Source organism: Pseudarthrobacter defluvii (assembly GCF_030323865.1).
Taxonomy (GTDB): Bacteria; Actinomycetota; Actinomycetes; order Actinomycetales; family Micrococcaceae; genus Arthrobacter; species Arthrobacter sedimenti.
In genome coordinates this window covers 2041863-2157205 of record NZ_CP066362.1, presented here as the reverse complement: position 1 = coordinate 2157205, position 115343 = coordinate 2041863, and the positions used below count along the sequence as shown (strand labels likewise).

109 protein-coding genes, 1 tRNA gene and 1 pseudogene (2 of these 111 cut by a window edge) are annotated in these 115343 nt (G+C 65.4%); 55 read left to right on the top strand and 56 right to left on the bottom strand.

The features are described 5' to 3' along the window. The 7 genes from JCQ34_RS09935 to holA all read left to right on the top strand — a co-directional run. Positions 1-970, top strand: the 3' portion of a protein-coding gene (locus tag JCQ34_RS09935; protein WP_286397197.1) for a DegV family protein. 38 nt of this gene lie to the left of the window's left edge; the window shows 970 of its 1008 coding nt (coding positions 39-1008); its start codon lies off the left edge, out of view; its stop codon occupies positions 968-970. A gap of 86 nt (positions 971-1056) precedes the next feature. Then, positions 1057-1356, top strand: coding sequence for a DUF4193 domain-containing protein (locus JCQ34_RS09930; RefSeq protein WP_286397194.1), 300 nt, complete (start codon positions 1057-1059; stop codon positions 1354-1356). Positions 1357-1510: 154 nt separating this feature from the next. Continuing rightward, complete coding sequence (locus tag JCQ34_RS09925; protein WP_286397193.1) at positions 1511-2026, top strand: DUF805 domain-containing protein; 516 nt, start codon at positions 1511-1513, stop codon at positions 2024-2026. A 331-nt stretch (positions 2027-2357) separates the two neighbouring features. Next, positions 2358-3179 carry a hypothetical protein gene (locus JCQ34_RS09920; protein WP_286397192.1) on the top strand — a complete coding sequence of 274 codons (822 nt, stop codon included), beginning with the start codon at positions 2358-2360 and terminating at the stop codon, positions 3177-3179. 115 nt (positions 3180-3294) lie between these two features. After that, positions 3295-4188, top strand: coding sequence for a ComEA family DNA-binding protein (locus tag JCQ34_RS09915; RefSeq protein ID WP_286397191.1), 894 nt, complete (start codon positions 3295-3297; stop codon positions 4186-4188). Positions 4189-4370: 182 nt separating this feature from the next. Then, entirely contained in the window at positions 4371-6278 is a 1908-nt protein-coding gene (locus JCQ34_RS09910) for a ComEC/Rec2 family competence protein (RefSeq protein WP_286397189.1), read from the top strand. Beyond that, entirely contained in the window at positions 6212-7228 is a 1017-nt protein-coding gene (holA, locus tag JCQ34_RS09905) for a DNA polymerase III subunit delta (RefSeq protein ID WP_286397187.1), read from the top strand. The genes JCQ34_RS09910 and holA overlap by 67 nt, the downstream gene beginning before the upstream one ends. A gap of 174 nt (positions 7229-7402) precedes the next feature. Here holA and rpsT read toward each other — a convergent pair whose 3' ends face one another. Together rpsT and JCQ34_RS09895 are read right to left on the bottom strand one after the other, a co-directional pair. Continuing rightward, a complete protein-coding gene (gene rpsT / locus JCQ34_RS09900) occupies positions 7403-7663 on the bottom strand; it encodes a 30S ribosomal protein S20 (RefSeq protein WP_018761400.1) in 261 nt (86 codons plus the stop codon). Positions 7664-7832: 169 nt separating this feature from the next. Next, positions 7833-8387 (bottom strand): type II toxin-antitoxin system PemK/MazF family toxin, encoded by a 555-nt coding sequence (locus JCQ34_RS09895; RefSeq protein WP_286397182.1) that lies wholly within the window; start codon positions 8385-8387, stop codon positions 7833-7835. 176 nt (positions 8388-8563) lie between these two features. On the opposite strand from JCQ34_RS09895, the gene lepA reads away from it, so the two are divergent. Further along, entirely contained in the window at positions 8564-10420 is a 1857-nt protein-coding gene (gene lepA, locus JCQ34_RS09890; RefSeq protein ID WP_286397179.1) for a translation elongation factor 4, read from the top strand. A 25-nt stretch (positions 10421-10445) separates the two neighbouring features. Continuing rightward, a complete protein-coding gene (gene hemW, locus JCQ34_RS09885; protein ID WP_286397176.1) occupies positions 10446-11675 on the top strand; it encodes a radical SAM family heme chaperone HemW in 1230 nt (409 codons plus the stop codon). A gap of 9 nt (positions 11676-11684) precedes the next feature. On the opposite strand, the gene JCQ34_RS09880 is transcribed toward hemW, so the two are convergent. Beyond that, complete coding sequence (locus JCQ34_RS09880; protein ID WP_056336732.1) at positions 11685-12095, bottom strand: DUF4870 domain-containing protein; 411 nt, start codon at positions 12093-12095, stop codon at positions 11685-11687. Between the two features lie 76 nt (positions 12096-12171). Then, positions 12172-13020 carry a DUF3097 domain-containing protein gene (locus JCQ34_RS09875; protein WP_286397170.1) on the bottom strand — a complete coding sequence of 283 codons (849 nt, stop codon included), beginning with the start codon at positions 13018-13020 and terminating at the stop codon, positions 12172-12174. A gap of 174 nt (positions 13021-13194) precedes the next feature. Here JCQ34_RS09875 and hrcA point away from each other — a divergent pair, with 174 nt between their 5' ends. The 3 genes from hrcA to JCQ34_RS09860 all read left to right on the top strand — a co-directional run bounded on the left by hrcA (position 13195) and on the right by JCQ34_RS09860 (position 16200). Next, positions 13195-14208, top strand: coding sequence for a heat-inducible transcriptional repressor HrcA (hrcA, locus tag JCQ34_RS09870; RefSeq protein WP_286397168.1), 1014 nt, complete (start codon positions 13195-13197; stop codon positions 14206-14208). 88 nt (positions 14209-14296) lie between these two features. After that, positions 14297-15424 (top strand): molecular chaperone DnaJ, encoded by a 1128-nt coding sequence (gene dnaJ / locus JCQ34_RS09865; RefSeq protein ID WP_286397166.1) that lies wholly within the window; start codon positions 14297-14299, stop codon positions 15422-15424. A 2-nt stretch (positions 15425-15426) separates the two neighbouring features. Then, positions 15427-16200: a 16S rRNA (uracil(1498)-N(3))-methyltransferase gene (locus JCQ34_RS09860; protein WP_286397164.1), complete on the top strand. Its 774-nt coding sequence runs from the start codon at positions 15427-15429 to the stop codon at positions 16198-16200. Here the strand turns inward: JCQ34_RS09860 and JCQ34_RS09855 are convergent. After that, entirely contained in the window at positions 16193-17110 is a 918-nt protein-coding gene (locus JCQ34_RS09855) for a GerMN domain-containing protein (RefSeq protein ID WP_286397161.1), read from the bottom strand. The genes JCQ34_RS09860 and JCQ34_RS09855 overlap by 8 nt on opposite strands. A 405-nt stretch (positions 17111-17515) precedes the next feature. On the opposite strand from JCQ34_RS09855, the gene JCQ34_RS09850 reads away from it, so the two are divergent. From JCQ34_RS09850 to JCQ34_RS09830, 5 genes are all read left to right on the top strand, one after another. After that, on the top strand, positions 17516-18604 hold the full coding sequence (locus JCQ34_RS09850) for a PhoH family protein (protein WP_286397159.1): 1089 nt from the start codon (positions 17516-17518) through the stop codon (positions 18602-18604). Then, on the top strand, positions 18601-19074 hold the full coding sequence (ybeY, locus tag JCQ34_RS09845) for an rRNA maturation RNase YbeY (protein WP_141941473.1): 474 nt from the start codon (positions 18601-18603) through the stop codon (positions 19072-19074). Before JCQ34_RS09850 ends, ybeY begins: the two co-directional genes overlap by 4 nt. After that, positions 19071-20402 (top strand): hemolysin family protein, encoded by a 1332-nt coding sequence (locus JCQ34_RS09840; RefSeq protein ID WP_286397153.1) that lies wholly within the window; start codon positions 19071-19073, stop codon positions 20400-20402. The genes ybeY and JCQ34_RS09840 overlap by 4 nt, the downstream gene beginning before the upstream one ends. After that, a complete protein-coding gene (gene era / locus JCQ34_RS09835) occupies positions 20386-21345 on the top strand; it encodes a GTPase Era (RefSeq protein WP_286397152.1) in 960 nt (319 codons plus the stop codon). Before JCQ34_RS09840 ends, era begins: the two co-directional genes overlap by 17 nt. Before the next feature lie 96 nt (positions 21346-21441). After that, positions 21442-23034 carry an LCP family protein gene (locus JCQ34_RS09830; RefSeq protein ID WP_286397149.1) on the top strand — a complete coding sequence of 531 codons (1593 nt, stop codon included), beginning with the start codon at positions 21442-21444 and terminating at the stop codon, positions 23032-23034. An 81-nt stretch (positions 23035-23115) separates the two neighbouring features. Here the strand turns inward: JCQ34_RS09830 and JCQ34_RS09825 are convergent, their stop codons facing one another. Next, positions 23116-25068, bottom strand: coding sequence for a M13 family metallopeptidase (locus JCQ34_RS09825; RefSeq protein WP_286397147.1), 1953 nt, complete (start codon positions 25066-25068; stop codon positions 23116-23118). Between the two features lie 253 nt (positions 25069-25321). On the opposite strand from JCQ34_RS09825, the gene leuA reads away from it, so the two are divergent. The 3 genes from leuA (at position 25322) to JCQ34_RS09810 (ending at position 28764) form a co-directional block, all read left to right on the top strand. Then, the gene (gene leuA / locus JCQ34_RS09820; RefSeq protein ID WP_286397144.1) at positions 25322-27061 is read left to right on the top strand and encodes a 2-isopropylmalate synthase; all 1740 of its coding nucleotides are present in this window, start codon (positions 25322-25324) and stop codon (positions 27059-27061) included. A gap of 84 nt (positions 27062-27145) precedes the next feature. Then, on the top strand, positions 27146-27898 hold the full coding sequence (gene recO / locus JCQ34_RS09815; RefSeq protein WP_286397142.1) for a DNA repair protein RecO: 753 nt from the start codon (positions 27146-27148) through the stop codon (positions 27896-27898). Positions 27899-27900: 2 nt separating this feature from the next. After that, positions 27901-28764: an isoprenyl transferase gene (locus JCQ34_RS09810; protein WP_286397139.1), complete on the top strand. Its 864-nt coding sequence runs from the start codon at positions 27901-27903 to the stop codon at positions 28762-28764. Positions 28765-28766: 2 nt separating this feature from the next. Here JCQ34_RS09810 and JCQ34_RS09805 read toward each other — a convergent pair whose 3' ends face one another. Further along, the gene (locus JCQ34_RS09805) at positions 28767-29726 is read right to left on the bottom strand and encodes an alpha/beta hydrolase (protein WP_286397137.1); all 960 of its coding nucleotides are present in this window, start codon (positions 29724-29726) and stop codon (positions 28767-28769) included. Positions 29727-29821: 95 nt separating this feature from the next. Between JCQ34_RS09805 and JCQ34_RS09800 the strand changes: the two genes are divergently transcribed. Further along, positions 29822-30892 carry a quinone-dependent dihydroorotate dehydrogenase gene (locus tag JCQ34_RS09800; RefSeq protein WP_286397134.1) on the top strand — a complete coding sequence of 357 codons (1071 nt, stop codon included), beginning with the start codon at positions 29822-29824 and terminating at the stop codon, positions 30890-30892. A gap of 104 nt (positions 30893-30996) precedes the next feature. Here JCQ34_RS09800 and JCQ34_RS09795 read toward each other — a convergent pair whose 3' ends face one another. Beyond that, a complete protein-coding gene (locus tag JCQ34_RS09795; RefSeq protein ID WP_286397131.1) occupies positions 30997-31599 on the bottom strand; it encodes a DUF3043 domain-containing protein in 603 nt (200 codons plus the stop codon). A 92-nt stretch (positions 31600-31691) separates the two neighbouring features. Between JCQ34_RS09795 and JCQ34_RS09790 the strand changes: the two genes are divergently transcribed. From JCQ34_RS09790 to JCQ34_RS09770, 5 genes are all read left to right on the top strand, one after another. Then, the gene (locus JCQ34_RS09790) at positions 31692-33146 is read left to right on the top strand and encodes a dipeptidase (protein ID WP_286397129.1); all 1455 of its coding nucleotides are present in this window, start codon (positions 31692-31694) and stop codon (positions 33144-33146) included. Between the two features lie 184 nt (positions 33147-33330). Beyond that, positions 33331-33717, top strand: a complete 387-nt coding sequence (locus JCQ34_RS09785; protein ID WP_286397127.1) for a HesB/IscA family protein — start codon at positions 33331-33333, stop codon at positions 33715-33717. A gap of 187 nt (positions 33718-33904) precedes the next feature. After that, complete coding sequence (ctaC, locus tag JCQ34_RS09780; protein ID WP_286397125.1) at positions 33905-34777, top strand: aa3-type cytochrome oxidase subunit II; 873 nt, start codon at positions 33905-33907, stop codon at positions 34775-34777. Positions 34778-34787: 10 nt separating this feature from the next. Beyond that, positions 34788-36515 (top strand): aa3-type cytochrome oxidase subunit I, encoded by a 1728-nt coding sequence (ctaD, locus tag JCQ34_RS09775; protein WP_142133792.1) that lies wholly within the window; start codon positions 34788-34790, stop codon positions 36513-36515. Next, positions 36512-36913, top strand: a complete 402-nt coding sequence (locus JCQ34_RS09770) for a cytochrome c oxidase subunit 4 (protein WP_142133793.1) — start codon at positions 36512-36514, stop codon at positions 36911-36913. Before ctaD ends, JCQ34_RS09770 begins: the two co-directional genes overlap by 4 nt. Positions 36914-36988: 75 nt before the next feature. Here the strand turns inward: JCQ34_RS09770 and JCQ34_RS09765 are convergent, their stop codons facing one another. Next, the gene (locus JCQ34_RS09765; RefSeq protein ID WP_286397120.1) at positions 36989-37282 is read right to left on the bottom strand and encodes an HPr family phosphocarrier protein; all 294 of its coding nucleotides are present in this window, start codon (positions 37280-37282) and stop codon (positions 36989-36991) included. A gap of 165 nt (positions 37283-37447) precedes the next feature. On the opposite strand from JCQ34_RS09765, the gene JCQ34_RS09760 reads away from it, so the two are divergent. After that, positions 37448-38218, top strand: coding sequence for a GntR family transcriptional regulator (locus tag JCQ34_RS09760; RefSeq protein WP_286397117.1), 771 nt, complete (start codon positions 37448-37450; stop codon positions 38216-38218). A 110-nt stretch (positions 38219-38328) separates the two neighbouring features. Here JCQ34_RS09760 and qcrB read toward each other — a convergent pair whose 3' ends face one another. The 4 genes from qcrB to ctaE all read right to left on the bottom strand — a co-directional run bounded on the left by qcrB (position 38329) and on the right by ctaE (position 42659). Beyond that, on the bottom strand, positions 38329-39999 hold the full coding sequence (gene qcrB / locus JCQ34_RS09755) for a cytochrome bc1 complex cytochrome b subunit (RefSeq protein WP_142133796.1): 1671 nt from the start codon (positions 39997-39999) through the stop codon (positions 38329-38331). Further along, positions 39977-41047 (bottom strand): cytochrome bc1 complex Rieske iron-sulfur subunit, encoded by a 1071-nt coding sequence (qcrA, locus tag JCQ34_RS09750; RefSeq protein WP_142133797.1) that lies wholly within the window; start codon positions 41045-41047, stop codon positions 39977-39979. The genes qcrB and qcrA overlap by 23 nt, the downstream gene beginning before the upstream one ends. Positions 41048-41145: 98 nt before the next feature. Then, on the bottom strand, positions 41146-41934 hold the full coding sequence (gene qcrC, locus JCQ34_RS09745; RefSeq protein ID WP_286397110.1) for a cytochrome bc1 complex diheme cytochrome c subunit: 789 nt from the start codon (positions 41932-41934) through the stop codon (positions 41146-41148). Between the two features lie 86 nt (positions 41935-42020). Beyond that, entirely contained in the window at positions 42021-42659 is a 639-nt protein-coding gene (gene ctaE, locus JCQ34_RS09740) for an aa3-type cytochrome oxidase subunit III (protein ID WP_196803315.1), read from the bottom strand. A gap of 148 nt (positions 42660-42807) precedes the next feature. On the opposite strand from ctaE, the gene trpD reads away from it, so the two are divergent. Beyond that, positions 42808-43863 (top strand): anthranilate phosphoribosyltransferase, encoded by a 1056-nt coding sequence (gene trpD, locus JCQ34_RS09735; RefSeq protein ID WP_286397107.1) that lies wholly within the window; start codon positions 42808-42810, stop codon positions 43861-43863. 24 nt (positions 43864-43887) lie between these two features. On the opposite strand, the gene JCQ34_RS09730 is transcribed toward trpD, so the two are convergent. The 5 genes from JCQ34_RS09730 to JCQ34_RS09710 all read right to left on the bottom strand — a co-directional run bounded on the left by JCQ34_RS09730 (position 43888) and on the right by JCQ34_RS09710 (position 48796). Continuing rightward, complete coding sequence (locus JCQ34_RS09730) at positions 43888-44169, bottom strand: Lrp/AsnC family transcriptional regulator (RefSeq protein WP_043456257.1); 282 nt, start codon at positions 44167-44169, stop codon at positions 43888-43890. Positions 44170-44269: 100 nt separating this feature from the next. Beyond that, entirely contained in the window at positions 44270-44671 is a 402-nt protein-coding gene (locus JCQ34_RS09725) for a DUF3054 domain-containing protein (protein WP_286397100.1), read from the bottom strand. Positions 44672-44724: 53 nt separating this feature from the next. Then, complete coding sequence (locus JCQ34_RS09720; RefSeq protein WP_286397099.1) at positions 44725-45318, bottom strand: hypothetical protein; 594 nt, start codon at positions 45316-45318, stop codon at positions 44725-44727. 65 nt (positions 45319-45383) lie between these two features. After that, a complete protein-coding gene (locus JCQ34_RS09715) occupies positions 45384-45782 on the bottom strand; it encodes a hypothetical protein (protein WP_286397096.1) in 399 nt (132 codons plus the stop codon). A gap of 674 nt (positions 45783-46456) precedes the next feature. Further along, entirely contained in the window at positions 46457-48796 is a 2340-nt protein-coding gene (locus JCQ34_RS09710) for a bifunctional polysaccharide deacetylase/glycosyltransferase family 2 protein (protein ID WP_286404243.1), read from the bottom strand. Positions 48797-49974: 1178 nt separating this feature from the next. Between JCQ34_RS09710 and JCQ34_RS09705 the strand changes: the two are divergent. The 3 genes and pseudogenes from JCQ34_RS09705 to JCQ34_RS09695 all read left to right on the top strand — a co-directional run bounded on the left by JCQ34_RS09705 (position 49975) and on the right by JCQ34_RS09695 (position 53057). Continuing rightward, positions 49975-51197: pseudogene (locus tag JCQ34_RS09705) on the top strand (type III polyketide synthase). Positions 51198-51213: 16 nt separating this feature from the next. Then, positions 51214-51909 carry a class I SAM-dependent methyltransferase gene (locus tag JCQ34_RS09700; protein WP_434738940.1) on the top strand — a complete coding sequence of 232 codons (696 nt, stop codon included), beginning with the start codon at positions 51214-51216 and terminating at the stop codon, positions 51907-51909. Positions 51910-51911: 2 nt separating this feature from the next. Further along, complete coding sequence (locus JCQ34_RS09695) at positions 51912-53057, top strand: FAD-dependent oxidoreductase (protein WP_286404239.1); 1146 nt, start codon at positions 51912-51914, stop codon at positions 53055-53057. A gap of 16 nt (positions 53058-53073) precedes the next feature. On the opposite strand, the gene JCQ34_RS09690 is transcribed toward JCQ34_RS09695, so the two are convergent. Continuing rightward, positions 53074-53487 carry a nuclear transport factor 2 family protein gene (locus tag JCQ34_RS09690; RefSeq protein ID WP_286404238.1) on the bottom strand — a complete coding sequence of 138 codons (414 nt, stop codon included), beginning with the start codon at positions 53485-53487 and terminating at the stop codon, positions 53074-53076. A gap of 53 nt (positions 53488-53540) precedes the next feature. Between JCQ34_RS09690 and JCQ34_RS09685 the strand changes: the two genes are divergently transcribed. From JCQ34_RS09685 to JCQ34_RS09665, 5 genes are all read left to right on the top strand, one after another. Continuing rightward, positions 53541-54221, top strand: coding sequence for a peptide deformylase (locus tag JCQ34_RS09685; RefSeq protein WP_286404237.1), 681 nt, complete (start codon positions 53541-53543; stop codon positions 54219-54221). Positions 54222-54288: 67 nt separating this feature from the next. Beyond that, a complete protein-coding gene (locus tag JCQ34_RS09680) occupies positions 54289-55170 on the top strand; it encodes a putative RNA methyltransferase (protein ID WP_286404235.1) in 882 nt (293 codons plus the stop codon). 129 nt (positions 55171-55299) lie between these two features. Next, on the top strand, positions 55300-55773 hold the full coding sequence (locus JCQ34_RS09675) for an NfeD family protein (RefSeq protein ID WP_286404233.1): 474 nt from the start codon (positions 55300-55302) through the stop codon (positions 55771-55773). 22 nt (positions 55774-55795) lie between these two features. Then, positions 55796-56740 carry an SPFH domain-containing protein gene (locus JCQ34_RS09670; protein ID WP_286404232.1) on the top strand — a complete coding sequence of 315 codons (945 nt, stop codon included), beginning with the start codon at positions 55796-55798 and terminating at the stop codon, positions 56738-56740. Positions 56741-56980: 240 nt separating this feature from the next. Next, a complete protein-coding gene (locus tag JCQ34_RS09665) occupies positions 56981-57328 on the top strand; it encodes an RNA polymerase-binding protein RbpA (RefSeq protein WP_026266052.1) in 348 nt (115 codons plus the stop codon). A 99-nt stretch (positions 57329-57427) separates the two neighbouring features. Here the strand turns inward: JCQ34_RS09665 and JCQ34_RS09660 are convergent, their stop codons facing one another. From JCQ34_RS09660 to JCQ34_RS09575, 18 genes are all read right to left on the bottom strand, one after another. Beyond that, entirely contained in the window at positions 57428-58171 is a 744-nt protein-coding gene (locus JCQ34_RS09660) for a polyprenol monophosphomannose synthase (protein ID WP_236798392.1), read from the bottom strand. A 95-nt stretch (positions 58172-58266) separates the two neighbouring features. Continuing rightward, positions 58267-59916, bottom strand: coding sequence for an amidohydrolase (locus tag JCQ34_RS09655; RefSeq protein WP_286404227.1), 1650 nt, complete (start codon positions 59914-59916; stop codon positions 58267-58269). Positions 59917-59978: 62 nt separating this feature from the next. Then, the gene (locus JCQ34_RS09650) at positions 59979-62906 is read right to left on the bottom strand and encodes a DEAD/DEAH box helicase (RefSeq protein WP_286404225.1); all 2928 of its coding nucleotides are present in this window, start codon (positions 62904-62906) and stop codon (positions 59979-59981) included. Between the two features lie 20 nt (positions 62907-62926). Further along, positions 62927-63721, bottom strand: coding sequence for a twin-arginine translocase subunit TatC (tatC, locus tag JCQ34_RS09645; protein WP_142133818.1), 795 nt, complete (start codon positions 63719-63721; stop codon positions 62927-62929). Between the two features lie 48 nt (positions 63722-63769). Next, entirely contained in the window at positions 63770-64045 is a 276-nt protein-coding gene (gene tatA / locus JCQ34_RS09640; protein WP_286404222.1) for a Sec-independent protein translocase subunit TatA, read from the bottom strand. Positions 64046-64077: 32 nt separating this feature from the next. After that, a complete protein-coding gene (locus tag JCQ34_RS09635; RefSeq protein ID WP_286404220.1) occupies positions 64078-64425 on the bottom strand; it encodes a hypothetical protein in 348 nt (115 codons plus the stop codon). A 10-nt stretch (positions 64426-64435) separates the two neighbouring features. Continuing rightward, complete coding sequence (locus tag JCQ34_RS09630) at positions 64436-66421, bottom strand: helix-turn-helix transcriptional regulator (protein ID WP_286404218.1); 1986 nt, start codon at positions 66419-66421, stop codon at positions 64436-64438. Positions 66422-66523: 102 nt separating this feature from the next. Beyond that, positions 66524-66919, bottom strand: coding sequence for an FKBP-type peptidyl-prolyl cis-trans isomerase (locus JCQ34_RS09625; RefSeq protein WP_066275847.1), 396 nt, complete (start codon positions 66917-66919; stop codon positions 66524-66526). 63 nt (positions 66920-66982) lie between these two features. Beyond that, entirely contained in the window at positions 66983-67957 is a 975-nt protein-coding gene (locus JCQ34_RS09620) for an FKBP-type peptidyl-prolyl cis-trans isomerase (protein WP_286404216.1), read from the bottom strand. A gap of 130 nt (positions 67958-68087) precedes the next feature. Beyond that, positions 68088-69452 carry a Pup--protein ligase gene (gene pafA, locus JCQ34_RS09615; protein ID WP_286404215.1) on the bottom strand — a complete coding sequence of 455 codons (1365 nt, stop codon included), beginning with the start codon at positions 69450-69452 and terminating at the stop codon, positions 68088-68090. A 9-nt stretch (positions 69453-69461) separates the two neighbouring features. Beyond that, positions 69462-70172, bottom strand: coding sequence for a proteasome subunit alpha (gene prcA / locus JCQ34_RS09610; protein ID WP_286404213.1), 711 nt, complete (start codon positions 70170-70172; stop codon positions 69462-69464). 1 nt (position 70173) lies between these two features. Continuing rightward, positions 70174-70995 (bottom strand): proteasome subunit beta, encoded by an 822-nt coding sequence (gene prcB / locus JCQ34_RS09605; RefSeq protein WP_286404212.1) that lies wholly within the window; start codon positions 70993-70995, stop codon positions 70174-70176. 80 nt (positions 70996-71075) lie between these two features. After that, entirely contained in the window at positions 71076-71279 is a 204-nt protein-coding gene (locus JCQ34_RS09600; RefSeq protein ID WP_015937113.1) for a ubiquitin-like protein Pup, read from the bottom strand. Positions 71280-71363: 84 nt separating this feature from the next. Beyond that, complete coding sequence (dop, locus tag JCQ34_RS09595) at positions 71364-73037, bottom strand: depupylase/deamidase Dop (RefSeq protein ID WP_286404209.1); 1674 nt, start codon at positions 73035-73037, stop codon at positions 71364-71366. Continuing rightward, positions 73034-74785 carry a proteasome ATPase gene (gene arc, locus JCQ34_RS09590; protein ID WP_286404207.1) on the bottom strand — a complete coding sequence of 584 codons (1752 nt, stop codon included), beginning with the start codon at positions 74783-74785 and terminating at the stop codon, positions 73034-73036. Before arc ends, dop begins: the two co-directional genes overlap by 4 nt. 82 nt (positions 74786-74867) lie before the next feature. Then, complete coding sequence (locus JCQ34_RS09585; RefSeq protein ID WP_286404205.1) at positions 74868-75932, bottom strand: tRNA (adenine-N1)-methyltransferase; 1065 nt, start codon at positions 75930-75932, stop codon at positions 74868-74870. 97 nt (positions 75933-76029) lie between these two features. After that, positions 76030-77217: a site-2 protease family protein gene (locus JCQ34_RS09580; RefSeq protein WP_286404202.1), complete on the bottom strand. Its 1188-nt coding sequence runs from the start codon at positions 77215-77217 to the stop codon at positions 76030-76032. Continuing rightward, positions 77204-77887 (bottom strand): HAD family hydrolase, encoded by a 684-nt coding sequence (locus tag JCQ34_RS09575; protein WP_434738948.1) that lies wholly within the window; start codon positions 77885-77887, stop codon positions 77204-77206. The genes JCQ34_RS09580 and JCQ34_RS09575 overlap by 14 nt, the downstream gene beginning before the upstream one ends. Positions 77888-78086: 199 nt before the next feature. On the opposite strand from JCQ34_RS09575, the gene JCQ34_RS09570 reads away from it, so the two are divergent. Then, positions 78087-78992, top strand: coding sequence for a PAC2 family protein (locus JCQ34_RS09570; RefSeq protein ID WP_236798377.1), 906 nt, complete (start codon positions 78087-78089; stop codon positions 78990-78992). A 79-nt stretch (positions 78993-79071) separates the two neighbouring features. Here the strand turns inward: JCQ34_RS09570 and mshC are convergent, their stop codons facing one another. Both mshC and JCQ34_RS09560 read right to left on the bottom strand, forming a co-directional pair. Next, positions 79072-80349: a cysteine--1-D-myo-inosityl 2-amino-2-deoxy-alpha-D-glucopyranoside ligase gene (mshC, locus tag JCQ34_RS09565; RefSeq protein WP_286404195.1), complete on the bottom strand. Its 1278-nt coding sequence runs from the start codon at positions 80347-80349 to the stop codon at positions 79072-79074. Positions 80350-80365: 16 nt separating this feature from the next. Beyond that, positions 80366-81199 carry an undecaprenyl-diphosphate phosphatase gene (locus JCQ34_RS09560; RefSeq protein ID WP_286404192.1) on the bottom strand — a complete coding sequence of 278 codons (834 nt, stop codon included), beginning with the start codon at positions 81197-81199 and terminating at the stop codon, positions 80366-80368. A gap of 51 nt (positions 81200-81250) precedes the next feature. Between JCQ34_RS09560 and JCQ34_RS09555 the strand changes: the two genes are divergently transcribed. After that, positions 81251-82186, top strand: a complete 936-nt coding sequence (locus JCQ34_RS09555; protein ID WP_286404189.1) for an aldo/keto reductase — start codon at positions 81251-81253, stop codon at positions 82184-82186. A 25-nt stretch (positions 82187-82211) separates the two neighbouring features. Here JCQ34_RS09555 and JCQ34_RS09550 read toward each other — a convergent pair whose 3' ends face one another. After that, entirely contained in the window at positions 82212-82478 is a 267-nt protein-coding gene (locus JCQ34_RS09550) for a hypothetical protein (protein ID WP_141941360.1), read from the bottom strand. Between the two features lie 40 nt (positions 82479-82518). Between JCQ34_RS09550 and JCQ34_RS09545 the strand changes: the two genes are divergently transcribed. Beyond that, positions 82519-82752 (top strand): DUF5703 family protein, encoded by a 234-nt coding sequence (locus tag JCQ34_RS09545; protein WP_018771130.1) that lies wholly within the window; start codon positions 82519-82521, stop codon positions 82750-82752. 22 nt (positions 82753-82774) lie between these two features. Here JCQ34_RS09545 and JCQ34_RS09540 read toward each other — a convergent pair whose 3' ends face one another. Next, positions 82775-83935 carry an acyl-CoA dehydrogenase family protein gene (locus JCQ34_RS09540; protein WP_286404182.1) on the bottom strand — a complete coding sequence of 387 codons (1161 nt, stop codon included), beginning with the start codon at positions 83933-83935 and terminating at the stop codon, positions 82775-82777. Between the two features lie 12 nt (positions 83936-83947). Continuing rightward, complete coding sequence (locus JCQ34_RS09535; protein ID WP_286404180.1) at positions 83948-85252, bottom strand: M20/M25/M40 family metallo-hydrolase; 1305 nt, start codon at positions 85250-85252, stop codon at positions 83948-83950. 172 nt (positions 85253-85424) lie between these two features. On the opposite strand from JCQ34_RS09535, the gene JCQ34_RS09530 reads away from it, so the two are divergent. Continuing rightward, positions 85425-85507, top strand: a tRNA-Leu gene (locus JCQ34_RS09530). 69 nt (positions 85508-85576) lie between these two features. Here the strand turns inward: JCQ34_RS09530 and JCQ34_RS09525 are convergent. The 3 genes from JCQ34_RS09525 to JCQ34_RS09515 form a co-directional block, all read right to left on the bottom strand. Further along, positions 85577-86644 (bottom strand): FUSC family protein, encoded by a 1068-nt coding sequence (locus JCQ34_RS09525; RefSeq protein ID WP_286404178.1) that lies wholly within the window; start codon positions 86642-86644, stop codon positions 85577-85579. Positions 86645-86772: 128 nt separating this feature from the next. Then, entirely contained in the window at positions 86773-88950 is a 2178-nt protein-coding gene (locus tag JCQ34_RS09520; RefSeq protein ID WP_286404175.1) for a S8 family serine peptidase, read from the bottom strand. A gap of 180 nt (positions 88951-89130) precedes the next feature. After that, positions 89131-89592, bottom strand: coding sequence for a GatB/YqeY domain-containing protein (locus JCQ34_RS09515; protein ID WP_286404172.1), 462 nt, complete (start codon positions 89590-89592; stop codon positions 89131-89133). Positions 89593-89775: 183 nt separating this feature from the next. Between JCQ34_RS09515 and JCQ34_RS09510 the strand changes: the two genes are divergently transcribed. The 5 genes from JCQ34_RS09510 to JCQ34_RS09490 all read left to right on the top strand — a co-directional run bounded on the left by JCQ34_RS09510 (position 89776) and on the right by JCQ34_RS09490 (position 94210). Beyond that, positions 89776-91380, top strand: a complete 1605-nt coding sequence (locus JCQ34_RS09510; RefSeq protein ID WP_286404169.1) for a phospholipase D family protein — start codon at positions 89776-89778, stop codon at positions 91378-91380. A 96-nt stretch (positions 91381-91476) separates the two neighbouring features. Continuing rightward, complete coding sequence (locus JCQ34_RS09505; RefSeq protein WP_142133841.1) at positions 91477-91650, top strand: CsbD family protein; 174 nt, start codon at positions 91477-91479, stop codon at positions 91648-91650. Positions 91651-91890: 240 nt separating this feature from the next. Beyond that, positions 91891-92109: a hypothetical protein gene (locus tag JCQ34_RS09500; RefSeq protein WP_286404167.1), complete on the top strand. Its 219-nt coding sequence runs from the start codon at positions 91891-91893 to the stop codon at positions 92107-92109. 182 nt (positions 92110-92291) lie between these two features. Continuing rightward, on the top strand, positions 92292-93128 hold the full coding sequence (locus JCQ34_RS09495; protein ID WP_286404165.1) for a formate/nitrite transporter family protein: 837 nt from the start codon (positions 92292-92294) through the stop codon (positions 93126-93128). A gap of 56 nt (positions 93129-93184) precedes the next feature. Continuing rightward, the gene (locus tag JCQ34_RS09490) at positions 93185-94210 is read left to right on the top strand and encodes an NADPH:quinone reductase (RefSeq protein WP_286404162.1); all 1026 of its coding nucleotides are present in this window, start codon (positions 93185-93187) and stop codon (positions 94208-94210) included. Between the two features lie 15 nt (positions 94211-94225). Here JCQ34_RS09490 and JCQ34_RS09485 read toward each other — a convergent pair whose 3' ends face one another. The 4 genes from JCQ34_RS09485 to JCQ34_RS09470 form a co-directional block, all read right to left on the bottom strand. Continuing rightward, on the bottom strand, positions 94226-94417 hold the full coding sequence (locus JCQ34_RS09485; RefSeq protein WP_236802735.1) for a three-helix bundle dimerization domain-containing protein: 192 nt from the start codon (positions 94415-94417) through the stop codon (positions 94226-94228). Between the two features lie 199 nt (positions 94418-94616). Further along, positions 94617-94847 carry a hypothetical protein gene (locus JCQ34_RS09480; RefSeq protein ID WP_286404159.1) on the bottom strand — a complete coding sequence of 77 codons (231 nt, stop codon included), beginning with the start codon at positions 94845-94847 and terminating at the stop codon, positions 94617-94619. A 75-nt stretch (positions 94848-94922) separates the two neighbouring features. Further along, positions 94923-95894 carry a glycosyltransferase family 9 protein gene (locus tag JCQ34_RS09475; RefSeq protein WP_286404157.1) on the bottom strand — a complete coding sequence of 324 codons (972 nt, stop codon included), beginning with the start codon at positions 95892-95894 and terminating at the stop codon, positions 94923-94925. Further along, positions 95891-97033 (bottom strand): glycosyltransferase family 9 protein, encoded by a 1143-nt coding sequence (locus tag JCQ34_RS09470; protein WP_286404153.1) that lies wholly within the window; start codon positions 97031-97033, stop codon positions 95891-95893. Before JCQ34_RS09470 ends, JCQ34_RS09475 begins: the two co-directional genes overlap by 4 nt. 206 nt (positions 97034-97239) lie before the next feature. On the opposite strand from JCQ34_RS09470, the gene JCQ34_RS09465 reads away from it, so the two are divergent. From JCQ34_RS09465 to JCQ34_RS09445, 5 genes are all read left to right on the top strand, one after another. Beyond that, complete coding sequence (locus tag JCQ34_RS09465) at positions 97240-97542, top strand: DUF4193 domain-containing protein (RefSeq protein WP_018761323.1); 303 nt, start codon at positions 97240-97242, stop codon at positions 97540-97542. A 195-nt stretch (positions 97543-97737) separates the two neighbouring features. Continuing rightward, positions 97738-98478, top strand: coding sequence for a M50 family metallopeptidase (locus JCQ34_RS09460; protein WP_286404146.1), 741 nt, complete (start codon positions 97738-97740; stop codon positions 98476-98478). A gap of 9 nt (positions 98479-98487) precedes the next feature. Beyond that, positions 98488-99576: a glutathione S-transferase family protein gene (locus JCQ34_RS09455; RefSeq protein ID WP_286404144.1), complete on the top strand. Its 1089-nt coding sequence runs from the start codon at positions 98488-98490 to the stop codon at positions 99574-99576. Between the two features lie 45 nt (positions 99577-99621). Further along, the gene (locus JCQ34_RS09450) at positions 99622-100731 is read left to right on the top strand and encodes a serine hydrolase domain-containing protein (protein WP_286404143.1); all 1110 of its coding nucleotides are present in this window, start codon (positions 99622-99624) and stop codon (positions 100729-100731) included. Between the two features lie 93 nt (positions 100732-100824). Next, on the top strand, positions 100825-101874 hold the full coding sequence (locus JCQ34_RS09445) for an FUSC family protein (RefSeq protein ID WP_286404140.1): 1050 nt from the start codon (positions 100825-100827) through the stop codon (positions 101872-101874). 21 nt (positions 101875-101895) lie between these two features. Here the strand turns inward: JCQ34_RS09445 and JCQ34_RS09440 are convergent, their stop codons facing one another. From JCQ34_RS09440 to JCQ34_RS09430, 3 genes are read right to left on the bottom strand one after another with little or no spacing between them, the layout of a single operon-like run. After that, positions 101896-102807 (bottom strand): MaoC family dehydratase, encoded by a 912-nt coding sequence (locus JCQ34_RS09440; RefSeq protein ID WP_286404137.1) that lies wholly within the window; start codon positions 102805-102807, stop codon positions 101896-101898. After that, positions 102804-104144, bottom strand: coding sequence for a 3-oxoacyl-ACP reductase (locus JCQ34_RS09435; RefSeq protein WP_286404134.1), 1341 nt, complete (start codon positions 104142-104144; stop codon positions 102804-102806). The genes JCQ34_RS09440 and JCQ34_RS09435 overlap by 4 nt, the downstream gene beginning before the upstream one ends. 9 nt (positions 104145-104153) lie before the next feature. Next, positions 104154-105509: an acetyl-CoA C-acetyltransferase gene (locus tag JCQ34_RS09430; RefSeq protein ID WP_286404131.1), complete on the bottom strand. Its 1356-nt coding sequence runs from the start codon at positions 105507-105509 to the stop codon at positions 104154-104156. A gap of 19 nt (positions 105510-105528) precedes the next feature. Here JCQ34_RS09430 and JCQ34_RS09425 point away from each other — a divergent pair, with 19 nt between their 5' ends. Continuing rightward, positions 105529-106299 (top strand): TetR/AcrR family transcriptional regulator, encoded by a 771-nt coding sequence (locus JCQ34_RS09425; RefSeq protein WP_376977269.1) that lies wholly within the window; start codon positions 105529-105531, stop codon positions 106297-106299. Between the two features lies 1 nt (position 106300). Continuing rightward, positions 106301-108415: an acyl-CoA dehydrogenase family protein gene (locus JCQ34_RS09420; protein ID WP_286404126.1), complete on the top strand. Its 2115-nt coding sequence runs from the start codon at positions 106301-106303 to the stop codon at positions 108413-108415. Positions 108416-108516: 101 nt separating this feature from the next. Here JCQ34_RS09420 and glgA read toward each other — a convergent pair whose 3' ends face one another. Continuing rightward, complete coding sequence (gene glgA / locus JCQ34_RS09415; protein WP_286404123.1) at positions 108517-109722, bottom strand: glycogen synthase; 1206 nt, start codon at positions 109720-109722, stop codon at positions 108517-108519. Between the two features lie 102 nt (positions 109723-109824). On the opposite strand from glgA, the gene glgC reads away from it, so the two are divergent. From glgC to JCQ34_RS09400, 3 genes are all read left to right on the top strand, one after another. Next, complete coding sequence (gene glgC, locus JCQ34_RS09410; RefSeq protein ID WP_286404120.1) at positions 109825-111234, top strand: glucose-1-phosphate adenylyltransferase; 1410 nt, start codon at positions 109825-109827, stop codon at positions 111232-111234. Between the two features lie 96 nt (positions 111235-111330). Then, complete coding sequence (locus JCQ34_RS09405; RefSeq protein ID WP_286404117.1) at positions 111331-112782, top strand: SDR family NAD(P)-dependent oxidoreductase; 1452 nt, start codon at positions 111331-111333, stop codon at positions 112780-112782. 19 nt (positions 112783-112801) lie between these two features. Then, positions 112802-113272 carry a pyridoxamine 5'-phosphate oxidase family protein gene (locus JCQ34_RS09400; protein ID WP_286404115.1) on the top strand — a complete coding sequence of 157 codons (471 nt, stop codon included), beginning with the start codon at positions 112802-112804 and terminating at the stop codon, positions 113270-113272. A gap of 72 nt (positions 113273-113344) precedes the next feature. On the opposite strand, the gene JCQ34_RS09395 is transcribed toward JCQ34_RS09400, so the two are convergent. From JCQ34_RS09395 to JCQ34_RS09385, 3 genes are all read right to left on the bottom strand, one after another. Then, a complete protein-coding gene (locus JCQ34_RS09395; protein WP_286404112.1) occupies positions 113345-114196 on the bottom strand; it encodes a transglutaminase family protein in 852 nt (283 codons plus the stop codon). Beyond that, positions 114193-115119 (bottom strand): alpha-E domain-containing protein, encoded by a 927-nt coding sequence (locus tag JCQ34_RS09390; RefSeq protein WP_142133862.1) that lies wholly within the window; start codon positions 115117-115119, stop codon positions 114193-114195. Before JCQ34_RS09390 ends, JCQ34_RS09395 begins: the two co-directional genes overlap by 4 nt. Before the next feature lie 75 nt (positions 115120-115194). Continuing rightward, positions 115195-115343: the end of a circularly permuted type 2 ATP-grasp protein gene (locus JCQ34_RS09385; RefSeq protein WP_286404109.1), read on the bottom strand. It continues 1408 nt past the right edge of the window; only the last 149 of its 1557 coding nucleotides appear in the window; its start codon lies beyond the right edge, outside the window; the stop codon is at positions 115195-115197.

Sequence of the window (115343 nt, the reverse complement as noted above, 5' to 3'; positions counted from 1 at the left end):
TGCACGGCTTTCCGGCCTCCGTCCCGCACCCCGGCCGGTCACCGGACGTGGCGGAGGCGCTGTGGTGCGCACCGCCGTCGTCACCGACTCGGCTGCCGCCCTCCCGGCGGACTATTCACGCGGGCTTCCGCGCGATGGAATCCTGACGGTGACGCCCATGCCCGTCATGGTGGGGGCGGAAATTTACGGCGAGGGTGAAGACGACATCCTGGACACCATCGCCGTGGCACTGGCCGCGGGGACACCAGTCAAAACATCCCGGCCATCGCCGGGCCAATTCGAGCAGGCCTACCGCGCTGCCGAGCTTCGTGGCTTCGAGGCGGTGGTGTCAGTCCATATCTCGGGAGAGCTTTCGGGCACGGCGGATTCCGCCCGGCTCGCTGCAGCCAGGGTGGGAATCCCCGTGGACGTTGTCGATACGCGGACCGTCGGCATGGCGCAGGGGATGGCGGTTCAGGCAGCCGTGGAAGCCGCGGCCGCTGGTGCGGACCGGGTGGCGGTGGCCGCTGCCGCATCATCGCAGGCGGAACGCACCAAGGTCTTTTTCTATGTACCCAGCCTGGAACAATTGAGGCGCGGCGGGCGGATCGGAGCCGCGGCGTCGCTGCTGGGAACCATGCTTGCCATCAAGCCCATCCTGGCCGTCCACGACGGCAGGATCGTCCCGCTCGAAAAAGTGCGTTCTGCCGGCAGGGCCGTGGCGCGCCTTGAGGAAATCGTGGTGGCCGAGGCGGCACCCCGTCCGGGTGAATCCGTCTGCCTTGCCGTCCACCACTTCGGCAACCCGGAGCAGGCTGAGAGCCTGGCAGCCAGGCTGGAAGCGGCTCTTCCGGAATGTCCCCCCGCGCAGATCAGCTCCCTGCCGGCGGTCCTGGCCGCCCACACCGGGCTGGGTGTCCTCGCGGTCATCGTGGGCAGGCTGGAACAGGCGCGGCCGGGAACTGACGGGCCCGCGGGCCACCACAAGTGAGCCAGCAGTTCCGGCAGGGAATTCTTTCGCTGGGCTGTACGTTGCAGCACCGGTAACACCCATCAAACGAAAAGAGATGTACCTTCGTGGCAACCGATTACGATGAACTCCGCACAGACGTCAAGGAATCCCAGGAAAACTCACTGGAGGCACTGAAGTCCGCCAAAGCGCCGGACGCGCAATCCGTGGTCCAGGAGCTCGACGAGGCCGACACCCTGGATGGGCTGACCCCTGGCGGAGAGTTCATCGCCGAAGAGCTCGTCGTCCAGGTCATTCCGCAGGCTGACGATGAGTTCACCTGCTGGTCCTGCTTCCTGGTCCGCCACCGCTCCCAGAAGGCGCGGGAAAAGGACGGTCATGCCTACTGCGTCGAATGTGAGGGCTGAGCGGCTCACGCCGGCAACCCCACAACCCGCTGGTTTTCTGTCTTCACCAAGGTCTTGTACCCGGCCGGTCCTGAAGTAGGGCCCTCTGGCCCAAGTGCTGGGGCCCCCGTTTCCGTAGCATGGGCGGCATCGCAGTACCGGAAGGGACAGTTCAATGGCCATGCAGCAGCCTCCAGACGCTTCGCGGAACAAAACCCCGGCGCTGGAGTTCCCTTACTACGGCGCCCCGCCAGTCGAGGCAGTCAAGCGCGTATTCCAGAAATACGCCGTCTTTACCGGGCGAGCCAGTCGCAGTGAGTATTGGTGGTGGTTTCTCGCCTCCGGACTGGCGTCCGCGGTGTTGAACTCGATCAGCCCGACAATCATTAATGGGCAGATAACGGGGTCCAGTGCGCTCGGGGGCATCTGGTTTCTCGCCACCGTGATCCCTTCGCTCGCTGTGGCGGTCCGACGACTCCATGATGCCAACCTCAGCGGCTGGTTGCTGCTCCTCACCCTTTTACCGGTGCTCGGCTGGATTGCCCTGATCGTGCTGCTCGCGCAGCGGGAGAACCCGCTGGGGCAACGGTTCGACAGGTACCCGCAAGCCGGGTACTGGCAGGCTCCAACAGGACCGGGATACAGTTCCCCGCCTGCGCCCCCGGGCTCCGACGGTCTTTCCCCCTCGTAAGCCGCCCCGCCAGACTGCTTCAGCACATCATCCCGCTTTCGTGGCGCAGTTTTTTGGGTCAGAAAGGGAAGCAATGAGCGCTTACCGGAAACCTGCCCTTTTGCTTTCCGTGGCGCTGGCGGTAATCCTTGGGGCTTGCGCGCAAGGGGGTTCACCGTTCAATCCCACGCCGTCCTCCCCCTCCGGATCACCGCAGCCTTCCTCGTCCGGCTCCCGGAGCCCTGCCTGTGACCTGATCACGCCGGAGATCGCAATGAAGGTCGATCCTGGTCTGGTACAGATGGGCCAGCAGGGGAAACCGGCCGGAAGCCGTGCATATGTCTGCAGCTACTTGAGCAAATCAAACAAAAGCCGGGCGCTCAGCGTCGCGTTGATCTCACCGGCATCAGCCACCGAGATCGCGGAGGCGAAGAAGACCCCTGACTGCTCGACGGTTGAGGGCATCGGTGATTTCGCGTGCATGCAGTGGTCGGGGTGGTTCCGGGGCGAGCCCGGAGGGGCGTCAGCAAATACGGTGCTCAAGGCTGTCAGGGGCAGCGAGTCTCTGGACCTGCGCATCGTGGACATGCCACCGATGTCGCCGGAGATCCCTGTGCCGGACGGCAACGCTGCAGCGCGCGCGATCGCGCAGGCGGCCGTCGAGGCAGGGTGGGGCAACGGCAAGAATCTCAACCTTCCATCCGCTCCACCGGTCGGTCCACAGACCACTACCAACAATCCCGTTTGCGCCATGGTGAGCGTTGATGCGCTCAAAGAGGCTTTTGGCACCACAACCCAGGCGCAGGTTCTCCCGGGCGAAGGCAACTGCCGCTATCAATTTGGCGCTCCAGGGACGCCCGGGCCGGACTCGCTCATGTTCTCCATCGAACTTCATGAGGGCGGCGCCGGCATGCTCTCAGGGCCCCTGCCGCCGGACGGGCAGAATATTGAAGGGGTTGGGGACAGCGCAGTCCTGGTCATCCGGTCAGAGCCGGGCGGACCAAAAGCCCTCCGGCCTCCGAGCGATGTACCGGTCACGTCCATGTCCCTCATGGTTGTTCGGGGCGGGAATACGGCGATCTTCACTGCACAGGTCCTGGTCTCGCCGGCCGGCCCCACCGAAGAGCAGGTCAAGGAACAATTCATCACCCTGGTCAAGGGGATCGACTTCTGAGCCAGTCGGGTCCGCCACCTGGACCGGACTGCCGGCTGCATTCGCCGTCGCCACGTTTCCACATACGGCCATGGGTGCCTCGCCGGGCAACCGACCGGGTTCCTAGGGTGGAGCTATGTCACGCCGCGATGCTGGAACAGCAGGTCAGCAGGCGCGGCACGCACGGGCCAGGCTTCAGGCGACCGTGGGCGAGGCCCGCCCCGGACTCCTGGAACATGGCCAGGGTCAGAACGGTTTTGAGTACCGGGGCCCCGGCGACGGCGATGGAGCTGAAAGTGAATCCGGCCGTGCACCTTCACTACGATGGCGGGTCGGCCTGCGCGTCGCCGTGCTGTTGGCCGCTCTGGCCGCGGCCGCCGGCGCGTGGTTCTGGTTCCAGGCAGGATCGGCAGTCCCTGAGGTCGTGCCGCTGAGCGGGCTCAGTTCCGGGGGACACACGGAAGAACGCCGGGGTGACGCCAGTGCGGGCCCGGCCCCTGACCCTGCTTCAGGCCAGGGGGAGTCCAATCCTGCGGGGCTGGTGGTGGTTCATGTCGCGGGAGCTGTTGCCAAACCTGGTGTCATCCGGCTGCAGCAGGGCAGCCGGGTAGATGACGCCATCGCCGCAGCTGGTGGTGCTTTGGCGGATGGCGATGCCAACCGGCTCAACCTTGCGCTGGTGGTGGAGGACGGCCAGAAGATCTACGTCCCGCAGCACGGGGAACCCCTGACCGGCGGGACGGACGCTGCAGCTTCGGCAGGCGCAGGGCCGGATGGTTCCGGCGCCGGCTCCTCCGGGACAAACGGCGCCGGGCAGCTGGGGGCACCGGGTGGGAAGGTCAACCTGAACACCGCCGAGGCTGCGGAGCTGGACACGCTGCCAAAGGTCGGCCCGGTGCTGGCACAGCGGATCGTGGACTGGCGGAAGGAACATGGTCCTTTCAAGAGCGTCGAAGAGCTGGACGCTGTGGACGGAGTTGGCCCCAAGATGCTTGAGGCCTTGCTTCCCTTGGTTACGGTCCAGGGGTAGCCGTGGCGGGCAATCCGGGCAGGAGACATACGGACAGGCGGCGGGTGGGCGCCGTCGCCGTCCGAAACCGCGGAGGTGGGAAAGGAACGTGCCGACCCGACGCGCAAAGTTTTGGCAGGCGAACGTCAGTAACCCGGCGTCCAAAAGCGCAGAGCCCCTGGAGCCGGTTCATTGAGTCGGCCGTGCAGGGCGTGGATGCAGTGCCGGCCGCCCGGGACACAACGCCGGCGTCCGGCCTGGACCGCCTGCGCGCACGGATCACTGAGACCCGCAAGGCCCAGGAAGAAGCCGGCTCAAATCCTGACGGGCTACAGAAGCGTACTGACCTCCGGCTTGCCCTGCCGGCAGCAGCGGTGTGGGCCGCGGCGGTGGCGGGGCTTTGGCTGCCTCCCACAGAGCTGGCCGTCCTCTGCTGCGCCCTGGTGGTGTTCGGCGCCGCCTTCCTGGCCCGTGCCGGCAGGGGCAGACGGAAACGCAGCGCCCACAGCCGCGCCGGGCCTGCCGCAGGTCCCACGTTGCGGGCGTCCCGGAGCCGCAGCTTTAGGGCGGCAGTGGGGGTCTCTTTGCTACTGGCTGCTGCCGGCGCAGCCCACTCGGCAACAGCATCCAGCCAACGGTCCGCTGGCCCACTAGCGGAGGCGGTCGCGGCAGGGAAGTCGGCCGTCGCCGTGGTCGAGGTGGCAGGAAACCCGCGTGTCATCGGCGGGCGGGGAAGAACGGGGGGACGCTGGTCCGTGCCGGTGTTGACCCGTGAAATGACAACAGGCGGCGTTCTGGTACGGATACGGGCCCGGCTGGTGGTCATGGGCGGACAGGGCTGGGGGAACGTTGTCCCGGGGCAGACCCTGCGGGCAACCGGCAAGCTACGGCCTGCAGAGCCCGGCGGGCAGGAAGTGGGAATCCTCAACGCCTCGACGGGCCCCGGTAACGCCGCAGGCAGCCCGCTGTTGGATAACGGTTCTTTGCTTGAGGCGGGAGCGAGGGAGCTGCGGGGTCGTTTCGTTGCCGCCTCCGCTTTCCTCCCATCCGACGCCCGCGGACTTCTTCCGGGAATGGTCACCGGTGACACCAGCGCATTGGATGAGGGCCTGGGCAACGCGATGAAGGCCGTGGGCATGACCCACCTGACAGCGGTCAGCGGCGCAAACTGCAGCCTGGTCCTGGGCGCGCTGCTGGTCCTGTGCCGCCGGTTCCGGCTGCCCCGCGCTCCTGCTGCAGGAGCCGCCCTCGCCGGCCTGGGCCTGTTCGTTGTCCTGGTGGGACCTGATGCCAGCGTCCTGCGCGCGGCGCTGATGGGTGCCATTGGTGTCACGTCCCTGGCAGGCGGCCGCTCGGGGCGCGGCCTGAGCTTCCTGTGCCTCGCTGTTATCGGTCTCCTGCTGACCGACCCGGAGTTGGGCTCGAGTTTCGGATTCCTGCTGTCCGTCCTGGCCACACTGGGCATCATCCTCCTGGGACGGCGGATCGTCGGCTGGATTCCGGCGGCAGTGCCACGGTGGTTGGCTGCGGCAGTTGCGGTTCCGTTGTCGGCCCAGTTGCTGTGCGGGCCCGTGATCGTCCTCCTGCAGCCCCAGTTTGCTACCTATTCGCTGCTGGCCAACGTGGTGGCCTCGCCCTTGGTTGCTCCCGTGACCTTGCTGGGCACAATTGCGGTACCCCTGGTGGTTCTGCTGCCGTGGCTGGCCACGGGGCTGATAGCGGTGGCGGGTATGTTCAGCGCCGGAGTAGGGGGCGTCGCCCGATGCGCCGCTCAATTGCCCGGTTCCGCCCTTCCCTGGCCGGAGGGGGTACCCGGGCTGCTCTCCATGGTGTTGCTCTCGGCGGTGACCCTCGGCACCGTGTGGGCGGTGGCGCGGCCCATGCGGCTCGTCCGCAAGGTACGGGAATTGCACGCCGCCACCGTGGTGCTGATCGGGCTGGTGGAACACCGGCTGCAGCAGTTCCGCCGCGCCTGCGGCTTGGAGCGGGGGCGCAGACATGGCAGGCTGGGATACTGCAATAACACCTCCGGAAGGGACCTTCGATGGCCGCTGCGCAAAAGCGAGCAACCCGCTCCCCGGCATCGAATACGGCCTCCTGGCGGGACGTAGCCCCGGCCCGGATCGTGCTGGTGAGCGGGCCGGAAGAGTACCTGGGCATCAGGGCCATGGACAGGATCCGTTCGCAGGTCAGGGCGGCTGCACCGGACGTTGAATTGAGCCGTATGAATGCTGCCGGGTATGAACCCGGCGCCCTCACCATGCAGGTGAGTCCCTCCTTGTTCGGCGAAAGCAAGCTCATCGAGGTGGAAGCCGTGGAGGGCATGAACGATGCCTTCCTTGCGGATGCCCTCGCATACCTCCAACATCCGGAGGAGGACGCCGTCGTGGTGCTCCGCCACGCCGGGGGAGCGCGGGGCAAGAAGCTCCTGGACGCCATCCGGAAGGACGGCTGGCCCGTGGTTGACTGCCAGCCGCTGAAGAAAGACGCCGACAAGGTCCAATTCGTGGCCGCGGAGTTTAAAGCAGCCGGCCGGCGCATCAACCAGGATGCCGTCCAGGCACTGGTGAACGCCGTCGGTGCAGACCTGTCCGAACTTGCCGCCGCGTGCGCCCAACTGATCGCGGACGCGGGCACCACCGTCACCACGGACACGGTGGACAAATACTATGGCGGCCGGGTCGAAGCTACCGCGTTCAAGGTGGCCGACGCGGCAATGGCAGGAAACGCGCCGCTGGCACTGTCCACCCTGCGCCATGCCCTTGCCACCGGCGCAGACCCGGTGCCCCTGGTGGCAGCCCTCGCATCCAAGCTGAGGACGGTGGCCCGGGTGGCAGGTGCCTCTGGATCGTCAGCGCAGATCGCCGCGGAGCTGGGCATGCAGCCCTGGCTGGTCGAGCAGGCGCAGCGGGATGTCCGGCGCTGGACGCCCGAGGGCCTGGTGCGCTCCATCCAGGTCACGGCGGAGGCTGACGCGCAGGTCAAGGGCCTGTCCCGGGATCCGGTCTACGCGGTGGAGCAAGCCGTGACCGTGATTGCCATGTCCGTCCAGGGCAGGTAGCGCCAGGACTCCGTCAGCTCCTGCCGCCCTGCCGCATCCCGCAGCAGATCGAACAGGCGTTTCAGGTGACAGTCGACGGCGGCCTGCCGCGGCTACCCGAACAAACCGTTTAAAGCCGTGTGGCCGGTACCCGAGGGTACCGGCCACACCATCAGTTCGTGGGAACTGGAAACCTTAGAGTGCGTTGACCTTCTTGGAGATCGCCGACTTGCGGTTCGCTGCGTTGTTCTTGTGCAGAACACCCTTGCTGACAGCCTTGTCCAGCTTACGGCTGGCAGAAACGAGCGCAGTAGTAGCAGCTTCCTTGTCAGCGGACTCAACAGCGGTGTTGACGGCGCGGATGGCCGTCTTCAGCTCGGACTTGACTGCGTTGTTGCGCAGGCGGGCCTTCTCGTTGGTCAGGATGCGCTTCTTCTGGGACTTGATATTCGCCACGTGTGAACTCTCTTTGTAATGCGGAAATGGTCTAGAGGGCTTTCAAGCTGGCCTTGACTGAGCGGCGTGGGGATACCTATGGCGGCCAACCATCAGTGACCGTCGACCTGCACGGACACACAGCAATAAAGAATAGCAGGTCAGCGGCGGCGCTGGCCATTTGCGCCGGTCACGTCCACCCGTGTCGCCCCCGGAGACCGGCTGCCACTTTTTCGAAGCGCGCCCTGTCCAGCACCGCACCTTCCCTCCGGATGCTGTCGGGCCGGATCTGAAGGATCCGGTCCAGCCGCACCTCGCTCGCCCTGCCCTGCCTGTCCCAGCCGCCGGCACCCAGGTCCACGTACCCGGATGCAGTGGAACCGTCGGGCACCCTGTCCCTGCTGGTCAGCATCAGTCCCAGCAGGTATGGGCCGTTATGCCCCACCAGGAGGACCGGCCGGTCCTGCCCCTTGGCGTGGTCCTCCTCGTAAGGGACCCAAGCCCACACCACCTCACCCGGATCCGGATCGCCGTCCGGCCGCGGGGCGTAGTGGATGGCGGCACGGCCGCGGAAGTCCCCAGGGTAGGCCGCAGCCTCTGGGGCGACGCTGCCGTGTCCGGGCCGCCGGCCGCCGGGGCGCCTGTCCGGCAGGCGGCCAGGGGCCTTCGGAGCGGACGGTCGGTTCTGCAGCAGCCGCAGTCCGCGGCGGACGGCGTTTCCCAGGGAGCGGAGATCAATAGCCATCCGGACAGCCTATCTGCGGGGTTGCGCCGCCGAAACGCCCTTGTATGTGCCGGTCCGGATGCGGTGGCGGGGTCCCGGACGTGGGACACTGGATGTTCAAGATGTGCGGCTGGACCGCAGGCACCTTTCGCGTGCCTGCCGGATGGCTGCAGAAAAGCCAACAGTAAGGACCCTGCGTGTCTCCCATGGCCCGCACCGCACCGGTGCCCGCCGCGACAGATCCGGCAATCATTCGGAACTTTTGCATCATCGCGCATATTGACCACGGCAAGTCCACCTTGGCGGACCGGATGCTGCAGTCCACCGGGGTGGTCCAGGCGCGCGACATGAAGGCCCAGTACCTGGACCGCATGGACATCGAGCGTGAACGCGGGATCACCATCAAGTCCCAGGCTGTCCGCATGCCGTGGGAGGTGGACGGCGTGAGTTATGCACTGAACATGATCGACACCCCGGGCCACGTTGACTTCACCTACGAGGTGTCCAGGTCCCTGGCCGCCTGCGAGGGCGCAATCCTGCTGGTGGACGCGGCCCAGGGCATTGAGGCCCAGACGCTCGCCAACCTCTACCTGGCCATGGAGAACAACCTCACCATCATTCCGGTGCTGAACAAGATCGACCTGCCGGCGGCGCAGCCCGAGAAGTATGCAGCCGAGTTGGCCAATCTGATCGGCGGCGATCCCGAAGATGTCCTGCGGGTGTCCGGCAAGACGGGCGTTGGCGTGGAAGCACTGCTGGACAAGATTGTCCGGGACCTGCCGGCGCCGAAGGGTGACCCCGATGGTCCTGCCCGTGCCATGATCTTCGATTCTGTTTACGACACCTACCGCGGTGTGGTGACCTATGTGCGTGTGGTGGACGGCATGCTCCACCCGCGGGAACGCATCCAGATGATGTCAACCAGGGCCTCGCACGAGCTCCTGGAAATCGGCGTCAGCTCGCCTGAACCCACACCTTCCAAGGGCCTGGGCGTCGGTGAAGTGGGTTACCTGATCACCGGTGTGAAGGACGTCCGGCAGTCCAAGGTTGGCGATACCGTCACCAACCTGGCCAAGCCGGCCGCCGAGTCGCTCCCCGGCTACGCCGATGCCAAGCCCATGGTGTTCTCGGGCCTGTACCCGCTGGACGGCGCCGACTACCCGGTCCTCCGCGACGCCCTCGAAAAGCTCATGCTCAATGACGCCGCGCTGGTATACGAACCGGAGACGTCGGCCGCACTGGGATTCGGGTTCCGCGTCGGCTTCCTGGGTCTCCTTCACCTGGAGATCACCCGCGAACGCCTGGAGCGCGAATACAACCTCGACCTCATCTCCACTGCGCCGAACGTGGAATACGAGGTCACGCTGGAGGACAAAAAGGTGGTCCGCGTGACCAACCCCAGCGAGTACCCCACCGGCAAGATCGCGGAAGTACGCGAACCGATGGTTTCCGCCACCATCCTGGCCCCCAACGAATTCGTCGGCGCCATCATGGAGCTGTGCCAGTCGCGCCGCGGCGTCATGGGCGGCATGGACTACCTTTCCGAGGACCGGGTGGAAATCCGCTACCGCCTGCCGCTGGCGGAAATCGTCTTCGACTTCTTCGACATCCTGAAGTCGAAGACCCGTGGCTACGGATCGCTGGACTGGAAAGCCGATGGCGAGCAGGTTGCCGACCTGGTCAAGGTGGACATCATGCTCCAGGGCGAGCAGGTGGACGCCTTCAGTGCCATCACCCACCGGGACAAGGCTTACGCCTACGGCGTGATGATGACCGGCAAGCTCCGCGAACTCATCCCGCGGCAGCAGTTCGAGGTGCCCATCCAGGCGGCCATCGGTTCCCGAATCATCGCCCGTGAAAGCATCCGGGCCATCCGCAAGGACGTACTGGCGAAGTGCTACGGCGGTGACATCTCGCGTAAGCGCAAGCTCCTGGAAAAGCAGAAAGAAGGCAAGAAGCGCATGAAGATGGTGGGGACGGTGGAAGTGCCGCAAGAGGCCTTCATCGCCGCCCTCACCACGGACGAATCGAAGGACAAGGCAAAGAAGAAGTGACCACTGCGCAGCGGGGGACGCGCTGATGCCCAGCGTCCTTCCCCTCGGCGACCCGGCGCCGTCGGACGGCCTGCTGCCTGCACAGGCAGCGGACGGTGCGGCGGGCCGGGCATTTGGCCTGTACGTCCACATCCCGTTCTGCGCGGTGCGCTGTGGCTACTGCGACTTCAATACCTATACCGCCACGGAACTCGGCGGCGGTGCTTCGCAGGACGCATATGCGCAAACGGCGGTGTCGGAAGTGGCGCTGGCGGCGAACGTGCTGGCAGGTTCCGGCCTGCCGGAGCGGAAGCTCAGCACTGTCTTCTTTGGGGGCGGCACGCCCACGCTGCTGCCCGCTGATGACCTCGCCCTGATCCTTCGCGCTGCCATTGACCATTGGGGCATCGAGGACGGTGCCGAAGTCACCACGGAAGCCAACCCGGACTCTGTCACCCCTGAATCCCTGGCCGTCCTCAAGGAGGCCGGCTTCACCCGCGTGTCCTTTGGCATGCAGTCCGCCGTTCCGCACGTCCTCAAGGTCCTTGACCGCACCCACACGCCGAGCCGGGTACCGCAGGTGGTGCAGTGGGCCCGGGAAGCCGGCCTGGCCGTCAGCCTGGACCTGATCTACGGCACGCCGGGGGAGACACTGGCCGACTGGCGCCACTCCCTGGAGACGGCCCTGTCCTACCAGCCTGACCACATCAGCGCCTACGCGCTGATCGTCGAGGAAGGGACCAAGCTGGCAGCCCAGATGCGCCGTGGCGAAGTCCCGGGAATTGACGACGACGACCACGCCGACAAGTACGAGCTCGCCGACCAGCTGATCACCGAAGCAGGGCTCGGCTGGTATGAGGTCAGCAACTGGGCGCGCACTCCGGATCAGGCGTGCCGGCACAACCTGGCCTACTGGCGGGGAGACGACTGGTGGGGGATCGGCCCCGGCGCACATTCGCACGTGGGCGGGGTCCGCTGGTGGAACGTCAAGCACCCGTCCGCCTATGCCAACAGGCTGTCGCAGGGGCTGTCGCCGGCTGCCGGCAGGGAAACCCTGGATGCGGAAACCACAAACCTGGAAAAGGTGATGCTCGAGGCGCGCCTGCAGTCAGGGCTCGAGGTGTCAACGCTTAGCGCTGCCGGGCGGCATGAGGTGGCCGGGCTGATCGCGGGCGGCCTGGTGGAGCCCGCTGCCGCTTTCCGGGGACGCCTGGTCCTGACCCTCAAGGGCAGGCTGCTGGCAGACGCGGTGGTCCGCCGCATCCTCCCGGACTGACCTGGGCCGCTACTTGATCCAGCGCAGGTTGTACTGGTAGCGGTGCGGTTGGCCGCGGTTGACGTGGATGCCGGCGGCCACCGAGAAGCACGTGAGCGCCACCCAGATCAGTGTGGCGATGACCGCGAAAATGTTCCCCACGTAGGGGATGAAGACCAGGATGTTGGCCAGGACCGCGGCGATGGTGGGCGGCAGGCTGAAGTTCAGCGCTTCCTTGGACTCCTGGGCGGTGAACGGCCCGCGGTCGCGGAAGATCAGGTAGATCAGCAGCGACGGGATACACCCCAGGATTCCGCCGAAGTGAGCCAGCGTGGCCCATTGGCGGTCTTCGCTGGCCGTAAGCGGCAGGGCGTTGGCGGGTACGCCATGGTACTCGGAACGGCCCTGGCCGTCCCTGTGATCACGTGCGTTTTCTGCCACAGTCTGTGTCCTTCTGAGGTGCAAGTTGGTGCTGACTACTACCAAGAATACTGGCTTTGCGGCCGTCGCCCGCCCGTCAGGGCACGGTGAGGAAATCAATGACTTCCTCAACCCGGCCCAGCAGCGACGCTTCGAGGTCCGCGTACGTGCGTACGGCACCGAGCAGCTTCTGCCATCCGAGGCCGATGTCTTCCTTCGTGGCGTGGGGCCAGCCGAAGGCATTGAGGATCCCGGTCTTCCAGTCCTGCCCGCGGGGGATGGCGGGCCATTTTTCGATGCCCAGGACTGCAGGGCGGATTGCCTGCCACACGTCCACGTACGGGTGCCCGACGATCAGGACGTTGCCGGCCGCGCCCGGGGACGCCATGACGGCGTGGGCGATCCGGGATTCCTTGGAATCGGGAACCAGGTGGTCCACCAGCACACCGAGTCGGCGGCCCGGGCCGGGCCTGAAGTCCGCGACGGCAGCGGCCAGGTCGTCGATGCCGTGGAGGGGCTCGACGACGATGCCTTCCACGCGCAGGTCGTCTCCCCAGACCTTTTCCACCAGTTCGGCGTCGTGCTTGCCTTCCACCCAGATCCGGCTTGCCTTGGCAACCTGGGCGCGCTGGCCGGAGACGCGCACCGAACCGGAGGCAGTCCTGCCGGCGGGAGCACCGACGGCCGCCTTGGGCGCCGGCGGCATCAACCGGATGGGCTGGCCCTCGAGGAGGAAACCGAACCCCAGCTTGAAGGACCGCGACTTTCCGCGGCGGTCCTCCAATGCAACGACGTGCATTCCGCCGGACTTCTCCACGCGGGTGACGGCGCCCACCCAGCCGGACTGTACTTCCTCAAGCACCATGCCGCGCTCCACGGGGACCTCGGGCAGCTCCGTCCGCGTGGGAGCGGAAATGCCCCGGGGGCCCCAGTTCTGGTAATCCATGGAATCGATCCGCCTAGCGCTAGCTCCTTAGCCCGGGAGTTTCGCCCGGAGCGGTACCAATGCTAACAACGGGCCGAGGCATAATAGACTGTTAGCACTTAGGCATGTCGAGTGCTAACCCCCGGGTGGCACCGGGCGGGGCGGGCGGCCCCGGACCATGGATGGAGGTGGAGAGTGAGCGAGCCACGCAAACTGGAAGTACTGCGGGCCATCGTGGAGGATTACGTCCACTCCCGCGAGCCGGTTGGGTCAAAGGCCCTGGTGGAGCGGCATCATCTTGGCGTTTCCAGCGCCACCATCCGCAATGACATGGCCGCGCTGGAGGACGAGGGGCTGATCACCGCCCCCCATACCAGCGCCGGCCGGATCCCCACCGACAAGGGCTACCGGCTCTTTGTCGACCAGATCTCGGCAGTCAAGCCCCTTTCGGCTGCAGAACGCCGTGCCATCCAGACCCTCCTGGAGGGCGCGGACGACCTCGACGACGTACTGGACCGAACCGTTCGGCTGCTGTCGCAACTGACCAACCAGGTGGCCGTGGTCCAGTACCCGCACCTGAGCAGGGCACTTGTCCGCCACATCGAATTCGTGCTGCTGGCACCGCGGAAGGTCCTCGTGGTCCTCATCGCCAACAGCGGCAAGGTGGAGCAGCGCGTCATGGACGTCGGCCAGGACCTTGGCGACGAGGCGCTGGCCGAGTTGCGCACCCGTTTCCTGGCTGCCCTGGGGGGAACCCGGCTGAGCCACCTCGCCCAGGCCCTTCCCGCCGTCGTGGCTGCAACGCCCCACTCGCAGCGCCAGGCGGCACACGCGCTGGCCGTCGGCCTTGAGGGGCTGGCGCAGAGCAGTCGGGAAGACCGCATGGTCATGGCCGGCACCGCCAACCTCGCCCGGTCCAATGTGGACTTTCCCCTCAGCATTGGCCCTGTGCTGGAGGCGCTCGAGGAACAGGTGGTGATGCTGCGGCTGTTGAGCGAGATGGCCCAGGACCACCGGGGCGTGGCTGTCAGCATCGGAAGGGAGAACCCCTACGACGGGCTTGCTGAGGCCTCCGTGGTGGCCACCGGCTACGGTCCGGACAGCGCAGCCAAAGTGGGAATCCTCGGTCCTACCCGAATGGACTATCCCACCACCATGGCCGCCGTCAGGGCGGTAGCCCGCTACCTTTCGAGGATTTTGGGGCCCTGACTCTTGGCTGCCGGAGCTTGCTCCGGCTGTGAAACAAGAGCCCTGGCCGACCAACTGAACGCAGTACAACAAGGAAGAGACACGAATTTTGAGCAGCCACTATGACGTCCTTGGAGTCTCACCCGAAGCTACGGGCGAAGAGATCAAAAAGGCCTACCGCAAGCTGGCCCGCACCCTTCACCCGGACGTTAACCCAGGTGCCGACGCTGCAGAGCGGTTCAAGGCGGTAACGCACGCCTACGAGGTCCTTTCCGATCCCCAGAAGCGCAGGATCTACGACACCACCGGCAATGAAAACGGCACGGACAACGGTTTCGGCGGCGCCGGTTACGCAGGCCAGGGATTCGCGTTCCAGGACATTTTCGACACCTTCTTTGGCGCCGGTGGTGCCTCGGGTCCGGCGTCGCGCGTCCGCCGCGGCCAGGACGCACTCATCAGTGTCCGGATCGACCTCCGCGACGCCGTATTCGGAGTCAACAAGAAGCTCGAGGTGGACACCGCTGTGGTCTGTCCCACCTGTGATGGATCCTGCTGCCGTCCCGGGACCCAGCCGGAACGCTGCGACATCTGCGGCGGCAGCGGCCAGGTCCAGCGGGCCGTCCGCTCCATCCTCGGCCAGGTCATGACGGCAGCCCCCTGCGGCACTTGCGAAGGCTTCGGCACTGTCATCAAGGATCCCTGCAACGAATGCAGTGGCCAGGGCCGCATCCGCAGCCGCCGGTCGCTGACCATCAAGGTTCCCGCCGGTGTCGCCACCGGTACCCGCATCCAGCTCTCCGGCCAGGGCGAGGCCGGCCCTGCAGGGGGCCCGGCGGGCGACCTGTACGTCGAGATCCGCGTCAACAACGACCCCACGTACGTGCGCGAAAGCGATGACCTGCACGCCACCCTGCACATCCCCATGACCGCTGCGGCCCTGGGCACGGACGTCAGCCTCGAAACCTTCGACGGTACCCAGGAGATCGACGTCAAGCCGGGAACCCAGTCAGGCGAAATCATCACCCTGCGCGGCTTGGGTGTTACCCACCTGAGGGGCTATGGCCGCGGCGACCTGAAGGTGCATCTGCAGGTGGACACCCCGGCCAAGCTCGACTCCGCGCAGGAGGACCTCCTGCGCCAACTTGCCAAGCTCCGGGGTGAGCAGATTACCGAAGGCAAGTTGGCCGCCAGCGGCGGCATGTTCGCCAAGCTCCGGGACCGGTTCGGGAACCTGTAGCGGTGAGCAACCCCGTCTTCTTCACCTCCACTGGTTCCCTGGACGCAACGACGCCGGGCCGCACGTTCGTCCTCGAAGGGGCGGAGGCGCGGCACGCCGTCACCGTCAAGCGGCTGGCGCCGGGCGAGGCTGTGGACATCGTGGACGGCGCCGGCACCCGGATGACCGGAAAGGTTATCTCGGCCGCACCGTCCGGGCTCGAGGTGGAGTGCAGCAGCCTGACGGTGGAAGACAGGCCGGAGGTCCGGCTGGTGCTGGTCCAGGCTTTGGCCAAAGGCGACCGCGACGAACTGGCCATTGAGACAGCCACGGAACTGGGCGTCGACGCGGTGGTTCCCTGGCAGTCTGAACGGTCCATCGTCCGCTGGAAGGGCGACCGCGCAGCGCGGGCGCACGCCAAGTGGGAATCAACCGTGACGGCGGCCGCCAAGCAGGCGCGGCGTGCCTGGCTCCCGGAAGTCCGTGCCGCCGTCGACACCACGGCGCTTTCCGCCGCCGTGGAGGCGGCAGACCTGGCGGTCATCCTGCATGAAGACGCCGTGCGGCCGCTGCGTACCGTCCTGGAGGCATGGCAGGGGAGTGCAGGTGCCGGCCCCCGTGAAATTCTGCTGATCGTAGGCCCGGAGGGCGGCATCAGCCCGCGGGAAGTAACCAAACTCTGCGACAAAGGCGCTGTGACGGCCCTGCTGGGGCACCATGTCCTGCGGTCCTCCACAGCCGGCCCGGCCGCCGTCGTGCTTGCCAGCGACATCCTTGGCCGCTGGACCACTACCTGACCTTAAGGGACCTCGTGTCCTCGTTTTTGTCCGGCTCTCCGCTGGAGCCGGCCTGCGCTACGCGCAGCTCGTAGTCGCCTGGCGGCAGGTTGAGGGCAAGCGTGAAGACGCCCGCCTGTCCCTGCTCTGTACCTGCCGTGGTTTCCCCATTCAGGAAGGGCGCTTTGCTGCCGCCGTCCCCGGCCCGAAGCAGCTGCCAGTGGAGCTTTGCCCCAGGTGAGGTGCTGCGCCCGGTGATCTTCACGCTGCCGCCCGGCACCTCAGCGTTTTCCTGGGGGTCGATGATCCATACCGGTGCCACGAGGCCTGCTGCCCGCGTCATGAGTGCGCCCAGCTGGATCTTTCCGAACGCGACGTAGTCAGTGTGGCCGTCCACCAGGATCCGGACCCGGATTTGCTGACCGGTGTCGATCAGCCCGGAACTGGCGGCGGCCGCGGTGGCCGTGTAGATCAGCTGCTGGATGGCCCGGGCCGCCATGTCTGCGTCGAGGTTGCTGTTGAAGGCGTCGGCGGAGACATCGACGGTGATGACATCCTTGCCCGAAATGGACGTGGCCAGTTTGCCCGGGTTCTGCCAGGGCGTAAAGAAATCAGGGTCCAGGGGCTTTTCCGACATCATGGCGCGCAGGGCCCGGGTGACCGGGTTGTCCTGCTCCGGGACGTCGCGAAATTCGCGGTAAAGGAAAATGCTCGCGCCGCTGCGGCCAATCCAGTAAACCGGCGCCTTGTTGGAGGACTGGGTGGTTTCCAGCGGGGCGCTGGTGGAGGGCGCGTCCGGCATGGTGCCCCCTGAGGCGGGGATCGAGGCGGTGGTGCCTGCAGGTGAAGGCCCGCCCTCGGCAGTGCAGCCAGCCAGGACCGGAACGAGCACCAGCATCCCTGCAAGGACGGCCGGGCGCAGGCGGCCCATGGGTCGTCCTGCCCTTTTGGGCACAGAGGTTTCCGGCACTGTCCTGCCCTTGTCCTTTCCTGGCGTGGCGGGCCGATCCCCCTGGCGGCCTGGCGTCCCAGCAGATGCTGGATTTCCAGCATTGCACAGCGGTGCGCGCGGTCAGCTGCTCTGCGCCTCCTTCCGGCCAACTGCAACTGGAACGATATGAGGCCGATATGAAGTTGATACCTAACGCCGTGCCCGGCACGGTTTCATGGGTGGAGCGGCCGCTCCCGTTGAGCCGGGTATCTGCTCCATACCGGTGCTGGCGTAAGATAAAGGGATCGCTGGGCAGGGAGCACCGCGCAACGGGCCCCGGCATCAGCCAAACGCAAACAAGTGATGTCGATCTTCGAGGGGACCACGGGCCTGCGGGCCAACACCATGACTGAATCAGCAAATGGTAAGCGCCGGCTCAACACGGGCGAAGGCAGTCCGGGGGAATTTCCCCACTCCATGCCCGGCACCCGGACCGAAGTTGTCCTCTTTGAGAACACCGACCAGATGGTTCAATCACTTGGCAGCCACGATGAGGCGCTTCGCTTCATTGAAGAGCAGTTTCCCGACGTCAACTTCCACGCCCGCGGCAACGAACTGTCCATCAGCGGCCCCGTCACGGACGTCCCCCGGATCATGCGGCTCCTCCAGGAGGTCCGCGGCCTGGTGGCCCGGGGCACTGTCATCACGCCGGCGGTACTGCAGCAGCTGGTGTCGCTGCTGCGCACCCAGTCGCTGCAGAATCCCGTGGACGTGCTCACCCACGACATCCTCTCCAGCCGCGGCAGGACCATCCGGCCCAAAACCCTCAACCAGAAGAACTACGTTGATGCCATCGACGCCAACACGGTGATCTTCGGCATCGGGCCCGCCGGTACGGGTAAGACCTATCTGGCCATGGCGAAGGCGGTCCAGGCGCTTCAGCAAAAAGAGGTCAGCAGGATCATCCTCACGCGCCCCGCAGTGGAGGCGGGGGAGCGGCTGGGGTTCCTGCCCGGCACGCTCAGCGACAAGATCGATCCCTATCTCAGGCCGCTCTATGACGCCCTGCACGACATGATGGACCCCGAATCCATCCCGCGGCTCATGGCCGCCGGCACCATCGAGGTGGCGCCCCTGGCCTACATGCGCGGGCGAACCCTCAACGACGCCTTCATCATCCTCGACGAGGCCCAGAACACCACGCCGGAACAGATGAAGATGTTCCTCACCCGGCTTGGATTCGGATCCAAGATGGTGGTCACGGGGGACGTCACCCAGGTGGACCTGCCGTTCGGGACGCGGTCCGGGCTGCGGATCGTTGAGGAAATCCTGCAAGGCATCGACGGGGTCAGCTTCTCCGTCCTGGACGCCGCCGATGTTGTGCGGCACCGGCTCGTGGGAGACATTGTCAACGCCTACAGCATCTGGGACGAAACCCAGCGCAACCGGGTCAAGCACTCAGCCGGCAGGGAAAAACGGGGGGAACACGCGTGAGCATCGAGGTCAACAACGAGTCCGGCATCCAGGTGGAGGAATCCGAGCTCGTTGCCCTGTCGCGGTACATCTTTGAACAGCTCTACATCCACCCGCAGGCCGAACTCTCCATTCTCCTCGTGGACGAACCCGCCATGGAGAAGCTGCACATCGAGCTGATGGATGAACCTGGCGCCACGGACGTGCTCTCGGTCCCCATGGACGAGCTGACACCCGGGACCCCGGACCGGCCCACGCCCCAGGGGATGCTGGGCGACATCGCCATCTGCCCGCAGGTGGCCAAGGTCCAGGCCCGGAACGCCGGCCATTCGCTCCAGGACGAGATGCTGCTGCTGACCACGCACGGCATCCTGCACCTGCTGGGCTACGACCACGCCGAGCCGGAAGAGAAAGCGGAGATGTTCGGGCTCCAGCGCGAACTCCTGTCCGGCTTCACCGGCAAAGAAGCCCCCGCCGAGACAACCCAGTGACGCAACTGCTCCTGGTCGCGGTGGCACTGGTTTTCCTGGCCGTCGCGGCCGTGCTGACCGCGGCCGAGGCCGCCTTCAGTTTCCTTCCCCGCCACGACGCCGAAGAGGCACTGCACCGGAGCCGCGGCACGGCCATGCGCCGCATCCTGGCCGAACCCGTGGCCCACACCCGGGCCCTGCGGTTCTGGCGCGTCTGGTTCGAGATGGCCTCCGCTGTCGCCGTCGCGGTGCTGATCGCCAATCTGCTGGACAATGTGTGGCTCGCCGGCCTGGTGGCCACCGGCATCATGGCCCTCCTGGGCTTTGTGATCGTGGGAGTGTCACCCCGGCAGCTCGGACGGTTGCACTCCACAGCGGTGGTCCGCTTCACCGCCCCGATGGTCCGGTTCCTCACCAGCGTGCTGGGACCGGTTCCGGGCTGGCTGGTCGCCATCGGCAGCTCAGCAGCGCCCGGAGCTCCCGGCGGTGACGACGCCTTCTTCAGCGAGCAGGAGTTCCGTGAACTCGTGGACCGGGCCAGTGAGTCCGACATGATCGAGGACACCGAGGCGGAGATGATCCAGTCGGTGTTCGACTTCGGTGACACCCTGGTGCGGGCCGTCATGGTACCCAGGACCGACATCGTCAGCATCGACGCCGGCTCCAGCCTGCACCAGGCAATGTCCCTCTTCCTGCGCTCCGGCTACTCCCGGATCCCTGTCATCAACGAAAACACCGACCACATCCTGGGCATCGTCTACCTCAAGGACGTTGCGGCCGTCATCCACCAGCTGGGCGCGAACCAGGAACCACCCCTGGTGGAGTCCCTCGCCCGGGAGGTCCGCTACGTGCCCGAGTCCAAGCCCGTCAGCGACCTCCTGCGCGAACTGCAAAAGGAATCCACCCACGTGGCCATCGTCATCGACGAGTACGGCGGTACGGCCGGGCTTGTGACCCTTGAGGACTTGATCGAGGAAATCGTGGGTGAAATCGTGGACGAATACGACACCGAGAGCGCGGAAGCGGTGGCACTGGACGACGGCTCCTACCGGGTGAGCGCCCGGATGGGCATCGATGACCTCGGCGAGCTGTTCGACCTGGAGATTGACGACGACGAAGTGGACACCGTGGGCGGCCTGCTCGCCAAGGCGCTTGGCCGCGTCCCGATCGTGGGCAGCACTGTCGAAGTGCAGGGCGTATCCCTGCGGGCGGAACGGCTGGAGGGCCGGCGGAACCGCGTCAGCCACATCATTGCGGCGCCCGTACCAAGAGTAGAGACTGACCTTGAAGGCCTCCTGGAAGAGGCCGAAGCAACCCAGCAGGGAGTTCCACGTGAGCAAGAAAAATAAGGCCGAACTACCGGACGACTTCGGCGGCTTCCGCGCCGGGTTCTCGGTCCTGGTTGGCAGGCCCAACGCGGGCAAGTCCACGCTGACCAATGCCCTCGTGGGCAAGAAGGTGGCCATCACCTCTGCCAAGCCGCAGACCACGCGGCACACCATCCGGGGCATCGTGCACCGTGACGACGCCCAGCTGATCCTCGTGGATACGCCGGGGCTGCACCGTCCCCGCACCCTCCTCGGAAAGCGCTTGAACGACCTCGTTGCGGACACGCTGGCGGAGGTGGACGCCATCGGTTTCTGCCTGCCGGCAAACGAAAAAATCGGCCCCGGCGACAAATTCATCGCGGCCCAGCTTGCCGCCGTCGGGCGCAAGCCGGTGATCGCCATCGTCACCAAGGCAGACCTCGTGGACAAGCAGGCGCTGACTGAACAACTCCTCGCCGTGGCCGCCCTGGGACGCGAGGTGCTGGGGGAGGACGGCTGGAAGGACATTGTTCCGGTCTCCGCTGCCGACGGCTTCCAGGTGGAAACGGTCGCCGACGTCCTGATCAGCCACATGCCGCCGTCGCCGCCCCTGTATCCTGACGGTGAACTGACCGACGAGCCTGAAGCGGTCATGGTTGCCGAACTCATCCGCGAAGCCGCCCTGGAGGGGGTCCGGGACGAGCTTCCGCACTCCCTGGCCGTGGTGGTGGAGGAGATCGTCCCCCGGGAGGACCGGCCGGACGACAACCCCCTGCTGGACGTCCGCGTCAACCTCTACGTGGAGCGGCCATCCCAGAAGGCCATCATCATCGGCAAGGGTGGCAGCCGGCTGCGGGAAGTGGGAACCAACGCCCGCAAAGGCATCGAAGCCCTGCTGGGCACACGGATCTACCTGGATCTTCACGTCAAGGTGGCCAAAGACTGGCAGCGCGACCCGAAACAGCTGGTCAAACTGGGTTTCTGACCTACGATGAAGGCGTTCGGCGGAGCGCGCCGGCACGTTCTCCACACTGGACCACTAAAATGGACCGGATTTCGTATTTAGAGGAAGGTTCACCAGGTGGATCCAGGCCGCGATGGACGCGACAACGAGGCTGACCTGTCATCCGGGACGGGACCGGTATCCCGCCACGCAAACGGCGGTGCCGTTGGTGCTGCCCGCCATCTGGGCCCCCTGCGCGGGATGCCGTTATGGCTGAAGGCCCTCACCGGCGTGGTGGCACTGGTCCTCGTGGCCGCGATCGCTTTCGGCGGATTCTGGTTTTTCCGGCTCCAGAACAACATCTCCAAGGCGCCGCTGAACGCCGGCGGGGAGAACACCGAAGCCGCCGGGAACGATGCCACCGGCCGGCTGCAGATCCTGATTCTCGGCTCCGATACCCGCGACGGGAAGAACTCGGAGTACGGAACCAGTGACGATTCCACCGGCTACGGCAAGTCGGACGTGATGATGCTGATGGATATCTCCGAGGACAACAAGCGCGTCAACGTCATCAGCTTCCCGCGTGACCTGCTGGTGGATATTCCCGATTGCAAGGACAAGAAGACCGGCAAGGACTACCCGGCCCGCACCGGTGTGATGATCAACGAGGCCATGAGCGAGGCCGGCATAGGTTGCGCCGTGGACACCGTCAACAAGCTCACCGGCATGCAGGTGGACCACTTCATGATGGCCGACTTCAATGCCGTGAAGGAGCTGTCCAACGCCGTGGGCGGAGTCGACGTCTGCATCAGCGACGCCGTTTACGATCCCGATTCCCGGCTGCGCCTGCCCGCAGGAACATCCTCGGTACAGGGCGAAATGGCACTTGCGTTCCTCCGGACCCGCCACGCCTTTGCCGACGGCGGCGACCTGGGGCGGATCAAGGCGCAGCAGGGCTTCCTGTCGTCGCTGACCCGCAAGATCAAGGATGAAGGAACGCTGTCCGACCCGGCGAAGATGCTGAAGATCGCCGACGTCGTGACCCAGAACCTGACCGTTGATGACGGGCTTGCTTCCGTTCCCACCCTGCTGACCATCGGTACCCGGCTCAAGAACATCGACATCAGCAAGGTGGCCTTCGTGGCGGTGCCCACCACGCCGGCGCCGGTTGATCCCAACCGGCTGGTCATCGCGGAGCCTGCGGGTGCACAGCTGTTCTCGGCGCTGCGGAAGAACGTGGACCTCACCGATCCCACCGCGCCCGCCTCGCCGTCGCCCAGCGAAACGGCAACGCCGTCTCCGGTGCCGACTGAGACCACTCCGCCGGTGCCGCCCTACAACAAGGCCATCCAGCCCGTCACTGTCGCCAACGGAAGCGGCGTCAGCGGCCGCGCACAGGAGATCGTTCAGGCATTGGTTGCCGGCGGCTTCACGCAGACCGGCCAGTTCCTCGCCCAGCCGGTGGCTAAGACAGCCGTGTATTACGGCAACGGCTTCGCCGACGTTGCGGCCGACGTCGCCGCGCTGCTGGGGATTCCGGCCACCCTCATGATTCCCGCACCGGGGGTATCGGGCGTGCAGGTCTACGTCGGCAGCGACTTCACCAGCGGCACCACCTACGGAGCAGGAGCCGGCGGCGGAACTGCACCCGCTTTGCCGCAAGACATCGTCAACCAGACTGCGGGCGACAAAGTCTGCCAGCAGGCCAACCCTGAGCTGATCGTACGGTAGTAACAGTTCCCCCGCGACGGTGACAGTTCACCGGCAAGAAGTTGGGCCCCGCCGTACAGGCGGGGCCCAACTTTTATTTGGCTACCAGATGCTGACGCGCTCGGCGGCCGGCATCCACATTCCGTCGTCCCCAGTGACCTCAAACGCCTCGTGGAAGGAGTCCAGGTTCTTCGCGATCGCGTTGGTCCGGAACTCATTGGGGGAGTGGGGATCGGTGGCAAGCCGGCGGATGGCCTCTTCCTGCCGGATCACCTGGCGCCATCCCGCCGCCCAGGACGCGAAGAAGCGCTGTTGCCCCGTCAGCCCGTCCAGGACTTCCGGTTCCTTGCCGTCGAGGCTGATCTGGTACGCCTTGTAGGCGATGGTCAGGCCTGCCAGGTCGCCGATGTTTTCACCGAGCGTAAGTCGTCCGTTGACGTGGTGGCCCGGCGCGGCGGTGGGGGACAGGGCGTCATACTGGGCCACGAGCCGCGCCGTCAGGGCCTCGAAAGCCTGGCGGTCCTGGTCCGTCCACCAGTTGCGGAGGGCTCCGCCGCCGTCGAACTGCGAGCCCTGGTCGTCAAAGCCGTGGCCGATTTCGTGCCCGATGACGGCGCCGATGCCGCCGTAGTTGACGGCGTCGTCGGCGTCGGCGGTAAAGAACGGCGGCTGCAGGATGGCGGCCGGAAACACAATCTCGTTCATCATCGGGTGGTAATAGGCGTTGACGGTTTGCGGCGTCATCAGCCACTTGGTCCGGTCCACGGGCTTGCCCACCTCATCCAGGTGCCGGTCGACGTCGGCGTTGTGTGCCCGTTCCACGTTGCCGAGGAGGTCGTTGGGGTCGATCTCCACAGCGGAGTAATCGATCCACTTGTCCGGGTAGCCGATCTTGGCCCGGAAGGCCTGCAGCTTGCGCAGGGCCTCGGCCTTGGTGTCCTCGCCCATCCAGCCCACCCCGGTGATGCTGCGGCGGTAGGCCTCGATGAGGTTCGCCACCAGGGTCTGCATGCGCGCCTTGTGGGTCTCGGGGAAGTGGCGTGCCACGTAGATCTGACCGACGGCTTCACCCAGGGCGGCTTCGACGACGGCGACGCCCCGCTTCCACCGGTCCTTGTTGCGGGGCGTGCCGCTGATGGTGGTGCCGTAGAAGGCAAAGTTGGCGTCCACGAAGCTTGAGGACAGATAGGGAGCGGCACCGCTGATGACCCGCATGGCCAGCCACTCCTGCCAGGTCTCCACGGGGACCTCATTCAGGAGTCCAGCCGCGCCGGTAAAGAAGTCAGGAGTGCTCACCACGATTTCCGCCCGCTTGTCGGCATCGATTCCGGCAGCATCGAACCAGGTGCCCAGGAGCGGGAAGAGCTCGCTGGCTTCTTCCGCCGTCTTCAGGTTGTAGGTCTTCTGCGGATCACGCAGGGTGACGTTGTCCCAGTGGTGGGATGCAAGCTTCGTCTCCAGCTGCACAACCCGGCCGGCTGCGCCCTGGGGATCGGCCACTCCGGCGAGTTCGAACATCTTCTCCACATGCGCGGTGTAGGCGGAAACGATGGGAGCGAACTTCTCCTCCCGGTAGTACGACTCGTCGGGCAGGCCCAGGCCGCCCTGACCGGTGTACAGCAGGACCCTGTCCGGGTTGCCCGCGTCGGGGGCAGGGTAGATGTAGAACAATCCGCCCACGTCCGCGCGGAACAACCGGCCCGCCAGTGCGATGAGATCCGGTACCGAGCCGGTGGCAAACACCTCGGCCAGCCGCGCGCGGATGGGCTCCATGCCCTTGCCCTCAACAGCGGCCTCATCCATGAAGCTGTTGTAAAGGTCGCCGATCTTCCGCTCGATCCCGGTGGCGTCCGCTCCCTTGGCCGCAGCCTCCTCGATGATGTCCCGGACAGCGATCTCCGACCCGTCGCGGAGCGCGGTGAAGGTTCCCTCCAGGGGCCGGTCGTCGGGAATCTCGGTTGCTTTCAGCCACGCGCCGTTGACGTGCTGGTACAGGTCATCCTGCGGCCGGACTGTGTGATCAATGGTGGACAGATCGATCCCCGAAATGGGCACTGCAACTCCTTTTGCTGGAACGCCGCTGCCGGGCGGAACACCCGAGGCGTCTGCATGCTGGACTTTACGGACGGTAGTGCCCTTTCATCTTACGCACCCGTGTTACCCTCAAAGAGTGCGTGCAGAGCTCCTTCTCCTTAGCTGCCGCGGCGAGGCCACAGACGCTATCTAGCGCACGGCCCACCCTCGCTGCGGAGTTTGTGTTGCCCGGCCACCCTTTCACTGAAGATCGATAGAAAAGGCCACGAACGTCATGCGAAACGCACAGAAGCCCTCAGGAATGCCTGCCCACCGGTACACGCCGTTCCAGGACCAGATCAAGGTTGAACTCCCGGACCGCACCTGGCCGGACAAGGTCATCACCAAGGCCCCGCGCTGGTGCGCGGTGGACCTGCGCGACGGCAACCAGGCCCTGATCGACCCCATGAGCCCGGCCCGCAAGATGAAGATGTTCGACCTGCTGGTCCGCATGGGTTACAAGGAGATCGAGGTCGGCTTCCCGTCCGCGTCCCAGACGGACTTCGATTTTGTCCGCCAGCTCATCGAGGGCAACCACATCCCGGACGACGTCACCATCCAGGTCCTGACGCAGGCGCGCGAACACCTGATCGAACGGACCTACGAGTCCCTGGTGGGCGCCAAGCAGGCCATCGTCCACCTCTACAACTCCACCTCCGTGCTGCAGCGGCGCGTGGTCTTCAACCAGGACCAGGACGGCATCCTGGACATCGCACTCCAGGGCGCCCGCCTGTGCAAAAAGTACGAGGAAACCCTGGCGGACACGCACGTGACCTACGAGTACTCGCCGGAGTCCTTCACCGGCACCGAACTGGAGTACGCGGTCCGGGTGTGCAACGCCGTCGCCGACGTCTTTGAAGCCTCAGCGGACCGCCAGGTGATCATCAACCTGCCCGCCACCGTGGAGATGGCCACGGCCAACGTCTACGCGGATTCCATCGAATGGATGAGCCGGCACCTGCACCCGCGCGAAGGCATCATCCTGTCCCTGCACCCGCACAATGACCGCGGCACCGGTGTTGCCGCGGCCGAACTGGGCTACATGGCCGGTGCCGACCGCATCGAAGGCTGCCTCTTCGGCAACGGCGAACGCACCGGCAACGTCGACTTGGTCACCCTGGGCCTGAACCTGTTCGTCCAGGGCATCGACCCCATGATCGACTTCTCCAACATCGACGACGTCCGCCGCACCGTGGAGTACTGCAACCAGCTGCCAGTCCCGGAGCGGTCGCCGTACGGTGGAGACCTGGTGTTCACCGCTTTCTCCGGCTCCCACCAGGACGCCATCAAGAAGGGCTTCGAAGCCCTGGAGCGCGACGCCGCTGCAGCAGGCAAGGCCGTGGACGAGTTCACCTGGCAGGTGCCGTACCTGCCGGTGGACCCGAAGGACCTGGGCCGCAGCTACGAAGCCGTGATCCGCGTGAACTCTCAGTCCGGCAAGGGCGGCGTGGCCTACCTGCTGAAGAACGAGCACAGCCTGGACCTGCCGCGCCGCGCACAGATTGAGTTCTCCGGCGTCATCCAGCGCCGCACCGACACCGTGGGCGGGGAGGTCAGCGGCGCGCAGCTCTGGCAGATCTTCCAGGACGAATACCTGCCGTCCGGGCAGGCTGACGGGCAGTGGGGACGCTACTCCCTGGGCGGCGTCAAGACGGAAACGGATGCCGACGGCGGCATGACGCTGCACGCGTCCCTCGCCATTGACGGTGCGCAGGTAAGCCGCACCGGCACCGGCAACGGTCCCATTGCGGCCCTGCTGAACATCCTCCACGAGGACGGCGTCGACGTCCGGGTGCTGGACTACAGCGAGCACGCGCTGTCCGAAGGCGGCAACGCCATGGCCGCCGCCTATGTTGAGTGTGCCGTGGGGGAGCGGGTTCTGTGGGGCGTAGGGATCGATGCCAACACCAGCATGTCCTCCCTCAAGGCCGTCATCTCGGCAGTCAACCGCGCCATCCGGGACGCACAGGCCTGACACCGGTAGCTGGTGGCGCCGCTTCAACCGGCGGCGCCACCACGCCTTGGCAGCATCCTGCCGCGCAGGATGGGAAGATAGAGCGTGCCCCAACAGTCTTTCGCCTCCCGTGCGTACCGGGATGACGCCGTGGTGCTCCGTACCCACAAGCTGGGCGAGGCGGACAGGATCATCACCCTCCTGACCAAGCACCATGGGCAGGTCCGGGCCGTCGCCAAGGGTGTGCGCCGCACCAGCAGCCGTTTCGGTGCCCGGCTTGAACCCTTCATGGTGGCGGACCTCCAACTGGTCTCGGGACGCACACTGGACATCGTGACCCAGGCCGTCGCCAAAGGTGCCTATGGTGGAAGTATCGCCGCGGACTACGGCAGGTACACGGTTGCCGCAGCGATGACCGAGACGGCGGAGAAACTCACGGATGTGGACGGCGAGGCCGGCACCGCCCAGTACAACCTGCTGGTGGGGGCCCTCGCCGCGTTGAGCCGGGACGAGCATGCCGCCGGCCTCATCCTGGACTCCTATCTGCTGCGCGCGCTGGCTACCGGCGGGTGGGCGCCCAGTTTCACCGATTGCGCGCGCTGCGGCCTGCCCGGCCCGCACACGGCGTTCTCCGCGCCCCTGGGCGGCATGGTCTGCGCACAGTGCCGCCCGCCGGGGTCACCCGCCCCTGCGCCCGAGACTGTCATCCTGCTGGCTGCGCTGCTGACCGGGGACTGGACGACGGCGGACGCTTCCCAGGCCCAGCACCGCAAGGAAGCGGCGAGGCTGGTGGCCGCATACCTGCAGTGGCATCTGGAACGAGTACTGAAATCCCTCAAACATGTGGAGCGTAGCTGACAGTGGCCCTGGGAAAAAAGAACAATGCAGCCCGCAGGCGGACCCATCCCGTGGTGGCCCCCTACCCGCACCCTTCCGGTGCGGTGGCTCCCTCCATTCCGGCTGAGTTCATTCCGCGGCACGTGGCCATCGTGATGGACGGCAACGGACGGTGGGCCAACCAGCGGGGCCTGCCCCGGATCGAGGGGCACAAGGCGGGGGAGCCCGCGCTGCTTGACGTCATGGCCGGAGCCATCGAGCTGGGCATTGAGTACGTCAGCGTGTACGCCTTCTCCACAGAGAACTGGCGGAGGTCGCCCGAAGAAGTCCGCTTCCTAATGGGATTTAACAAGGACGTGCTGCGAAGGCAGCGGAACCAGCTCGATGACTGGGGAGTGCGCGTCCGCTGGGCCGGCCGGCGCCCGAAGCTCTGGGGTTCGGTGATCCGGGAGCTGGAAGAGGCCGAAGAGTTCACGGCAGGCAACAGCACCTGTAATTTGACCATGTGTGTTAATTACGGCGGCCGGGCTGAGATCACCGATGCCGTGTCCGCCATTGCTGCCGACGTGGCAGCGGGCAAGCTGAAGCCCGGTGCCATTACGGAACGGACCATCCAGAAATACCTCGACGAGCCTGACCTGCCGGATGTGGACCTCTTCCTGCGCAGCTCCGGCGAGCAGCGGCTGTCCAACTTCCTCCTCTGGCAGTCCGCCTACGCTGAGTTCGTCTTCATGGACACGCTGTGGCCGGATGTGGACAGGCGGACACTCTGGGCCGCCGTCGAGGAATATGCCCGCAGGGACCGCCGCTACGGGGGTGCCGTGGATGCCGCTGCTGCTCCCGCGGATGTCCGGCACGATTCCCCGGCGGGCCTCCAAGCGGAATAGCCTCACCCGTACGCGCGCAGCCAACGGGCCAGCCTTGAGTAGGCATCGGACCGGATCGGCTCGGGGGAGAGGAAGACGTCGTGCAGCGCGCCGTCAATCCGCTCAAGGGTTACGGTGCGGCCCAGGGTCAGCGCCCGGGCGCTGATGGTATTGACGTCCAGGACGGCATCGGCGCGGCGCATTTCCTCGGACCACAGCAGCCCGTTCGCGCTCCCCTTGGAGAGCAGGACCAGGATCGGCGCTTCGATTGCCAGTCCGCGTGCCACCCGCGCATGCCCTGCCAATACCGCCCTCAGCCACCCTGCCCGCACAGGGAACGCCATCCGGGGCCGGTAGCGCTCGTCAAGCGGCCACTCGCCGTCGGCAGCGCTGCTGATGGTGCGCCAGTAATGGCCGCGTTCGGGCAGGCGCAGGACTGTTTGGGGCCGGAGACGGGCCACCGGCCGCACCATGCCGGCCGCAGCACGCCGCACAAGGGAGCTGCCGTGCATCTCCAGCCACGGACTGTTGAGGACCAACAGCGAGACGTCTCCCGGGTGGCGGCTGGTCCAGAGGGCTGCCACCAGTCCGCCGGTGGAATGGCCCATCAAGGCCAGGGGGCCGGGGGCGCCTTCGGTGCGGATGATGCGCCGCGCTTCTTCAATCTCGGCGTCATATGCCGCGAGGTCCGCCACATACCCACCAGGTGATTCCGGGCGCAGGCTGCGGCCGTGGTTGTGCATGTCCAGGGCGTAGAAGTCGTATCCCGCCCCGGCCCAGAACCGTGCCAGGTCCACATTGAAAAAATAGTCGCTCCAGCCGTGCAGGAACAGGACTGCACCGCGGCGGCCGTTGGCTGCGGCCCTGTCCGGGTCGGGCCGCAGCCGTACCAGGGTTGCGGTCCGCTCCACACCATCAGGTCCGGTGGCCACAAAGGAATGGGACTCAAAGTCCCCGCCCAGGATGTCCTGCTGCCACTGCATGACCTCATGCTAGACCGGCCCGGCGGGTGCGTCCGTTCCGGTCGGGCTGCTTCTTCGTTTTGGTATGCGGCCCCCGGAAACGGGAAACTGGAGGCATGCGCGTTTACCCCACTTTCTTCAGGCTGGCCTTTTCATGGATGGACGCCGAGCGCGCCCACAAGATCGGATTCAAAGGCATCCGGCTCGCGCATGCGTCAGGCGCCGGGAAGCTCCTGCAGAAGCTGACGGCGCCGGGACCGTCCCTCCAGACCACTGCCTTTGGGGTTACGTTTCCTTCGCCCTTCGGGCTGGCTGCCGGCTTCGACAAGGAAGGGCTCGGCATCGAGGCCCTCACGGACCTTGGGTTCGGCCACGTGGAAGTCGGCACCATCACCGGCCAGGCCCAGCCGGGCAATGAGAAACCTCGGCTGTTCCGCCTGGTGGAGGACCGCGCGGTCATCAACCGGATGGGTTTCAATAACGATGGCGCCTCGGCCGTTGCGCCCCGGCTGAAGGCGGCGCGCGCCGCGCTCCAGCGCCGGTACCCGGCGGTGCGCCCCGTCATCGGAGTCAACATTGGCAAGACCAAGGTGGTGGAGCTGGCGGACGCCGTTGACGACTACCTGGTGAGCGCCCGCAGCCTGGCACCGGCCGCGGACTACCTGGTGGTGAATGTCAGTTCCCCCAACACGCCGGGACTCCGGCTGCTCCAGGACGTGGAAACCCTCCGCCCTCTCCTGACGGCTGTGGGACAGGAAGCTGACCGGGCTGCCGGACGCCACGTGCCCCTGCTGGTGAAGATCGCCCCGGACCTCAGCGACGAGGACATCGACGACGTCGCGCTCCTCGCCCTGGACCTGAAACTGGACGGCATCATCGCCACCAACACCACCATCGCCCGGACGGGACTGGCCTCGCCGGCGGACCAGGTGGCCAGGTGCGGTGCCGGCGGCCTGTCCGGAGCCCCTCTGAAAGCGCGGTCCCTCGACGTCCTCAAGCGGCTCAAGAAGGCCACCGGCGACTCGCTGACACTGGTGGCGGTGGGCGGTGTGGAGTCGGCCCAGGACGTACAGGAAAGGCTCGACGCCGGCGCAACCCTGGTGCAGGGCTACACAGCATTCCTTTATGAAGGTCCGTTCTGGGCAGCACGGATCAACAGGCAACTGGCAAAGAACCGCCGCTCCTGACACTCGGGCGCCCAGGCAAACCTGCACCCAAAAGAAACGGGCACTTAAAAAGGAAACCCGGCGGTCATTCCGCCGGGTTTCCTGTGCTTAATGTCGGTGCCTGCTCAGGCGGGGTACTGTCCGCGCTGAACCTGGGGCTTGGGCAGCCGCAGTTTCCGGAACTGCAGGGACCGCATGGAGCCGTACCAGACGGTTCCGCGCTCCACCTCGCCGAACTTCTCCGCAAGGCGCGTGCGGAGCTTGCGGGAAAGGATAAAAACGTCCACGAAGACAGCCAGGAACATCACCCAGAATGCGCCCAGGACGTAGATCATCATGTCGCTCGAGGCCGGGACCACCAGGGACACCAGCACGAAGACCAGGGCGCCGAACATCAGGTACTCGCCAAGGTTGAAGCGCGCGTCCACGAAGTCACGGGCAAACCGCTTCTGCGGGCCTTTGTCCCGGAGCGGCAGGAACTTTTCGTCACCGGTGTCCAGGGCCCGGCGCATTTTGAGCCGCTGGTCCTGCACGGCCTGGCGTTCGGCGGCCTTGGACGCCTTGCGGTCCTCGGGGACCAGCGGGCGTTTGCGGGCAGCCTCCTGGGCCTTCCGGGTGGGGGTAGGGGCGCCCTTGCCCACCGCACTGTTCTGCCGCGCCGCCGCTTCCGCCGCCTGCTGGTCTATTGTTTGCTGCGCCGAGGGCGCTTCTTTTCTACGTCCGAACACCTGACCAGAATACCTTGCAGCAGCACGGCCGCTGCCTGCTGCCATGTCTGCCCTGGCCGGGAGCGGAATGTGACGAGGGTAATGTTTTGGCCATGACCTCATCATCCGCGGCCACCCCGCACAGCACCACAGACGTCCCAGGATCCAGCCCCGTGGGCAACGCCAGGACGGACGATCTTCGTTCTGCCGTAGACGGCTCCTTCGACCGGACGCTGGAACGGCTCAAGGAGCTCGTCGCCATTCCCGGAATCGCATGGCCGAGTTTCGAGCGCACGCCGCTCGAACGCAGCGCCGAGGCCGTCGCGGAACTCCTCCGGGGCGCCGGCCTTGGCGGAGTGAAGGTGCTGTCGGTGAACAAGGCAGACGGCACACCCGGTGGGCCGGCCGTCGTCGCCCGCCGTCCGGCCGCGGAAGGAAAGCCGACGGTCCTCCTGTACGCGCACCATGACGTCCAGCCGGTGGGCGACGAGTCGCTGTGGGAAACCGAGCCGTTCAATGCCATCGAGAAGGACGGCCGCCTGTTCGGCCGGGGCGCCGCTGATGACAAAGCCGGCATCATGACACATGTTGCCGCCTACGCGGCTGTCTCCGAGGTCCTGGCCGGCGCTTTGGGTCTGGGCGTGACCTTCTTCATCGAGGGGGAGGAGGAAGCAGGCTCACCCACCTTCCGCGCGTTCCTGGAAGCCAATCGCGAACTGCTGCGGGCCGACGTTATCGTGGTCGCCGACTCCAGCAACTGGAAAGTCGGCGTACCTGCCCTGACCACCAGCCTGCGGGGCCTGGTGGACGGCACCATTGAGGTGCAGGTCCTGGAACACGCGGTGCACTCCGGCATGTACGGGGGCCCGGTCCTGGATGCGCCCACGCTGCTGTCGCGCCTGATCGCCACGCTTCACGATGCAGACGGGAATGTGGCCATCGAGGGCCTGGTGGCCACCGACACTGCGGCAGTGGAGATGCCGGAGTCAGACTACCGGGCCGACGCGTCCGTGCTCGACGGCGTCCGCCTGGCCGGGTCGGGGAGCATCGCCTCACGGCTGTGGACCAAGCCCGCACTGTCGATCATCGGCTTCGACGCGCCCGCGGTGGATGTAGCCTCCAACACCCTCCTTCCGCGTGCGCGGGCCAAGTTCAGCCTGCGCCTGGCCCCCGGGCAGGATCCGGCCGAAGCCATGGAAGCAGTTCGCAGGCACGTTGAGGCCAACGCGCCATTCGGCGCAAAGGTTGTCTTCACCCCGGGGGAAGCCGGCAACCCGTTCCGGACAGACACCTCCTCCGCAGCTGCCTCCGTGGCCATGTGGGCTCTGGGGGAGGCATGGGGCGTTCCTGCCGTGGAAACCGGCATCGGCGGTTCCATTCCCTTCATCGCGGACCTCACGGATCTGTATCCGGCAGCGCAGATCCTGGTTACGGGCGTGGAAGACCCCGATTCGAGGGCGCACAGTGCCAACGAGTCCCTGCATATCGGCGACTTCCGCAACGCCATTCTTGCCGAGGCCCTCATGCTGGCGCGGCTGGACAGTGAAGGCCTCCCCGCCACCGCATGAGGGCGCTGTGCCGGGCAGCGGAGCGGGCAAGCTCCCAGGGAACAAGCGGGCCGCTTTGACGGTTACGACAGGAGTTAGAGCTACAGGACTGCCGCGCGTAGCATGTAGCTATAGCCCATACCGTAACCGTAGGGGCAGGCGCCGTTCCGGCGACGCCGCCAGACCGTCCTAAGAAGGTAGGCCAATGAGCACCGCAACCAACGAAAACAGCACCGCCACCACCGTGGCAAGCGACGAACTGCCCGTTCACGAGGTCAACCTGACCGACGTCGCTGCAGGCAAGGTACGCAGCCTCCTCGAGCAGGAAGGCCGCACGGACCTGCGGCTGCGCGTAGCCGTGCAGCCCGGCGGTTGCTCAGGGCTGATCTACCAGCTCTACTTCGACGAACGGCTCCTTGATGGTGACGCCGTGCGCGACTTTTACGGAGTCGAGGTCGTCGTCGACAAGATGAGCGTGCCGTACCTGAGCGGCGCCAGCATCGACTTCGAAGACACCATCTCGAAGCAGGGTTTCACCATCGACAACCCGAACGCCGGAGGCTCCTGCGCCTGCGGCGATTCATTCCACTAAGCCGGTTGTTTCGCCTGATGTCCGCGCCGGGTTCCCTGCCGTCCAAAACGGCACGGGGGCTCGGCGCGGACATGTGGGCGAAACGCCCGGCGGAGCGGTAAGCTCTACACCGAGTAGTAAAACTTTTTTGTGCCCGGAGCGCCTTTCTGGCTGCCCGGACAACAGCAACAAGTAGGAAGGGCCGTCTGTGAGTTCGCAGAACCGAACCGGCAGCCGACGCAAAACGATCACCACGATCTCAAGCTTGGCAATTGCCGGCGCGTTGGTTTTGACCGGATGTTCGCCAGAGGTAGAGAAAGGGTGGATGCCCACTGAACGTGGCACCACCAGCAACACCGACCGCATCATGGACCTCTGGGTCAACTCATGGATTGCTGCGCTCGTGGTGGGCACCATTACGTGGGGCCTCATCATCTGGTGCCTGGTTGCCTACCGCCGCCGCAAGGGAACCGTAGGCTTCCCCCGGCAGACCAGCTTCAACCTCCCCCTCGAGGTCTTCTACCTGACCATCCCGATCTTCATGGTCCTGGTGTTCTTCTACTTCACCGACCGTGACCAGCAGGCCATCGATGACCGCTCCCAGCCGGCTGACGTCGTAGTGGACGTCCGCGGCAAGCAGTGGGCATGGGACTTCAACTACAAGTCCGGCAACGTCATCCAGGAAGACCTCCACGAGGCCGGCGTCCAGGCGCACCTCACGGGCAACACCATCGACAAGGAACAGCTTCCCACCCTGTACCTGCCGGTCAACAAGTCCGTTGACCTTGAGCTCAACTCGCGCGATGTCATCCACTCCTTCTGGGTTCCCGCCTTCCTGCAGAAGCGCGACATGATCCCGGGCAAGACCAACTACATCCGGTTCACCCCCACTAAAGAGGGCACCTACGACGGTAAGTGTGCCGAACTCTGCGGCGAGTACCACTCCGAAATGCTGTTCCGCGTAAAGGTGGTGTCGGAATCTGAATTCCAGGCCCACATGGACCAGCTCAAGGCTGACGGCAACACCGGCCTGCTCGGCGTGGAGTACGACCGCAACCCGAACCTGAACGAAACCAAGTAAGGGGAGCGACGTGGCTACGTACACCCAGTCCGCACCTGCGGGAGTCCTGCCGGCTCCCGTGGTACCCAAATCCAAGGGGCGCATCGTCGTCAACTGGATCACCTCCACCGACCACAAGACCATCGGGTACATGTACCTGATCTCGTCCTTCGTGTTCTTCTGCCTCGGCGGAGTCATGGCGCTGCTGATCCGCGCCGAGCTGTTCGAGCCCGGCATGCAGATCCTGCAGACCAAAGAGCAGTACAACCAGCTGTTCACCATGCACGGCACAGTCATGCTGCTGATGTTCGCCACCCCGCTGTTCGCCGGATTCGCCAACGTCATCATGCCGCTGCAGATCGGCGCCCCTGACGTTGCCTTCCCGCGCCTGAACGCCTTGGCGTTCTGGTTCTTCCTGTTCGGCTCCACCATCGCCGTTTCCGGCTTCATCACCCCGCAGGGCGCTGCGTCCTTCGGCTGGTTCGCCTACGCGCCGCTGTCCAACACCACGTTCACCCCCGGCATCGGCGGTGACCTGTGGGTCTTCGGCCTGGCGCTGTCCGGCTTCGGCACCATCCTGGGCGCCGTCAACTTCATCACCACCATCATCTGCATGCGTGCCCCGGGCATGACCATGTGGCGGATGCCCATCTTCACGTGGAACACCCTGATCACCGCCATCCTGGTGCTCATGGCCTTCCCGCCGCTGGCCGCCGCACTGTTCGCCCTGGGCGCGGACCGCAAGTTCGGTGCGCACATCTTTGACCCCGAGAACGGTGGGGCTGTCCTGTGGCAGCACCTGTTCTGGTTCTTCGGCCACCCCGAGGTGTACATCATCGCGCTGCCGTTCTTCGGCATCGTCTCGGAGATCTTCCCGGTCTTCAGCCGCAAGCCGATCTTCGGCTACAAGGGCCTGGTCTACGCCACGATCGCCATTGCCGCCCTGTCGGTGACGGTGTGGGCCCACCACATGTACGTCACGGGCGCCGTCCTGCTCCCGTTCTTCTCGTTCATGACCATGCTCATCGCGGTGCCCACGGGCGTGAAGTTCTTCAACTGGATCGGCACCATGTGGCGCGGCTCCCTGACGTTCGAGACGCCCATGCTGTGGAGCATCGGCTTCATGATCACGTTCCTCTTCGGCGGCCTGACCGGCATCATCCTGGCGTCCCCGCCGCTGGACTTCCACGTCTCGGACTCCTACTTCGTGGTGGCGCACTTCCACTACGTGGTGTTCGGCACGGTGGTGTTCGCCATGTTCGCCGGGTTCTACTTCTGGTGGCCCAAGTGGACCGGCAAGATGCTCAACGAGCGCCTGGGCAAGATCCACTTCTGGCTCCTGTTCCTCGGCTTCCACGGCACCTTCCTGATCCAGCACTGGCTGGGCGTCGAGGGCATGCCCCGCCGCTACGCCGACTACCTCGTTGAGGACAACTTCACGTGGATGAACCAGTTCTCAACCATTGCATCGTTCGTCCTGGGTGCATCCCTGATCCCGTTCTTCTGGAACGTCTACATCACCTGGCGCAGTGCTGAAAAGGTCCAGGTTGATGATCCGTGGGGCTTCGGCGCTTCGCTGGAGTGGGCCACGTCCTGCCCGCCGCCGCGCCACAACTTCACGTCCCTGCCCCGGATCCGTTCGGAGCGTCCCGCCCTGGACCTGCACCACCCGGAACTCCGCCAGGTCCACACCGTTGAGTCGCCGGCTCCTGCAGCAGGGGTGCTCGGCAACGCCGACCAGAAGGACACCGCACAGTGAAAATTGAATCCTGGATCTTTGGCTCCGGAGTTTTCTTCTTCCTGCCCATCTCGATCATCTATGGCTTCCTGACCAGCTGGGGCGAGTGGGTCGGCATCCTGGGCATCCTCCTCGTCGGCGGCCTCGCCGGCATGATCGGCGCCTACCTCGGCTTTACCGGCCGCCGCGTAGGCCTGCGCCCTGAGGACCGCAGCGATGCTGAAATCCATGAGGGCGCCGGCGAACAGGGGCACTTCAGCCCCTGGAGCTGGTGGCCCCTGGTTCTGGGCATCGCCTGCGCCACCGGTTTCGCGGGCCTGGCACTTGGCCCCTGGATCATCGCGATCGCTGGCGGCATCGCCGTCGTGGCCCTCGTAGGCTGGGTCTACGAATACAGCCGCGGAGACCACGCGCACTAAACAAGCAACGGAATAACGACGTCGGGCCCCACCTTTCGGTGGGGCCCGACGTCGTTATCCATGTCCTAAAGCGCCTCAGGCGCTTCCCTGGGACTCCAACAGCGCCCGCAGCTCCCGGAGGGCTTCCTCGGCTTTCTGCCGGCTCAGATCGCTGCCCAGCATAGTCTCGCTGACCGCGAGTTCAACCTCGCAGCCCTGCGGAAAGTCAGCAGTCATCACCTGAAGCAGGGACCGCGCGTCCACCTCGCCGGCGCCCGCCTTGCTGATAGTGACCGGCAGCCCAGTGTCGGTCACCGCACGGACGAATACCGCGGCGGAACGTGCATGCAGGCCCACAGGCGCAGCCACCACGGCCTTCTGTATTGGCAAAGCGACTCCTACGTCAAACGACGGCCCCATCCGTCTGTCGGTAAAATTTCCTGACCAAATATATCCGGCGCCCGGCGCGGTGCGCGACCGGGAGAGCAAAGTGGTACAGCAGGTGGTCTAGCCCGTCCTAAAATTGACTGCAAACCCAACGGCAGGAGATAGAACATGGCAGCTGGCGCCACGGCGATAGCGGGGGAGATTGACCGCACCAACGGAACCGCCATCTACATTCAACTTCGCGAGATCCTGCGGACCTATATCGCGCAGTCCTGCCCGCCGGGCTCGGCACTTCCATCCGAACGCGACCTTGCCGAACGCTTTGGACTGGCGCGGATGACCGTACGGCAGGCCATTGACGCCCTGGTGGGGGAGGAGGTCATCGAGCGTGTGGTCGGCCTGGGCACATTCGTCCGCCGGCCGAAACTGGACCTGCAGGTGAAGCTCACGTCCTATAGCGAAGAGATGCAGCGGCGCGGCATGGTTCCGGCGGCCAAGGTGCTGAGTTTCGAGCAGATTGGCGCCAGCGCCTTCCTTGCACGCGAGCTGCAGCTTGATGAAGGCACTCCGCTGGTCCGGTTCCGCCGGCTCCTCCTGGCTGACGGGGAGCCCATGAGCGTGGACGAGAACTTCATCCCGGCGCACCGGGTCCCCGGCCTGCTCGACGGCGAGCCGCCGACCTCGCTGTATAACGTCCTCAGCGAGCAGTTTGGCCTGGTCATGGAGTGGGGGGAGGACATGATCGAGGCCACGGCAGCGTCGCCCTCCACGGCCAGGCTGCTGAACGTTGAGGTGGGGGCGCCCCTGTTGAAGATCCAGCGCCATGCGTTCGTGGCACGGGCCATGGTGGACTACTCGGTCTCGTACTACCGGGCGGACCGCTACAAGCTCTGGGTGCCTCTCCAGCGCCCCGGGGCACGGAGGGCGCGCAACCACTAGGTACGCCCGGATTTGGCGCTGGTGAATCCGGCTGGCGCCACTGCAGCGGCGTGTTAAACACGAAAGGCCCGATCCATAATGGATCGGGCCTTTCCTGTGTGCGTCAGGAGCTAGTGTGTCAGGCTCTTGCTTCCCTCTGCGGCTTCAACAGCTTCGTGGCCGTGGCCATGGGCCGCCTCCAGCTCAGCAGGCGTTGCAGGGGCAACGCGGTCTTCGAAGAACCAGCGAGAGAGGAACGCGCGGCGCTTTTCCTTGCTGGTGACTACGCCGTGTTCGTTGGGAATGGCCGGAATAACCTGGGGCGACTCGAAACCAACCAGCTTGTAGCGCTTGTACTCATCCAGCGGGGCGTGGACCTCGATGAACTCACCGTGCGGGAGCCGAACGATGCGGCCCGTCTCCCGGCCGTGGAGGGCGATCTCGCGGTCCTTGCGCTGCAGTGCGAGTGCGACGCGCTTGGCGACGATGAAGCCGATGATGGGGCCGATGAAGAACAGTGCGCGGAGCCAGTAGGTGACATCGTTCAGCGACACGTGGAAGTGGGTGGCGATGAGGTCGGAACCTGCAGCCGCCCACATGACGCAGTACCAGATGAAACCTGCTACGCCGATGGCCGTCCGGGTCGGGGCGTTGCGCGGACGGTCCAGTACGTGGTGTTCACGGTCGTCCTTGGTGATCCACCGTTCGATCCACGGGTAGGTGAACATCACCGTAAACAGGATGCCGGCCGGCACCAGGGCGGGCAGGAGAACGTTGAATGTGAACACGTGGCCGAACCAGACCTGTTCGACGTGCCAGCCGTACGGGTTACCCGGCATCAGGCGGAGGGCGCCGTCAACGAAGCCGATGTACCAGTCAGGCTGGGTACCTGCCGACACCGGTGAGGGGTCGTAGGGGCCGTAGTTCCAGATCGGGTTGATGGTGAAGAACGCCGCCATCAGGGCAATCACACCGAAGACGATGAAGAAGAATCCACCGGCCTTGGCTGCGTACACAGGGCCGAGCGGGTAGCCGACAACGTTGTTGTCGTTGCGGCCCGGGCCGGGATACTGCGTGTGCTTGTGGACGACGACCATGAACAGGTGCAGGACGATCATCAGCAGGATCAGCGCCGGCACCAGCAGGATGTGCAGCATGTACAGGCGGCTGATGATGGCCGTTCCCGGGAACTCCCCGCCGAACAGGAAGAACGAGATGTAGGTTCCGATAACCGGGATCGACTTAATAACACCGTCGATGATTCGCAGGCCGTTACCGGACAGCAGGTCATCGGGGAGGGAGTAGCCAGTGAATCCAGCCGCCATGGCCAGGATCAGCAGGACACTGCCCACAACCCAGTTCATTTCACGCGGGCGCCGGAATGCGCCGGTGAAGAAGACCCTGAGCATGTGGACCGCGATGGACGCCACGAACAGCAGGGCGGCCCAGTGGTGAACCTGGCGCATGAAGAGGCCGCCGCGGATGTCGAAGGAGATGTTCAGCGACGAGCTGTACGCCACCGACATTTCCACTCCCTTGAGGGGAACGTAGCCGCCGTCATAGTGCGTTTCCGCCATGGACGGATCGAAAAAGAACGTCAGGAAGGTGCCCGACAGCAACAGGATGACGAAGGAGTACAGGGCCACTTCGCCGAACATGAATGACCAGTGGTCGGGGAAGACCTTACGGCCGAATTCGCGGAGGATTCCGGAGCCGCCGACACGCGAATCAACAAAGTCGGTAAACCGGCCTGTCTTGGTTTTGGCGACGAAAGCGGGTTCAGCTGTTGATGTTGCGCTCATGCTCATCACGCTCCCAGTAACTTGGTCCTACGGGTTCATGGAAGTCGCTGGTAGCGACGAGGTACCCCTCGTCATCAACTGCGATGGGCAGCTGGGGGAGAGGACGGCTGGCGGGGCCGAAGATCACCTTGCACTCCTGCGTGAGGTCAAAGGTGGACTGGTGGCACGGGCACAGCAGGTGGTGCGTCTGCTGCTCGTACAGAGCAACAGGGCAACCAACGTGGGTGCAGATCTTTGAGTAGGCAACGATGCCGTTGTAACCCCAGTTTTCGCGGCCCTTGGAAGGGTTCAGGGAAGCAGGATCGAGGCGCATGAGGAGCACAACGGCTTTTGCCTTCTCGTTGAGCTTGCCCTCCTGCAACTCGTTCAGACCCTCAGGGATCACGTGGAAAGCGGAACCGATGGTAACGTCCGCGGCTTTGATGGGAGTTCCATCGGGGTCGCGGGTGAGGCGCTTCAGCTTTCCGTCCTGGGGTGCCCACATGGTGTGAGCGAGCTTGTCGTCAGGCCGGGGTCCCAGGTCACCAAAGATGGCGACAGCGGGAAGCGGAGCCAGCGCAACGGCACCCAGGAGGGTGTTGCGGATCAGCGGACGGCGCTTGATGCCGGTCTCTTCCACGATGTCGTCAACGATGCGGACCGCAGCCTGGCGGTCTTCCTCGTAACGGATTGCGTGGCGTTCCTCGGAGACCTCGTGATCGGGCATAAGGGCCTTGGCCCAGTGCACGATGCCGGTACCGATACCCAGCATGGCGAAGGCAGTGCCTACACCGAGCAGGGCATTCTGGAGCCGGATAGTGGCAATGCTGGAATCGTTGCCCAGATCGATGGCGAAGTACGCCACCAGGAAGATCAGGGTTCCAACAACAGAAATGCCAAACAGTAAGGCGACCTGCCGTTCTGCCCGCTTTGCGGCCTTCGGGTCCGTGTCAGCCAGGCGCAAACGATGCGGGGGAATTCCAGGATCCTGGAACCTCTCCACCTCATTCTGACCAGCCGTAGCTACGGTGCCCGAGTGGTTCGGACTGCCGTCACTATGGTTGCCCATAATTCGCCTCATCCTTCTCTCGTCCCGGCTGTTGCCGGGTTAGTTTCTAATATCAAGCTGCTGACTGGGCAGCAGAAGTTTGTTCTTCCTGCGGAAGGTCAGGACGTCCTGGAGGTCAGCCAAATGGTGAAGGCGATGATGACGCCGAGGCCGGCAACCCAGACGAACAGGCCTTCGGCGACCGGGCCGAGGGAGCCCAGGTTCGCACCGCCCGGCGAACCGGTGGTCTCGATCTGCTTCAGGAAGGTGATGATGTCCTTCTTGCCTTCAGGCGTGATGTTGGCGTCGTTGAACACCGGCATGTTCTGCGGGCCCGTGGCCATGGCCTCGTAGATGTGCTTGCCGCTGACATCCGCCAGGGCGGGAGCAAACTTACCCTGGGTCAGGGCACCGCCCGCGGCGGCAGCGTTGTGGCACATGGCGCAGTTGGTACGGAAGAGCTCGCCACCGGCGGCTGCATCGCCGCCACCGTTTGTCAGGTCCTCCGAAGGAATTGCCGGGCCGGCTCCCAGGGAAGCAACATAGGCTGAAAGCTGGTGGATCTGCTGGTCGTTGAACTGGACCGGCTTCTTCATGGCCTGGGGGCCGTTCATCTGCATGGGCATGCGGCCGGTACCGACCTGGAAGTCAACAGCTGCGGCACCGACACCCACCAGCGAGGGGCCGTCCTTGGATCCACTGGCACCCATGCCGTGGCAGGTGGCGCAGTTGGCGGCGAAGAGCTTGCCGCCTTCCTCCGCGTCGCTTGCGCTTGCGGTGGTGGTGCTCGCCTTGGCCTCGTTCATCGAGGTCGCTACGGCGTACAGCCCACCCGTAATCAGGAGCCCCATCAGGAGCAGCGCGATCGCTGCAAGTGGGTGACGCCGCTTTTGGGAGAGTGCCTTCACGTGGTGGTTCCTTTATTCGATCCTGCGCCGGCTCCGGGAGCCGCTACCTGAAATTCTGCCTCTTGTAGAAAAAGAATCAAAGCTGGCTACTTGAGTACGTAGATGACCAGGAAGAGGCCGATCCACACGACGTCCACGAAGTGCCAGTAGTAAGAGGTGACGATTGCGGACGTTGCTTCGAAATGTCCGAACTTCTTCGCAGCGAAGGACCGGCCCATGATGAGCAGGAAGGCAATCAGGCCGCCGATGACGTGGAGGCCGTGGAAGCCGGTGGTCATGTAGAACGCTGAGCCGTAGGCGTTGGAGGAGAGCGAGACGTGCTCGGAGACCAGCATGGCGTATTCGGTGGTCTGGCCGGCGACGAAGAACGCGCCCATGAGGAACGTCAGGGTGAACCATTCGTTCATTCCCCAGCGGGCGAACTGCAGCGCACCTCCGGCACGCCGGGGCTGCAGCCGCTCTGCGGCGAAGACGCCCATCTGGCAAGTAAAGGAACTGGCCACGAGGACGATCGTGTTGACGAGCGCAAAGGGGAAGTTGAGCTTGGCTGTCTCTTCCGCCCACATCTGACCACTCGTGGAGCGCAGTGTGAAGTACATGGCGAAGAGACCGGCGAAGAACATCAACTCGCTGGACAGCCACACAACGGTTCCGACAGAAACCATATTGGGGCGGTTCAGCGTGGGGTGCGCCGGGGTACTGGGGGCATGGGTCGCAGATGTCACATAGACATTATGTCTGTAAAAGTCCGTGCTGCCCAACGCAAACCGCCTTTTCGGAGCACTTTTTCTACAAACGCGCGAAATTGCCGGGAAAAGTTCCCGGCACCGTTCACATTGGTCAGCGCCTGCCATCGCTCGATAGCATCAGCAGGTGACTTCACTGGCATCCGCAGCGTCCGACAACACCTGGCCCCGCCTGATCTCCGCACTGATCAAGGGGTCCGACCTCTCGGCGGAGAACACCTCCTGGGCCATGGACACCATCATGTCCGGCGAGGCCACGCCTGCCCAGATTGCCGGATTCCTGGTGGCCCTGAGCGCCAAGGGTGAGACGGTGGATGAGCTTTCCGGCCTGGTCGAAGCGATGCTTTCCCACGCCAACCCGGTGGAAATTTCCGGCGAAAAGCTCGACATCGTCGGGACCGGTGGTGACCAACTTAACACCGTCAACATCTCCACCATGGCCGCCCTCGTCGCTGCCGGCGCCGGTGCGAAGGTGGTGAAGCATGGCAACCGGGCCGCGTCGTCGTCGTCCGGGTCTGCTGACGTGCTTGAAGCGCTCGGCGTCCGTCTTGACCTGTCCATTGCCCGGGTGGCCCGGAACGCGGAAGAGGCTGGAATCACGTTCTGTTTTGCTCAGGTGTTCCACCCCTCCTTCCGCCATACCGCCGTACCCCGCCGCGAGCTGGCGATACCAACGGCATTCAACTTCCTGGGGCCGCTGACAAACCCGGCCAACGTGCAGGCTTCGGCTGTCGGCGTCGCCAACGAGCGGATGGCACCCCTCGTGGCGGGCGTCCTGGCCCGGAGGGGGAGCAGGGGCTTGGTTTTCCGTGGGAATGACGGGCTGGATGAACTGACCACCACCGGCCCTTCCACGGTCTGGGAGATCCGGAATGGCGCCGTGACCGAACTCCGTTTCTCGCCGGAGGACCTCGGCATCAGCCTGGCTACCGTGGAACAGCTCCGGGGCGGCGACGCAGCTGCCAACGCGGGAGTCGTGCGTGACGTGCTTGCGGGCAAGGAGGGTCCTGCCAGGGACGCGGTCCTGGTCAATGCCGCGGCCGGCCTGGTTGCGTTCGACCTGGCCGCGGAGGGCCCATTCCTGGGCCGGATGCAGAAGGCATTTGCCCGTGCAGCACAGTCAATTGATTCCGGTGCCGCCGCCGCCGTGCTGGACCGCTGGGTGTCCCTGTCCCGCGCTTAGTCCGGCAAGGGCCGCGGTCAGGGCCTACTGCTCGAAGCCCAAGGAAAAGGCCGCGTCCAGGTCGTGCTGGGAGTAGGCACGGAACGCGATATGGGTGGTGGTGTGGACCACGGCGGGAACCTTTGAGAGCCGGTCGGCGATGACGTCCGCCAGATCCTCGTGCCGGTGTACGCGCGCGACGGCGATCAGGTCCCATTCCCCGGTAACCGAGTAGACCTCGCTGATGCCTTCGATGGCGGAGATCTCCTCCGCCGTCTCGGGAATGCGGGCGGCGTCAGTCTTGATCAGAACAAATGCGGTAACCACGTTTGCACCCCTTCAATCAGTTCCGCCGCAGCAGGGCCCGGCAGGTTTCTTCTCTGCTGCCAGCCTATTACACGGCCGGCGTTTCCCCGGCTGCCGCCGCTTATCTGCCGCGCAGCTTTGCAGCCGCGGTGATCAGCAGGCGGTGTCCCACCAGGAAGACGGCAAGGGCCAGCGTGGCCACGATGACGAAGGGAATCACCACCGTCTGCGCTGTCAGGGCCCTCAGGATCATTCCTCCCACCAGGCTGCCCAGCCAAACTGGAACGCCCGCCCGCAGGACGGATAAGGGGCTCCGCCACACCCTGGCGATTACCCATCCCGCGGCTGCGCCGGCGAGGAAGGGCCACGCGGTGAGGAGGACCCCCAGGACGGGCTGCTCGCGGTGGTGCGCGTCCCGGCCTATCGCGGCGAACGCGAGAATCAACACGATGTCAGCTGCTGCCGCCGCCAGGACTACTTTTGCGGAAGCTGTCTTTGCCGGCTTCGTTTTCAACGAACTCATGGATTCGAGCTTAGCCGCCCCTCCTGGGAGTATTCCCGCCCCCGTAGCGGAGGTCACTTGGCAGCGGCTTTCTGTCCATAGCCCGTGTCGCAGGTGCCGTCGTGGATGACGCCGTGGCCGGAAGCCACCTGGTAGTTGTCCTTCGGGTTGAAGATGGCCGTACTGACCCCCGTGGCCTTTCGCGCACAGTTGCGCACAAAGGACTGGGCCTCACCCTTGCCGCCGATCCACATGTCGATCCAGAGCGTCGCTTCCCCGTATTTTTCGGCACCTGTGTGGCAGGGGCCTTCCTCCGGTTTGGGTCCGTCGCCACACGTGTCCTCCACGATGAAGTAGCGGCGGACGTCCGGCAGGTAAATCCGGGTGCCGGAAGGAATGTCCAGGACATCCTGGCCGGTCTTCCGGGAATGCCCGACGGCGATGGTCACCGGATCGGCGTACGTCCCGGTTCCCCCGGCTGCTTTGTGCAGCACAGGATGGCTGATCACCGTGGACCCGGGAGGTGTGTTGTCGAACCAGGTGTAGGCGGTGACGAAGACGTCCGTCCTGATTGACTCATCCCCGCCATGGGAAGGGTTGTCCGTGCAGGCGTTGGCCGCGAGCGCAATGCAGCAGGCAGTTGCCGCGGCCAGTGGAAGCCTTCCCACCCGCCCGTTGCCTTTACCCCTTGAAACCTGGTTTCCAGAGTTGTTCCCCGTCCGCGGCATCATAATCAACTGCTGCCCGTGAAGCCATTGCTGAGGATCCTGGCGAAGTCGCCGGCGTCCTGGTCGATGCCGCTGCAGGAGCTGGACGGCCGCTGCTCGTCCTCCACCCCTGCATTACAGGTCGCGTCCCTGGTGAGGGACCAAAAGGAAATGCGGCCCAGGTTCCGGTCGCGGGCGAAGCTGGTCATTCCGGCGGCATCCTGCAGTGTGAACACATTGGCCTCGGTATCGTTCTCTCCAATAGTGGGAGTGAGCCCGATGTTCCTCCACATCTTCCCGCCTTCCTTGGGCATGCCGGCCGTGGAGTACAACTGCTCCAGGTCCCGATAGGTAGCCTCCGCGGCAAGCTCCGAGGCCGAGAGGATGCTTTCGCCGTTCCGGAGCTGACCGAAATTCATTGTCATGATGTTGACCCCTGCCAAATCAACTCCGGCGGTAAGCATTGCCTCCACGCTGTTCTTTCCGGCGCTGTCTAGTCCGTCCCTTGTGACAGGCAACGTGAGCCAGACCCGAAGGGGACGTCCCGGTGGCCTTCCCGCCTGGAGCTTGGCGAAAGCCTGTGCCCTGAGCCTGGCCGCTCCGGACCCGGCCGCCTGTCCCTCCACGTCCAAATCCACAACGTCCAGTGCGTACCGGGCGATAACACTTTGATAGGCATCTGCAAGAGCACCGATGTCCTGGCACCCAGCGGCCAATTCCTGCCCGGCCTGACCACCGAAGGAGACGGCGATGTCGTTGCCTTCGGCACGGAAATTCCGGATTTTGGCGTCGAGCTGCAACTTTGTCCCGGCCTCCTCCAAGCCCAGGGTTCCACCCCAGGACGGAGTGCACGGCCTTCCCGGGTCCGCAGTGATAAAAGAAAGAACAGTCGTGGTCCTTCCCTCAGCGGCATTCCGCAGTTCGGGACCTTGGGGGAGTGTGACGTCGAGGTATCCTCCGAACCATCCAGGGTTGGGCTTTTCCGGGGCAATTCCGCTGCCGGGCCCTGTACCGTCCGTCGGTCCACCGCTGCAGCCGGCGAAGGCCAAGGTGGCGCAAAGAAGGACCGGGGTCCAGAAACCGGCGTCTCGGAAGTTTTTCATCCGCTTCCCCAGGCGGAGGTCTGAGGCAGAGGCCGGCGGTCTGCCGGGGCGGACGGCAGCGCTGCGCTGTTGCTCCGCTGGGGCTTGTACCAGCCAACGGCGGATCCCCTCAGTGCACGGATGGCTGAGCCGAAGATGACGTAGGCACGCAGGGGTTCGTAGATGATCCGGTAGAAGGGCACGATGAACAGATGCAGTGGACTTTCGTGGACCATCAGGACGGCCACTACGGAGACGACCATATGCGTCGCGGTCACGAAGGCGGCGAACAGGGCGATGGCCTGCCATTCACCCCGTGCGAGGCTTAGGACCGCCACGGCAACAGCCAGGGGCATGAAGACCAGCGGGACCAGGACCGAGATCAACGCGTAGGGCATGGTCAGCATGCCCAGTGCGCCGAACTTGGGGTTGAACAACATGGAGCGGTGCTTGTAGAGCGTCTGGATGTTGCCGTAAGTCCATCTCAGGCGCTGCTTGAACAAGCCCCTGAGCGTGAGCGGAGCCTCGGTCCAAGCCACTGCTTCGTTCTCCTGGACGATGCTGTAGCCCAGTTTCTGCAGGGAGAGCGTGAGATCAGCGTCTTCTGCGAGGGTTGTGGCCGGGTAACCTCCTGCTTTGACCAATGCCTCCTTGCGCCATCCCGCGCAGGCGCCCGGGACAATGGAGATGGCTCCCAGGAGACCCTCTGCCATTCGGGTAACGCAGATGCCCGACAGGTATTCCAGGCTTTGCCAGCAGGCGACGAGGTTTCGCCGGTTTCCCACCTTCACGTGCCCGGCGACTGCGCCTACTTCCTTTTCCCCCGGAGGAACCATGAAATGACGGGTCAGCATCCTGATGGTTTGGGGTTCGAACAGGGTGTCACCGTCCAGGGTCACGATGACTTGCCCATCCGACTCGGAAATGCCGTAATTGCTTGCCGCGGGCTTGCCGCTGTTGGGCTGGCTGAAAACGCGCAGCTGCGGCCAGCTGTGGGCGTAATCGGTCAGGACGGCGAGTGTGCCATCCGTGGACCCGTCATTGACCGCAACCACTTCGAAGCGCGGATAATCGCTGGCCCTGAGGGCGTCGAGTGTTTTGGTGACCACGGGCTCCTCGTTGAAGACCGGCAGGATCACGCTGACGAACGGCCAGTCCTTGGCGTGGGGAAGGTTCCACTTCCGTCTCTTCTGCCGCGCATTGCTGACGAGGGCAAGGACAACGAACAGGAAGGTGAGGATGGTCAGAGAGCCGACCCCGAACCAGAACAGCCAGTTCATCACCACGTTGGGAGTAACCAGATATGCGGTGAGGGCTCCAAGCGTCAGGTTGTCCTGAAGGCCTGCAGTGACGCTGCGCTGGGGGACGAATCCGGCCGGCAGCATGGGCTCCAGGGTGGTGAACCGATAGCCCTGGGCTTTTGCTTCAGGGATGAATTTTTTCAGCATCTCGATGGTCGCCGTCCTGTCCCCACCACCGTCGTGCACCAGCATGACGTGGCCCAGGCCGTCCAGGTCCGGGGGAGGGACCGGGGTACCCGGCGTGTACTCCCAGTCCCTGGTATCCAGGTCCATATTCACGTGAAGGTAGCCCAGCTGCTGTGCCTGGAGCAGGGCAAGGGTGTTGTTTTCCGGATTACCCGTTGGAATCCGGAACAGCCGTGAGGCGTAGTTGTCCGCGGCCCGCAGCACCCGGTCCTCTCCGATGATTTCCTGCCTGTTGTAGGCATCATCGTGTGCCCAAAAGTCGATGTGGCTCATGGTGTGGTTCCCTACCATGTGGCCTTCGCGGACCATCCGGCGGAAGATATCCGGGTTTTCCACGACGTTTTCACCTACCGCGAAAAAGGTGGCAGGGACTCCTTCGCGTGACAGAAGGTCCAGGATTTGGGGCGTAAAGCGCGGGTCGGGCCCGTCATCGAAGGTCAGCATCAGGGTATGGTCCGGCGGGAGGCCGTACGCCTCCACCACGTACGGTTTGTCACCTATGGCGGCGGCTTCCTCCGCTGTTGCCTCCCGCCAGACCTGGTTGCTGAAGGGGTCCTTCAGCAAATCGATGCCGTCCCGTCTTTCCACCAGGTCTATCCGGTGGAAAATTTCGTTGCCCTGCTCGTATCCGACGCGGGGAATGTCCTTCACGTCCTCCTCCGCAAGCAGCTGGCGGGGATAATCGGGGGACTGGTTCAACGGGCCCTGCTGCAGGGGCGCGGTAGCGGCGGGCAGCACCGCGCCGAGCACCAGGATGGTGGTCAGCCCCGCTGCCAGCAGGACGTTTAAAAGGCGCGGCCAGCGGGTTCCGCTGGCGTCGAAGAACACAGGTGGCTGGACGGCTGGTAAGTGGGGGGAGAGGTTTGTCATCGGAGCCCCCTGCCTGGAACCTGCAAAGCGTCGTCGATTGCGCCCGAAAGGGGCTGGTCGACTGCTCCTCGAGCTGCTGCAAGGATCCGGTGGTCTGCGCCTGCCGTTGGGCAGGCCAAACCGGCTTTGACCAGCGACAACAGCCGAATGGACCGTCGTCCTGGCATTGAGGATAGGTTTGGCGTTCCGGCGCAAACACGCGTAAGGGGTACCTGAATGATTTATTAGGTGTTACCTACCTACGGCAGGGGCGGCACCCCCTGGTCCCCGGCCGGAAAGGCCTGGGGGAGTCAAGACAGGCCCTGCCGCGCCGTTGTCTGCTGCGGCGCACACCGGCGCACAAGCCAGCTCGCCTCCCAACGGAGGTGGTATCCGCCGTCTCCGTCCCATTCAACGAGCACGTCGGTTACGGTGTAGGCGACGGCAGTTGCCGCGAGGGACCGGACCCTGACGGGCGCGGGGCGCAGAAGGATGATGGGCCTTCCTGGTGCCTGTTGCAGCGCATCCTCGCGCATCCGGGAACGGCATCCTGGGCAGGTGCCGGCGGAATGGGTGCATGCCTGCGGGCGGAGGAGTTCCTGCATGGGACGTCCTTGGGAATGAAAGGAGTACCGGGGCGCCGTCGCCGTCTGCATGAACAAGAAAAAGGTCCGGGGACCTCTTCACCGCGCCCGCGGCTGGCCCGGCCGGCCTGCCGCCATGTCCAAAAGGTTAGGACGCCCGGCTGCAGCGCGCATGGGTGGGAGCTACCCAACTTCCATGCCGGACTCCCCGTTTCTGCCCGCGTAGGGGATTGGGGTGCAGTAGGGTCACAGCAGGAATCAAGGTCAGCCCAGCCCTACTGGAGACATAGTGAACAAAGCCTTGTGGATTTGCAGCCTGGTTGGCGCCGCCTTGGGGATAAGCCTGGGGCTGGCCTTATTTCAGTCGCCGTTCTGGGGCTTTGCACTGGGGCTCGGACTCGGAGCCGTGGTGGGCGCCTCGATACAACGGCGTCACTGACCAGCCCGGCACAGCCTCATCAGCATTACTTGACATAATGTAGATTATCGGCGCTTTGGTAAGGGATCCGGACGGGGTTCCACAGCAAGCAACACTGGCCGTAATTCCAGCAATGAAAGCGCTGGTCAGGACGCAGAGCCATTGTCTTTATCAGGGCACCCGTCAAGAATGAATCAATGACGGTCTACGTGCGTTCACTTGAAACTGCAGTTCCGACGACAAAGCTGATCCAGTCCGAAGCCCGCGATGTGTTTGCGGCCCAGCCAGGCTTGTCCCGTTTGGGTTCGCGGTTGGTCAACACCTGCTTTGACGGTGCAGCCATCGAGACGAGGTTCACCGCCGTCGAGGAACTGACCACCACGGGCCGCTCCGAAAACCCCCAGTTCTATGACCAGGAAACCGGCCTGCTGCTGAACCCCAGCACCAAGGTCCGCAACGACATTTTCGCCCGCGAAGCCACAAAACTGTTCGTGGAGGCTTCCCGCGCTGCCCTGGAAGCCGCCCCTGAAATCGATTTACTTGACATAACTCACCTCGTCACCGTTTCCTGCACCGGCTTCTTCAACCCGGGACCCGACTATAAGGTTGTCCGCGAACTTGGCCTCAGCCCTGCTGTCCAGCGCTACCACCTGGGTTTCATGGGCTGTTACGCGGCTTTCCCCGCGCTCCGCGCCGCAAAGCTGTTCTGTGAGGCGGATCCCAACGCCGTCGTCCTGGTTGTCTGCGCTGAACTGTGCTCCCTGCACGTGCGCACCTCCAACAACCCGGACCCATCATGGGCTCCGCCCTGTTCGCTGATGGTGCGGCAGCCGCCGTCGTCACGGCCCGGCCAGGCGCCGAGGACACCGCACTGCTGAAGCTGGACCACTTCGAGACTGTCCTGACGCCGGTCGGCGAGGACTCCATGGCCTGGAACATCGGCGACAACGGCTTCGAGATGGTGCTTGGCAACTACGTGCCGCACATCATTGACGACCACATCGTGGATGCGCTGCAACCGCTTCTGGCCAGGGAACCGGAGCTGGCGGCACTCCCCTACACCGCCATCCCCCACTGGGCCATCCACCCCGGCGGACGCAGCATCCTGGATAAGGTGCAGTCCCGGCTCGGCCTCAGCCACACGCAACTGGTGCCCGCCCGGGAGACCCTGCGAAATTTCGGAAACATGAGCAGCGCCACCGTGCTCTTCGTCCTCAAACACATCCTGGAACAGCCCCTCCAGCAAGGGGATGAACGGATCTGTTCCATGGCCTTTGGCCCGGGCCTGACCGTGGAAACGGGCCTGTTCACAAAGCTGCGGCAGCTGACCGGCGGGTCGGCAAACCCTGCCCGGATGGACGCTGCCGGGGAAGAAGCCCTGCTCCAGGACAACCGGGCAACCGAGGCCACGCTTGCCTGACCGGGCCTCCACAACAATGGACATCCTGCTTAGCCGGCGCGCCGCCGGCGACGTTGAGCAAATGGATCACCCCGACTGTGACCCCCGGCTCCTGGACAACACCTACCGGCAGTTCGGCATCATCAACCGCGTCCTGTCCGGCTGGCGCCGGCTGTACACCAGGGAGTTGCGCAACCTGAAACGGCCGGACCGGGGGCCGCTGACCGTCCTGGACATCGGCTGCGGTGGCGGAGACCTGGCGGTCATGCTGGCCCGCTGGGCCGCCCGGGACGGTATGACAGTGCAAATCACCGGCATCGACCCCGATCCCCGCGCGGCCGGCTTTGCCAGGCGTCGGCCGCCCGTACCGGGCGTTGAGTTCCGCCAGGCCCACAGTGGAGAACTCGTCCGGGAGGGTGCGGCGTTCGACGTCGTGATTTCCAACCACATGCTGCACCACCTGGGATCCGAAGAGCTGCGGCAACTGTTGGCGGACTCGGAAATCCTGGCATCCAGGAAGGCGCTGCACAACGACCTTGTTCGAAGCCCCACCGCTTTTGCCCTCTTCAGCGTTGCCGCACTCCCCTTCCGCCACTCCTTCATCCGCCAGGACGGCCTCACCTCCATCCGCCGGAGCTACCGGCCCGCCGAATTGGCTGCCGCCGCTCCGCCGGGCTGGTCGGTGGAGCGGTCATCGGCATTTCACCAGGTCCTGACCTACCGCAGGGGCTGACCGTGGACGCAGAGGTTCTAATCGCAGGCGGAGGTCCTGTGGGCCTGTACCTGGCTGCGGCGCTGCTGCAGGAAGGGGTCTCGGTCAAGGTTTTTGAGCAGCGGCAAACGCGGAACCGGCACACCCGTGCCATCGGCATCCACCCTCCGGCCCTGCAAGCACTTGCCGTGATTGGGGTGGCTGGATCCATGGTGCAGGAGGGCATCCGCATCAGCACCGGCTTGGCGGTCAGCGGCGGGAAGACCGTGGGGACCATGGAGTTCGGCGCCGTATCAAAGGATTTCCCCTTTGTGCTGGCGCTCCCGCAGTTCCGTACGGAGCAGCTTCTCGAAGATCGGGTCACTGCCCTGGATCCCGGCGCGATCATCAGGGGTGCCAACGTCACCACGGTGAGGGACGACGGCGGCAACGTCACTGTGGAGGTCGAGTCCGGCTCAGGTGCCACGCACCGCAGCGCCACAGCAGCTCTGCTCGTGGTGGCTGACGGTGCCAGGTCCCGGCTGCGTGGAGCGTTGCAGGTGCCGGTGTACAGCACGACCTACCCGGATCACTACCTCATGGGGGATTTCGACGACGGTACGCACTACGGACACAAAGCGGTCCTATTCCTGGAACCCGAAGGAATTGTTGAATCCTTCCCGTTGCCCGGCGGCGTGCGCCGCTGGGTGGTCCGGCTGGGACAACCCGCGGGACCGGCGGCAGGTCCACAGGAGCTGGCGGAACTGGTCCGCTGCCGGACCGGTTTCCTTCCTGATGCGGCCTCGAATTCCATGCTGAGCGCCTTCAGTGTGCGGTCCACCATTGCGCGCCGCACCGTCATGGGACGGTCGGTGCTGCTGGGAGATGCAGCGCATGAGATCAGCCCGATTGGAGGCCAGGGTATGAACCTGGGCTGGCTGGATGCCAAGGAACTGTTGCCGGTGGTCTGCGCGGCCCTGGCTGGCAAGCCGACCGGCAGGGAGTTCAGGGAGTTCGAAAAGAGCCGGCAGAAGGCCGCAGTGCTGGCCCGCCGGCAGGCGGAAGTAAACATGATGCTGGGCAGGCCGCTGCCGTCACGGCTCCTGGGAATTCGCACCGCCGCCATTGGCGCCGCGGCCGCAATACCGGCCGTGAACCGGTGGGCTGCCAGGCGCTTCACCATGCACTAGCCCGGGGGCGGGCAGGTTACCGGAAATAGCAGTCGTAGCTGTCCTGGCTCACGATCACGCCGCCGTTCACCTCAAAGACCGAGGCCGTCCTGGCTCGGATGGTCTCGCCGCGGTCCCAGTACCGGAGGTCCATCAGTACCGTGGCGGACCAGTCGGCCTCCACCACCACCCGGCCGCCTTCACAGGTGGTGCGCCGTACGATGAACTGCTGGTCCTTCACCACCTGGCGGCTTTGGTCCGCGCCGGCAAGGACCCCCGCCAGTGTCCGGGTGGCGCCCTCAGGAGCCAACAGATGCGGTGCCTCGGTCAGCACGAACGAATCCGACAGGAACGGCCGGATCTCCGCCGACCCGCCACCCGCCTCGAGGACCCGGATGAAGTCCAGGACATGCTCCAGCGGGGATGTCGGGGGAACGGAAGTGTCAGCCATGGAGTAGACCCTAGCCGAAGGTTCCCCCGCGGCCCGGCCAGTAGGCTGTCCCCATGACCCAGACCGTTCCCCAAACAACTGCCGGTGCCAACGAGATCCGTGAGGCCGTGGAGCGGATCCTGGCCGCCGCGTCCCTTCCACCCATCGTCCAGGCGGGCCATCCGGCGCTGCGCCAGCGTGCCGCCGAGTTCGACGGCCAGTTGTCCGCGGAGCAGTTGCACCTGTTGATCGGGATCATGCGCCAGGTCATGCATGAGGCCCCCGGCGTGGGCCTGGCCGCCCCGCAACTGGGCATTCCCCTTCAGCTTGCTGTCCTGGAGGACCAGTTCAACGTTGACCCGGAAGCTGCAACCCTAAGGAACCGCAGCCCGCTGGAGTTCCTGGCCATCCTGAACCCGCGGTACACGCCCCTGGGGCCGGAACTCGCGTCCTTTTATGAGGGGTGCCTTTCCCTGAACGGGCTCCAGGCTGTGGTGGCCCGCCCGGAGTCGGTGCTCCTGGAGTATCTGACGCCCGACGGCGAGGCGGAGCGACGCGGGTTTGCCGGGTGGCAGGCGCGCATTGTGCAGCATGAGACGGACCATCTCCACGGCATCCTGTACCTGGACCGGGCCCAGCTCCGGTCCCTGAGCAGCAACGCGGAGTATGCGGCGCACTGGGCGGAGGCCGGCATCGGCAAGGCGCGGGAAGGTTTGGGGTTCGACGCCGGCCCGGCCGGCATTTCCGTCGACTGATCCCAGCTGCCACCCGGGCAAGTCGGCGGGCAGGGATTCCGGTCCCGGCAGCCCTAAGATTGTTCCCATGCCTTCTGCGGATGTCCCCCTCCTCTGTCCTGTCTGCTCAGATCCGCTGGAGCATCGGGAAGCGGAGGGTGCCCGCCAACCGAGCCTGGTCTGCCGCAACGGACACAGCTTCGACGCCGCCCGCCAGGGTTACTTCAACCTCCTTGTGGGCAAGGGCTCACCCTTCGAGCCGGACAGTGCGGCCATGGTGGCGTCACGTTTCAACTTCCTGGGGGACGGCCACTACCGGCCGATGGCGCAGGCGCTGGCTGCCGCCGTCGTGCCCAACCTGCCGGCGGAAGGTGCAGTGGTGCTGGACTCCGGGACGGGCACCGGGCACTATCTGCGCGAGATCCTCGACGCCGCGGCTGCCGCCGGGCGCCAGTCGTCCGCCATCGGCCTGGACATCTCCAAATTCGCCCTCCGGCGCGCCGCGCGTCTCAATCCCGAAGCGGTCAACCTGGTGTGGGATACCTGGCAGCCCCTTCCGGTGGAAAGCAATTCAGTGGACGCCGTCACCGTGGTCTTTGCCCCGCGGAACCCCGCCGAGTTCGCCCGCGTCCTGCGCCCCACCGGCGCGCTGGTGGTGGTGGCGCCGCGCAGCGGACACCTCGCGGAGCTCGCCGAGGTGACCGGGATGCTGGGGATCGAAGAAGGCAAGGACGAACGCCTGGCCGCGGCGATGGCCGGCCACTTCGAGGCGGAAAGCACCCTCGACGTCGACATCGCGCTGGAGCTCAGCCGCGCCGCCGCCGCGGACCTGGCGTTCATGGGACCCGCGGGCCACCACCTGGACCGGGACCGGATCGCCGCCCGGCTCGAAGACACCCCTGAGCCGGTGGCGGCACAGGCGAAGTTCAGGCTCTTTGTCTTCCGGCCCACCACCCAGGATGCCCCGTAACGACTTGGCCACTATCCCCCGGCAGCATCCATGATCCGGCCCACACACCAGGACCGCAGACTAGGATGAAAAGACAGTTACTGGCGGGTCCGTGGATGCGGCTCCCCCGTGACGAAGGGGGAAACAGGGATGTTCGAATGGCTTGGGGAAAACTGGTGGGCCGTGTGGCTCACGGCCTTCCTGGCGTTTGCCGTGATCGAAATGATCACGCTTGACCTGTTTTTCATTATGCTCGGCGGCGGTTCACTCGCTGCACTGGTCGCCGACTTCGCCGGCGCCGATCCCTGGCTGCAGGTGGTCATCTTCTGCATCGTGTCCCTGCTCATGGTTGCCTTTGTCCGCCCGGTGGCGCTCTCGCACCTGAAAAAGGGCCCTTCCGAACAGCGGACCAATGTGGACCGGCTTATTGGCGAACCGGCCGTGGTCATGGAAGCAGTCACCTCAGACGGCGGCCTGGTGAAAATCGGCGGCGACATTTGGAGCGCCCGCTCCGCCGCGGGAGTCCTTCCCGCGGGCCAGAAAGTGGTCGTAGCGGCCATCGACGGCGCAACAGCAGTGGTTTCGGTGCCGCCGACGGCGGCTGCCGGACCAGATACAACCTGACAATTGGGGAACAAGGAGTTGTATGAATAACGCAGGCGGAACCGCACTGGCCATCGTGCTGGTGGTCCTGATCGTCTTTGTCATCATAGTTTTGGTCCGGGCCGTCCGGATCATTCCGCAGGCACGTGCCGGCGTCGTTGAACGGCTCGGCAAGTACCAGCGGACGCTGAACCCGGGCCTGACGATCCTGATTCCATTCGTGGACCGGCTCCTGCCGCTCCTGGACCTGCGCGAACAGGTGGTGTCCTTCCCGCCGCAGCCGGTCATTACCGAAGACAACCTGGTGGTTTCCATCGATACGGTGGTGTACTTCCAGGTAACGGACCCCCGCGCGGCCACCTACGAGATCGCCAATTACATCCAGGCCGTGGAACAGCTCACCACCACTACGCTGCGCAACGTGGTGGGCGGACTCAACCTGGAGGAAGCCCTCACGTCCCGCGACCAGATCAACGGGCAGCTGCGCGGCGTCCTGGACGAGGCAACCGGCCGCTGGGGCATCCGTGTCTCACGAGTGGAACTGAAGGCCATCGACCCGCCGCACTCCATCCAGGATTCCATGGAGAAGCAGATGCGCGCGGAGCGTGACCGCCGCGCCGCCATCCTCACCGCAGAGGGAACCAAGCAATCCGCCATCCTGACGGCAGAAGGCCAGCGACAGGCTGCGATCCTCAAGGCCGAAGGCGAGGCCAAAGCCGCCATTCTTCGCGCAGACGGCGAGTCGCAGGCGATCCAGAAGGTCTTCGATGCAATCCACAAAGGAAACCCGGACCAGAAACTGCTGGCCTACCAGTACCTCCAGACGCTGCCCAAGCTGGCCGAGGGGTCGGCCAACAAACTCTGGATCATCCCGAGCGAGGTTGGGGAAGCCCTGAAGGGCATCGGCAGCGCCATTGGTGGCACCAATGCCGAAGCCGCCGTCTCCGGGCTCTTCGAGCAGACGCCGGCCGAGCGCAGCCAACCTTAGCAGCGCAGGAAACAGGGAGGGTTCCGCGGGAAACCGCGGAACCCTCCCTGTTTGGCTTTGATGGAATAACACCCGTATAATCGGGTATTTGTCCGGCAGGAGAATACCGGCTGGAACAACCAAGCTTCGCAATGCGTTGAATCCAATGATGCAGCACAGTGCACACAGTAGTCCGGCGGGGCCACGGCGCCACCGGCTAGCGCGGAGATCTGATCCGCGAACCGACCAGAGGGAGAAAACATGAGCGATCGCAGCCTGCGGGGCATGCGCCTTGGTGCGCAGAGCATGGAGACCGAGTCCGGAGTTGAGCCGGCTCCGCGCCAGCGGGTTGAATACCGTTGCGCGGATGGCGAGCAGGTCTTCGTCACGTTCTCCTCCGAGGCGGAAATTCCTCCGGTGTGGGTCTCCAAGACCGGCAAGGAGGCGCTCCTGGTTGACGGCGAAAAGCCGGACACCAGCAACGACAAGGCAGTGCGCACCCACTGGGACATGCTGCTGGAACGCCGTTCCCTGCCTGAACTCGAACAGATCCTCGAGGACCGGCTGACCATCCTCCGCGAACGCCGCGGAGAGCGCCGCTCGGCCTAGGCAGGCCAGCCGCAAAAAAAGGGGGCGGCCCCGCACTTCGGTGCGGGGCCGCCCCCTTTTCGCCTTCCGAACCCTGCCAGGTTTCGGCCTAACGGAGAATCATGCCTGCTTGTTCTTCAGCTTGCCGGCCAGGGTGTTCCACCGGGCGGCCAGACCCCACCTGGTGACGTTGATCATGGCTTCGACGACAATGTTGCCGCTCATCTTCGACGCTCCCAGCTCACGCTCAACGAAGGTGATGGGCCGTTCCTCAATGCGCAGGCCCAGCTTGGCAACACGCCACGCCAGGTCCACCTGGAAGCCGTACCCCACCGAGTCCACTTGGTCCAGGTTGAGCTTCTCCAGGGTGGTCCTGCGGAACGCGCGGAAGCCGCCCGTCACGTCCTTGATGGGCAGGCCCAGCATCAGCCGGGCGTAGGTGCTTCCCACCCGCGAGATCGCCTGGCGGTACAGGGGCCAGTTGACCACGCTGCCGCCGGGAACCCAGCGCGAGCCCATGGCCAGGTCGGCGCCCTGGTCCACCGCTTCAATCAGTTGGGGAAGCTGTTCGGGCTGGTGGGAACCGTCTGCGTCCATTTCGACCAGGACGTCGTAGCCGGCCTCCAGACCCCACTTGAAACCTGCAATGTAGGCCGCGCCCAGGCCTTCCTTGCCCTTGCGGTGCAGGACATGGACCTGGGAATCCTCGGCAGCGAAGCCGTCGGCAAGTTGCCCGGTGCCGTCAGGGCTGTTGTCATCAACCACCAGCACGTCCGACGCCGGAACGGCCTTCCGAAGGCGCTGGAGCGTCTTGGGCAGCGATTCCAGTTCGTTGTAGGTGGGAATGATCGTAAGGACGCGCACAAAGGGCCTTTCCTGGTGGAAGTGGTCGGTGCACCTGTAGCCGGGCTTGCCGGCGCCGGGCGCAACTCCCCATTATAGGGCGGACAGTTCCCGGGTCAGGAACGCAGTGCCGGGTTGGCGAACAGTTCGGTGCCGTTTTTGACGGTTTGGAGGCATACCGGGTCGGAGCCGGTGTCCAGGGCGGGAAGCAGGGGGGTCCTCGCCCGCGGATCGGTGCTCCAGGACTGTACCCGCCCATCCGCCACCTGGACCATCAGTTCCTCCACCTCCCAGACGGCAAAACTGGCGGGCGCCCCGGGAACCAGCTGGCCCGCCATGGGGTTTGCGTGACGGGCGGCCCTCCAGCCGGCGCGGGTGTGGCCCAGGAACGCTGCGCGTGCGGAAATCCGTTCTGCCGCGTTGTGATGTTCCACGCAGGCGCGCACGCTGGCCCACGGACGGAGGGGGGTGACGGGACTGTCACTGCCAAAGCAAACAGGAACACCCGCCGAGTAGAAGGCGGCGAACGGATTCATGGACCGGCTGCGCTCCCCCAGCCTCTGCTCGTAAAGTCCGCCTGCTCCGCCCCAGGCTGCATCGAAGGCCGGCTGGGCGCTGACCGTCACGGAGTGGTGGGCCAGCTTGGCCACAGCAGCCGCATCAGCCATCTCCACATGCTCGAATCGGTGGCCGGCGGCACGCACCCGCTGCTCCCCTACCTCCTTGGCCGCCAGGTCCAGCGCTTCCAGCGCGGCATCAAGCCCGGCATCACCGATCACGTGGAACCCACCCTGGATCCCGGCGAGGGAACACGCGGCAAGGTGTGCCGCCGCCTGGTCCACGCTGAGGTAGAGCGCACCGCGCTCCTGGGCTGCATCGCTGTAGTCGGCCCGCAGCGCGGCAGTGCGGGAACCCAGCGAACCATCAATGTTGAGGTCGCCGGCCAGGCCGCGGATGCCTCCATCGAACTGTCCAACGAGGGCTCGGGCCTGTTCCTCGGTCGAAACCAGTTCCCCCCAGTACGGCAGCACTTCCGGGAACTGCGCGCCGCCTTCCACACCACCGTTCCAGGCGGCAGCAAGCTTCAGATCATCGACGCCGCCGATATGCGGCGCCCCCATCTCGGCCACGGCGACGTAACCGTTGGCCGCTGCCTCCGCCAGGGCACGCTCCTGGTGCCGCTTCAGTGACTCCCGCGGCAGCTGCCGCGTTGCCAGCCGGGCTGCGTCGTGGGCCGCCCGCGTTACCCGGGGTCCGCCGTCGTACCCGTCCTTGCCGCGCAGGCCCGCGGACTGTGCCAGCGACGGTGAGACCAGTGCCGAATGCACGTCCACCCGCGAGAGGTAGACCGGACGACCGCCCGCTGCCCGCTCCAGTTCTTCGGCGCTGGGCAGGGTGGAGTCCGCCCAGGTGGTCTCGTCCCAGCCGTGGCCGAGCACGGGCCCGGTACCCCAGGCCCCGGCAACTGCGTCCAGCAGGGCGCGGGCGGAGGTCACGGCCCCCAGCTGCAGTGACTCCAGTGCGATCCCGGTTTCGGTCAGGTGCATGTGCGAATCGACGAACCCGGGGGCCACCAGCGCGCCGCGAAGATCAATGACCTCCATGGAACTGTCGGCAATGGACGATGCCGCCTGCTCCGACCCGACCCAGGCAACGGTGTCGCCGTCCACCAGCATGGCCGTGGCGAACGGATCTGCCGCGGTGTAGACGGACCCATTCCGGTACAGCACCGGGGCAGGACGGGACGTGGCTTCTGGGCTCGGCATGGTGGGAATGACTCCTGGGGGTTTGGGCAGCCCGGCGGCGGCCGGCAGGGGTAAAAGCGGGATTAGAGGACGGACGAGTACGCAACGACGCCGCGGCGGATGAGGTTGATCGCCTCGGCGCAAAGCCGTGCCAGCCGCGGATCAAGGCCGGGGATCTTTGCCAGCTGGTCCAGGAGGTCCACCACCTGCTTGACCCAGCGGACAAAGTCGCCGGCCGCGAGGTCGGTGCCGCTCAGGACATCCTGCAGGTGGCGGCCGCGGGCCCACTTGTAGAGGGGCCAGACCAGGCCCAGTTCAGGCTCGCCGGTCAGCGGAAGCTTGTTCTCCTCTTCCACGTCCTCAAGCACGGACCACTCCCTCACCACGATGTCCACCGAAGTTTCCAGGGAGACGCTGGGCATGCGCGGCCGCAGTCCCCGGTCTTCGCGTTTGGCCTGGAATACCAGGACGCTGGCCAGGGCGGCCACTTCGGCGGCGTCCAGGTCATCGAAGGCGCCCAGGCGCAGGGACTGCGAGATCAGCAGGTCCTTCTCGCCGTAGATCCGGCGCAGCCGCTGGCCATCCGGGCTGATCTTGAGCCCGCCGTCCCCGGTCTCCTCCAAATATCCGTAGGCGGACAGGACATCGCAGACCCGGTCGAAGGTTTTGGCGATGGTGTTGGTCCGGCCCTGGATCTGGCGGACCAGCCCGTCCGTTTCGCGCCGCAGCTTCCACCAGCGCTCCGACCACCGGGCGTGGTCTTCCCGTTCGCTGCATCCATGGCAGGGGTGCGCCTTCAGGGCCCGGCGCAGGGCGGCAATACGCTTCTCCTGGTTGGGAAAGGCTGCGCCGCGGCCAAAATCGTGGTTGCGGTTCTGGCCGGGAGCGGGCGGCCGGTTCTCCCGCAGCGCGTTCCGGGCGGAGGACGCAAGATCGCGCCGTGACTTGGGCACCTTGGCATTGAAGGACTTCGGAATGCGGATCCGGGTCACCGGCGCGATGGGACCTTCCAGGTCATCCGTACCAATGCGGCGCAACTGGTTGTCCAGCGTGAGCACGGCAGGCCGGGGTTCGCGGCTGCCGTGGTCGGAGCTGAGGACGACGGCGGGCCCCGGGGCGCGTCCGCCGGGGACGTTCACTACGTCCCCCGGCAGGAGACGGGCAAGGGAGTCGCCACTGAGCGACTTCTGGACCCGTGACTTGGTCCGGGACGTGGCGCTCTCGGCATCGGAGAGTTCCCTGCGCAGCCGGGCATACTCCGTAAAGTCGCCCAGGTGGCAGGTCATGGACTTGGCGTAGCCTGCCAGCGATTCCTCGCGGCTGCGTACCTGCCTGGCCAGGCCCACCACGGAGCGGTCGGCCTGGAACTGGGCAAAGGAGGACTCCAGGATTTCGCGGGCCCGGGACCGGCCAAACTGCGCCAGGAGGTTGATGCTCATGTTGTAGGTGGGCCGGAAGCTCGAGTTGAGCGGGTAGGTGCGCCGGGACGCCAGGCCTGCCACCGCCGTCGGGTCCGTTCCGGGCTGCCACAACACCACGGCGTGGCCCTCGATGTCGATCCCGCGGCGGCCCGCCCGGCCAGTCAGTTGGGTGTATTCACCTGCAGTGATGTCCACGTGGGCTTCGCCGTTGAACTTGTCCAGCTTTTCCAGCACCACGGAACGTGCGGGCATGTTCACGCCCAAGGCAAGGGTTTCCGTGGCGAAGACAGCCTTCACCAGTCCGTCGGCGAAAAGCTTCTCCACTACCTCCTTGAAAGTGGGCAGCATCCCGGCGTGGTGGGCAGCAAAACCGCGGACCAGGCCGTCCCGCCAGGTCCAGAAGCCCAGGACGTCGAGGTCGTCCGGCGGGATGTCCTGCCCGGCTTCATCCACGCGCTGGGCGATGATCCGCTGCTCCCTTTCCGTTGTGAGCCACAGTCCGGACCCGACACACTGGGCCACCGCTGCCTCGCAGCCGGCGCGGGAAAAGATGAAGGTGATGGCAGGCAGGAGGTCCATCCGGTCCAGGCTCGCGATGACCTGGGGGCGGCTGGCCGGCCGCACTCCCCTGGGCTCTCCGCCCCGCCCCAGGCGGTCGTTTCCGCGCCTGCCGCGTTGGCCCCGGCTCCCGGGGCCCGGGCGGCTGCTGCGGAAACTTTGCTGGGTTTCGCTCTGGGCCACGGCCAGCAGGTCCGGGTTGACGTCGAAGCCGCGCCCCTTGGCGTTGTTCGCAGGTTTGCCGGGCTTGGCCGGTAGCTCGTCCTCGTCCTCAACGGGCGGGGCGATCTCGTCAAAGGTGGTTTCCCCGGCGAACAGGTCCATGATCTGCCGGCCCACCATGACATGCTGCCACAGCGGTACCGGCCGGTGTTCGGAAACGATGATGTCGGTGTCACCGCGGACGGTGTCCAGCCAGGCGCCGAATTCCTCCGCGTTGGAGACCGTGGCGCTGAGCGAGGCGACCTGCACCTCGCTGGGCAGGTGGATGATGACTTCTTCCCACACTGCCCCGCGGAACCGGTCGGCGAGGTAGTGCACCTCATCCATCACCACGTAGCCAAGATCGGCCAGCGTGGCCGAATCCGCGTACAGCATGTTCCGCAGGACTTCCGTGGTCATGACCACCACCTGGGCATCGCCATTGATGCTGGTGTCACCGGTCAGGAGGCCAACGTTGTCCGAACCATACTTTTCGCTCAGTTCGCTGAACTTCTGGTTGCTGAGCGCCTTGATGGGCGTGGTGTAGAAGGCCTTCAGCCCCCGCTGCAGGGCGAGGTAGATGGCAAACTCCCCCACTATGGTCTTGCCGGCACCGGTCGGGGCGGCCACCAGGACTCCCCTGCCCTCCTGGAGGGAACGGCATGCCTGCTTTTGGAAGTCATCCAGTTCAAAGTCCAGGGTCCCGCTGAACGATCCGAGGGGGGTGGCTGCCTCGGCCCTGCGTTCGGCGCTGGCACGGTAGCGCTCAGCGGGAGACAGCTCTTCAGGATCGATAGGGCCGGTGGAGAAGGGTCCGGTGGTGGAGGACATACCCCAAGCCTAACGGCAGCCTAGAGCTTCTTGAGTTCGCTGCTTGGGGTGGCGATGTCTGCGGTGGCCTCGGTCTCCTCCACCTGCCGCGCCTGGCGGCGGTCGCGGCGCTTGTCGTTCATGATGCAGATGCCGATTGCTGCGAAGAACAGTGCCAGCAGCGGTCCCGCCAGCATGAACATCGATATCGCGTCAGCACCGGGCGCGGCGATGGCAGCCAGGACAAAGACCAGGAAAACCGTGATTCGCCAGGCCTTGAGGATGGTGCGTCCGGACACAATGCCCGCCATGTTGACACCCACCAGCACCACGGGCACCAGGAAGGCCAGGCCCAGCATCAGCACCATGCGGGTGACGAATTCGATGTAGGTCCTGGCGTCAATGACGCTGGAGGAACCGGCGGGGGTGAACTGGGTCAGCGCGTGGACCACTTGCGGAACCACGAGCCAGCCCACCCAGATTCCGGCGAGGAACAGTGGGATGGCCGCGGCCATGTAACCCAGGGTGTACCGCCGCTCCTTGGATGTCAGCCCGGGAGTGATGAACGCCCAGAGCTGGTAGATCCAGATGGGGCTGGAGATGACAGCGCCGATCAGGAGCGACATCTGCAGCTTGAAGTCGAAGGGCGACGCGATGGTCCCGAAGTTGATGGCTGCGAGGCCGCCGGTCTCATTCGAAATCCGGTTTACCGGCTCCGCCAGGGCCTTCAGCAGCGGATCGTAAAGTATCCAGCCCCCAATGCCGCCGATGACGACGCCGATCGCCGACTTAATCAGCCGGTTCTTCAGCTCCTTGAGGTGCTCCCAAAGCGACATCCGCCCCTCGGGATTGGCTTTACGGGCCCGCGACAGTGCCACGGGAGGTCAGGCGCGGGTCGACGGCGGAACGTCAGTGCCGTCTGTCGGCTCACCGGGCTTCGCCTTGGGGTGGTTCACGATGGTGCCTTCCACCGGACCGGAGGCCTCGGTGTTGGTGTCGGCTTTGCCGTCGTTCTTCATTTCCTTGACCTCGGACTTGATGATCCGCATCGACTGGCCCAGGCTGCGGGCCATGGCCGGAAGCTTCGGGGCAGCGAAGAGAAGCAAAGCAACAACGATGATGATTACGATTGGCCAGGGGCCATCAAAGAGTCTTCCCACGGGAAATCCTTTCCTCTAATTACATCCTACTTCTATGTGAAGTCGAGATCTCCGAGCGCCTGCGGCTGGCCCCGGTCCTTCTTGCGCTGCACTCGCCTGCGCCGGCGTTCTTCGCGCCGCGCCAGTTTGGATGCCTCGTAATCATGTCGCATGTCAGCGGGTGAGGCAAAAACGGCCGAGCCCGGCACGGGACGGGACAAATCATGGGATTCCTCCAGGACCTCAACGGAGCCCAGGTGCCCCAGTTTCGCGCCTGCGGCGCTGAGATCCTTCATGGTTGCCATGAACTGGCGGAAGAGACGGATGCCCAGCAGGACATAGAAAAGCAGGGCGACGGCGACGAGCGCCACCCAAATGAGAATCCAGGACCACCAAGGCATGCTGAGAAGTCTATCCGGCGTAGCTGTCCAGGGCGGCCGCCAACCAGTCCCGCGCGGCGCCGGCCACTTCGGTGGGTGCCAGGATGCGGGCCGCGCCGCCGTGCTGGGCCACGAACATCGGCAGCCATGCCGTGCTGCCAAACCGGATCTCTGCCACCAGGCCGCCGTCCGGAAGCTCGGCTGTCCGCTCCGCGTAATAATCCTCCGCCAGCCCCCTCCCCTGCCGGGTGAGCTGGACTGTGACGGTCGTGTCGTCGTCGTTCGGGGTGAACAGCTTGGCCGGGACACCCCCGTCCCGTTCCCCCGCCTTGCGAGCCGGCGCCCCGTTGGGGTGCACGTCCTGTACCCGGTCCAGGCGGAAGTTCCGCAGCCCGTCCACCAGGTGGCACCAGGCTTCGAAGTACCACGTGTTGTCCAGGGAATAGAGCCGCAGTGGGTCAACGTCGCGTTCCGTGACCGCGTCCCGCTGCGGTGACAAGTACGTTAGGTGGAGCTGCGAACGGGACTCGATGGCCTGGCGGACAGTGGCGTGAGTTTCGGCGTCCGCGGGAGCTACCTGCGGGCCGGCGATGGAGGCAGCGCGGAGTCCTTCCTCCCCGGCGGCGGCCAGGAGCTTCAGGGTGACCGATTCCAGGGCGCCCCCGCCGGGCAGGTCAGGCAGGCCATTGAGTGTCTCCAGCCCAGTCAGCAGGGCGCAGGCCTCCTCGACGGTGAACCGGACCGGCTTTTTCAGGTCGAGGTCCTGGGTGATGAAGACGTGGTCGTCTTCCCACTGGATGTCGAGCAGGTCGTCCGGATAGCCCTCGGGCAATCCGGAACAAATGAGGATCCGGAGGTCCGCTTCGAGTTCTTCGCGGGTGACGCCGAAGTGGCGGGCGACGTCCTGGATGTGGAGGCCCTGGTTGTGGACCAGGAAGGGCACCAGCTGCAGCATCCGCTTGAGCTGGTCCTCCGAGGTTCCTTTTCGGCCAGCACGTGCACGGGTGTCGGTAAAGGAGTATGCGGGGACGGGTTCGGCGCTGAAGTCTGCCGCGCCCTGCAGCCGCCGCCGTACGGCCCCGGCGAGTCCGGCGGGTTCTACTGCCAGGGCGTCCGGCCCGTAGGACGCCAGTTCTTCGGCCAGGACTTCCGGGTCCCGGTACTCCAGGACGAGCCGGTCGTAGCCGTCGCGGGGGCGGCCCGAGGCCTGCTCTCCGGCATCCGGGACCGCCCGGCGGCGAAGGGCCAGGAGGTGCCCGTTCCGGACATCCACCACGGCAGTGCGCAGCGGCAGTTCGGGCAGCCGGTCCAGCTCCGCCCGGATGTTGAAGTCGGCGGGGGGCTCGTACTGCTCTCTCGGGAGGGCGGTCACGGCACTGGTGAGGCGGGAAAGCCGGAACTGCCGTGCGGCCTTCCGGGCCCGGTCGTAGCCCATCAGGTACCACTGGCCGAAGCGGCTGCCCAGGCCCCAGGGCTCAACAGTCCGTTCTTCCTCCCTGCCTGTACTGCCGGCCAGGTAGGTGAAGCTCACGGGATGCCGCGCGTGCATGGCTGCCACGATGTCGTCGAAGGCCTGCCCTGCCGGTTTGATTCGGGGCTGGACTCCGGCAGGCAGTTGCACCTCTGCCAGCTGTCCGGATGCCTGCAGCTTCCGCAGTGCGCTTTGGGCTGCCCTGCCCAGCGCGGCGCGCTCCCAAAGTTGGGAGGCCAGCAGGAGGACGGTCCACTCCTCGGGCCCCAGCTCGACATCGGGGAGCCGGTTGGATTCCTTGCCGATCCGGTACCGCGTGGTGGCCGGATCGTCCTCGCTCCAGCCCAGGTCCGTCAGCGTCTCGACGTCAAAGCCCATCGCCCGCAGGTCATTCTTGTCCCGCTCGAACATGCGCCCGAAGGCGACGTCGTTGCCGGAGGTGTCGTGGTAGACCTTGTCACGCAGTTCGCTGCGGTGAAGCCCGTAGCGGGTGTTGAGCAGCGCGATCAACAGGTTGAGGAGTCGTTCAGTGCGGGTTACGGACACGTTGGTTACGTTACTAAACTCCCCGGGCGAAAGCAGAAAGCGCGGCTGGGCGGAGGGTTGTCCTCCGTCCAGCCGCGCTCATGGCGGCGTCCCTGACTGGGGTCAGCGGACCCCGACGAGGTCCACGACGAAGATCAGGGCTTCGTTGGGTGCGATGGCTCCGCCGGCGCCACGTGAGCCGTAGGCCAGCTCTGACGGGATCTCCAGGCGGCGGCGGCCGCCCACCTTCATGCCCAGCAGCCCCTGGTCCCAGCCCTGGATGACCTGGCCGACGCCGACGCGGAAGTCCAGCGGTGCACCGCGGCCCCATGAGGCGTCGAACTCCTCGCCTGTGGACCAGGCAACGCCGACATAGTGGGTGGAGACGGTGTCCCCTGCCTTGGCCTCACGGCCGTCACCCTCGATGAGGTCGGTAATGACGAGTTCCGTGGGCACGTCGCCTTCCGGAAAATCGATCTCGGGCTTCTGGCGGTCGAATTCCCGCTGTCCAAACGACATGCTTGCTCCTATGCGTGAGTGCTGATGGTTGCCGCGGAGGACGCGGCGTCCCTGTAAGTCTTGCTACTTGACCCCGAGGATGTCCACTACGAACACCAGGTCACCCTTCGCCTGGCCCTGGCCGGCGTCACCGTAAGCCAGGTCCTTGGGGATGACCAGCAGGACGCGGGAGCCTACGGTTTTACCGGTGAGGCCCTGGGTCCAGCCCTTGATGACGCCGGAGAGCGGGAAAGTGGCGGGCTGGCCACGGTCAAAGCTGGAATCGAACTTGGTGCCGTCACTGAGGTTGACGCCCACGTAGTTTACGGTGAGCGTGTCGGATTCCTTGACGGTGGCGCCGGTGCCCTTGACCAGGTCCTGCGATACGAGCGACGTGGGCGCGGCTGCACCCGCTACATTGATCTCCGGCACGCCGTCCTTTTCAGTCACCGTAGGCAGTCCGGCCGGCGGCGATACGGTTTCACCCTGCGGCTTGTCCAGAACGGGAGTGGGGTCCGAGGCGGAAAGAACCTTGATGATCAGCAGCTGGGTGGGATCGGCAGCGGCACTGGGGCTGGCGCTGGGGCTTGCGCTGTCCGATGGGCTGGGACTTGCCGACGGTGCACTCTGCTGGCCGGGGACGGCGAGGGCAAGGCTGGAACCCACCTTTGCGCCCACGAAAGCGTTGTAGATGACGGCGTTGCTGGTCTTGAGCTCATCGTTAAGCTCGAAGCTTTGAGGTTCGTTGGGGAACGTATCCTCCAGCTGGGATCCGTCCGTGCCGTTCAGGGCCAGGATGGAGATTTTGGCGACCTGGTTGGCCTTCACAGTGTCGCCGCTGCCTTCGGAGACAACTTTGATGGTGGGCTGGGTGACGGTCAGCGGCTTGTCGAAGTCCACACCCGGGGCCTTCTTGTCCCCGTTGTCGGTCAACTTGAGGGAGTCGAACTTTGCAGTCTCCCCGGCGGACTGGCTGCTGGGTTCGGGCTGGGAGGCTGTACCTCCGCAGGCAGTCAGGAGCAGCAGGCCGGGAAGGAGGATTGCTAGTAGTCGGCGCACGTAGAAAACTTTCGTCGGGGCAGGGTGGATACGACGCTCCGCGTGGCGGCGGACAGTGCCGTGGAGAGGTCCCCGTTAAAAGGACCTCATCCAGAATAGACCCTGAAGCTGGACGTCCGCCCGGAGCCGATCAACCCATGGAGTCCAGCAGCGCATCCACGCGTTCATCGACGCTGCGGAAGGGGTCCTTGCAAAGAATTGTCTGGTGGGCACGGTCGTTCAACTTCAGGTGCACCCAGTCAACCGTGTAGTCGCGCCCCAGTTCCTGTGCGCGGCGGACAAAGTCCCCCCGGAGCTTTGCGCGGGTGGTTTGCGGTGGCGCGTCCACGGCACTCTTGATGACTGTGTCGTCCACTATCCGGCGCACCGCACCACGGGACTGCAGCAGGTAGAAGAGTCCCCGGCTGCGGGAAATGTCATGGTAGGTAAGGTCGAGCTGGGCGATCCGGGGGGCCTCCAGGCCCAGGCCGTGCCGTTCGCGGTAGTTGTCCATCAGCTTCTTCTTGATGGCCCAGTCGATTTCCGTGTCGATGCCCCTGGTATCACCCGACTCGATGGCGTGCAGCGTGCGTTCCCACAGGTCCAGAATCACGGGAACGTGCTGGTTGTGGGCGCCGTGTTCCTTGACGAACGCCGTGACCTTGGTCAAGTACTCCTGCTGGATTTCAAGGGCTGTGAGTTGGCGGCCGTTGGCCAGGCGGACCAGGGCGCGGCCGCTGAGGTCGTGCGAGATTTCCCGGATGCTGCGGATGGGGTTTTCCATCCGCATGTCGCGCATGATCACGCCCGCTTCGATCATCCGAAGAACCAGGTCCACGGTGCCGATCTTCATCAGTGCCGTCGCCTCGGACATGTTGGAGTCTCCGACGATGACGTGCAGCCGCCGGTAGAACTCAGCATCTGCGTGCGGCTCGTCCCTGGTGTTGATGATGGGGCGGGACCTGGTGGTGGCGGAGGAGACACCCTCCCAGATGTGGTCGGCGCGCTGGGAAAACGCGTAGGTGGCACCGTGGGGGGTCTTCAGGATCTTGCCTGCCCCGGCGATGAGCTGCCGGGTGACGAGAAACGGAATCAGGATCTCGGCAAGACGGGAAAACTCACCGCGCCGGGGAATGAGGTAGTTCTCGTGACTGCCATAGGAGTTGCCCGCGGAGTCTGTGTTGTTCTTGAACAGGTAGACGGTGCCGTTGAACCCTTCAGCAGCCAGCCGTGCCTGAGCCTCATCCACCAGGTCGTCAAGGATAAGTTCACCGGCACGGTCATGGGCGATCAGCTGGGCAAGATCGTCACATTCTGCCGTGGCATATTCGGGGTGGGACCCTACATCGAGGTATAGCCGCGAACCGTTGGTAAGGAAGACGTTGGACGACCGGCCCCAGCTGACCACCTTGCGGAAGAGGTACCGGGCCACTTCCTCGGGAGCAAGAGGCCTGGAGTCCGGGCTCGAGTAAGAGATCCCGAACTCGGTTTCGATGCCGAAGATTCTCTTGTCCATGTGGTCCTCCTAGGCCAGCAGTGCTGTGATGTCCGAATCGTTGAGCCTGCGGAAGGCGCGCCGGGTGCCGCGGGTGCTGTCGGAAAGCCTGTCCAGTACGGCCACTTCGAGGGCGCTGGGCGGCAGCGGCGCTGCCGGCTGCTCCCCCTCCTGGACGGGCGTGAGCCCCTTCAGTGCCAGCCGCACGGCGTCGGCGAAGCCAAGTGAGGCCTGCCAGCCGGCGTCGATGGCCGATGACACCTTCTCAGCCTGGCCGCCCATCACGACGAAGCTGTGCTCGTCGGCGATGGAGCCGTCGAACGTCAGCCGGTACAGGTGGTCTTCGGCCTGCGTGTTGCCCACCTCCGCGACGGCAAGTTCCACCTCGAAAGGCTTCTGTTCGGCGGTGAAGACGGCACCCAGGCTTTGCGCGTAGACGCTTGCCAGGCCGCGGGCGGTCACGTCCTCCCGGTCATAGGAGTATCCCCGGACGTCGGCATAGCGGACGCCGGCCTGCCGGAGGCTTTCGAATTCGTTGTATTTACCCACCGCGGCGAAGGCGATCTTGTCATAGATTTCGCCGATCTTGTGGAGGGACGGCGAAGGGTTCTCGGCGACGAGTGCAATGCCGTCGGCGCAACTGATGACCACAACCGAGCGGCCCCGGGCGATGCCTTTCCGCGCGAAGTCCGCGCGGTCCTTCATCAGCTGTTCGGGCGAGACATAAAACTGCTGGGTCATCTCAAGCCTCCCGTCCGGCGATGGTGCGCGCTTCAATTACGCGGCGGGAAGCAGCAGCGAGCTCAGGCTCCGGCACCCGGCGCGCACCCGTCCTGTCCACCGTGTAAACAACGGGCCACAGCTGGCGGACGGTATCCGGACCGCCCGTGGCAGAATCGTCGTCGGCGGCGTCATAGAGGGACTCCACGGCTACGGAGAGTGCCTCCGCTGCGGAAAGGTTGGGGCGCCAAAGCTTTTTCAGGGCTCCGCGGGCGAAGACGGAACCTGACCCCACGGTGTGGTGTTCGTGTTCTTCGTATCTGCCGCCCGTGACGTCATAGGAAAAAAGCCGGCCAACACCGGCGGTGGTGTCGAAACCCGCGAACAGGGGCACTACCGCCAAACCCTGCAGGGCCAACGGAAGGTTGCCCCGGATCATGGCCCCCAGCCGGTTGGCCTTTCCCTCAAGGCTCAGCTGGGTTCCTTCGATCTTTTCGTAGTGTTCGAGTTCAACCTGGAAGAGCCGGGTCAGGTCTATCGCGATGCCCGCCGTCCCGGCGATGCCGAGGACCGAGTAGTGGTCCGCAGGAAACACCTTCTCGATGTGCCTGCTGGCGATGACATTTCCCATGGTGGCCCGCCTGTCCCCCGCCATCAGGACACCGCCGCCGTAGCTCATGGCAACGATGGTGGTGGCGTGTGGGACCTGCACCGGGGCAGCCGCGGACGCACCACCTTGGAGGGACCGGTTAAAGGGCAGCAGCTCGGGCCGGTCCCGTAGAAGGTGTTCCGTAAAGGACGAGGTGGCGTTTGCGGCTACCTGGTTGGCGGTTGATTCCTGCACTCATCACTCCTTGAACGTGGTACTTCAACGTGGGCACAGAACCCGGCCTTCCGCGGCTTCCGCCACCTTCCGGGTCCGGGTTACTGGCCGCCCTTTTGGACGAATGCCCGGACGAACTCTTCAGCGTTGGATTCCAGCACGCCGTCGATTTCGTCGAGCAGGTCGTCCACGCCTTCGGTTGATGCCGAGGCCTGCGCCTCAGGCGGTGCCGGGGGTGCCTCGGGGATGTCTTCGTCGACCTGGCTGTCGCGTGACTGGGGCTGTTGCTGCTCCTGGCCTGCCATTGGTTTCCCTCCTTCTTCCTTCGGTGGATCCGGCGGATCCTCCGATATGCCCATCCTGCCACGGGACGGACGTTCCGGCGCGGTTTACGCCGCAGGCGGAGTGCTGTTGTGTCCCAGCAATTCCCCGAGGAATGGACCCGCTTCCCGGTAGCGCTCAAACAACGCTCCGGTCAGGGCTTTGGTTCCCCTCAGGGGTTCCCGGGTGGGCACCCGCTGAAGCCGTCCATAACCCGGCACATCGAAGATGACAGAGTCCCAGCTTGCCCCCACCACATCCTTGCCGAAGCTGCTGATGCACTTGCCCCGGAAGAAGGCCCGGGTGTCTGCCGGCGGCTCCGCTACTGCGGCGGCGATGGCGGCATCATCCACCACGCGCTGCATCCGGTTCCTGGACAGCAAGCGGTAGTAAAGGCCTTTCTCGGGCCGAATGTCCGCCCACTGGAGATCCACCAGGCCCAGCCGCGCGTCGCTCCACTCCAGTCCGTCGCGCTGGCGGTAGCCGTCCAGCAGCGAAAGCTTGGCAAGCCATTCCACGGAGGTGGCGGCGGCGGCCCTGTCACTGTCCAACTGGGTGAGGACGGACGCCCATCGCTCAAGGACCTCGTGGGTATGTCCGTCACCGTCCACGGCATCACCCACACCGGTGTCCTGCGCGAGTTTGGCCGCAGCTTCGTGGTAGATCCACTGGAGGTCCAGGGCCGTGACGCGCCTCCCGTCCAGTAGGCGCAGCTTCGCGGTCAGGGAGGTGTCATGACTGACGGTCTTGAGGGCTGCGACGGGTTCATAGACCTCAATTTTGGGCGCAAGCCCGGCTTCAATAAGGCTGAGGACCATGGCTGTGGTACCGAACTTGAGGTAATTGGATACCTGGCTGAGGTTGGCGTCCCCAATGATCACGTGCAGGCGACGGTACTTGTCCGCGGTGGCGTGCGGCTCATCCCGGGTGTTGATGATTGGCCTGCGGATGGTGGTTTCGAGGCCCACTTCAGCTTCGAAGAAGTCCGCCCGCTGGCTGATCTGGAAGCCGGGGATAGAGCTGTCCTGGCCAAGTCCCAGCCGGCCGGCACCGCAGACTACCTGACGGCTCACGAAAAACGGCGTCAGCCCCCGCACAATATCCCCGAAGGGCACCGACCTTGGCATGAGGTAGTTCTCGTGCGAACCGTAGGACACGGACTTGTTGTCCGTGTTGTTCTTGTACAGGTTGACCGGTGGGAGCGCAGGGTCCGCGGCCAGCCGGCGCATTGCAGCCAGTCCCACCAGGTCACCTGCGGCATCCCAGGCCACGGCGTCGCGTGGATTGGTGACTTCGGGGCTTGAGTACTCGGGGTGCGCGTGGTCGACATACAGCCGGGCGCCGTTGCCCAGGACCATGTTCATCAGCAGGGTCCCGGATTCGTCCTGGCCGTCGAGCTCAAGTTCCTCGCGGCCGTACGCCAAGGCGACCGCTTCCGCGTCGAGCACCGGCGGCTGGTCGGTCAGCTGGCTGGGATGTGCGGCGCCCCTGTCCACTGTCCAGCCGCGGGCATCGTGCAGCGGCTCTTCATCGGTGTAGTCCCAGCGGGTTTCGGCTCCGCCGGCAGCGCGTTGCCGGGTGACCTGGGCATAAGCCTGCACCACCCTGGCACTCATCATGGTGGCGTTGGCGGAAGGTGCAGAAGGAGCATGGATTCCGTATTCGGTTTCCGCTCCCATGACGCGCATGGCCCCGCCGGCGGGGAGGCCCTCCCCGCCGGCGGATCCCTGTGCACCCGTCATAGATACTGTCCCGTGGTCGGCATGGTCTCGATGGACTTGCCCGGCTCCTGGCCGGCCTTGCCTTGGACGATGGTGCGGATGTAGGTGATCCGTTCGCCCTTCTTCCCGGAGATCCGTGCCCAGTCGTCCGGATTGGTGGTGTTGGGCATGTCCTCATGTTCACGGAACTCGTCAACCACGGCGCGCAGCAGATGCTCGATTCGAAGGCCCTTCTGGTGCGTGGTCAGCAGGTCCTTGATGGCATACTTCTTGGCCCGGTCCACCACGTTCTGCACCACCGCGCCGGAGTTGAAGTCCTTGAAATACAGCATTTCAGTGTCACCGTTGGCGTAGGTGACCTCCAGGAACTCGTTGGATTTGTCCGTGGAGTACATCGCTTCCACCGTGCGCTGGACCATGGCGTCCACGGTGGCCTGGACGTCCCCGTTGTGTTCGGCCAGGTCGGATTCGTGGAACGGCAGGTCCGTGGTGATGTATTTGTTGAAAATGTCTGCAGCAGCTTCGGCATCGGGCCGCTGGATCTTGACCTTGACGTCCAACCGGCCGGGCCGGAGGATGGCGGGGTCGATCATGTCCTCGCGGTTGGACGCGCCGATGACGATGACGTTGTCGAGGCGCTCCACGCCGTCGATCTCGCTGAGGAGCTGAGGCACGATGGTGGTTTCGACGTCGGACGAGATGCCGGTGCCGCGGGTGCGGAACAGTGAGTCCATCTCGTCGAAGAACACCACGACGGGGCTGCCGTCCGAGGCCTTTTCCCGGGCGCGGGAGAAGATCAGGCGGATGTGCCGCTCTGTTTCACCCACGTACTTGTCCAGGAGCTCTGGGCCCTTGATGTTGAGGAAGTAGCTCTTCAAGTCAACATTCCCGGACCGCTCCGCGGCGCGGGCGGCAAGCGAGTTGGCAACCGCCTTGGCGATCAGGGTCTTGCCGCAGCCGGGAGGACCATACAGGAGGATGCCCTTGGGAGCCTTCAGGCCATGTTCCCGGTAAAGGTCCGGGTGCAAGAACGGCAGTTCGACGGCGTCGCGGATCTGTTCGATCTGGGGACCAAGGCCGCCGATGTCCTCGTAGGTGATGTCCGGAACTTCCTCAAGGACCAGGTTCTCCACCTCGGAGCGGGGCACTTTCTCCAAGGCGTAGCCTGTCCGCGAGTCGACGGAGAGGGCATCGCCCACCCGGAGTTTTTCGGACAAGAGGGCTCCGGACAGCCGAACGACGCGTTCCTCGTCCGCGCGGCCCACCACCAGGGCCCGGTCGCGTCCCAGCATCTCCTTCAGGGTGGCCAGTTCGCCGGCGCGTTCGTAGCCCAGCCCTGCCACGATCAGGAGTGCTTCGTTCAGGAGCACTTCCTGCCCTACTGCGAGCTGGTTGATGTTCACCAGCGGGCTGATGCCCACCCGCATTTTCCGCCCGGCGTTGAAGATGTCCACCGATTCTTCAGTGGCGGCCTGGCCGCTGCTGCCCGGAGCGGGTTGCCGCCTTGGGTTGATCTGAAGGATGGTGCCGAAGCTGTAGGGCGGCTGCCCTTCCTGGTCCAGGGCGTTTTTCAGCCGAAGGATCTCTGCCTTCGCGGTCTCAAGCATGCTGACCAACTTGGAGTTGTTCTGCGTGGCTGCCGCCAGCTGGCGGTCGATGTGCCTGAGCTTGTCCCGAAGAATGTTGACCTGGCGGTCAGCAACCGAGAGGTCGTTGGCGGCAGACTGCTCTGCCGGTGTACGTCCGGAGTCCGGGTTTGGTGTCTCCATGATGTATCAGCCCCTTCCTGCGCTTCTCTTAAGACATTAGTCCCAAGATGGCAGGTAGGGATGGAGACTCCCGAAATGTGGACTAGTTCGTGACCTCGGGCGTGTCCACGACATTTGTCCCTGCGATGGCGTCACGGGCGGCGCGCCGGAGCTTCTTGTCCGACACGGCCCGCTCCCCCACGGCGCCCGGGGTCCACGCGTTAACGTCCTCTTCGTTGAACTCGGTCTTGGACGGGCGGCGCTTGACCGAAATGCCGGTGACGCCGTCGGCGAGCCGCCGCGTGACCAACAGGAACCCGGTGTGGGCCACCATGCGGTGGTCGGGACGCACGGCGAGACCTTCAAGGTGCCAGCCGCGGACCATTGACTCCCACGCGTCGGGTTCCGTGAACCGGCCGTCCGCGCGGATGGCTTCCGCGGTGCGGGAGAGCTGGGTAACGGTGGCAACGTAGTTGATCCACACGCCGCCGGGGGCAAGGACGGTAGCGACGGCGTCGAGGCATTCCCAGGGGGCGAGCATGTCCAGCACAACGCGGTCCACGGAACCGGGTTCCTCGGCTTTGACCACTTCCTCCTGGAAATCACCGAGGGAGATCTGCCAGGCGGGGTGCGGTCCACCGAAGATGGTCTCGACGTTTCCGCGGGCGATGTCCGCGAATTCCTCGCGCCGCTCGAAGGAATGCAGGTAGCCGTTGTCGCCCACGGCGCGGAGCAGGGAGATGGAGAGGGCGCCCGAGCCGACGCCGGCCTCCACCACGCGTGCACCCGGGAAAATGTCCGCCATGGTGACGATCTGGCCGGCGTCCTTGGGATAGACGACGGCGGCGCCGCGCGGCATGGAGAGGACGAAGTCGGAGAGCAGGGGGCGGAGGGTCTGGTACTGCTGGCCCACGTTGTTCACCACCACGGAGCCGTCAACCTTGCCAATGATTTCGTCATGGTTCAGGAACCCGCGGTGGGTGTGGAATGCGCCGCCGCGTTCCAGCGTGATGGTGTTCATGCGGCCACGCTCATCAGTAAGCTGGACGCGTTCGCCTTCGCGGAAGGGGCCGCGGCGACGTGCAGCTCCCACCGGCTGCGAGCCGCTGGCGGCAGCACCGGCTTGCGCTGCTCCGTTGGCGTCGTTGACGGCAGTTTCGCTGCTCATGTTTTTCCTCGCTCCTGTAAACCTGTTGTGCCGCGGCCGGACAGTCCCATGGGACGTTTTGGCGTTAGCGGCGGCAATGCACGACCGGCAGGTAACTCTACCGGTTCTGGCCCTGCGGGTGCTTATCGTTGCGCGGGCGTTTGCCGGTGATGGCAGCGAGGACCGCCTCCTGGGTCATCAGCCCGGTGACCATGCCGTTGTGGTCCACCACTGCATAGTGGCGTCCCTCAACCTGTGAAAGGAACTGGATCAGCTCCTGCCCTTTGGACCATTCGGGGACGTAGGCGCCTGCAGCCAGTGGAAACGAAACCGCCGTGATGGGGGTGTTATCGGCTGCGGCAGGCGGCACTGATGCCAGGGCGCCCGGGTCCACCACGCCCTGGGGCCTGCCGTCGGGTCCACAGACCACCACGGACTTTGTTCCTGCCGCTCCCAGGCTGAGGGCATCCCGCACGGTGCCGGTGGCAGGCATTCCGGCGGCCGGCGTCGACAACGCCGCGGCACTGACCAGCGGGAGCCGGCCGCGCAGCGTGCCTTGCTGGATGGACGCCGACGCGCCCATCCAGAGGAACCCGCCCACCAGGATGGTGATCATGAGGAGGCTGAAGTCCGGGTTCTCTCCGGCGAGGGACGGACGAAGGAGGAACCAGTAGGCAATGGCCAGGACGATGATCCGCCCGCCCCACCCGGCCGCAACGGTTCCTTTCGCCTGGCTGCCGGTTGCTTTCCAGACGATGGACTCGACCAGCCGGCCGCCGTCGAGAGGCAGGCCCGGCAGGACATTGAAGACGCCGATCAGGAAGTTCGCCCACATGAAGATGTTCGTCAGGATTTCCGCAACGCTTCCCAGGCTGTCAGTGCCAAGCAGCAACCAGGCTCCGCCCGCCAGGACGAAGTTGGCAGCCGGCCCCGCCAGCGCCACCAGCACTGACCGGCCCGGGGACGATGTAAAGCTTTCGAACTGGGTGTGACCGCCCCAAAGGTTAAGAACGATTTTCTGCGTGGGCCAGCCGTAGATCTTTGCCGTCAGCGCATGGGCGAGTTCGTGGACGAGCACTGAGATCAGGAGCAGGACGGCGTACGCGAAGGCCACGACGTAGGCGCTCATGCCCAGCATCGGGTTGTTCCTGGCCAGCACAGGACCATAGACGATCACGGTGAAGGCTGCGATCACGAACCACGAGTAGGCGAGGACGACAGGGACGCCGGCGATGCGTCCCAGCGGGATCCCTTCACGGCGTGCCGGGTTGGTGCCTTGGCCGGCGCCCGGATCAGCCACGTGCATCACCTGCTGAAGCGGCGGCCGCTCCGGTTGCGTCAGCCTGCAGCAGGAGGGCTTCCAGTTCGGCCAGGCTGCGCCCTGCGAGGGTGTCCCAGAGAGCGTAACTGCCGTCGTCCGGCAGCGGCACAATGTGGGGCACGGCCACGGTGGCGACGCCGGAGGCCACGGCCGCGGCCACGCCCGGCACGGAGTCTTCGAGGGCCACGCAGTGGTGGATGCCCAGGTGGGGGTCGTTCTCCTGCAGCAGTTCCACGGCGGTCAGGTATGCCTCCGGGTGCGGCTTGCCCTGGCTCACGGTATCGCCGGTGACCAGCACTTCAAAGTAGGGCCGGGGAAGGCTGGCCACAACTTCCCGGGCCAGCGGACCCTCGGACATGGTGACCAAGGCGCAGCGGATGCCGGCCAAGTGCAGTTCCTCAAGGAGCTCACGGGCACCCGGCCGCCAGGGCACCTGCTGCTGGACATTCCTGACCACCTGGGCGGTGAGGGTGTCGATGATTTCGCGGATTTCGAGCTCCACGCCGGCCTCTTGGAGCAGGCCCGCGGAAAAGGTGAGCGACTGGCCCACCAACTGCATTGCCTGGTCGTGGCTCCACGTTCCGCCGTGGGCCTCCACCAGCGCATGTTCTGCGGCAATCCAATAGGGCTCGGTGTCCACGATGGTGCCGTCCATGTCCCAAAGGACGGCTTTGAGCGGTGAACCGGCGGCAGGAAATCGCATGACGCCAGTCTACGGGGCATGGCTGGACGGCGGCTGTGGGCTACGCCCTTGGCGAATATGACGCAGGGCCGGTCCTGTTTGTACTGGTTCCCGGGGATTTGCGGCGCTTCATTCCATGCGCGAGCCTGCACCTTGGACGTAGGGTGAAGAAATGAATAGCTTCGAGGGAGACACCGCCGAACAGGGTGCCGGACCCGAGCGGGAACGGTTCCTGCAGCCAGTGGCTGACGGACAGCGCGTAACGGTGATGCTTGCCGCCTTTGAAGGGTGGAATGACGCCGGAGAAGCGGCCAGCGATTCGCTGCGCTACCTGAACAAGTTGTGGGGCGGCAAAAAGGTGGCATCCATCGATGCCGATGAGTATTACGACTTTCAGTTCACCCGACCCACGGTCCGCAGGAATGCGGCCGGCGAACGCAAGATCAAGTGGCCTTCCACCCGGATCTACAAAGCCACAGCCCCCAACTCCAACGTGGACGTCATCTTCGTGCAGGGCACGGAGCCGTCCTATAAATGGCGCGCCTACACGGCAGAGCTGCTGGCCCATGCGGAGGCGCTGAATGTGGACTACGTGGTGCTGGTGGGCGCACTGCTCGCCGACGTCCCGCACAGCCGCCCGATCCCAGTGAGCACGTCCTCCGACGACGCCCCGCTCAGGGAGCGCATGAACCTGGAGGCCTCGCAATACGAAGGCCCCGTTGGCATTGTGGGGGTCCTCTCCGAGGTGGCGCTCCTCGCCGGTATCCCAGCCGTGTCGTTGTGGGCCGCCGTGCCGCACTATGTGGCACAGGCTCCCTCCCCCAAGGCGCAGCTTGCCCTCCTGCACCGCATCGAGGAGCTGCTGCAGGTGCCCCTCGACACCCATGAGCTGGCCGAGGAGGCCGACGCCTGGGAACGCGGCGTGGACGAGCTGGCTACCGAGGACCCCGAGATTGCCGCCTACGTCCGGCAGTTGGAGGAAGCCAAGGACACTGCGGATCTCCCCGAGGCCAGCGGCGAATCCATTGCCCGGGAGTTTGAGCGGTACCTGAAGCGGCGTGGCCAGGACCGGCCCTGATTGGTTAATGGGAGAGGGGCCTGGGCGGGAGATTTCCCGCCCAGGCCCTTCTCTGTTGTGGTCCTTGGAGTAGAAGGCGTCAGAGCCTGATGCCCAGGAGGGCGTCCACCGCGTCCTTGACCAGGGCGCTGTCGGCGGCGCTGGCGGCAGCACCGCCGTCGTTCGCTGTCCGGGCCCAGCGCGAGATTGCGGCGACTGCTGCCGGGGCGTTGAGGTCTGCTGCCAAGGCTTGACGCATTTCGGCCAGGAGTGCCTCGCCTGATCCTTCAGGCGCGTGGTCCAGGGCGGTCCGCCACGCCGCCAGGTCAGCCTTGGCAGCGGCGAAGCCTTCGTCCGTCCAGGACCAGTCGGAGCGGTAATGGTGCGCCAGTATGGCCAGGCGGATTGCAGCCGGGTCTTCACCGGCAGCGCGGAGCTTTGAGACCAGCACCAGGTTGCCCTTGGACTTGCTCATCTTTTCGCCGTCCAGCCCCACCATGCCGGCATGGGCGTAATGCCGCGCAAGGGGAACCCCTGCGAGCGAGTATGCGTGGCCGGCGCCCATCTCATGATGCGGGAAGATCAGGTCCGAGCCACCGCCCTGCACCGTAAATGGCGACGGCAGGTACTTCTGGGCGATGACGGTACATTCGATGTGCCAGCCGGGCCGTCCTGCGCCCAGGCTTCCTCCCGGCCAGCTGGGTTCGCCCGGCCGTTCCACCCGCCAAAGCAGCGGGTCAAGCGCCTGCCGCTTCCCGGCCCTTCCCGGATCCCCGCCGCGCTCGGCGAAAAGCTCCAGCATGGTGCTTTCGCCCAAGTGGGAAATGCAGCCCAGTACCCAGGCGTCAGGTGCGGTCGACTGCTTGCCGGCGGCTTCGACGTCGTAATACACATCGCCGTCAGGTTCACCGTTGGTGCCGGCCACCTGGTAGGCCAGCCCCATGCTGACAAGCCGCTCCACCTCGGGGACGATCAGGCCGATCGATTCCACCGCGCCAACGTAGTGATCGGGCGCGAGGACGTTCAAGGCTTCCATGTCGGTCTGGAAGAGCTCCACCTGTTCTGCGGCTAGGTCACGCCAGTCGACGCCGGTGGCGGTTGCGCGTTCAAGCAGGGGATCGTCGACGTCCGTCACGTTTTGGACGTAGGAAACCTCGCTGCCGGCATCGCGCCACGCCCGGTTGAGCAGGTCAAAAGCAACGTAGCTGGCCGCATGTCCCATGTGGGTTGCGTCGTAGGGGGTGATGCCGCAGACGTACATGGAGGGCCTGGCCTCCTGCTCCAGCGCCACTTCGCGGCCTGCCGCAGTGTCGAACAGCCGGATGGCGGGCATGTTTCCGGGCAGGGCAGGAACGGGGCGGGAAGTCCAGGATTTCACAAGCCCAAGCCTAGCCCTAGGCGCTGATGACGCCGAAACCGAGCAGGAGGTAGAGCGCCAGGCCCAGGAAGATCCGGTACCAGACGAAAAGGCGGTAGCTGCGCGTCGACACGAACTTCAGGAACCAGCCGATGATGACGTACCCCACCACCAGGGCGATCACGGTGGCGAGGGCGGTCTCCGGAAGGCCGAATGGCCCGGAAATGCCTTCCTTGGTGACCACCTTGTACAGCTGGTACAGCCCGCTGCCGAACACTGCGGGGATGGCGAGCAGGAACGAATACCGTGCCGCGGCTTCCCGCGTGTAGCCCATCAGCAGGCCGGCGGTGATGGTGCCGCCGGAGCGGGAGACGCCGGGGATCAGCGCCAGGGCCTGGGCCAGGCCGTAGAGGATGCCGTGCTTATAGGTCAGGTGCGTCAGGTCCCGTTTCTGGGTGCCGGTGGCGTCGGCCACGGCAAGGATCAGGCCGAAGACGATCAGCATGGTGGCCACGATCCACATGCTGCGGAGCACGGATTCGATCTGGTCCTGGAAGAGCAGGCCCAGCACGATGATGGGGAGGCTGCCCAGGATCACCAGCCAGCCCATCCGGGCGTCAGGATCCTGCCGCGGCACTTTGCCGGTGAGGGACCCGGCCCAGGCTTTGACGATGCGGACAATGTCGCGCCAGAAAAAGATCAGTACGGCGGTCTCCGTACCGAGCTGGGTGATGGCCGTGAAGGCGGCCCCCGGGTCTTCCGCGTTGGGGAGGAACTCCCCCACGATCCGCAGGTGCGCGCTCGATGAAATCGGTAGAAATTCGGTCAGTCCCTGCACAAGGCCCAGCAGGGCCGCTTCAAACCAGTTCACGCTAAGACCCTACGGCATGGCACCGGTGCTTCTGCCCGTAAGCTTGCTGCTATGCAGCAGCGTTACGTCGGCAACAGTGGTTTGCGAGTTTCAGCCCTCTCCCTGGGCACCCGTTCCTGGGGCGGGGAAACTGACGACCAGGACGCTTCAGAGTTGCTGCGCACCTTCCTTGATGCCGGCGGCCGCCACGTGGACACTGCAGCTTCATATGCGGGCGGGGCATCAGAGGCGGTCCTTGGTTCCCTGCTGGGTGACGTGGTGTCCCGCACCGAGGTTTCCATCTCCACCAAAGCAGGAATGACGACGCCGGATGGCCGGCGCGCGGTGGACACGTCCCGCAACGCGATGCTCACCGGATTGGACGCCAGCCTGGCCAGGCTGGGCACCGACTATGTGGACCTCTGGTTTGCCGAGGCGTGGGACGGCAACGTTCCCCTTGACGAGACGCTGGGGGCACTTGACTTCGCGGTCCGTTCCGGGCGGGCCAGGTATGCAGGGATCTCCAACTTCAAGGGCTGGCAGGCCGCGAAGGCGGCGGCCGTCAGCAGTGTCCCGCTGGTGGCGGTCCAGGCCGAGTACTCGTTCCTTAACCGGTCGGCTGAGGCTGAGCTGCTGCCGGCCGGTGAGGATGCAGGGCTTGGCCTCATGGCATGGGGGCCGCTGGGCCGTGGCGTCCTCACCGGGAAATACCGGGGCACCATCCCGGCCGGTTCCCGTGGCGCTTCGGTGAGCGAAGCCGCGTACGTGGAGCCTTACCTGGCGGAGAAGCCGTCACGGATCGTTGATGCGGTGTGCATGGCTGCCAACGGGCTGGGCCGGACGCCCCAGGACGTGGCGCTGTCGTGGCTGCTGTCCCAGCATGGAGTTGCCACGGCCATCGTCGGCGCCCGCACGCCCGTGCAGCTGAAGGAAATCCTCGACGCCCAGCTGTCCCCACTGCCGCCGCAGATCGCGCGGGCCCTGGAGGACGTTTCGGCAGCATCCTAGCGCTGCTGGTATTCCGCCGGCGGCGCTATTCCTCGACGATCTCCAGGTCTTCGTCGTCGTCCACGTCGGCTTCCTCGTCCTCTTCATCCTCGTCGTCAAAGACCTGAAGCGGGGTCACCTCGTTGTAGGCCTCGTAGAGCGCGTCCTCGTAAACTTCGAAAGCATCGGCAACTGCGAAAAATGCTGCCTCGACTGAGGGGTCGCCGTCCCCGCGCCGGTTGGATGCTGCTATAAGGTGTTCTTCCAAAGCGGTGGTCAGGGACGAAAGCGCGACACGCGGATCGATGCTCATGACTTCACGTTAGCGGGAAAAGGACGAAAATGGAGAGCAAATGAAGGAACAATTTCTCACCAGCTCGGTCCAGCGGGAACGGGATTATTTGCGGCAGTACGAGTACCTCGTACTGACCGTCAGCCCTGATGATTCCCTGCCCGAGGCGCGGCGCCGGCTGGTTGAGCACTCCGAATACGGCAAGTGGGAACTGGAACGCAGCAAGCTGTACGTGGGCGGCGGCAGGCGCTTTTGGCTGCGGCGCCGGGTGATGCAGGTCCAGCGGACCGTCTAGGTGATGCGGCCCGGCGGACCGCTTAGTCTTCCAGCGGGCCCAGCCAGGCGTTGGCCACAGTATTGTGGGCCGACTCGTCATCAGAGGGGTGGAACATCCCGGCCAGCACGTCGCGGTAGAGCCGTTCCAGCTCCGAGCCCCTGAAGTAACTTGATCCCCCGCTGACGCGGATGGCCAGGTCCACCACGCGGCGCGCTGTCTCCGTCGCATTGACTTTCAGGCCCACCAGTTTGGGGAACCATTGGGCCCCGTGGTCGGCCAGGGCGTCGACGTCGGCTGTCACGGACCTTAGCTGGGGGTACAGGTTGTCCATGGCCATGGCGGCGTCCGCCACCTTCCGGCGGATGTCCGGGTCCTGGGCATAGCTGCGTCCGCCGTTCTTGAAGGAGGTCCGCCGCTTCACTGTCTCCACGCCCACGGCCAGCGCACGTTCGCCCAGCCCCGTGTAGACAGCCGCCAGGAGGCTCTCAAAACAGGCGAAGATTGCGAATATCAGCGGGTCGGCGTTGGGGCCTACGGGAAGTTTCCGGAAGATCCGGTTCGCTGGGACGGTCACGCCGTCCAGGACAGTGGTGGCGGACTGGCTGGCCCGCATGCCCAGGGTGTCCCAGTCGTCAAGGATCCGGTAGCCGGGGGTCTCGCGGCTGATGAAGCCGTGGACGAGTTCGCCCGCGCCGTTCCGGGCATCCGGGTCCTTTCCAAAGATGCCCAGGCGGGTCCAGGCCGGTGAGAGGCTGGTGAAGATCTTTGTCCCTGTGAACGAGTAGCCGCCGTCCTGTTCCGGCATGGCGGCGGTCCGGGAGTCGAAGAGGACGGAGTCGTTGCCGGCTTCCGAATTGCCAAAAGCGAACACCTCGCCCTGGGCGGCTTCTTCGAGGACGAAGGCCAGCGAGCGGTCGCCCCGGGCAGCCAGGACGTGTGCGACGCCGGTCCAGACCAGGTGCATATTGACGGCCAGTGCCGTGGCAGGGGCAGCCGTTGCCAGCCTTCGCTGGCACTGCGCGGCCGCTTCGAGCCCAAGTCCCCCGCCGCCGTCGGACGTTGGCACGAAGAGCTTCAGGTACCCGGCCGCTGCCAACTCCTGGAGGTCCTCGTGGAAGAAGGCGTTGTCACGGTCATATGCGGCGGCGCGGCCGCGGATGCGCTCGAGGAGCTCATCCGGCAGCAGTTCCTCGGGGGTCACGGCCGGCTCCTCTCAGTAGTTGGTGAGCAGGGTATTCAGTACACGGGCGCCGAACTTGAGGGAGTCCGCCGGGACGCGCTCGTCGACGCCGTGGAACATGCCGGTGAAGTCCAACTCGTCCGGAAGCATCAGGGGTGCAAACCCGTAGCCGGTGATCCCAAGGCGGCTCAGTGACTTGTTGTCGGTACCGCCGGAGAGCGTGTACGGCAGCACCTTGGCGCCGGGGTCCTCCTTGTGGACGGCATCGATCATGGAGTCCACCAGGTTCCCGGCGAACGGGACCTCGAGCGAGACGTCGTTGTGGACGTAGCTGACATCCACGCCATTGCCGGCCAGTTCACGGACAATCTCGAGGACCTGCTGTTCCTGGCCGGGCAGGGTACGGCAGTCAACCAGTGCTTCGGCGGACTCGGGGATGACGTTGTGCTTGTAACCGCTCTTGAGGAGGGTTGGGTTGGTGGTGTTCTGGAGGGTGGCGCCGACGAACCTGGCCACCGTACCAAGTTGGTTGAGCAGGATGTCCGGATTGTCGGCGTCGAACTCCACTCCGGTGAGTTCGGTCACCCCGTCAAGGAACTGCCGTGTGGTGGGGGTGAGCTCGATCGGCCACTTGTATTCACCGATCCGCGTGACGGCAGCGGCCAGGCGGGTGACCGCATTGTCCGTGTTGATCTGGGAACCGTGGCCGGCCCTTCCGTGGGCAACGAGACGGAGCCACGAGATGCCCTTCTCGGCCGTCTGCAGCAGGTAGGTCCGCTGGCCGCCGATGGTGGCTGAGAACCCGCCGACCTCGGAGATGGCCTCGGTGGCCCCCTCGAACAGTTCCGGGCGGTTGTCCACGGCGTAGCGGGCGCCGTGAACGCCGCCGGCTTCCTCGTCCGCGAAGAACGCGAAGATGATGTCCCGCTTGGGCTTCCTGCCCTCCCTGGCGAAATTCCGCAGGACCGAAAGGATCATGGCGTCCATGTCCTTCATGTCGACGGCGCCTCGGCCCCAGATCAGGCCGTCCTTCAGTTCTGCGCCGAACGGGTCCACCGACCACTGGTCACGGAGGGCGGGAACGACGTCCAGGTGGCCGTGGACCACCAAAGCGCTGGCGGACGGGTCCTCCCCTGCCAGCCTGGTCACAACGTTGGCCCTGCCGGGCGCGGACTCGAAGATCTCCGCGCTCATGCCCACTTCCTCGATGAGCCCCGCGGCGTACTCCGCTGCCGCCCGCTCCCCCGGCCCCGACCCGTCCCCGTAGTTGGAGGTGTCGATCCGGATGAGTTCCTGGCAGATCCGGACAACTTCATCCTCGGGCAGGACATCAGGCATTTAAGGCTCCTTGGTAGGGAATGACTGGGCGGCGCGGGCTTCAATCGCTGTCCTCAGCCTACCCACTTGGCCCGATTCGTTGTTCTCCGAAAAGTCGTGTTAGAGTTTTTCTCGCTGCTTCGGAGAGGCGCGAAACGCTGAAAGGCGGGACGGCTTCTGCGAAATACCACCTGCGCGGGTGGCGGAATGGCAGACGCGCTAGCTTGAGGTGCTAGTCCTCGAAAGGGGGTGGGGGTTCAAGTCCCCCTCCGCGCACAAATGGGAAGCCCCGGAAAATCGTAGATTTTCCGGGGCTTCCTTTGTTTTCACAGCTGCACGGGCGCTTTACCGACCTTCCCGGTACGCCGAACGATTGTGTCTCCCTGCCGTCCGCGAACCGCGGCCAAGGACAAGGACCGCCACCGCCATGCCGACGACTGCTCCGATCAGGGTTTCCAAGCCCCGCTCCGCAATCAGAATCCCCGGCTCGGTGGGATGGGCCAGCTCGGTCATGATCAGGATCAATGGCGTGAAAAACACCAATGCCAAGCCGTAGTGCCGGGTCATGAACAATTCCGTGGGGAACTGCAAGGCGGCAATCAAGACCACCAGCAGCACCGCACCAGGTTGCTGGGACAGGATCAGCGCGGTGACGCTGAGGCCGACGAAGGTTCCCAAAATGCGGTGGAGCCCGCGCCGTATACGGCCCGCAAAGTCGGCTCCGGCAAGCGGTACTGCCGCGGCAGCCATCGCCCAGTAGGCATGGCCGTCACCGGTGAGCTGGCCTGCTGCTCCCGCGCTGCCGACGGCGAGGACGTATGCCAGGGCATGGATCATTGCTACCCGCAGCCGCGCCCCTGTCAGCGATGGGGCTACCCTACGTACGCCTGCCTCCCATGACGTCCGGCGCCAGACCCCGCCAGCCACGCCGACCGCTACCGAAAAGCCTGCAGAGGCGGCGGCGACAGCGACGACGACCGGGACAGGGGCAATGGGTGGAACGGACGCGCAGGCGCCAAGGGCGAAGATGCCGAAGAACGGCCCAACAGGTTTCAGGTTTGCCCGGTCTGCCGCCAACGAGCCGACGCCCGCTGCGAGTGATTCCACCAGGATCAGCACCCAGGACCCGGCTTGGGCTGCCGAGAGAACAGCACCCGTCGTGACCCCGGCGATCAGCAGTGCTGCGGCCGTCAGCTGGTGGTAGAGCCGCAGCTGGTGGCGCTCATCCCGGCCGTACATCCCCGTGAAGGCGCCGAACACTGCGTAGATGGACAGGTCCGGGCGGCCGGCGATGAGCAGGGCCGCCAGGGGAACCGCAACGCTGACACCCACCCTGACGGCGGCAAGGTGGTCGTTAGTTGCCGGACGAACGGAGAGAATTCCAAGGCCGGACCTCGTTAACCGCCGTGCCATTCTGTACAACTCCCACCTTCCGCACTCCGCCGCTTACCGGGCCGCCGCAACCGTGGGAAACGTGTGTTTCTACCGGGCCTGCTGCAAACAGGATTGGCTCCCGCTGGCCCGACCCGGCCCGAATGCCCTTACAGCCAGGAGATGTAGTAACCACCCGGACTCCAATGGATGACACCGCCTTGGTAATTCTGGGCGACACTTCCATCATTGCCGGTCGGATACTCGTCACTTGTCGGGTAGCCAAGGCGTCCGGATTCAAACCCTGTTGAGGCCCAGATGGACCGGGTGGCCCCAAAAGACGCGTGCGCTCCGGTTGCCGGGGACCAGATGATGGCCCCGCGTTGGTAGTTCTGGTAAACGCCGCCGTCGCGGAGCCCTGTTACTTCGTCTGTTACGGGATACCCGAGGACGCCGTTTTCGAAACCGGTCGCCGCCCATTCGCCGCGGATTGCCCCCACGGAGATGTGTACTCCCGTTGCGGGGGACCAGATGATGGCCCCGCCCTGATAGTTCTGGTAAACGCCGCCGTCGCGGAGCCCGGAGACCTCATTGGTCACCGGGTATCCCAGGCGGCCGTTCTCAAAGCCCGTGGCCGCCCAGAGTCCCCGAATCGCACCTACGGAGATGTGTACTCCCGTTGCCGGGGACCAGATGATGGCCCCGCCCTGATAGTTCTGGTAGACGCCCCCGTCGCGGAGCCCGGAGACCTCATCCGTCACCGGGTATCCCAGGCGGCCGTTCTCAAAGCCCGTGGCCGCCCAGAGTCCCCGGATCGCGCCCTTGGAGACATGCGCTCCGGATGCAGGCGAGTAGAGGATGCATCCCTGCTCGAAACACTGGTATCCCCCGTTGTCCTTGAGGCCGTAAACCTCACCTGTGGTGGCCGCTCCGAGAGCGCCGTTCAGGGACGCTGCCTTGGCAGCTATCGGGGTCTGCGGGGCCGGAACGGCGACGGCGGCCGAAGCGTCGATAAGGCCGGCACCGCATCCTCCGGAGCAGGTTCCCGGGAGGGGACGCGCGGTGGCCTTGAGCTTCGCTTCGATTTGGGATGGGACCAGTGAGGGGTCGGCGGCTTTCATCAGGGCGCCAACAGAGGCCGCCATGGGCGTGGCCATTGACGTTCCCATCATGTACCCATAGGTCTCGGCGCCCGGGCTGGTTGTTCCGGCATTCAATGTGGAGAGGATCCCCGCATCGGTGTCGCCTCCCGGGGCCATGACGTCAACCGCGGGACCGAAGTTCGAGTACGACGCCTTGGAACCGGACTTGTTGGTGGCGCCGATGGCGATGACATTGTTGCAGTTCGCCGGCGCGTCGTTCGACGCTGCCTGGTTCTCGTTGCCTGCAGCCACGAAAACCGTGGAGCCCCGGTTCACGGCGCCATCAATGGCAGCCTGCATCGTGGCAGGGCACGCGGCAGTTCCACCCACACTGAGGTTGATGGTTTTCGCCGGATTGGGGTTGTCGGGTACGCCGGTGACAGTTCCCCCGGAGGCCCAGGTAATGCCGTCGGAGACATCAGAGAGGTAACCGCCACAGGAACCGAGTGCGCGGACCGGCTCGATCTTCACGCCGGGAGCTGCGCCGCTGACTCCCTCGGCGTTATTGGCGACGGCGGCGATAATCCCGGCAACATGGGTTCCGTGCCAGGATGAGTTGGCGGACGACCCTGAACCGCAAGCGCCTGCGGTCCGGAAATCGCCCGGGTCGGAGGGGTCGGGATCCCTGCCGTCGCCGTCCCCTGAAGTAGCTGGATCCGCAATCATGTCGTAGCCGGCCATGACGTTGGCCTTAAGGTCGCTGTGCGCCGTGATGCCGGTATCAATCACGGCGACGATCTGTCCCGTACCCGTAGTTCTGTCCCAGACAGAGGGGACCCGGATGCCGACGTTGGGATCGGACAGAGCCCACTCCTGGGAGTAGTAGGGGTCATTCGGTGTGGCCGACGGGTACATGAGGATGTCAGGCTCCACGGAGGCGACGTTCCCACCTGCGGCAATGCTCTCCAGCATCCGCTGGGATTCGGCAGCATTGAGCCGGCGGCTTGCTTTCACCACCTTTGCGTCACTGGCCGTGGTCTTGACCTCCCTGACGTCGATGGAGGTATCGCCGGCAGCTTTCGCATAGGTCTTGCCCCGTTCTGCGGCGCTGCCCGCTGCTGAGGGCTTGAATTTGACGATGAACTGATCAGTGGGCAGCGGCGCGCCTGCAGAACTCCCCGGGGCGGAAGGACCAGGGGGCGCCGCTGGATTGTTTGCAGCGCTGGCCGTTGCTGCCGTGGCAGAGGCAACAAGTGTGGTGGCCATCAACAGACCCAAGGCCCTGTTGCCGATCCGGGCTTTTGTCATACCAGTCTTAGTGCGCATATCCACTCCTCTGGGCCTCCCAGTTCCACCAGCGAGCCTACTAACATCGCCCCGCCCGCGGGACCCCTCATCATCCCCCAATGCATTTCGGTCAAACCCCCCAATGCACCAGGGTAGGGGTCAGGCCAGCCGGGCCCGTACGATCTCGCTGACGGCCTTGCCGTCGAAGCGTCCGCCGATCTTCGGGGTAACGGATTTCATGATGGACCCCATGGACCGCATCGTCAGCTCGGCGCCGTCCGCTTCCAGGCTGCCGATGACCTCGTCGACGATGGCTTCGGCTTCCTCACGGCTCAAGGCCTTGGGCAGGTAGGTCTCGATGACCTCGGCCTCGGCGATCTCCGCGTCCGCCCGGTCGGCGTGGCCCGCGGCGGAATAGGTGGCAGCGGTGTCCCGGCGCTTGGCAGCCTCCTTTTGCAGCAGCGCGGTGACCTGGAGGTCATCCAGCTCGATGGGGGTCTTTCCGGACTTTTCCCGCGTTTCGATCTCGCCCAGGACGTTCCGGACCGTGGTCAGGGCCACCTTGTTGCCGGCTTTCATATGGACGATGACGTCGCCCTTCAGCTTGTCCTTCAGTGACATGGTGTTGTGCTCCAATCTTCGTAGCAAGGGAAATGGCTATGGCCAAGCCTATTCCGCCGCTCCTGCGGCGGCGGCTCCTCCTGGATTTACGGCTGCTCCTTCCGCGGACAGCAGTTGCTCAGGTCCGTAGGCTAGTTTGGGAACCCAGTCGCCCGGTCCCCCGGGCCCCGAAGGGAGCACCGAGTGGACAGCACGGTTGGCAAGTGGTTTCTGAATTGGATCGAGCGGGGCAACCCTGCCTCTGATATCCAGGCGGGCGGTGCAGGAACCCCGGCATGGTCAGAAGGCAACCTGGTCCGCCCCCTGGTGCACGGAGCGGCCTACTTCGCCAGGCTGCAGGATGAGCTGCGAGGCCTCCAAGCGGGTGACAGGGTGTGGTTCACCGACTGGCGCGGCGACGCCGACGAGCAGATCGCAGCGGACGGGACCACGATCGGCGGTTTGCTGGCCGGGCTGGCCAGGTCCGGAGTGGAAGTGCGGGGCCTCGTCTGGAGATCCCACGGCGAGCGCATATCTGCACCCATCAGCGGCCGCTCAAACGAACTCCTCAGCCGGCAGATCAACGACGCCGGCGGGGAGGCCCTGTTGGATCAGCGCGTGCGCCTGTTCGGCTCGCACCACCAGAAACTGGTGGTCATCCGTCATCGGGACGACCCCTCCTGTGACGTCGCCTTCGTGGGAGGAATCGACCTTTCGCACAGCCGCCGGGACGACTCCGGCCATGCCGGGGATCCGCAAGCGGTGAAGATGGATTCGAAGTACGGCCAGAGGCCCCCGTGGCATGACGCCGCCCTCGAACTGCGGGGCCCCGTCGTCGCCGACGTGCTGGCTGTATTTGCTGAACGGTGGAACGACCCCCACCCGCTTGACCGGCATACGCCGTACCGCATGCTGTTACAGCGCCTGGCCCGGATGCCGCGGCACCCCAAACCACTCCCGGAGGCCGCTCCTCCCCCGCCCCCGGCCGGCCCGCATGCCGTCCAGCTGCTGCGCACCTATGGCCTGAAGCACCCGCCCTTCCCGTTCGCACCGGACGGCGAGCGCAGCATCGCGCGGGGCTATGCAAAAGCGTTCGGCCAGGCCCGTTCCCTCATTTACATCGAGGACCAGTATCTGTGGTCCCGGGAGGTGGCAAGCGGAATAGCAGCGGCACTGGAGCGCAACCAGGAACTGAACGTAATCATCGTGGTGCCCAGGTACCCGGACTCCGACGGCTTCCTGGGCGGCCCGCCCAGGCGCTTGGGGCAATTGCGCGCCATAAGCATGCTCCGCAAGGCCGCACCGGACCGGGTGGGGGTGTTTGACCTGGAGAACACCGAGGGGACACCGATCTACGTGCATGCCAAGATCTGCATTATCGACGACACCTGGTTCACGTGCGGATCCGACAACTTCAACCGCCGGTCCTGGACCACCGACAGCGAGCTTACCTGTGCCGTCATGGACACGTCGGCCGAAGGCCAGCAGGACGCCGGAACACGTGCCCGGGAGTCCCGTCCGCTCGCCGCGGAGCTGCGGCAGCAGCTGTGGGCCGAACACCTCGGCCTGGACGAAGACGACCCCCAGCTCCGTATCGAGGGGTCATTGCAGTTATGGAACCACACGGCCGATACCCTGGACCGCTGGCACAACACCGGCCGCCGCACTCCACGGCCCGCCGGGCAGGTGCGCCGCCATGTCCCGGAACCCGTTACGCCCCTCCAACGCCTTTGGGCCGCCCCGGTCTACCAGCTCATCGTCGACCCGGATGGCCGCCCCCGCGGCCTCCGTGGCACCACCCGTTTCTAACCCGGTAACCCCCGTGGACTTGAAAAATAGATCCTAAGCATGCTTATGATGTTTGCAGCCGAATGCGAACGGCTGCCAACCACAGGAGGTAACACCATGGGACTGGGCGACAAGATTGAGAACGCTGCCGAAAAGGCCGGCGGTAAGGGCAAGGAAGCGGCGGGTAACGCCACTGGCGATGAGAGCCTGCGGGCCGAAGGCCAGGCGGACCAGGCAAAGGGCGGCCTGAAGCAGGCCGGCGAAAAGGTCAAGGACGCTTTCAAGGACTAACAAGCAACTATATGAAAGGGCGCACCCAGCGAACGGGGTGCGCCCTTTTGTCATGACCGGGAACAAGCATGGCAGCCACCGGTGCTCCCCTAACCTTGCTGAATTCCCCCAACCTTGCCCGCGAGGCGTTCCTATGCTCTTGACACTGGAACTGCATGGATCTTGGATCATCCTTAAGTCGTGCAGTGGGCTTTTCACTTATTGCGTCCCCCGGTTCGGGATGGTTTTCAGGGAGCACACATGGATGCCGGGACCATACTCGGGTTCATCGCAGGGTACCTCGCAACCCTGGCAGGCGTATTTCTCCTCTATCTCCCGGTCATCGCCGTGGTTGTAGCCCTGTTGGTCGCGGCCGGTGTCCTTCAATTGCTGTTGCTGCCCCTGGTCATCCTGGTCCGTAAGATTCGGCACAGACCTTCCGGCCAGGACACTGACGGTTCCTGGATGCTGGGACGCTAGAGGCGGGAAGCAGGCAGCAGCGGGCGCGCCGCCAAACCGGGGACGTTAACTCCCAGGCCTCTTCCCGCCTGGGCCTGCCCCGCCGTCGCCTCCTACTGATTTCCGGCACCCGAATGGGTGGGGCGGGCTCCTGCGGGTACTTACCAGATAGCAGTCCAGGCTATCCGGCGGTGGAGAGGCACATGAGCGAAGAACGACGGCGGGAACTCGGGGAGTCCGACGCCCCACTTGAGCATGACCTTCAGGAGTCGTTCGAACGGACGGTGGGCCAGGGGGCTGAGCGGCTGCACCGCACGATGCGGAACATCCTTGTGACCGGCGTGTTTGGTGGCTTTGAAGTGGGCCTCGGCATCATGGCCTACCTGGCGGTGCTCCATGAAACGGGAAACCATCTGCTCGCGGGCGTGGCTTTCAGCATGGGGCTCATCGCCCTCCTGCTGGCGCACAGTGAGCTGTTCACGGAGAACTTCTTAATGCCTGTTGCGGCCGTCGCTGCAAAGGAAGCGAGCTATACCCAACTGGCAAAACTGTGGGGAGGAACGCTCATTTCCAACCTCGTGGGCGGATGGATCTTCGTCTGGATCGTCATGGTGGCATTCCCCGAGTGGTCAACGGTGGTCAGCGAGAGCGCCCACCATTTCGTTGATGCCCCGTTCTCATTGCAGTCCATTGCCTTGGCAGTCCTGGGTGGAAGCACCATCACCCTCATGAGCAGGATGCAGCAGGGCACGGACAACGATGTAGCGCGCATTGTGGCCACCGTTATCGGCGGGTTCCTGCTGGCTGCTCTGCCGCTCTTCCATTCAATCCTCGACTCCCTGCTGATCTTCGCTGCGATCCACTCGGGCGCGGACATCAGCTACATGCAGTGGATGGGCTGGTTCGGCTACACGTTGCTGTTCAACGTGCTCGGCGGCATCGTCCTGGTAACCCTCCTGCGCCTGGTGCGGACAAAGGAGCTTATCCAGAAACGCCGCGCGGAGGCACCCACTGACCCCGATGCCGCCCGCAACCCCTGACCAGCGGCGGTAGCTTGGAACCCGTAGGAATTTTGCAACCGGACGTGGGAGAAAACGTGAAAGCAATCGTGTACGAAGCAACAGGTCCGTCATCCGTACTGAAGCTGCAGGACAAAGCGCTAACTGATCCGGGTGCGGGCGAAGTGCGGGTCCGCCTGGTGGTCTCGGGGGTGAACCCCACCGACTGGAAGTCACGGTCCGTCAGTGGAAGCAACAAGCTTCCCGCGCCCAAAGTTCCCAACCAGGACGGAGCCGGCGTTGTCGACCAAGTGGGGTCCGGGGTAGCCGGTTTCAACGTGGGGGACCGTGTGTGGCTCTGGGACGTCGCATGGGCCGGCAATGAAGGTACGGCACAGGAATACGTCGTGGTGCCCGCCCACAAGGTGGTGGCACTACCAGACTCCGAATCCTTCGACACCGGTGCCTCGTTGGGCATACCTGCCCTGACAGCGCACCGCGCCCTGGCGTCGAACGAAGACGGACCGGACAGACTCTCCCCCGGCTCCCTGGCAGGCCGCAGCGTGTTGGTCACCGGAGGTGCAGGGGCAGTGGGGCACGCGGCCATCCAACTCGCACGGTGGGCCGGGGCTGCCGTCATCACCACCGTCAGCGGAGACCGGAAGGCTGAACTTGCCCGCCGTGCCGGCGCGGATACGGTCATCAACTACCGGACGGAGGACGTGGTCCAGGCCGTCAAGGCGGCAGCCCCGGACGGTGTGGACATCATCGTGGACGTCAACGCTCCCGCGAACATCGAGGCAGACCTGCAGGTCCTCAAACCCGGCGGCACCATCTCGATATACGCAGCCAACCCCGGAGAATCGCTCAGTGTTCCCATCCGCGAAAGCATGACCAAGAACGTCCGCTACCAGTTCATCCTCACCTACACGGTCACGGACGGGCAGAAACAGCATGCTGTAGCCGCTGTCGCCGAGGCCCTGGCGGCGGGCGCGCTACGGGTCGGCGACGCCCACGGGCTGCCCCTGACGCGCTTCACCCTTGAGCAGACGCCCGCAGCGCATGATGCTGTGGAACAGGGCGCAATCGGGAAGGTGCTCATCGACGTCGCACCTGCACCTTAATCCCCGGCGCCGGTGTCAGCGCGAGAGGCGGTCCCGGGCGGCGTGTTCAACCAGGACAGGTATGAACGCGCGGACCCTGCCGGTGTCCAACAGGCTGTGCTCCTGCTGGACCACGTCCTCGATGTGTTCCCGGGGCAGGGCGGGAAACTTCACCGCAAGCCTGTCCACCACGTCGCCCAGCGCCCGCAACTCTTCGCTTACTCCCATCGGGAAAGTGTCAGCGTTTCAGGGAAGGCCGTCAAGACTTGACGCGAAAAAATGCGGCAGGCAAGGGAAGTGCCCAACAGTGGCCGTCGCTCCTTCAGCAGCCCAACGCAGCAAAGCGTCCGACGGCGGGCGCCGGCCCGGGCGCGGCCGTGCCACCCGGGTGCTCCACGCCGATGCACCCGCGGTAGTCACGCCGTCGTCAGTGCGGGTGCAACCTGCGGCTCCGGGGGTGCCGGTTGCGCCCCTGGGGGTGGGAAGCGGCAGCGACCGGACGGTACTCGATCCGCCGCTTCTCCGTCCGGATATCGCGCCGTTCCTGCCGCCGCGCCTTCCTTTCGGGGCGGTCAATGGCAGACAAGATAGTCAGCGTCACGGTAATCCACAAGAACGCCGTCCCCAACACCAAGGCGATTTCCAGCTCAGTGCTCATGCACCAATTTTAGGCCGCAGGGGCGGGACTCCAACCCCTGCGGACCCACATCAACAGCCCGCAAACCCACAGCGTTTAGAGAAGCCCCAGCCCCCTTATGGCAGCCATGACATCGGGCACCTGGACGGCGAGCAGGGCAGGATCGGGCTGGGCTGCGAACGTGTCGCCGCGCCGGAGTTCGGCGCGGGTAAGGACCACATGCGGTCCCGGAGGAGGCCCCCAGATTTCCGGCGGGGCCGGACCGAACAGCACCACCGAGGGTGTTCCGTACGCGGATGCCAGATGTGCCGCCCCGGTGTCGGCCGAGACCACCAGGCGTGCGGAGGCGATCGTGGCGGCGAACTCGCCAAGGCCCAGCACCCCGGCAAGGACGGCGGTGCCCGGGAGTCCTGCGAGGCGGCAAACTTCCTCTGCCCGTTCCCGTTCCGATGTCCCGCCGGTGAACACCACCTGGTGCCCGGCTTCTGCGAGCGCCGCGGCCACCGCCGCAAAGCGCTCCGCCGGCCACAGCCTGCTGCCGTATGCAGCCCCCACATGCAGGACGGTGGCGCCAGGGACCGGGCTGGGCACATGCGGCGTGTTCAGCTGCACATCCAGCGGATCCGCCTCGATGCCATGCCATTCCACCAGCCTCACCCAGCGTTCGCGCTCGTGCAGTTCGGGCCGCCAAGGAGGGCCATCCCGGTGCGCGCTTTGGTGGCCAACGGTTTGCCGTGCCTTTAACGCCTCGATCCGCCCCTGACTCTCCGGACCGCTGCCGTGTAGATTGATGGCCACGTCCACCACACCCGGTTCCATCGCCAGCGGCTCATCCAGACCGTGCGTCGGCAGCAGCTCATAGCCGCCCACCAGCCCCAAAGCTTCGGACAACCAGCCTTGGGCCGCATAGCGCAGCCGGTGCTCGGGGAAAGCCCGCCGGATTCCCTTCAAGGCCGGCACGGCGACCAGCAGGTCGCCCAGCTTCAAGGCGCGCAGGACCAGGAGCTCCGGCTTTCCATCGGCAGGAATCATGTCGCCGGACTGCTGGGCAGCTTCGGCGCCGGTCATGCGTCCGCCCTGGCGAACTTGGTGGCGGTGAGGCTGAGGACGTCCTCGTACACTTCCGGCACCCCGATGCCGCCCACTACTGAGTCGTCGTGGACACAGCGCGGGGCAGTCCAGCCGACCTGGGTGACGTCGATGCCGCAGGTGGGGCAGGTGGTCACCCAGGAGGCGTGCACGCGGTGCAGGCTTCGGCCCAGGGCACCGGCGTTGATTACGTTGCCGGCCCAAAAGATCCCCACCGTGGGCACGCCGAGCGCCTGCGCCAGGTGCCGGGGGCCGCTGTCGTTGGCCACCACGACATCAGCTTCCGCCAGCAGCGCCACCAGTCCTGCCATATCGAGTGCCCCGGCCACGGAGCGGACGCCTGCTGACGCCGCCCGCGCTGCGATGCCTTCCGCCAGGTCCTGCTCGCTGCTGTCCCCAACAATGACCACCCGTGAGCCGTCAGCCGCGCAGGCGGCAGCAAGTTCAGCGAACTTGTCCGCCGGCCAACGACGGCGGGGGTCGGTGGCGCCGGGATGGATCACCACCAGCGGCCGGCCGGCGTCGCCGTCGGCAGCTTCCGGGGCTTCTCCCCCTCCGATGGGTGCCAGCCGGGCCTCGAGGTCAACGGGGAAGGCGCCCGCGAAGCCGGCAACCTCCAAGGCCCGCAGCGGTTCGTGCTGGTAATAGAGGTAGGGGATGGTGCGTTCCAGGCTGGCGGCATCGGCTGTCCGGGTGCCCACTGTGTGGCGCGCCCCCAGGCGCAGCAGGAATGGATTCGAATACCGTCCGCCGCCGTGGACCTGGACGGCGAGGTCGAAGTTCCGGCTGCGCATCTGGGCAAAGAACCGCTCCAGCTCTTCCGGATCTTCTTCGCCGGGCCGGACTCCCTCGGCGAAGGGCAGGACCAACACTTCGTCAACGGGGCTCTGCAGCGCCGCGAGCAGCGCTTTGTGAATGGGCGTGCCCAGCAAAGTGATGGTTGCTGCAGGGTAGGCCGCCTTCAGTGCCGACATGGCCGGGATCGCGAAAATCAGGTCCCCGAGGCCGCCTCCACGCAGGACCACGATCCTGGACACAGCGTCGAACTTCTCCAGCACGGGACCGACACCCACGCCGACTTGTCCCGCACCGCCGAACTCTGCGGTGAGTTGCTCCAAAATCTGCCCCTTCCGTCAAGCAGAGGGAACAGCAACCGGCCGTCCCTCCACTGCCCATACCGCCGCGATACGGTTCCAAACCCGCGGCCGCTCCTTTGAACCTTTACCCAATCGGCGGCGGATCTACGCTTCCTGTTGGGGAATACCGGCTCCATGCTGTACGTTTCATACCCGACAGCCCATCAAAGAAAAGAGAAGCACCCAAAGTGGCAACCGATTACGATGAACTGCGCTCCGACGTCAAGGAATCGCAGGACAACTCACTCGAGCAGCTCCAGTCAGCGAATGCTCCCGATGCCCGCAGCGTCGTGCAGGAGTTGGACGAAGCTGACGGGCTGGACGGCGCCGGGGTCCCTGGTGGCGAATTCGTCGCAGAGGAGCTCGTAGTCCAGGTCATCCCGCAGGCTGAGGACGAGTTCACCTGCTACTCCTGCTTCCTGGTCCGCCACCGGTCCCAGATCGCCCGGCAGAAAGACGGCCATAGCTACTGCACCGAGTGCGAAGGCTAGGGCGTCACGCTTCCGCCAGTGGCCAAAACCACGACCTTTGCCCGAAAGGCACGCCGCGCCAGGCGTGCCTTTCGGCTTTAAGCATTCACCCAGTCCGGCTTCTTTAAGCATTCACCCAGCCCGGCTTCGTAGCGTTGGGCACAACACGTACGACGCCGGCACCCACCACGCCGGACCGGCAGCCAGGAGGCAGCGGTGGACAGCCCCGCCAGCTTGTGGAGCGCGTTCAGCGCAGCATTCACCCAAACAAACGTACCCACCGTCACGTGGGTTGAGATGCTCCTGTCCCTGGCAGCCGCCGTCGCCCTGTCCATCCCACGCCGCAGCTGGCGCTACTTCGGGCTCCTCGCCACCGCCACGCACGAACTGGGCCACGCGTTCGCCGCCGTAACCTCCGGGCAGCGGCTGGCAGGAATCCGGCTCCGGCTTGACCATTCGGGGACCACCACCACGTACAGCCGGAGCAGGCTGGCGGCTGCGTGGTCGTGTTTTTGGGGCTATCCGGTCCCTGCCATGGTTGGTGCAGCTTTCGTATGGTGTGGGCTCAACGGTTGGGGTCCGGCAGCCATGGCCACCAGCGCGCTGGTCCTGGCCGCGTCATTGCTCTTCCTGCGCAACGTGGCCGGATTCGCCATCACCGCTGCAGCCATCGCCGGCACCGCGTCCCTGGCGTTCCTTGCACCTGGTTCCGTCGTTGGACACGTGTCCGTCGTCCTCGGCCTGGCACTGCTGGTGGCCGGCGTCCGCGACCTGCTCAAACTCACCAACGTCCACCTCCGCCGCCGCGACCGGCTGGGCAGCTCCGATGCCTACCTCCTGTACCGTGCCACCTCGGTTCCGTCGGGGATCTGGATCGCCTTGTTCACGCTGATTGTCACCGGGGCCTGGATTGTGGCCTGGCAGCCAATTTCGATGATCCTGCTGAAAGGCGCCTAGGCTGGTGGCATGAGCCAGGAAACGGAAAGCACCTCCACAGCGGCCGGCGGCACCAACGGGCACAGCACCCGCGGAGCCTATGTGACAGGCGGCGCGGAATTCACCCGCGACACCAATTACATTGAGGACCGCATCACCAAGGACGCCGCGCCCGGCAGCAACGGCGAGCCGGGCTGGCCGGTGGAGGCGGGGCGTTACCGCCTCGTTGCCGCCAGGGCCTGTCCGTGGGCCAACCGCACCGTAATTGTCCGGAGGCTGCTGGGGCTGGAAGAGGCAATCTCGCTGGGCCAGCCCGGCCCCACCCACGATGCACGGTCCTGGACGTTCGACCTCGATCCCGGCGGCGTGGACCCGGTCCTCGGCATCGAGCGCCTCCAGGAGGCCTACTTCAAACGCTTCCCCGGTTACCCGCGCGGCATCACTGTGCCTGCCCTCGTGGACGTGCCCAGCGGCGAAGTGGTGACCAACAACTTCCCCCAGATGACCCTGGACTTTTCCACGGAGTGGACCGAGTTCCACCGGCCGGGTGCACCCCAGCTCTATCCCGAACACCTCCGTGACGAGATCGACCAGGTGAACAAGCGGGTCTTCACCGAGGTTAACAACGGCGTCTACCGCTGCGGCTTCGCGGGCTCCCAGGAAGCCTATGACGCCGCGTACGAACGCTTGTGGACCTCGATGGACTGGCTTGAGGACCGCCTCTCCGGTCAGCGCTTCCTGGTGGGTGACACCATCACCGAGGCGGACGTGCGGCTGTTCACCACACTTGCCAGGTTCGATCCGGTGTACCACGGGCACTTCAAGTGCAACCGGCAGAAACTGAGCGAGATGCCCAACCTCTGGGGCTATGCCAGGGACCTGTTCCAGACCCCGGGATTCGGCGACACCATCGACTTCGTTCAGATCAAGCGGCACTATTACATCGTCCATGAGGACATCAACCCCACCGGAATTGTTCCTGCCGGCCCCGAGTTGGGCGGATGGCTGGAAGAACACGGCCGCGAGTCACTGGGCGGGCGGCCGTTCGGCGACGGTACGCCTCCGGGCCCGGTGCGGCCGGGTGAGGAAGTGGCGCCGGGACACGGCGCCGTCCGCTGAGCTGGACCCACCGAAGGAAACCGCTTTCCTCCTACACTGGGAGGCATGCAGACTTCTCTTGGTTTTGTGGCACCGGGATACGCAAACGTCCTGGCCCTGTTCGAGTCCCTTCTCGCCGAGGATTCCCGCTACAGCGCACAGCTGGCTGCCTACCACCAGGGTTTGCCGGTGGTGCACCTGACCGGCGGGCCGGACATGGCCGCCGACACGCTGACCGGCGCGTATTCGTGTTCGAAAGGCGTTGCCGCCATGGTTATCGCCCTCCTCGTGCAGGATGGAGTCCTTGAACTGGACCGCCCCGTGGCCTACTACTGGCCTGACTTCGCAGTGCATGGAAAAGACCGGCTGCTGGTCAGGGAGGCGCTGTCGCACCAGGCCGGCCTGCCGGGCGTTGAGGGCGGCTTCGCGCTGGAAGAGTTCACAACAGCCGGCGCCGCCGCCAGGCTGGCCGCTGCCGCTCCTGCGTGGGAACCCGGCCGGCAGTTCGGCTACCACGCACTCACCATCGGCATCCTGATGGAGGAGCTGTGCCGCCGGACTACGGGCGAGGCACTGCAGGACCTCTATGACCGGAGGATCCGCAAGCCGCAGGAGGTGGAGTTCTTCCTGGGCCTTCCGGAGGACCAGGAACCGCGGTACCGGGATGTCCTCTACGACGATGCCCCGAACCAGCCATGGGTGGACCCGCTCAGCCTCGAAGGCCTCAACAGCAATGCACCCGTGAGCACCATCATGGAGCTGCCGAACATCCGGTCTGTGCGGGCTGCCGGCATGTCCGCCGCGGGCGGCGTGGGATCAGCGGATGGCCTCGCCCGGCTGTACGCGGCGGCGACCACCGGCGTCGGCGGCGGTGAGCCGTTCCTCACAGGGGGGACCATCGCCGCGATGACGCGGGAGCAGGTGTGGGGACTGGACCGGTCCTCCGGACTGGACAATGCTTTCGCCGTCGTTTTCATGAAACCGCACCCCTCGCGGAACTTCGGCAGCCACCGCGCCTTCGGCCATGAGGGCGCCAACGCGGCCCTCGGGTTCGCCGACCCGTCCTATGGCCTGAGTTTCGGCTACATCCCCCGGCGCGCGGAAGAGGGGCGAACTCCGGGCCGGGCCCACAGGCTGGCAGCTGAGGTAAGGCGCTCAACAGCAGGTTTGTCCTGACGCACCCCCGGCCCTACTGTTATCCGGATGGGCAATACTCAGGCACGGCCGGATGCACGGTGGGCTCGGGGGACCCAACTACTCAAACAATCGGTGGCGGGACTTTCTGCTGCCTTCGCGGCACAGCGGCTGCAACTGGCGGGGAAGGCGGCCATAGCGGCGGGGCTGGCCTTTGCCATTGCGCCGCTCATGCCGGGCGCGGCGTCGCACTACGCTTACTACGCGCCGCTGGGTGCACTGGTGGCGATGTACCACAATGTCGCCGGCTCGGTGAAGCAGGGGGCACAGGCCTTGGCGGGGCTTGCGATGGGTATCGGCCTCGCTTTCGTCCTGGTGAGCATCAGCGAACCCTCACCACTGACGGTCGCCCTGTTCATGGGGGTGGGCGTGTTGCTGGGCGGGTTGCCGGGCATCGGGTCAGGCAGCGATTGGATCCCGACGGCGGCCCTGCTGGTTCTGCTGGTTGGCGGCAGTAATGCGGAAGATTTCTCCTACGGCTACCTGGTGCAGATGGCGGCAGGAGTGGCGGTGGGCATTGCAGTGAATTTCCTGATCTTCCCTCCGTTGCACCTCAACGCGGCTGCCTCAAGCTTGGCTGACCTGCGGCTCGCACTGGGCCGGCAGCTGACGGACATGGGCGCCGCCCTGACGGAAAAATGGCCGCCGGAGCACGAGGACTGGTCGCGCAGATCGGACGAACTGGCGGAAGCGGCACGCTCAGTGCGGCATCTGGTCAAGGAAGCGGACGCCAGCCGCCGCGCCAATCCACGCCGGAAACTGCACCCGCGCGACATCGACCGGGACTACCAGGACCTGAGAAACCTGGAACGGGTCACCTTCCATATCCAGGACATGACAGACGTGCTTTCCGACGTGATCTGGGAAGACGACGTGCCCTACGCCATCCCTTTGCAGGACAACGAACCTCTGGCTGACGCCATCACGGCCACCGGGGAACTGGTGTCTACAGACGACGATGACGCCCAGGAGTGGAAGGACCGCTACGACGCTGCCGTTGCGGCGGTGGAGGCCTGCATGGCCGCCACCGCCGGCAGGCCCGCTTCGCAGGGAACGGTCCCTGCGTCAGAATCGGTCCTGCTCAGCCTTCACCGGATCCTGCGCGCGGTGCGGCCGAAGGACTAAAGCCGGATATCCGGCGACGAACTAAAGGGCAGCAACAGTGCCGGTGAAATGACGCCGCCCGGAGCGCGGACTCCACGCCACAAAGCTGGACTGCTTCCATGCCCCGGAAGCGCTTTGTTCGCTGCCGATCTCCAGGGCCACCCGTGACGGCAGGAAAACGGGCGCCTCGAATTCCACGTCCCAGGTGAAGGAATCGCCCCGGGCCGGACCCACATCTGCAAGGGCCCGCGATGCCAGGTACATGCCATGCGCGATCGAACGGCGCATGCCCAGTGCCTTGGCCGAGAGCACACTCAGGTGGATGGGGTTGAAGTCCCCCGACACAGAGGCATAGGCACGGCCGGCGTCCACACCCAGCTGCCACAGGGCGGTTGGGTCAGGTGCCGTGAAGTCAGCCCTTGCCGGGACGGCGCCGGGCTTGTCAATGCCCGGCAGGAACACCCCCTTGGCCAGGTAGGTGGACACCCCGCGCCAGTGCACCTCGACAGAACCGGCGGGCCGGACCTCCGCCACAACGTCCACCTGGGTTCCCGCACGGTGTCCGCGCAGGTTTTCCACCTTGGCGGTCATGTCCAGAACGTCGGTGAAAACCAACGGCGACCACTGCTCCACGCTGTTGCGCAAATGGATCATGCCCAGCAGGGGAAGCGGAAAGTCGTCCCGGTTCATGACACTCATGGCCAGGGGAAATGCGATCGCGTGGATGAAACCAGCCGGCAGGACGTCGCTGGCCGTCTCACCGATCAGGTGCTGGTACGCGGTGAGGTTTTCGACGTTTACAGCGACGCCCCTGACTTCGTGGCTCTCAGTCGGAAGGACCGAGGTGTCATGGTTTCCCAGGAGCCTGCGCCGTGCAGCCATTGCGGCCGCGTTTACGTAGAGCTTGGACAGGGACGGCATCTCGGTCAGGATTACTGGTTGCTGGAGTGTCATGCCCCCACCAGGTTCTGCCCGCACACCCGCAGCACCTCCCCGTTGATGCCGCCCGCAGCGTCGCTGGCCAGGAACGCGATGGTTTCCGCCACGTCGGAGGGAAGGCCGCCCTGCTGGAGCGAGTTGAGCCGCCGTGCCACTTCGCGCACGGCAAAGGGGATGCGGGCCGTCATCTCGGTTTCGATGAAGCCGGGGGCCACCGCGTTGATGGTGCCGCCACGGGACGCGAACAGCGGGGCGCTGGCCCGGACCATTCCCATCACTCCCCCCTTGGATGCGGCGTAGTTGGTCTGCCCCCTGTTCCCGGCGACGCCACTGGTGGAGGCAACTGAAACGATACGCGGCGCTGGTCCCAAATGCCCGGATTGCAGCAGTGCCTCGTTGATCCGGAGCTGGGCGGCGATGTTGATGTTGATGACGCTGTTCCACCGCGCCTGGTCCATGTTGGCCAGCAGCTTGTCCCGCGTGACACCCGCGTTATGCACCACGATGTCCAGCCGCCCGTGCCGCTGGACGGCGTGGTCGAGGATACGCTGCCCTGCATCCGCCCCGGTGATGTCCAGCTGCAGGGCGGTGCCCCGCACCTCGTTGGCGACCGCTGCCAACTGGTCCCCGGCAGCCGGGATGTCCACCAGGATCAGCGTGGCACCGTCACGGTGCATGGTCCGGGCAATCTGGGCCCCGATGCCGCGGGCGGCGCCGGTGACGACGGCGACTTTTCCTTCCAGCGGCCGTTCAGGGTCGGCCGGAAGCGCGCCGTCCTCCGTTGTGACCGTCAGGAACTGGCCGTCCACGAATGCGGACCGGGCGGAGAGGAAGAACCTGATGGCGCCAAGGGCGCTGGGGCTGGTGGACCTGGTGCCGCCTGCGAGGAGTACTCCGTTTCCTGTTGCCCCGGCCCGCAGTTCCTTGGCAAGGGAGCGTAGGAAGCCATCCACCCCCTGCCGTGCCGCTGCGGCCTGGGGCGAGGACGCCTCCGCCGCGGGACGCGACAGGGTGATGATCCGGCCGCTGGCCCGCAGGTCGCGGAGCGAACCGGCCGCGGCAAGTACGGGCTTTTCCAGGTCCGCCGGGTGCTCCACCTCGTCGAGGACCAGGATGATGGCGCCAAGCTTTTCGGCCGGGACCGCGTGCCGCCTGACATCAAGGTCCCAGGACAGCAGTTCGGCGGCAAGTTTGTCCGCCCCTGCCGTGTCCCCCACGACAACGACGGGGCCCGCCACCAGCGGCTGGCCAGGCTCGTAGCGGCGCAAGACAGCGGGCTGCGGGAGGCCGAGCTTCTTTGCAAGGTTGCGGCCCGGGCCGCTGTTGACCAGTTGCGTGTATGTATCTGCCATGCCGCCCTCCTACAGGGATTCCAGGATCGCGACGACGCCCTGGCCGCCGGCCGCGCAGACTGACACCAGGCCGCGGGCGGGACGGCCGGTGGCGGCGGCCTTGTCGTGCAGCATCTTGGCCAGGGTGCCGACGATCCGGCCGCCGGTTGCGGCGAACGGGTGGCCTGCCGCCAGCGAAGAACCGTTGACGTTGAGGCGCAACCGGTCGATGCTGCCGAACGCCCCGTCCAGGCCCAGGCGGGTCCGGCCGAATTCCTCGTCCTCCCAGGCGGCCAGGGTGCTGAGGACAGTGGCGGCAAAGGCTTCATGGATTTCGAAGTAGTCAAAGTCCGCAAACGTCAGGTTTTGCCTGGCCAGGAGCCGGGGTACCGCGAACACAGGTGCCATCAGCAGCCCGTCCTTGCCGTGCACAAAATCCACTGCAGCAGCCTCGGCGTCAACCACGGCTGCCAGCTTGGGCAGGTCACGGGCATCTGCCCATTCGTCGGACGCCAGCAACACAGTGGAGGCGCCGTCCGTCAGCGGCGTGGAGTTGCCAGCCGTCATCGTGGCATCCGCACCGAGGTTGCGGCCAAAGACCGGCTTCAGGCCGGCGAGCTTCTCCATGGACGTATCAGGGCGGAGGTTCGCGTCACGCGTCAGTCCGCGGTAGGGCGTCATCAGGTCATCAAAGAACCCCGAATCATAGGCGGCTGCAAGGTTGTGGTGGCTGTTCAGGGCCAGCTCGTCCTGGGCTTCGCGGGAGATCTTCCACTGTGCGGTGGTGAGGGCCTGATGCTCGCCCATGGTCAGCCCGGTACGGGGCTCTGCCGTGCCGGGGGCGAGCGGCGCCAGGTCCTTTGGCCGCAGCCGGCTCAGGATCTGCAGCCGCTGGGGAAGTGTCTTGGCCCGGTGGAGGTCCAGGATCACCTCGCGAAGCCCTTCGCTCACAACCACTGGGGCATCGGAGGCCGAATCAACCCCGCCGGCGATGGCGGAATCGATCTGCCCAAGCTTGATCTTGTTCGCCAGTCCCACCACCGTTTCAAGGCCTGTGGCACATGCCTGCTGGAGGTCGTACACGGGGGTCTCGGCCGAGAGTGCCGAACCCAGGACGGCTTCCCTGGTGAGGTTGAAGTCTTTGGAATGCTTGAGCACCGCGCCCGCCGCCACCTGGCCGATCCGCTCTTCCTGAAGTCCGAAGCGTGCAATCAGGCCGTCCAGGGCAGCGGTCAGCATGTCCTGGTTGGAGGACTTTGCATAGGCGCCGCCGGCACGGGCGAAGGGGATCCTGTTGCCGCCGACGATCACCGCCCTGCGGGTTGCCGGGACGGCGGCTGAAACTGATCCATCAGGCGCGGGGGTGGACTGTCCGTCTATGGACATGGAAGGCTCCTCGGGTCACATGCGGTTACCGATACCCAGCGTACCTGATACGCTGGGTATCGTGAACTTTCAGGACACAACCCTCCCTCCTTCCCTTGAGCTTCACCAAACCGCAAGCTCCGATGGGCGTTCCTCGCGCTGGCAGACCCACCGTGAGGAACGGCGCAGGGAGCTGATCAAGCAGGCCCGCCGGGCAGTGCATGCGCTTGGCAGCGACGCATCCATGGAGGACATCGCCAGTGCGGCCGGAACCTCCAAGTCGGTCTTTTATCGATACTTCGGGGACAAGGCCGGGCTGCAGCAGGCTGTGGGCGAAGTGGTCCTGAGCCAGATGCAGCACCGCATCCAGGAAGCCGCGCAAAGCGCCGTCACGCCCCGTGAAGGGCTGCTGGCAATGGTGTCGGCCTATCTGCAAATGGCAGACACCAGCCCCAACGTCTACACGTTCGTCACCAGCTACGCCCCCGCCGACCAGGCCGGCACTGCCCATCCTGCGGCCGCCGGCGGCCCGCTGGGGCACTTCTTCGACGCCATCGCGGACATGATTGCCAAGCCGATGCGCTCGCACCTCGGGGATGTTGGGGAAGCCGTCATCGGCTACTGGCCCAAAGCGGCCATCGGCCTGGTACGTAACGCCGGCGAACAGTGGCTCAGCACCCCCGACACCCCGGCCAAGCCGACCCAGGAGACCATGGCCCGCCAGATCACGGCGTGGCTGTGCGTTGGCATAGTCCCTGAGCTCACCCCCGCTTCACCGACCACCAAGTTATCCGCCAAAGAAGGACAGTGACATGACTGATGTAGTGGAACGCCAAGCCGGCAAGGGCCTCCGCCCCGCGGCAACCCCTGCAGCCACTCCGGACAAAAGTTCCGCACCCGCCGTCGACGTCGAGGCACTGGGCAGGCAGCTCCTGGGAAAGTGGGCCGACGTCCGCCTCCAGGCAAGGGACCTCGCGGCCAAGCCGGAGCTGCACAAAGTGGAGGGCCTGACCCACACGGACCACCGTGCGCGCGTCTTCGGCCAGCTCAAATACCTCGTGGACAATGAGGCTGTGCACCGTGCCTTCCCGTCCAACCTGGGCGGCTCGGACGACCACGGCGGAAACATCGCAGGGTTTGAGGAACTGGTGGTGGCCGACCCATCGCTCCAGATCAAAGCGGGCGTCCAGTGGGGACTCTTCGGGTCCGCTGTGATGCATCTGGGAACGGCAGAACACCACACCAAGTGGCTGCCGGGAATCATGAACCTTGACATCCCCGGCTGCTTCGCCATGACGGAGACCGGCCACGGCTCGGATGTGGCCAGCATCGCCACCACCGCAACCTACGAGCCCGCCACCGAAGAGTTCATCATCAACACCCCGTTCCGCGCCGCCTGGAAGGACTACATCGGCAACGCCGCCAACGACGGACTCGGCGCCGTGGTTTTCGCCCAGCTGGTCACCCGCGGCGTAAACCACGGAGTCCACGCCTTCTACGTCGACCTGCGGGACCCGGACACCAAGGAGTTCCTGCCCGGCATTGGCGGCGAGGACGACGGCATCAAGGGCGGCCTGAACGGCATAGACAACGGCCGCCTGCACTTCACCAACGTCCGCATCCCCAGGACCAACCTCCTGAACCGTTACGGCAACGTCGACGCGGACGGAACCTACACCTCGCCCATCGCCAGCCCCGGCCGGCGCTTCTTCACCATGCTGGGCACCCTGGTCCAGGGCCGGGTATCCCTGGACGGCGCCGCCGTCGCCGCCTCCAAGGTGGCCTTGAAGGCGGCCATCCAGTACGCCACCGAGCGCCGCCAATTCAATGCCTCCTCCCACACGGAGGAGGAGGTCCTGCTCGACTACCAGCGCCACCAGCGGCGGCTGTTCACCAGGCTCGCCACCACCTACGCGGCCGCTTTTGCCCACGAACAGCTCCTGGAGAAGTTCGACGACGTCTTCTCCGGCGCCCACGACACCGACGCAGACCGCCAGGACCTGGAGACCCTGGCCGCAGCGCTGAAGCCACTGAGCACCTGGCACGCCCTGGACACCCTGCAGGAATGCCGTGAGGCATGCGGCGGCGCAGGGTTCCTGATCGAAAACCGCTTCGCCTCACTGCGCGCGGACCTGGATGTGTACGCCACCTTCGAGGGTGACAACACAGTCCTGCTCCAGCTGGTGGCCAAGCGCCTGTTGGCCGACTACGCCAAGGAATTCCGCAACGTGGACTTCGGCGTCCTGGCCCGCTACGTGGTGAACCAGGCTGCCGGTGTCGCAGTCCACCGGACCGGCCTGCGCCAGGTGGCCCAGTTCGTGGCGGACTCCGGATCGGTCCAGAAGGCCGCGAACGCACTGCGGGACGAAGAAAGCCAGCGCGCACTCCTCACGGACAGGGTGCAGACCATGGTGGCCGAGGCGGGAGCCGCGCTCAAGGGCAGCAAGCGCCTCCCGCAGGACAAGGGCGCCGCCTTGTTCAACCGGCACCAGAACGAACTCATCGACGCCGCCCAGGCCCATGCCGAGCTGCTGCAATGGGAGGCCTTCACCGAAGCCCTCCACCAGGTGGCGGACCCGGGAACCAGGACGGTACTGACCTGGCTGCGCGACCTGTTCGGCCTGTCGCTGATCGAGAAGAACCTGTCCTGGTACCTCATGAACGGCCGCCTCTCCATGCAGCGGGCCCGCACCGTGGGCGGATACATCAACCGGCTGCTGGAGAAGATCCGCCCGCACGCCCTGGACCTGGTGGACGCCTTTGGATACGGCGAGGACCACGTCCGTTCAGCCATCGCCACCGGCGCGGAAAAGACACGCCAGGACGAAGCCCGTACGCATTTCCGGAACCAGCGTGCCAGCGGACAAGCCCCGGTGGATGAGAAGGTGCTGATCGCCAGGACCGCCGCGGCGGGCCGTAAAGGCTGACCAGCCAACTCCCGCGCCTTTCGGCAAAGCCGGAAAATAACGACGGCGCCGCTCCCCCGCCAAGGGGAGCGGCGCCGTCGTCGGTTGTACTTGCGGGACGATCAGCCGGCGGCCGGCAGCACCGAACGGTACACCTCGAGGGTGGTCTCTGTGATGGACTCCCACGAGAAGTGCTTTTCGGCCCGCTCCCGGCCGGCGCGTCCCATGGCCCGGGCGCGTTCGGGATCGGACACAACTTCGGTGAGTGCGTCAGCGAATTCCTTGACGAACTTTTCCGGATCCAGGGGTGTCCCGGTGCCGTCCGTAACCTGCTCCAGGTCCACCAGCAGGCCGGTGCGGCCGTGCTCCACCACCTCGGGGATGCCGCCGGTGGCGCTGGCCACCACTGCCGCGCCGCAGGCCATGGCTTCGAGGTTGACGATGCCCAGCGGCTCGTAGATGGAGGGGCAGGCAAACGCGGTGGCGTGGCTGAGCACCTGGATGAGCTCATGGCGCGGCAGCATCCGCTCAATCAGCACCACGCCAGTCCGCTGCTTCTGCAGGTCCTCAATCAGGGCCGCCGTCTCCGCTGCGAGTTCCGGGGTGTCCGCCGCGCCGAGGCACAGGACCAACTGGACGTCCGCCGGCAGCTTCGCCGCCGCACGCAGGAGGTAGGGGACGCCCTTCTGGCGTGTGTTTCTTCCCACAAAGACGACGCTCGGCTTGGCGGGGTCGATGCCCAGGGCGCGGACGGCGTCGTCGTTTTCGTCGCGCTGCCACAGCTCCACATCGATGCCGTTGTGGACCACGCGGACCTTTGCCGGGTCCACGTTGGGGTAGCTGCGCAGGATGTCCTGGCGCATGCCCTCGGACACCGCGATGATCGCGGCCGCAGCTTCGTACGCCGTCTTCTCCACCCAGGAGGAAAGGGCATAGCCGCCGCCGAGCTGCTCAGCCTTCCAGGGGCGCAGCGGCTCGAGGCTGTGGGCGCTGAGAACGTGCGGGATTCCGTGCAGCAGGGAGGCCAAATGGCCGGCCATATTGGCGTACCAGGTGTGCGAATGGACCAGGTCCGCGCCTTGCACGTCCGGCACAATACGCAGGTCCACACCGAGGGTCTGGACTGCCGCGTTCGCTCCGCCAAGGTCCTGCGGGACCTGGTAGGACGTCACGGTCGCGCCGTGGTAATCGGCATCACGGGGAGCGCCGAAAGCACGAACCTGCAGGTCAACGTGCTTACTAAGCACCCTGCTCAATTCGGCCACATGCACCCCGGCGCCACCGTAGATCTCCGGCGGGAACTCTTTAGTCACAATGTCTATTCGCACAAGACCCAAGGTAGTCGTTCACGGATAACTGTTCTAGTGTGAAGGAGTCCGGGCATACCGGACTGTCTTGGGGAGTTACGAAGGCGTACAGGAGCGACCATCATGCCGTTGACCAAAAAAGTCCTGGCCATTGTCCTCGCAGGTGGCGAGGGAAACAGACTGATGCCATTGACGGCAGACCGGGCCAAGCCCGCCGTGCCCTTCGCCGGCAGTTACCGCCTTATCGATTTCGCGATTTCCAACCTGGTGAATTCGCGCTACCTGCAGATTGTGGTCCTCACCCAATACAAATCCCACAGCCTCGACCGGCATATTTCCGAAGCATGGCGTATGTCCACCCAGCTTGGCAACTACGTCGCCTCCGTCCCCGCACAGCAGCGCGTCGGCAAGAGCTGGTTCCTGGGCAGCGCCAACGCCATCTACCAGTCCCTGAACCTGATCCATGACGCCAACCCCGACATCGTCGTCGTGGTGGGCGCGGACCACGTGTACCGCATGGACTTCGCCCAAATGGTGGACCAGCACGTCCGCAGCGGCGCCAAGGCCACCGTGGCGGCCGTCCGCCAGCCGCTGCACATGGCCAACCAGTTCGGCGTCATCGAAACGGACCAGGACGATCCCCAGAAGATCGCTGCGTTCGTGGAAAAACCCGCGAGCACCCCCGGGCTTGCCGCGGACCCCTCCCAGTTCCTGGCCTCCATGGGCAACTACGTCTTTGACGCCGACGCCCTGGTGGCCGCGCTGCACGTGGACGCTGAGCGCCTGGACACCAAGCACGACATGGGCGGGGACATCATCCCCTACTTCGTCAACCGCGGCGAGGCCGGCGTGTACGACTTCACGCTCAACGAGATCCCCGGCTCCACCGAGCGCGACCGCACCTACTGGCGCGACGTAGGCACCATCGACTCCTTCTATGACGCCCACATGGACCTCATCTCGCCGCTGCCGGTCTTCAACCTCTACAACTCCGAGTGGCCCATTTACACCCGGCAAACCATTTCGCCGCCGGCCAAGTTCGTCCGCGGCAAGAACAACACCGTGGGCACGGCGCTGGACTCCATCGTGGCCAACGGCGTGGTGATTTCCGGAGGCGTGGTGGAAGGCTCGGTGCTGTCCAACGACGTCTACGTGGCCACCAGCGGCCGGGTCATCGATTCGGTCCTGATGGACAAGGTGCAGGTGGGTGAAGGGGCAGTGATCAACCGCGCCATCCTGGACAAGAACGTCAAGGTGCCCGCAGGTGCTGCCATCGGACTTGACCCGGACCTGGACCGGGCGCGCGGGTTCAAGGTCACCGAATCCGGAATTACGGTCCTGTCCAAGGGCCAGGAGGTCCCGGAGCCCGGCGAAGAAGAACGGAAGCTTGCCGCGCAGCATGTCAGCGTCCTGCCCAGCGCCATCCGGGCCGCCGCGGAGCAGTATCCCGACATGCGCGAGGCTGCGGACAAGGTTGCCGGCACGCATGCTGCCGCAGCCGCGGAGGCCGCACCAACCGGCAGGCTTTCCTGACGCCCGGGAATCCCCTGCTTTCCGCAGAGCAAGCGAGCAGGCCGGTGTACCACGGTTGGTGCGCCGGCCTGCGGCGTACGCTGTAAAATTTCCCTAATGAGCTCCCCCGATCTGACCCCTGAGGACATCCAGGCCTGCCTCAAGGTCCTGAACACCATCCACGCGTACGACGAGGAGCACCCGGACTACCTCGCGGTGCGCCGTGCGACGGGCAAGATGTTCAAAGCCGTCAAGCGCCACCGCAGGGTCACCAAGCGCGATTCGATCGCCGAGGCTGACAGGGCAGTCATCGCCCAGACCGCCACGGCCGCGCCGGACCGGATCGATGACGAGACCCGCGGCAACAAGCTGGAACCGTCCGCAACCGGCAAGATCGCAGGCCATCTCATCAGGTCCCGCCCCTGCTACATCTGCAAGCAGCACTACACGCAGGTGGATGCGTTCTACCACCAGCTTTGCCCCGAATGCGCCGCGTTCAGCCACAGCAAGCGGGACGCCCGGACTGACCTCAGCGGCCGCCGGGCCCTGCTCACCGGCGGCCGGGCCAAGATCGGGATGTACATCGCCCTGCGCCTGCTCCGCGATGGGGCGCACACCACCATTACCACCCGGTTCCCCAAGGACGCGGCCCGGCGCTTCGCCGCCATGGAGGACAGTGGCGAGTGGCTCCACCGGCTCCGGATCGTGGGCATCGACCTGCGTGATCCTGCCCAGGTCATGGCCCTCACCGATTCCCTCAATGAAGCCGGCCCGCTGGACATCATCATCAACAACGCCGCCCAGACCGTGCGCCGGTCCGGCAATGCCTACAAGCCCCTGGTGGATGCGGAGGACGAACCGCTCCCGGCGGCGCTGGAGCACGCCAACGGCGGCCCGGAGCTGCTGGCTTTCGGCCACGCCCATGACAAGCACCCGCTGGCGATTGCCGGCAGCGTCACGGAACATCCCGTCCTGGCAGGCGACGCCGTAACTTCGCTGGCGCTTTCCACGGGGTCCGCGTCCCTGGAAAGGATCGCATCGGGTACAGCCATCGACGCCGGCGGACTGGTTCCGGACCTTGCCACCATCAACAGCTGGACCCAGGTGGTGGACGAGGTGGATCCCCTCGAAATGCTCGAGGTGCAGCTCTGCAACGTCACCGCGCCGTTCCTGTTGGTCAGCCGCCTCCGGGACGCCATGCGGCGCTCCACTGCGCGCCGGAAGTACATCGTGAACGTCTCCGCCATGGAAGGCCAGTTCTCCAGGGCCTACAAGGGACCGGGGCACCCGCACACCAACATGGCCAAGGCTGCGTTGAACATGATGACCCGCACCAGTGCGCAGGAAATGCTGGACACGGATGGCATCCTGATGACGGCGGTGGACACGGGCTGGATCACCGACGAGCGTCCGCACTTCACCAAGGTCCGCCTGATGGAGGAAGGCTTCCACGCGCCCCTGGACCTGGTGGACGGCGCGGCCCGGGTCTACGATCCCATCGTCATGGGGGAAAAGGGCGAGGACCAGTACGGCGTCTTCCTGAAGGATTACAAGCCCAGTCCTTGGTGATGCGCGGTATGCTCACGGCATGAGCAACGAGTCATCTCCCCAAGTGCAGAACCTCGAACACCACGAATGCTGGGCCATGCTGCGGACGGTGTCCGTGGGCAGGCTGGCGGTGTTGGCGGACGGGCGTCCGGATATCTTCCCGGTGAACTACACAGTGGACGGCGGCACGCTGGTCTTCCGGACCGCCCAGGGAACCAAGCTGGCCGCAGCCACCGGCGGTGAGGCCGCCGTTGCCGTCGAGGCGGACGGGGTGGACCCCGACACGGGCCTGGCGTGGAGCGTGGTGGTCAAGGGCACTGCTGCCTTGGTCAAGAGCACCGAAGAAGTGCTGGAAACCTCCCGCCTGTACCTTTTCCCCTGGCAAGCTGGGCGGAAAGACACCTTTGTCCGCATCACTCCGGACTCGGTCACGGGACGCCGCTTCAAGGTCACCGATCCGATGACCTGGTGGACCCAGATCAACGGATCAGCAAAGGCGTCGCAGGAATAGGCCCACGGCCGGTCAACAGCAAATGCACGACAACGGGTTCCCCGGCCTTCCTGGCCGGGGAACCCGTTTGCATCAGGCGAGCTGGGTGATTTCGACGCTCACTTTGAGGGCGGATCCGCCGCCCCCGGACAGGATGCCCTTGAGCGGGGGCACGTCCCGGTAGTCGCGGCCCCTGGCCACCGTGACGTGGAAGTCGCCGGCCGGTTTGTGGTTGGTGGGGTCCCAGCTGCGCCAGTCCCCGTCCCACCATTCGAGCCAGGCGTGTGACTGCCCGGCAACAGTCTCGCCGATGCCGGCGCTGGAGCGCGGGTGCAGGTAGCCGGAAACGTAGCGCGCGGGAATGCCGCAGCTGCGCAGGGCGCCGATGGCCAGGTGGGCAAGGTCCTGGCACACGCCCTTGCGCTGGCCCCAGGCCTCCTCGGCGTTGGTGGTGACGGCCGTGGAGCCGGACATGTACGTCATCTCCCCGCGCATCCAGGCAAAGACGGCCATGGCGGCCTCGTGCGGGTTCTTCCCCGCCACGACCTCCGGAATGATGCCCAGCACTTCGTCGCCCGGGCCGCTCAACCGGGACTGCGGCAGCCAGTCGCTGAAGGCGTCCAGGGTCTCCGGGGACTTCAGGTCCTCCCAGCCCACGATGTCGGCTTCAGCCGGAATCTTCTCCGCCCGGTGCACCTCCACGGTGATGTTGGAGACCACCTCAAGGCTTTCGTGCGGCATCTGCATGTCGAAGGCCGTGACCCTCGTCCCCCAGTAGTCCCGGTACGTGCTCACGGCCGCCTGCGACGGGGCCACCTTCACCACGGATTCCAGGACCACCTGCTGCGAATCGGTCAGCGGTGTCATGCGGGCCTCGTTGTAGGACAGGGTCACCCGCTTGTTGTACTTGTAGGCCGTCCTGTGGACGATGCTCAACCGGGTCATGACACTTCTCCCACCCAGGCAAGTTCATCCGCCTGATTGAAGTACTTACGGGAAATGGCGTCCGAGGCCTGGGACACGGCCTTCTGCACCCGCTCCATGTGTTCGGGCAGCTCGGACATGAGGTCGTCCGTCCGGTGGAATTCCAGGAAGGTCCGGGCCTGCCCCACGATGCGGCGGGCATCGTTGATGAAGCCGACGCGCTGCGCGGACGGATCAAGCTTTGCCAGGCACTCGTCGGCGTCCCGCAGCGCATAGACGATGGACCGCGGAAAGAGCCGGTCCAGGAGCAGGAATTCGGCAGCATGCTGGTCGCCGAATGCCGCGCGGCGGGTGCGGAGGAAGGATTCGTAGGCGCCGGCGCAGCGGAGCATGTTGACCCAGGACATGCCCGCGGAGAGCACGTCGCGGGTAGAGAGCATCCGCGCCGTCATGTCCGCTCGTTCCAGGGAGCGGCCCAGCACCAGGAAGAGCCAGCTTTCGTCGTGGCTCACCGTGGTATCGGCAAGGCCGCTTACCATGGCGGTGCGCTCCAGGGTCCAGTTGCAGAACCGGTACGTCCCCACCACGTCCTTGCGGTGCTGGCTCAGCCCGTAGTAGGTGGTGTTCAGGCTCTCCCACAGTGCAGAGGAGACGGTCTCCCGGGCCCGGCGCGCGTTTTCGCGGGCAGCACCCAGGGAGCCGGCAATGGAGGTGGCGCTGGTCTTGTCATAGGCCAGGGCGTGCAGTAGTTCCGGCAGGCCGAAATCCTCGCTCTGCGGCCTGGCACCCATGACGGCCAGGAGTTCCTGCGCCACGCTCTTGCGCTCCTCCATGGGGAGGTGGTTCAGGCGTTCCAGGTGAACGTCGAGGATGCGGGCGGTGCCATCCGCCCGCTCCACGTAGCGGCCGATCCAAAAAAGGGACTCGGCAATTCGGCTAAGCATTCGCGGCTACCTCCTGCGCGCCCGGAACGTTGGAAAAGAGATGCCCGACGGCGGCAACGTGATCAAGTGCCCCGCTCACTGCTGCTGCTCCGACTGGCGGTCGCGCCAGTTGCTCTCCACCGGCCAGACGGAGACCCGCTCGCGGAGGGTGACGGACTGCCGCGGCACGGTTTCCACCGGCATCTGCGGTGAATCGGCCAGGACCCAAGTGTCCTTGGACCCGC

Bases quoted from the DNA above. Each gene is read 5' to 3' on its own strand.
- JCQ34_RS09395 (WP_286404112.1), bottom strand. From the start codon at position 114,196: ATGACCCGGTTGAGCATCGTCCACAGGACGGCCTACAAGTACAACAAG.
- JCQ34_RS09715 (WP_286397096.1), bottom strand. From the start codon at position 45,782: ATGACAATGAATTTCGGTCAGCTCCGGAACGGCGAAAGCATCCTCTCG.
- JCQ34_RS09400 (WP_286404115.1), top strand. From the start codon at position 112,802: ATGAGCAACGAGTCATCTCCCCAAGTGCAGAACCTCGAACACCACGAA.
- JCQ34_RS09535 (WP_286404180.1), bottom strand. From the start codon at position 85,252: ATGCCTGATGTCCTGCCCGAGGATGAAGTTGTCCGGATCTGCCAGGAA.
- JCQ34_RS09895 (WP_286397182.1), bottom strand. From the start codon at position 8,387: ATGGCTATTGATCTCCGCTCCCTGGGAAACGCCGTCCGCCGCGGACTG.
- JCQ34_RS09670 (WP_286404232.1), top strand. From the start codon at position 55,796: ATGAATAACGCAGGCGGAACCGCACTGGCCATCGTGCTGGTGGTCCTG.
- JCQ34_RS09580 (WP_286404202.1), bottom strand. From the start codon at position 77,217: ATGCACGTGGCTGATCCGGGCGCCGGCCAAGGCACCAACCCGGCACGC.
- JCQ34_RS09760 (WP_286397117.1), top strand. From the start codon at position 37,448: ATGGCAGCTGGCGCCACGGCGATAGCGGGGGAGATTGACCGCACCAAC.
- JCQ34_RS09925 (WP_286397193.1), top strand. From the start codon at position 1,511: ATGGCCATGCAGCAGCCTCCAGACGCTTCGCGGAACAAAACCCCGGCG.
- JCQ34_RS09625 (WP_066275847.1), bottom strand. From the start codon at position 66,919: ATGTCGTTTGGACAGCGGGAATTCGACCGCCAGAAGCCCGAGATCGAT.
- qcrB (WP_142133796.1), bottom strand. From the start codon at position 39,999: ATGAGCGCAACATCAACAGCTGAACCCGCTTTCGTCGCCAAAACCAAG.
- JCQ34_RS09675 (WP_286404233.1), top strand. From the start codon at position 55,300: ATGTTCGAATGGCTTGGGGAAAACTGGTGGGCCGTGTGGCTCACGGCC.
- JCQ34_RS09440 (WP_286404137.1), bottom strand. From the start codon at position 102,807: ATGACACTCCAGCAACCAGTAATCCTGACCGAGATGCCGTCCCTGTCC.
- JCQ34_RS09455 (WP_286404144.1), top strand. From the start codon at position 98,488: ATGAGCCAGGAAACGGAAAGCACCTCCACAGCGGCCGGCGGCACCAAC.
- JCQ34_RS09680 (WP_286404235.1), top strand. From the start codon at position 54,289: ATGCCTTCTGCGGATGTCCCCCTCCTCTGTCCTGTCTGCTCAGATCCG.
- JCQ34_RS09420 (WP_286404126.1), top strand. From the start codon at position 106,301: ATGACTGATGTAGTGGAACGCCAAGCCGGCAAGGGCCTCCGCCCCGCG.
- JCQ34_RS09485 (WP_236802735.1), bottom strand. From the start codon at position 94,417: ATGGGAGTAAGCGAAGAGTTGCGGGCGCTGGGCGACGTGGTGGACAGG.
- tatC (WP_142133818.1), bottom strand. From the start codon at position 63,721: ATGTCGCTTTGGGAGCACCTCAAGGAGCTGAAGAACCGGCTGATTAAG.
- JCQ34_RS09520 (WP_286404175.1), bottom strand. From the start codon at position 88,950: ATGGCCACCACACTTGTTGCCTCTGCCACGGCAGCAACGGCCAGCGCT.
- JCQ34_RS09425 (WP_376977269.1), top strand. From the start codon at position 105,529: ATGCGGTTACCGATACCCAGCGTACCTGATACGCTGGGTATCGTGAAC.
- prcA (WP_286404213.1), bottom strand. From the start codon at position 70,172: ATGACCCAGCAGTTTTATGTCTCGCCCGAACAGCTGATGAAGGACCGC.
- pafA (WP_286404215.1), bottom strand. From the start codon at position 69,452: ATGGACAAGAGAATCTTCGGCATCGAAACCGAGTTCGGGATCTCTTAC.
- JCQ34_RS09435 (WP_286404134.1), bottom strand. From the start codon at position 104,144: ATGGCAGATACATACACGCAACTGGTCAACAGCGGCCCGGGCCGCAAC.
- JCQ34_RS09480 (WP_286404159.1), bottom strand. From the start codon at position 94,847: ATGAGCACTGAGCTGGAAATCGCCTTGGTGTTGGGGACGGCGTTCTTG.
- JCQ34_RS09525 (WP_286404178.1), bottom strand. From the start codon at position 86,644: ATGGCACGGCGGTTAACGAGGTCCGGCCTTGGAATTCTCTCCGTTCGT.
- JCQ34_RS09570 (WP_236798377.1), top strand. From the start codon at position 78,087: ATGAATAGCTTCGAGGGAGACACCGCCGAACAGGGTGCCGGACCCGAG.
- glgC (WP_286404120.1), top strand. From the start codon at position 109,825: ATGCCGTTGACCAAAAAAGTCCTGGCCATTGTCCTCGCAGGTGGCGAG.
- dop (WP_286404209.1), bottom strand. From the start codon at position 73,037: ATGACGGGTGCACAGGGATCCGCCGGCGGGGAGGGCCTCCCCGCCGGC.
- JCQ34_RS09515 (WP_286404172.1), bottom strand. From the start codon at position 89,592: ATGTCACTGAAGGACAAGCTGAAGGGCGACGTCATCGTCCATATGAAA.
- JCQ34_RS09710 (WP_286404243.1), bottom strand. From the start codon at position 48,796: ATGACAAACCTCTCCCCCCACTTACCAGCCGTCCAGCCACCTGTGTTC.
- JCQ34_RS09685 (WP_286404237.1), top strand. From the start codon at position 53,541: ATGACCCAGACCGTTCCCCAAACAACTGCCGGTGCCAACGAGATCCGT.
- leuA (WP_286397144.1), top strand. From the start codon at position 25,322: ATGCGAAACGCACAGAAGCCCTCAGGAATGCCTGCCCACCGGTACACG.
- JCQ34_RS09805 (WP_286397137.1), bottom strand. From the start codon at position 29,726: ATGCAGTGGCAGCAGGACATCCTGGGCGGGGACTTTGAGTCCCATTCC.
- JCQ34_RS09450 (WP_286404143.1), top strand. From the start codon at position 99,622: ATGCAGACTTCTCTTGGTTTTGTGGCACCGGGATACGCAAACGTCCTG.
- JCQ34_RS09430 (WP_286404131.1), bottom strand. From the start codon at position 105,509: ATGTCCATAGACGGACAGTCCACCCCCGCGCCTGATGGATCAGTTTCA.
- JCQ34_RS09495 (WP_286404165.1), top strand. From the start codon at position 92,292: ATGAGCGAAGAACGACGGCGGGAACTCGGGGAGTCCGACGCCCCACTT.
- JCQ34_RS09505 (WP_142133841.1), top strand. From the start codon at position 91,477: ATGGGACTGGGCGACAAGATTGAGAACGCTGCCGAAAAGGCCGGCGGT.
- qcrA (WP_142133797.1), bottom strand. From the start codon at position 41,047: ATGGGCAACCATAGTGACGGCAGTCCGAACCACTCGGGCACCGTAGCT.
- JCQ34_RS09475 (WP_286404157.1), bottom strand. From the start codon at position 95,894: ATGACCGGCGCCGAAGCTGCCCAGCAGTCCGGCGACATGATTCCTGCC.
- holA (WP_286397187.1), top strand. From the start codon at position 6,212: ATGGCCGCTGCGCAAAAGCGAGCAACCCGCTCCCCGGCATCGAATACG.
- JCQ34_RS09405 (WP_286404117.1), top strand. From the start codon at position 111,331: ATGAGCTCCCCCGATCTGACCCCTGAGGACATCCAGGCCTGCCTCAAG.
- JCQ34_RS09785 (WP_286397127.1), top strand. From the start codon at position 33,331: ATGAGCACCGCAACCAACGAAAACAGCACCGCCACCACCGTGGCAAGC.
- JCQ34_RS09500 (WP_286404167.1), top strand. From the start codon at position 91,891: ATGGATGCCGGGACCATACTCGGGTTCATCGCAGGGTACCTCGCAACC.
- JCQ34_RS09875 (WP_286397170.1), bottom strand. From the start codon at position 13,020: ATGGATTACCAGAACTGGGGCCCCCGGGGCATTTCCGCTCCCACGCGG.
- JCQ34_RS09555 (WP_286404189.1), top strand. From the start codon at position 81,251: ATGCAGCAGCGTTACGTCGGCAACAGTGGTTTGCGAGTTTCAGCCCTC.
- JCQ34_RS09600 (WP_015937113.1), bottom strand. From the start codon at position 71,279: ATGGCAGGCCAGGAGCAGCAACAGCCCCAGTCACGCGACAGCCAGGTC.
- hemW (WP_286397176.1), top strand. From the start codon at position 10,446: ATGCCCAGCGTCCTTCCCCTCGGCGACCCGGCGCCGTCGGACGGCCTG.
- JCQ34_RS09575 (WP_434738948.1), bottom strand. From the start codon at position 77,887: ATGGACGGCACCATCGTGGACACCGAGCCCTATTGGATTGCCGCAGAA.
- JCQ34_RS09545 (WP_018771130.1), top strand. From the start codon at position 82,519: ATGAAGGAACAATTTCTCACCAGCTCGGTCCAGCGGGAACGGGATTAT.
- JCQ34_RS09635 (WP_286404220.1), bottom strand. From the start codon at position 64,425: ATGCCTTGGTGGTCCTGGATTCTCATTTGGGTGGCGCTCGTCGCCGTC.
- JCQ34_RS09650 (WP_286404225.1), bottom strand. From the start codon at position 62,906: ATGTCCTCCACCACCGGACCCTTCTCCACCGGCCCTATCGATCCTGAA.
- arc (WP_286404207.1), bottom strand. From the start codon at position 74,785: ATGGAGACACCAAACCCGGACTCCGGACGTACACCGGCAGAGCAGTCT.
- JCQ34_RS09850 (WP_286397159.1), top strand. From the start codon at position 17,516: ATGACTGAATCAGCAAATGGTAAGCGCCGGCTCAACACGGGCGAAGGC.
- JCQ34_RS09855 (WP_286397161.1), bottom strand. From the start codon at position 17,110: ATGGGCCGCCTGCGCCCGGCCGTCCTTGCAGGGATGCTGGTGCTCGTT.
- JCQ34_RS09725 (WP_286397100.1), bottom strand. From the start codon at position 44,671: ATGAGTTCGTTGAAAACGAAGCCGGCAAAGACAGCTTCCGCAAAAGTA.
- JCQ34_RS09700 (WP_434738940.1), top strand. From the start codon at position 51,214: ATGGACATCCTGCTTAGCCGGCGCGCCGCCGGCGACGTTGAGCAAATG.
- JCQ34_RS09390 (WP_142133862.1), bottom strand. From the start codon at position 115,119: ATGCTTAGCCGAATTGCCGAGTCCCTTTTTTGGATCGGCCGCTACGTG.
- JCQ34_RS09585 (WP_286404205.1), bottom strand. From the start codon at position 75,932: ATGAGCAGCGAAACTGCCGTCAACGACGCCAACGGAGCAGCGCAAGCC.
- JCQ34_RS09800 (WP_286397134.1), top strand. From the start codon at position 29,822: ATGCGCGTTTACCCCACTTTCTTCAGGCTGGCCTTTTCATGGATGGAC.
- JCQ34_RS09550 (WP_141941360.1), bottom strand. From the start codon at position 82,478: ATGAGCATCGATCCGCGTGTCGCGCTTTCGTCCCTGACCACCGCTTTG.
- JCQ34_RS09790 (WP_286397129.1), top strand. From the start codon at position 31,692: ATGACCTCATCATCCGCGGCCACCCCGCACAGCACCACAGACGTCCCA.
- JCQ34_RS09915 (WP_286397191.1), top strand. From the start codon at position 3,295: ATGTCACGCCGCGATGCTGGAACAGCAGGTCAGCAGGCGCGGCACGCA.
- JCQ34_RS09665 (WP_026266052.1), top strand. From the start codon at position 56,981: ATGAGCGATCGCAGCCTGCGGGGCATGCGCCTTGGTGCGCAGAGCATG.
- JCQ34_RS09655 (WP_286404227.1), bottom strand. From the start codon at position 59,916: ATGCCGAGCCCAGAAGCCACGTCCCGTCCTGCCCCGGTGCTGTACCGG.
- JCQ34_RS09690 (WP_286404238.1), bottom strand. From the start codon at position 53,487: ATGGCTGACACTTCCGTTCCCCCGACATCCCCGCTGGAGCATGTCCTG.